Below are 115,343 nucleotides of genomic sequence, written 5' to 3'. Positions count from 1 at the left end.
TCCGGCATCCGTGACGCGTACGAGTCGGGGCGCGGCACGTTCAAGATCCGGGCGACGGCGTCGGTGGAGGCGGTGACGGCCCGCCGCAAGGGCATCGTGGTCACCGAACTGCCGTACAGCGTCGGTCCGGAGAAGGTGATCGCGAAGATCAAGGACCTGGTCGGCTCGAAGAAGCTCCAGGGCATCGCGGACGTCAAGGACCTGACCGACCGTGAGCACGGCCTGCGACTGGTGATCGAGGTCAAGAACGGCTTCGTGCCGGAGGCGCTGCTGGAGCAGCTGTACAAGCTGACGCCGATGGAGGAGACCTTCGGCATCAACAACGTGGCGCTGGTGGACGGCCAGCCGCTGACGCTGGGCCTGAAGGAGCTGCTGGAGGTCTACGTCGACCACCGCTTCGAGGTGGTGCGCCGGCGCAGCGAGTTCCGGCGGCGCAAGCGGCAGGACCGGCTGCACCTGGTCGAGGGCCTGCTGATCGCGCTGGTCGACATCGACGAGGTCATCGCGATCATCCGTTCCAGCGACGACGCGTCACAGGCGAAGGACCGCCTGATGGAGCGGTTCGGGCTGTCGGAGACGCAGACGGCGTACATCCTGGACACCCCGCTGCGCCGGCTGACCAGGTTCGACCGGGTGGAGCTGGAGAGCGAGCAGGCCAAGCTCACCAAGGAGATCCAGGAGCTCACCGAGATCCTGGAGTCGGACACCAAGCTGCGCAACGTGGTGTCGGGCGAGCTGGCCGCGGTGTCGAAGCAGTTCGGCACCGAGCGGCGGACGGTGCTGCTGGAGGCGGGCGCGGTGCCGAGCGCGGCGCTGGCGGTGTCGCTGGAGGTGGCGGACGACCCGTGCCGGGTGCTGCTGTCCTCGACCGGCCTGCTGGCCCGCACGGCGGACGGCGAGCCGCTGGAGTCCGGCGGTTCGCGGGCCAAGCACGACGCGGTCGCCTCGGCGGTGCCGGCCACCGCGCGGGCGGACGTGGGTGTGGTGACCACGGCGGGCCGGGTGCTGCGGCTCCCGGTGATCGACCTGCCGGCGCTGCCGCCGGGCACCTCGGCGCTGGCGGGCGGGGCCGCGGTGAGCGAGTTCCTGCGGCTGGAGGCCGGGGAACGGGCGCTGGCGCTGACCACCCTGGACGAGTCCTCGCCCGGTCTGGCCCTGGGCACGGCACAGGGCGTGGTGAAGCGCGTGGTGCCGGAGTGGCCGGCCAACAAGGACGAGTTCGAGGTGATCGCCCTCAAGGAGGGTGACACGGTGGTCGGCGCGGTCGAGCTGCGGACGGGCGAGGAGGACCTGGTCTTCATCGCCTCCGACGCCCAGCTGCTGCGCTACCCGGCGGGCCAGGTCCGGCCCCAGGGGCGGCCGGCGGGCGGCATGGCGGGCATCAAGCTGTCGGACGGCGCCCGGGTGCTGTCGTTCACGGCGGTGGACCCGGCGGCGGACGCGGTGGTGGTCTCGGTCGCGACGGCCTCGGGCACGCTGGACGGCGGCGAGCAGACCAGCTGGAAGGTCACGCCGTTCGAGCAGTACCCGCGCAAGGGCCGGGCCACCGGTGGTGTCCGGTGCCAGCGCTTCCTGCGCGGCGAGGACGCCCTGGTGTTCGCCTGGGCGGGCGCCGAGCCGGCCCACGCGGCGGCGGCCAACGGCTCGCCGGTGCAGCTGCCGGAGCGCGACCCGCGCCGGGACGGCTCGGGCTCGCCGGTGACGGCGAAGATCGCGGCCATCGGCGGCCGGCTGTAGCGGTCCACCACCACGACGGGGGTGCCTTCGGGCGCCCCCGTCGTGGTGTCCGGCGGAGCCCGGTCGAGTGCCCACCCCCTGCCGCCGTACCGAACGCCGCGCCGGCCGGGGGCCCGGTCCGGCGCGGGTCCGGCGCGGGCCCGTACCGGCTCCGCGCCGGCTCTCGGCGCGGAGCCCGGCACCCCGGCGCGGGTAGGGTTGACGGGGTGAGCACCTGCACAACGCTGTCGCGCGAACTGACCGAGCCGCTGGGTGCGACCGCGGCGACCGCGACCACCTGGTTGCTGCTGGAGCAGGCGGGCCCCTGGGGGGCGAAGGCGCTCACCGAGAGTCACCTGGACCGGGAGCTGGGGCGGGCGCTGGACCTGGCCGCGGCCGGTACCGGGGTCCGGGTCGCGCTGATCCGCCGGCCCGGGCGCCACGCGGACCTGCGGCCCGAGGCCGAGCACGAGGTGATCGTCGCGCACACCCGGCCGGATGCCTCGTGGGTCCGCCGGCTGCGCGTGGCCGCCCCCGCCACGCTGCTGGACCTCGACTTCGCCGCCCTCGGCGCGGGCCGCCACGACGGGGTGGGCACCGAGCACCGCGGCGATCCGATCGCCCTGGTGTGCACCAACGGCCGCCGCGACCGGTGCTGCGCGGTGCTGGGCCGCCCGCTGGCCGCCGAGCTGGCCGCCGCCGGCCACACCGAGGTCTGGGAGGTCACCCACCTGGGCGGTCACCGCTTCTCCCCCACCATGCTGGTGCTGCCGTACGGCTACGCGTACGGGCGGTTGAGCGGCGCCACCGCCAAGGAGGTGCTGACCGCGACGGCGAACGGGCACACGGTGCCGGAGTGGTCGCGGGGGCGCTCCTGCTGGGAGCGGCCCGGTCAGGCGGCCGAGCAGGCGGTGCGCGAGCTGACCGGCGAGAGCGGGGCCGAGGAGCTGACGCTGCTCCAGCGGGCCGACGGCGAGGGCCGGTGGGCGGTCGAGGTGGCGCACCGGGACGGGCGGCGCTGGCGGGTTTCGGTGGTCGCCGGGGTCAGTGAGCCGCCGCGGCCGGAGAGCTGCGGGAAGGCACCGGGAACGCCGGTGCGGATGGAGGTCTCCTCGGTCGAGGCGGTCCGAGCGGCGCCCGGCCGGACCGGGCTCTGATCGACTCCTGGCCGGACCGGGCTCTGATCGACTCCCGGCCGGACCGGGCTCGTCGAGGCGGGCGGACAACGGATTTCACCATCCGTTGTCCGCCCGCCCCCGTTCCCGGCCCGTCACCGATGGCCGGTCCACGGCCGTCGGCACCTCACCCGCCGCCCGACCGAACGTTCCGGCGCCGCTTCAAACGTGAGACAACCCACAGTGACCAGTCGGTCACAGATATGACATGCTCGCCACAGAAAGCCAACCGGCTCTGATTCAAAGGAGAACAGTGCCATGATTTCGCGTATCGCAAGCCTGGTGGCGGCAACTGCCGGAGTCCTCGCCCTGACCGTCGGCCCATCCGCCGCTGCAGCCCCGGCGGACACCTCCTGTCCCACCCTGGCGAACACCCCGTGCGCCTGGCATCAGCCCGCCGGCACGGGCGCCGGCATCATCGGCTCGGCCCGGATCAACGCCGCCAGCAGCCAGCTCACCCTGCTGCGGGTGGAGGTGAAGGTCCAGCGCGCCTGGGGCAGCCCGTGGGAGACGGTCGCCTCGGCCACCCGCATCCAGACCGGCTCGATCCAGCTCAGCACGCCGGCCGTCACCACCGACTTCCTCACCCTGGTCTGCGCCACCGGGGGCCCGGCCGGGCGGGCCGAACTCCAGTCGACCACCTGCACCAACCCGCACTGACGCCCAGTCACCACGGCACGGCGGGACCGGTCGCAGGATGTCCTGCGACCGGTCCCGCCCCCTGCCCACCGGAGAGGTGCAAGTGTAATGTCACACGGCATGAAACCCTCACGTCATCTCCCCCTGGCCGCCGCGCTGCTCAGCGCGGCGGCGGTGCTGGCGGCCCCGCCGGCCCACGCGGACACGGGCACCCCGGCCGGCTGCCGCACCACGGCCGCAGCACCCGACCGCGAACAGGGCAGGCTCCGCGACCCGCGGACCACCGCCCTCGTCGACCGGGCCGGGCTGACCCCCTTCACCGCCCGCTTCCCGGCCGCCCTGTGCAGCGTCCGGAACCCGGCCGAGGCCGAGCAGCTGCTGGACTCCTGGGGCCAGGCGCTGTGGCAGTCGGCGGTCGGCCGCGCCCAGGGCCGGCGGCCCGGCGGTGACCTGGCGCCGGGCGACGACCGCCCGCTGTACTGGACCAGAGTCACGATGACCGCCCAACTCGCCTCCTGGCAACCGGCGTTCCCGGTCGACGGCACGGCGCTACGGGCCCGCTTCGAGGACGCCTCCCGCGGACTCACCGACAACGGATTCAGCGGAACGCCCGGCGTGCGACGGCTGTTCATCAGCGGGTTCGACCCCTTCGGCCTGGACGGGGACGTCCGGACGGCCAACCCGTCGGGCTCGGCCGCCCTGCGGCTCAACGGCCGCAAGGTGACCCTGGCGGACGGCGGCACCGCCGAGATCCGCGCCGTCGTCCTGCCCGTCCGGTACGAGGACTTCGACCGCGGGATCGTCGAGCGCGCCTTCGGCCCACGGATGGCCGGCGGACCGCGGTCGGCCGACCGGATCACCACCATCAGCCAGGGCTACCCCGGGCTGTTCACCCTGGAGGCCTGGGCCGGCCGGGCGCGCTCGGCGGACCCGTACCCGGACAACCAGGGCGCGCTCTCCGGGGGCAGCTACGACCACCCGGTGGACGCGCCGGGGCTCGGCCCAGGAGCGGAGTTCATCGCCACCACCCTGCCGACGGACGCGATGACGGCAGCCACCCAGAGCCCGTACCCCGTCCGGCTGAACACCGAGGTCAGCGAGATACCGGCCGGCCAGACCGACCCGGTGGACCGGGCGGACGGGCCGACGCCCGGATCGCGCGCGGTGGCCGGCGGGGGCGGCGGCTACCTCTCCAACGAGGTCGCCTACCGGAGCAACCGGCTCCGCCTGGAGCTCAACCCCGCCCTCCCCGGCGGACACCTGCACACCCCGGTGCTGACCGGCCTGCCCGCGGACCGGAACCGGCTCACCGGGCCCGAGTTCGAGCGCAACGAGAACGAGATCACGGCGGAGATCCTCACCATCCTGACCGCTTGAGCACTCCGACCGGACGGCCGGCCGACCCCGCTGACCGGGCGCCGGTGTCACACCGCGCCGGCCCCCGTCAGCGACCGGACCTCCAGCTCGGCGTACCGGTCCGGGTCCGGCCTCTCCCGCGAGGTCACCGTCCCGAGCCAGCCCGCCAGGAAGCCGAGCGGGATCGACACCAGCCCCGGGTTCTCCAGCGGGAACCAGTGGAAGTCCACCCCCGGCACCAGCGAGGTCGGCGCACCGGAGACGACCGGCGAGAACAGCACCAGCAGCACCGCGGGCACCAGCCCCCCGTACACCGACCAGACCGCGCCCCGGGCGGTGAACCGCCGCCAGAACAGGTTGAACAGCAGGGTCGGCAGATTGGCCGAGGCGGCCACGGCGAACGCCAGCCCGACCAGGAACGCCACGTTCAGCCGCTGGGCGAACAGGCTGAGCACGATGGCCAGCGCACCGATCACCACCGCGGAGATCCTGGCCATCACCACCTCCTGCTGCTCCGTCACCTCCCGCTCGTCCGGGCGGCGCCAGGCCCGGGCGTAGAGGTCGTGGGCGAAGGCCGCCGAGGAGGCGAGGGTCAGCCCGGCGACCACGGCGAGGATGGTGGCGAAGGCGATCGCGGAGATCAGCGCGAACAGCACCACGCCCGCGGTGGAGCCGGCACCCCCGCCCAGGTCGAGCGCGAGCAGCGGGACGGCGGTGTTCCCCGCCGGGTTGGCCGCCCGGATACTCGGCGCGCCGACCAGTGCCCCCGCCCCGAGCCCGAGCACGACCGCCATCAGGTAGAAGCCCCCGACCAGGGCGATGGCCCAGATCGTGGAGCGCCGGGCGGCCCGCGCGGTGGGGACGGTGTAGAAGCGGCTGAGGATGTGCGGCAGCCCGGCCGTGCCGAGCACCAGCGCGAGACCGAGGCTGACGAAGTCCAGGCGGCTGGTCGGGCTGCCGCCGTACCGGAGTCCCGGTTCGAGGTAGCGGGCGCCCGCTCCGCTGCGGTGGGCCGCGGAGCGCATCAGCTCGGCCACGTCGCCGTGGAAGCGGGCCAGGACCAGCACCGTCAGCAGGACCGAACCGGCCAGCAGCAGCAGCGCCTTGACGATCTGGATCCAGGTGGTGGCGCGCATCCCGCCGACCGTGACGTAGACGATCATGAGGGCGCCGACCGCCACGATGGTCCAGGCCTTGGCCGCGGCGCTGTCCGTACCGAGCAGCAGCGCCACCAGGCTGCCGGCACCGACCATCTGGGCGATCAGGTACAGCAGGGTCACCACCACGCTGGCCGTGCCGGTCGCGGCCCGCACCGGGCGCCGGTTCATCCGGACCGCCAGCACGTCGGCCAGGGTGTACCGGCCGGCGTTGCGGACCAGTTCGGCGACCAGCATCAGCACCAGCAGCCAGGCGACCAGGAAGCCGATGCTGTACAGCACACCGTCGTAGCCGTAGAGCGCGATCAGACCGGTGACGCCGAGGAAGGAGGCGGCGGACAGGTAGTCCCCCGACAGTGCGAGGCCGTTCTGCAGCGGACCGAAGCCGCGGCCGCCGACGTAGAAGTCCTCGGCGGCCTGGCCCCGGCGGCCCACCCAGAGGGTGATCGCCAGGGTGACCAGGACGACCACCGCGAAGAGCGCGACCGCCAGGCCGTGGTGCGGGCCGGTCGGGGCCGGCGAGGAGGCGGCGACGGGGGTGACCGGGGCCGCGAAGGAGGGCACGGTGCCGGTCACCGCAGCTGGTCCTGGGTGTCCCAGCGCAGTTCCAGCGCCGCCCGGTCCCGCTTGGTACGGGCGTTGCGGGCGTAGAGCCAGGTCAGCGCGAAGGTGGAGGCGAACTGCAGCAGCCCCAGCAGCCAGGCGACGTTCACCGGCCCGGCCAGCCGGACGCGCATCAGCCCGGGCGCCGCGGCCTGGGCCAGCACGTAGAGCAGGTACCAGCCGAGGAAGATCCCGGTGGCCGGGAAGGCGAACCCCCGGTAGCCGCGGCGGATCTCCCGGAACGCCGGGCTCTGCTGCACCGCGCGGTAGACCTGGCCGGCCTCGACACCGGCGTGCGGGCCCGCGGGGGCGGCCGGTCCGGCGGGAGTGGCAGCCCGGGCGGGGACGGCCGGTCCGGCGGGAGCGGAGACCGCGACCGGAGGTCGGGCGGGGTTCGCCGGAACCGCCGCAACGGCCCGGTCGCACGGGTCCGCCCGGCCCACGGCGGTCGCCTGCCGGGCCGCGGCCGGCGCCGCCGCGGCGGACACCCGGCCTCCGGTCCGGCCTGCCGCCGTGGTCGCCGTACGCCCGGCGGGCTCGGCGGCCCACCAGTCGAACCTCTCCTGTTGTGCCACTGGAGCTCCATGGCCGGGACGCTCCGCGTGGGGGGCGGGCGTCGGGTTCGCCGCCGGAGGGAGTGCTTCCGGTCACGCGCTGACCGGACCAGGATCCGCCGCCGGCAGCCCCTCCGGGCCCCGATGCAGATACGTTCACCCAATCAGGTGAGGGCCCGTCAGATCACGAACTGGGTCGGATCCCGTGCCGGAACGCGTAGGCCACCGCCTGCGCCCGGTCGCGCACGGCGGTCTTGGCGAAGAGGTTGTTGATGTGGGTCTTCACCGTCGCCGGGCTGACGTAGAGCCGCTGGGCGATCTCGGTGTTGGAGAGGCCCTCCGCGATCAGCCCCAGCACCTCGGCCTCCCGCGCCGTGAGCCCGTCGGGCAACGCGGGCCCGGACGGCGTTCCCGGGCCGGACGGCGCCGGCGATCCGGCCGGTGCCCGGTCGGCCCCGGCTGTCGCGGCGGTCCCGGCCGTCCCGGAAACCCCGGGCGCGCCGGCTGCCCCGGCCGTCCCGGAGAGCCGTTCCAGCAGGCGCCGCTGCACCTGCGGCGACAGCCCGGCGGCCCCCGAGCGGACGTCCGCGACCGCCCGGGCGATCTCCTCGGCGCCGGCGTCCTTGGTCAGGTAGCCGCGCGCTCCGGCCTGCAGCGCCGGGAAGAGGGAGTCGTCGTCGGCGTAGGTGGTCAGCACCACCACCTCGGTGCCCGGGTGCCCGGCCCGGATCCGCCGGGTCGCCTCGACCCCGTCGCAGCGCGGCATCCGCAGGTCCATCAGGACCACGTCGGGCGCCAGTTGGGCCACCAGGGTCAGGGCCTCCTCGCCGTCCCCGGCCGCGCCGACCACCTCGATGCCCGGCAGCAGCCCCAACAGCATCACGATCCCCTCGCGCACCACGGTCTGATCGTCCGCCACCACCACCCGGACCGGCCGCTCCGCACTCACGTCGGCACCCTCAACCGCACCCGCCATCCGCCGTCCACCTCGCCCGCCTGCAGTTCTCCGCCGAGCAGTTCGGCCCGTTCGCGCATTCCGAGCAGACCGTACCCGCCCCCGTCGGCCGCCGACCCCTCGGGCGGCCCGCCGCGCGGCGGCCGGGTGTTGCGGACCTCCAGCTCCACCTCCCGCACCCGGTAGGCGATCCGGACCGTGACCCGGCCGCCCGGCGCGTGCCTGCGCGCGTTGGTGAACGCCTCCTGAGCGGTGCGCCGGACGGCCAGTCCGACCTCCGCGGCGAGCGGGCGGGGGGTGCCCTCGACGGCGAGCTCGGCCCGGTCACGGTCGGCGAGCTCCACCAGGAACTCGGCGACCGGGGTGAGTTCGCCGCGCAGGGCGGACAGCGCCTGTCTGGTCTCGGCCAGCCCCTCCTGGGCCATCCGCCGCGCCGCCACCACCCGGTCGCGCACCTGTTCCCGGTCGGCGCCGCCGTCCAGCATCAGCCGGGCCGCCTCCAGGTGGACCAACTGCGCGGAGAGGCTGTGGGCCAGCACGTCGTGGATCTCCCGGGCGATCCTGGCCCGTTCGGCGAGCGCCGCGGACTCGGCCTCGGCGGCCCGCGCGGCCCGTTCCTGCCGGAGCAGCCGGCGCTGGGTACCGCGCGCCTCCGCGTCCAGCCGCAGCAGCCAGCCGAGCAGCCCGAGGCCACCGGCCGTGGCCAGCCCGGCGAGCAGCGGTTCGCCGCCGAGCATCGCGTAACTGCCGAGTGCGGCCAGTGCGGTCGCCGCGCCGGCCACCGGCGGCAGCCGGGTCAGGGCGGTGACCCCGAGCCCGCACCAGATGATGCCCGCCAGCACGTCCACTCCGCCCTCGCGGGCCAGGACGGCCACGATCAGCAGCGCGGCGGCGCAGGCGAGCGCCCCCCGGATCCGGCGGTGCCGGGTGGCCCGGTGGAACAGCACGGCGAACAGCACCGTCTGGGCGAGCCAGGCAGCGGTGACCACCGCCGCCCAGCCGGTGGCCCGGTCACCGGAGAAGCTGCTGGAGACGGCCACCGCGAGGAGCGCCAGCCGGCCCCCGACGGTGAGCGTCCGCCGGGCCCCGGACGGCGGCTCCCGGTCCGGGGCGTCGGCGGCGGGCCAGCGGGTCCAGGTCTCCAGGGGCACCTCGGGGTCCTCTCCGGTCCGGGGGTCGTTCTTCAGGCGGGCACGCGGTACGACTGCTCCACCCGCGCGGCCCTCCAGTTCACCACCAGGCCGCGGACCAGCAGCAGGCCGGCCAGCGAGAGCAGCAGCGCGCTGCTGCTCTGCCGGACGTGCAGCGCGGCACCCAGGCCGTACCAGCCGAGCCGCAGGACGATCATGCCGATCCAGGCGGCCACGGTGGCCTTCGTGCCGCGTGCCCAGAGCGTGCCGTCCTCCTCCCGCCACAGCCGGACGGTCCAGCCCCAGACGCAGCCCATCGCGAGCACGGTGAGCACCGAGGCGGCCAGCAGGCCGACCGCCTCCACCCGGTGGGCCGGGTCGATCAGCTGCCGGTCCCGCAGTGCGAGCACCGCCAGGATCACCGGCAGCAGCCAGAACCGGCGCTCGGTGTCCACCGCGCGCGGACGCAGCTGCCTGGTGACCACCAGGGCGATCACCGCGAGGACGACGAGGACGTTGACGAGGCCGATCATGGCCGGTGCTCCGTTCGGACGGGGTCTGACGACCCCTGTGACGCTACGGACCGGAGCACGGCGAGTCCTCGGAGCAGGGGTGGAACGGCGAACGACGAGGGCTCTCCACCCGGGGGTGGAGAGCCCTTCGAGCCACGGCGGCTCCGACCGGTCAGGCGTCGATGCGCGAGCGGTCGAGGGTGGCGGCCGAGTTGACGATGAAGTCCCGGCGGGGCGCCACGTCGTTGCCCATCAGCAGGTCGAAGGCCTTCTCCGCCGACTCCAGGTCGACCAGGTTGATCCGGCGCAGGATCCGGTGGCGCGGGTCCATGGTGGTCTCGGCCAGCTGGTCGGCGTCCATCTCACCGAGTCCCTTGTAGCGCTGGATCGGGTCCTTCCACCGCAGTCCCTTGCTCTGGAATCCCAGCAGGGTGCGGCGCAGCTCGGCGTCGGAGTACGTGTAGTGGTACTTCTCCTGGCCGCGCTTGGGGTTGGTGAGTTCGATCCGGTGCAGCGGGGGGACGGCCGCGAAGACCCTGCCGTTCTCGACCATCGGGCGCATGTAGCGCTGGAAGAGCGTGAGCAGCAGGCAGCGGATGTGCGAACCGTCGACGTCGGCGTCGGCCATGAAGATGACCTTGCCGTAACGGGCCTGGTCGATGTCGAACGAGCGGCCGGAGCCCGCTCCTATCACCTGGATGATCGAGGCGCACTCGGCGTTCTTGAGCATGTCGGCCACCGAGGCCTTCTGCACGTTGAGGATCTTGCCGCGGATCGGCAGCAGCGCCTGGAACTCGGACTTGCGGGCGAGCTTGGCGGTGCCGAGCGCGGAGTCGCCCTCGACGATGAACAGCTCGCTGCGGTCGACGTCGTCGCTGCGGCAGTCGGCCAGCTTGGCGGGCAGCGAGGAGGTCTCCAGCGCGGTCTTGCGGCGCTGCGCCTCCTTGTGCTGGCGGGCCGCGACCCGGGTCCGGGCGGCGGCGACGATCTTCTCCATGACCGCGCGGGCCTGGACCTTCTCGTCCTTCTTGGTGGAGGCGAGGAAGGACTTGAGCTCCTTGGCGAGCACCGCGGAGACGATCCGGTTGGCGGCCGAGGTGCCGAGCACCTCCTTGGTCTGGCCCTCGAACTGCGGCTCGGCGAGCCGGACGGTGACCACCGCGGTGAGGCCCTCCAGGGCGTCGTCCTTGGTGATGTCGTCCTCGGCGACCCGCAGCAGCTTGGCGGAGCGCAGCACCTCGTTGACGGTCTTGGCGAGCGACCGCTCGAAGCCGGTGACGTGGGTGCCGCCCTTGGGGGTGGCGATGATGTTGACGAAGGAGCGCAGGGTGGTGTCGTAGCCGGCACCCCAGCGCAGGGCGATGTCGACGCCGAGCGTCCGGGTGACCTCGGTGGGCGTCATGTGGCCGAGCTCGTCCAGGACGGGGACGGTCTCCTTGAAGGTGCCCTCGCCCTGGAGCCGCAGCACGTCGCAGACCGGCTTGTCGGGGGCGAGGAACTCGCAGAACTCGCCGATGCCGCCGTCGAAGCGGAAGGTCGCCTCGTCGACCTTGTCGCTCTCCGTCAGCCGTTCGTCACGGACGACGATGGTGAGGCCGGGGACGAGGAAGGCGGTCTGCCGGGCACGTGCGTGCAGGCTCTCCAGCGAGAGTCGGGCGTCCTTGAGGAAGATCTGCCGGTCGGCCCAGTAGCGGATCCGGGTGCCGGTCCGCCCGCGGGGGGCCTTGCCCTTCTTGGTGAGGCCGTTGGCGGCTTCGAAGGGGGCGTCCGGGCTGAGCTCGGTGAAGATGCCGGGGGTGCCGCGGCGGAAGCTGATGGCGTGGGTGTGGCCGCTGCGGTCCACCTCGACGTCCAGCCGGGCGGAGAGCGCGTTGACCACGGAGGCACCGACGCCGTGCAGGCCGCCGGAGGCGGCGTAGGAGCCGCCGCCGAACTTTCCGCCCGCGTGCAGCTTGGTCATCACGACCTCGACGCCGGACAGCTTGGTCTTCGGCTCGACGTCGACCGGGATGCCGCGGCCGTTGTCACGCACCTCGACCGAGCCGTCACCGTGCAGCAGCACCTCGATCCGGTCGCAGTAGCCGCCGAGCGCCTCGTCGACCGAGTTGTCGATGATCTCCCAGAGGCAGTGCATCAGACCGCGGCTGTCGGTCGAGCCGATGTACATGCCGGGCCGCTTGCGGACGGCCTCCAGGCCCTCCAGGACGAGAAGGTGCCGAGCGGTGTAGTTGGAGCCGTCCTCCCCGGCGACCAGAGCGGACGGCACGGACGTTTCAGCACTCACTCGCTGCACTCCTCAATGACGTTCTGACTCGGCTGACCGGATGGTGCGGCCGCCCCGGGGGGACGCCCCGCCCTCTCAGCAACTGAGACACCGGCCTCCCGGCTCCGTCGGGCTTGTACGCGCTGCGCGAACAAGACCTTCGCCGGGGCCGGGTGCTCCAGGGTGCCATCTCCACCTGACACCACGGTTCCTGGCGGGCCGTAGAACCGGGAGCAGGCGGCGGAGCTGCTGGGATGCAGGCTATCGGGGCCCGGGACGGGGCTTATGCTCCAACCCAGCAGAGGATTATGCTACGCGGACCCCGGACATCGCTTCGCTAGGACGTTCGAGGCCGATCGGCGGGTCGTCGGATTCGGTAGGCATGAACCACCGGAGCCCGGGGCACGTCCTCATCAACAACAAGACTGCAGAATCCTCGAACCGAGAAAAGCCACGAGCGGGAACGAAATCGACCTGGTTGGATGTTGACCCTGGTACGACAGCTCGTCGAGCTAGAGAAGAGGCGACGTGACTACTGTTCTGACCCCTGCGAGCCCGCTCACCGCGGCTGAGCGCTGCGACCGGTGCGGCGCCCAGGCCTACCTGCGCGTTGTCCTCGCGAGCGGCGGAGAGCTGCTCTTCTGTGCCCACCACGGGCGGAAGTTCGAGCCTGAGCTCAAGAAGATCGCCGTGGAGATACAGGACGAGAGCGGTCGGTTGACCGCGACGCCCGCCACGGCCGGCGAAGACGAGCGCTGACGCTCGCCCCGACGAGCTGAATCGGTCTTCAGGGCCGATGGGCCGGTCGACAGGCTTCCCAGCCTGTCGACCGGCTCTGGCGTTTCTCCGGCACCTCGGGTGACGACCGGCTCACTCACTGACGCCGCATCGGGTGGCCTTCGCCACACCAGCGGTGGCCACCCGGGACGCCCGGCCGACCGGGCCGCCGACCGGCGGTCGACCCTCGGTCACCGCGCCAGCACGGAGCGCACGTCGTCGGCCACGGCCGCGATCCGGGTGTAGACGCCCGGGTGGACGGCCTCCGCGCAGCCGGTACCCCAGGAGACCAGCCCGGCCAGCCGGCCGGCCACCACCAGCGGGCCGCCGCTGTCGCCCTGGCAGGCATCCTTCCCGCCGTGCTCGGCCGCCGCGCACACCATCGTCCGGGCATCGAAGACGCTCTCGGCACCCGGCGGGTACGCATGGGAGCAGTCCGTGTCCGGGATGATCGGCACCTCGACCTCGCGCAGCGTCGGCGAGTACCGGCCGCGGCCCGTGGTGTCGCCCCAGCCGAAGACCTGCGCCGTGGTGCCGGGCGCGTACGGCTCCGTCTCGCCCTGGCCGACCAGGTCGATCACCTCCCGGCCGGTCTGCGGTTCGGTGAGGGTGAGGACGGCCACGTCCCGGTCGTTGGTGACGAAGTCGTACCCCCCGTCGACCCAGACGTCGCGGACCGTGACCTCCTTGCCCTGCCGGCCGTTGAGGTCGTCCCGGCCGAGGATGACGCGCAGGCCGGGCCGGTCGGTGCGGCGGCCCGTGCTCTCGCTGTAGAAGCAGTGCGCCGCGGTCACCACCTTCGTCGCGGAGATCAGCGCGCCGCCGCAGAACTGACCGGAACGCGCGGTACCGAACTGCTCCCGGCTGGACAGCGCCACCATCCACGGGTGGTCCTTGGTCGCGGCGTTCCATCCGCCGACGATCCGGCGCTGCGCGGCGGCCGGCGCGGCCGATGCCAGGGTCAGCAGCGGGGCGGGCAGGGCCGCGAGGGCGAGGAGGGCGACCGCCCGGCGGGAACGGCCGGCGGTGGCCGGCGAGTGTCGGGGCGGGTGGGCGTCCGAGCTGGGCAACACCGGGTCTCCCAAGATGGTTCGACAGCAGCCAACCGGCACAGCGTAGTCGAGCGACCACGCTGCGTACCGTAGGCGCCCGGCGGGCCACCCGGACGAGTGATCACCGGACCGCCCCCGCCGCCGCCCCCGCGAGCGCGCGAACGCCGAGCATGCGGACGCCGAGGAGCCCGGCACGCCCCTCGATCAGGGGTGTGCCGGGCTCCTCGGTAGGGCGCGGGGCCCGGGCCGCTTAGTCCAGGTAGTCGCGCAGCACCTGGGAACGGGACGGGTGACGCAGCTTGGACATGGTCTTCGACTCGATCTGGCGGATGCGCTCACGGGTGACCCCGTACACCTTGCCGATCTCGTCGAGCGTCTTCGGCTGACCGTCCGTCAGGCCGAAGCGCATCGAGACGACGCCCGCCTCACGCTCGCTGAGCGTGTCCAGCACGGAGTGCAGCTGCTCCTGGAGCAGGGTGAAGGAGACCGCGTCGGCCGGGACGACCGCCTCGGAGTCCTCGATCAGGTCACCGAACTCGCTGTCGCCGTCCTCGCCGAGCGGGGTGTGCAGAGAGATCGGCTCGCGGCCGTACTTCTGGACCTCGATGACCTTCTCGGGGGTCATGTCGAGTTCCTTGGCCAGCTCCTCCGGGGTGGGCTCGCGGCCCAGGTCCTGGAGCATCTGGCGCTGGACGCGAGCCAGCTTGTTGATGACCTCGACCATGTGCACCGGGATGCGGATGGTGCGGGCCTGGTCCGCCATGGCGCGGGTGATCGCCTGCCGGATCCACCAGGTCGCGTAGGTGGAGAACTTGTAGCCCTTGGTGTAGTCGAACTTCTCGACCGCACGGATCAGGCCCAGGTTGCCCTCCTGGATCAGGTCCAGGAAGAGCATGCCGCGGCCGGTGTAGCGCTTGGCCAGCGAGACCACCAGGCGGAGGTTGGCCTCCAGCAGGTGGTTCTTGGCCCGGCGGCCGTCCTCGGCGATGATCTCCAGCTCGCGCTTCAGCTTCGGCGCGAGCTTGTCGGCGGCGCTGAGCTTGTCCTCGGCGAACAGGCCGGCCTCGATGCGCTTGGCGAGCTCGACCTCCTGCTCGGCATTGAGCAGCGGGACCTTGCCGATCTGCTTGAGGTAGTCCTTGACCGGGTCCGCGGTGGCACCGGCGACGGCGACCTGCTGGGCCGGCGCGTCGTCCTCGTCGTCGTCGGAGAGGACGAAGCCCTCCGACTCCTCCTCGGGCTCCGCCTCGGCCTTGTCGGCCGGCAGCGCGACCTCCTCGACGAGCAGCTCCTCGTCGCCGGTGAGCGCCTCGTCACCGCCCTTGCCCGCGGCCTTGGCCGTGGTGGTCTTCTTGGCGGCGGTCTTCTTGGCGGGAGCGGCCGCCTTCTTCGCCACGGCCTTCTTGGCCGGGGCGGGGGCGGCCTTCTTCGCGGTGGCGCCGATCTCCGTGACCGTCTCGACGACGGTGACCTCGGCGGCCGCGGCAGCGGCGACCGCCGCGGCGGACGGGGTCGCGGACGGCGCGATCCGCACCGGGGGCTTGGTGGGGGCGGACGGCGTCCGGGTGGTGACCGCCTTGGTCGCCGTGCGCTTGGTGGTGCTCTTGGCCGCGACGCTCTTGCGCTTGGCGCCTGCCGGCTCGGCGGCGCTGACCATCAGATCCACCCCCTCCTCAATCAGCACCTGGTTGAGGCTGCGCATGACGTTCTTCCACTTGGTGACCGGGATCTGGTCCGCCTCGAACGCATGGCGCACGTCGTCACCGGCGATCTGCCCCTGGGCCTTGCCCCGCTCGATGAGCGCGAGCAGAGCCGCGGACTCGGCAATCTCGGGGGGGAGCGAACGGGATGTGCTGGCCGACACGAACAACCTCTCGGACGATGAGTGGACTAGAACCCCGGCCCGGCTGCCCGGGACGGCGGACTCCCGTACCGACACGACAGCGCGCGGTGACGGATCCGACGACTCGGGGGTGGGGACGTGGACTGGGTCTTGAGAACGGCAGCAGCGCCGCAGACCAACACAGCATTCTGACATGCCCGTGTTGTTCCGGAGCTGCTTCCGCTCCGTACACATCGCTGCCGCCCCTCAAGTGTTACGCATGCTCTTCGTGGCGCCCGTCACATCGCGGCGCGGCGGATCACCAGGGGCTGTTCGGGGGTATCCGGAGGGCCGTTCGAGCGGCCCGGGGGCCCGAACGGGGCCGGAGGTGGCCCACAGGCGGCACAGGAGGCCCCGGGAGCCCTCGCCGGCACCCTTGCGCGGGTACTGCGCGCGGCGGGGCCGGGGCCGCCCCGGGAAGGCCCCGGGAACGGCCACGGGAACGGCCACGGGAACGGCGACGGCCCTTCGGCCGCCCGGTCGGGCAGCTGAAGGGCCTGGTGCGGTCTCCCGCGGAGTCCGTCGTCCCCGTCAGTGCTCGCGGGGAGCCGGGACGGACGGCTCGACCTCCGCCGGGTGGACGGTGAGCAACGCGCGGATGGCGGCCTCCGCCGCCGTCCCGTCCCCGGTGCCGAGCGCGTCCACCAGCCGGACGTGCAGGCTCAGCGAGGGGTCGCAGGGGCGGTCACAGGTGGTGGTGGGGCCGCCGGACACCTGGAGGGCACAGCCGACGATGCCCGAGAGGTGCTCCAGCATGCGGTTGCCGGCCATCTGCAGGATCAGCCCGTGCAGCTCCGCGTCGGCGCGGGCGTAGCTGACCACGTCGCCCTGGGCGCCCGCGTGGCCCATGATCTCGGTCAGCTCGACCAGCCGGTGCTGGACGTCCTCCCGGCCGTGCCCGGCGGCCAGCCGGGCGGCCAGCGGCTCGATCGCCCAGCGCAGCTCGAACAGCTCGCGGCGCTGCTCGTCGCGCTGCGGGCCGAAGGCGCGCCACTCGATGATGTCCGGGTCCAGCAGGTTCCAGTCGCCGACCGGGCGGACCCTGGTGCCGACGTTGGGGCGGGCGCTGACCAGGCCCTTGGCCTCCAGCACGCGCAGCGACTCGCGGACGACGGTGCGGGAGACCTCGAAGCGCTGGCCGATCTCCTCCGGGACCAGCGGGCGGTCCGCACCGAGGTCACCGGAGACGATCATCTGGCCGAGCTGCTGCACCAGTTGGCCGTGCAGGCCCCGGCCGCGGCTGCTGGTGGTCTTGCGGCCGACCCTGGAAAGGTCCGACTCGGCGCCCTCCCAGCGCGGGGCGGGCGGGGTCGGCCGGTCTGCGTAGGGGAAACGGTCCAGCTCGCCGGGGCCGATCGCGTCGGCCGGGCGGGCTGCGGTCATGGTGGGGTGCGCAAGGGTACTCACACGTCCTTTGTCGGCGATCGGGGGGTCCGCCTTGAGGATTCTCGTGAAAAGCACACGAAAGGGTGATCGCCCGTGACCGGATAATTGACTTCTTATCAGGCAGAAGTCACCATTTCGGACTGGCGATCTGAACGATCCCTGACAGGCAGTCACCGCGCGGCGGCGACTGCCCGGTGATCACAGGGCGCGTCGGCGGATCTGCACCAGCACACCCGCCAGCACCAGCGCGGCCGCCGGCACCGCGAGCGCGACCAGCAACCCGGCCGCACCCGCCGACGGCAGCCCGGCGGGCGCACCCAGGTGGAGGACGCCGCCGAGGCCGGCCCCGAGGTCCACTCCGTCCAACTGCTCCAGCCCGTACCGGAAGGGCATCAGCTCACGGGCCCACACCGGCCAGCCACCACCGTACTGACGCAGCGCCAGGCCCACGGCCGGTGTCAGCAGCACGGGCAGCGCCGCCAGCAGCAGCACGCCGGCGGCGGCACTCCGCACCACCGAGGCGATCAGCAGCCCGGCCCAGCCGCTGAGCAGGACCAGCGCGGCGAAGGCCGGCAACGCCTGCACCAGCGCGGCCGGCGGCGCGGCGGCGAAGTGCTCGGGACGCAACAGCGCTGGGTCCGCCAGCACCGGGACCGTCACCCCCGGCGGCAGCGCGAGCCCGACCACCAGCGCGTCCAGCGTCAGCGTGACGACCGCCAGCAGCAACGCGACGGGGACCAGCACGACGAGCTTGGCCGCCACCAGCGCGAGCCGCCGCCCGAGCGTCACCCGCGACGCCGGCAGCCCCGGGTGGCGCACCTCATGACCGTACGAGAGCGCGCCCAGCACGCCCGCGCCGAGCGCGGCGAAGGACAGCGGCAGGAACGGGACCAGGGCGGTGACGGCACGGACGGCGTCCCGGGCGGCGAGCGGGCCGTCGGGCAGCCGAAGGGTGAGCACCGCTGCGGTCGCCGTGTTGCAGGCCACGACGGCGGCCACGATCAACCAGGTCGAGCGGAGGCTGCGCAGTCGGCGCACCTCGTAGGCAAGTACGCGCACGGTCACTCACTCAGCTGGTCGGGCCCGGCGGACGGGCGGGCGGCGGGGTGACTCGGGTGGCCGGTGTGGCCGGTGTGGCCTGTCGGGGCGGCGGGAGGGGCCGGAGGGGTGGGTGCGAGGGGCACGACGGGGGTGATGGGGCTGATGGGGCTGATGGGGACCACGGGGGTGATGGGGTCCGGGTGCTCTGTGCGGGACTGGCGGCCCGGGCGGTCGAAGTGCGCCAGGCTCTCGAACGCGTCGAAGTGGTCCAGCCGCTCAAGGGGGTCGGCGAGGCTCGCGCGGTCGCGGTGGTCCGCCGGCTGGTGCCGGTCCGCGTGGTGCGGCCGGTCGGCGTGGAGGGGGCGGTCGCTGAGGTGCGGCCGGTCCGTGTGGTCGGCCGCGGCGGGTGCCGCCGACGACAGCGAGACCGGGATCAGGTCGGGGTGGCCCGGCTCGGACAGGGGCTCGCGCGGGGCGGGGGCCGAGGGGTGGACCGACGGCATTGGCATTGGCATTGGCATTGACGACGGCGTCTCGGTCTCGCCGGTCGGCCGGGCGTGGCGCCTGGCGCGCTGCTGGTCCTCCGCCTGCGCCTGGAGCTGGACCTGTCCCGAGCGCCCGGAGACGGTCGGCAGGGTCGGGCGCGGGACGGGCTGCTCGGCCACGCGGTCGGCCAGCTCGTGCAGCAGAATGCCGTGCCGGTAGGCGAGTTCGCCGATCTCGGTGCGGCCGATGCCGCTCACCGCGATGCCGGCGGTGCCGTCCGGACGCACCTCGGCGCCCTGATTGACCAGCAGATCCGCGAGCCGGGCGATCTGAGGGCCGCGAACGGCGGTCTCGCAGCCCAGCCTGGTCCGGCGGAACTCGGTCACCGGCTGGTCGGCCACCAACCGCCCCTGGTCCAGGGTGATCACCCGGTCGGCCAGCGCCGCGGCCTCCTCCGGGCTGCGGGTGGTGGCGAGGACCGTCCCGCCCGCCACGGCGAAGGAGCGGAAGAAGGAGTGGAACCACTCCACGCCGCGCGGGGAAAGGCCCTCGGTGGGGGCGTCGAGCACCAGCGTGCCGGGGCTGCCGAGGAGTGCGCCGGCCAGCGCGAGCCGCCGGTTCATCCCGGGCGAGAAGGAGCGCAGCCGCTGGTCCGCGACGGTCGCCAGCCGGGTCTGTTCCAGCAGTTCGTCCGCCCGGCGGGCCGGGACCCCGACCGCGGCGGCAAGCATCAGCAGGTGGCTGTGAGCCCGCCGCCCTGGGTGCCCCACCGGCGGGAACTGCCGGGCCTCGCCCGGGCCACCGCCCGCGAACAGGACCCCCACCTCGCGCTCCGGCCGGCGCAGCGTGCGGTAGGTGCGGCCGCCGAAGAGGGCGACGCCCTGGCCGCGTTCGAGCTCCACCATCAGCCGGAGCGCGGTGGTCTTGCCGGAGTCGGCGGCCCCGAGCAGCGCGGTGACGGCACCGGGCCGGGCGTCGAAGGTGAGGTCGAGCAGGGCGGGTGGGCGTCCGCGCCGGTAGACCTTGGTCAAGCCGGTGGTCTGGATCATCGCTGCGTGCTCCCATGTCCTCGTCCGACCGGGTCTGCGAGGCACAGGGGGTGTCCCCGTGTGCCTGCGCGAGCACACTAGGACGCGATCGCGTCGAATTCGGGCATTACGGATGCGTGGGGGACGGCGTGGCCCGGCAGCTCACTCGATCAGGGGACCGGCGGTCCGCCCGGAGGGCGGCACCCGTCCGCCCGGGTGGCGGTCAGGCGTCCGGGCGGAGCATCGGCGGGTTGAGGACGGTGGCGCCGCCGGCGGTGAAGAGCTGTGCCGGGCGGCCGCCCTGACGGGTCGTGGTGCCTCCCGAGGGCAGCAGGAAACCCGGGGTGCCGGTCACCTTGCGGTGGAAGTTCCGCGGGTCGAGGGTGACGCCCCAGACCGCCTCGTAGACCCGGCGGAGCTCGCCCACGGTGAACTCCGGCGGGCAGAACGCGGTGGCCAGCGAGGAGTATTCGATCTTGGAGCGGGCCCGCTCGACACCGTCGGCCAGGATCTGCCCGTGGTCGAAGGCCAGCGGGACGCCGTCGGTCGGTGTGTGGCCGAGCAGTTCGCCGACCGGCGCCCACCGTGCGCCGCTGGCGTCGCCGCCGGGGCGCGGGGTGGGCAGGTCCGGTGCCAGCACGAGGTGGGCGACACTGACCACCCGCATCCGCGGGTCGCGCTGGGGGTGGCCGTAGGTCGCCAGCTGCTCCAGGTGCGCGCCGGCCGACGCCTGGCCGGGTGAGGAGGAGGCCCGCAGGCCGGTCTCCTCGGCCAGCTCGCGGGAGGCGGCCTCGGCCAACCCCTCGTCGGGGCGCACGAAGCCGCCGGGCAGCGCCCAGTAGCCCTGGAAGGGCGCCTCACCTCGTTTCACCAGCAGTGCGCAGAGCGCGTGCTCGCGAACCGTCAGCACCACCAGGTCGACTGTGACTGCGAACGGGGGGAAGGCCGACGGGTCATAACGCGACATGGCGACGATGATAGTCGTCTCTCTGACGATAAGCACAGAGCGCCGCCGCTCGGATGCGGGCGCCCGCCCAGGTGGTGCGCCTCCGGGTCAGCCGGCTCCCAGCTGGAGGTCCTTCGACGCCTCCTCCACCACGGCGACGCCGATCCGGCTCACCCGGACCGAGAAGGGCTCGTTCGCCACCCGGAGGCCGGTGAGCTGGAGCATCCCCAACGGCGCGGTGCTGGCCGGTCGGACCGCCACCCGGCCGGCCGGGACGTCGGGGCGGACGCCGGCGAGAGAGAGCACGAGGTGCACGGCGGCAGCGGCGGCGACCGCGGCCGGGCGGCATGCCGCCGGGTGCGGCGCGGGCGGGCAGTCGGCCACCCGCTGCTCTCCGGCGTACATCTCGGGAAGCCTGCCCTCGAAGCGGCGGGCGGCGTCCAGCAGCCCTTCCAGGAGGACTCCGGCCTCGCGCTCGAAGCCCGCCTCCGCGAGTCCGGACACCGCGAGCACCGTCTCGTGGACGCGGACCGCGCCGCTGCGGTGCCCGAGCGGGTTGAACCGGGGGGACTTGGCGCTCAGCGTACGCAGCCCCCAACCGGCGTCCATCTCCGGGGCGGCCAGCCGCTGGGCCAGCACGCGGGTCTGCTCACGGTCGAGCAGGCCTTCATGAAGCTCGCCCTCCCCGGCCAGGCCGCGGTCCAGCAGGTGGACGAAGGAGGCGGCGACCGCGGGCATCGTCCGGCCGCCGGCGAGCAGGGCCGCGGCCGGGCGCCCCCCTGACAGGTCGTCGATCCAGAACTGCTCCCGGAATCGTTCCCGCAGCCGGGCCGCCCAGGCCCGCCACTCCTCGGCGCCGGGGCGGCCGAACGCGGCGAGCAGGTCGGCGCCGTGCAGGGCGGCCCGGTGGGCCTGGGCCTGCACCTCGCACCTCGCGGCAGCCGGGCGGGCCGTCCGGTCCTCCGCGGTACGGCCCAGGTCCGTGACGAACCCCTCGGGGCCGTCCACGCCGTCCCCGAGGGCGCCGCGCAGCGCGCCGAGGGCCCGCTCCGCGGCAGGCAGCAGCTCGGCCACCTCCTGGGACGGCAGGCCCCACCGCCAGGCCTCGGCCAGCAGGGTGACGAACAGCAGGGTGGCCTCAGTGGCCATGCAGGTGGGCGGCAGCTCGGGGCCTGCGTGGCGGAGCGGGCCGGGGATCAGCCCGTCCGGACGGCCGCCCGGGCCTGCTTCCACCGGGCTGCCGGGGGTGGCGCCGTCGGGTCCGGCCGCGGTGACCGGGGGCGTCGCGGCGCCCGTCGGCGGGCCGGGCGGACTGCCGGGCCCGGTTGGCCCGGGAGGCCCGCCCAGGTGCTGGCGCCTGGCGAGGGCCCGCAGGGTGCCCGCCGCCAGGCGGGTGCCCAGTGGCAGGGTCAGCCGGGCGGCCCAGATCGCGTCCGCCGGGGTCATGCCGAATCGCCACGGCGCACCGGAGGCCGCGTACAGGTCCGTCGGCCGGTCCGGGTCGGCGATCAGCAGGCCGCCCAGGGTGTCCAGGGAGCGTGCGACCAGTTGCACCGCGCGGGCGTCGTCACTGCGCACTTCCGGTTCGGCCCAGGGCAGGGGCACGCCCGGTCCGCGCCCGGTCGGCGGGCGCACCACCGCCGGGCCGGACTCCAGCTCCGCGCGCAGTTCGACCGACCAGCGTGCCCCGGCCTGGACCTCCAGATCCCAGCGGAGCACGCCGGCCCCGGCCAGGACGGCGTGCGGGGAAGGCTGGGCGGACACCGTCGCGCTGCGGCCGTGGCCCGCCCAGCGCAGGCCCGCGGACTGCACCTGACCCGGAAGGTCGGCCGAACGCCGGCCGGCCGCGACGTCGGTGAGCAGGCCGAGGTCCGTGCCGAGGGTGATCTCCAGCGGGAGGCGGGCCGGCCGGGCGCCGGTGTTGCGGACGGTGATGCTCTCCGTCCCGTCGGCGTGCCGCAGCCGTTCCACCGTCAGCGCCGGGTCGGGATCGGGATCGCCGGGGAGGCGGAGCGCGCCGAGGAAACGGGCGGCGGCGGCCGAGGTGAGCGTGCCCTGCAGCGGCATCGGCTCCATCCCGCCGAGCCGGACCTCCATCCGGGCGAGGGTGCGGACGCCTGCCCGGTAGAACCCGTGCAGACCGTGGCCGCGGAGCTGCCCGTCGACGCCCGAGGAGGCCATCGCGGGTGCGTTGACGCACAGGACGGAGTCGTGGGTGGAGACCTGCTGGGGCCTGGGCGGCGGGCCCGGCTGGCGGGGCGGGGCCGCGGCCGGGTGGTCGGGCCGGGGCCGCGACGGGCCGGTGGGCGGCGGGGGTGCCTGGTGGCTGGCCGGCGGCGGGTAGGGGGGTGGCGGGTTACCGGCCGGACCGGGGCCCGTGGGACCGGCGCCCGGCGGAGGAGGTGTCGCCCGGGGCTGCTGGTGCGGCCGGGCGGCCGGCGCCGCGGGTGGTGCCGCGCTCGGCCCGACCTGTGGTCCTGCCTCTGCCGGCCTCATGCTGGTCACCGGGCTCTCCTCCCCTTGCTCGACCGGTCTGCTCGTTCTCGTCGTCTCCCGGCCCCGAGCCACGTCGGCTCGCGATCGGTACTGCCCTGTCGCTCCTGCGGCTGTACCGGTGCCGGATCCGGCCGTCGAGCCGCGGCCGTCCCGGAGAGTACAGCTCCCGGCACGGTCCGTGCCGCCTGCGACGGCGGCGGGCTCTCGGGCCTCGGCTCCGCCTCCGCCTTGCGGCGGGCGGAGTGTCGGCGGCTGCTCGACTCCGGTGGCATCCCGCAGAGTGAACGCACCGCACCTGCCCCAGGTCACGCCGGTCCGGTGTCCCTCTGCCCGGCCGCCGCGCGCACCTCGGACCCCACCCGACCGCCGGTGGCACCCGGCGTCCTTGCCCGGAATCACGCGGCTCCGGGCGCCTCCGGCCGTGACCCGGCCGCGGCAACCCGTGTGCGCCGCCAGGATACGGTGCGTGGGCGACGGCGCCCGCACCGGAGACCCCGGCGGAGGCAGCCGAACCAACCCTGTGACCAGCACGGACCGAGGAGTTGCATGTCCACCACCAGCCGGCTGCCCGGAATCGTCACCACCGATCACGTCTTCCGGGTGCCGCTCGACCACCAGCGGCCCGAGGGCGAGCGGATCGCGGTGTACGCCCGCGAGGTGGTGGCCGCAGGTCGCGAGCACGAGGACCTGCCGTGGCTGCTGTTCCTCCAGGGCGGCCCCGGCGGGAAGGCCGGGCGGCCCCACGGCCGGGAGGGCTGGCTGGCCCGGGCACTGGACGGCTACCGGGTGCTGCTGCTCGACCAGCGCGGCACCGGCCGCTCCACCCCCGCCGGGCGCCAGACACTGGCACGCCGCGGCGACGCCCGCCGGCAGGCCGACTACCTCGCACACTTCCGCGCCGACTCGATCGTCCGGGACGCCGAGCTCATCCGGCGCCTGCTGCTCGGGGAGGAGGGGAGGTGGAGCCTGCTCGGGCAGAGCTTCGGCGGATTCTGCGCCCTGACCTACCTCTCGCTCGCGCCGCACGGCCTGCGCGAGGCCTTCGTGACCGGCGGCCTGGCCGGCCTGCGGACCTCGGCCGACGACGTCTACCGCGCCGCGTACCCGCGGGTCGCGGAGAAGAACGCGGCGCACTACCGCCGCTACCCGCAGGACGCCGAGACGGTCCGTCGGATCGCGGCGCACCTCACCCTGCGGCCGGCCGAACTGCCGGACGGCGGCCTGCTGACCGTCCAGGCGTTCCAGGCACTCGGTCTGCTGCTCGGCGGCGGTGGCGGCTCGCACAGCCTGCACTACCTGCTGGAGGAGGCCTGGGTGGAGGGCGCGGACGGGCCCGAGCTCTCCGACACCTTCCTGGCCGGTGTGCAGGCCCAGGTGTCCTTCGCCACCGGGCCGCTCTACGCGGTGCTGCACGAGTCGATCTACGGCCAGCGCTCGGTGGACCCCGGCGGCACGGGCTGGGCCGCGGAGCGCGTTCGCAAGGAGTTCCCCGAGTTCGACGCGGCGCAGGCGCTGGCCTCGGACGCCCCGGTGCTGTTCACCGGGGAGATGATCTACCCCTGGATGTTCGAGACCGACCCGGCGCTGCGGCCTCTGAACGAGACGGCGCAACTGCTCGCCGAGCGCACGGACTGGCCCGACCTGTACGACCTCGGTCGGCTGGCGGCCAACGAGGTGCCGGTGTTCGCCGCGGTCTACCACGACGACATGTACGTCGACACCGCGGACTCGCTGGCCACGGCGCGGGCGGTGGGCAACGTACGGACCTGGGTGACCAACGAGTGGGAGCACGACGGGCTGCGGGTGAGCGGTGGCGCGGTGCTCGACCGACTGATCCGGATGGCGCGCGGCGAGCTGTAGCCGCACCGCGCGACGCCGGAGGGGATGCCCTCGCACAGCCCGGTGCCGGACCGGCCGCCGGGGCATCTCAACCACCCACCGTGTGGTCCCGGTGGCGGCGCTGCACCGGCAGGCGCAGCCGGCGCCGGGAGGGGCGTCCGCGTGGGCGCTCGGCGGCCGGCGCGGGTGGCCCTCCCTCCGTGGGCTCCGGGCCCGGACCGTCGGCGGCCTGCTCCGGGGCCGGGGTGGGCCCACCGGGGCCGGCAGCACCGCTCGTACCCGGCGCACCCGACGTGCCCGGCTCGGTGTCGGCACCGTCGTCGAGGCCCGCGCCACGGAGATCGGCGCCGCGGGGCCGGGCCGGTCGAGGACGTTCGGAGCCGGTGTCCGGAGCGGCCGCCGGTCGGGGCCGGGACGGTGGGGTGGCCCGCCCGGCCCGTTCCCGGCGGACGCTCTCCAGGAGGAGGTCGGGCAGCAGGCCGCCGTTGATCGACTCGTGGAGCAGTTGGGCCAGGGTGTAGCCCGGATCGATGTCGAGGGCCCGCGCGAGCACGATCCGGGCGGTCGCGGTGTCCCCGGCGAGCCAGGCCGTCCACGCCAGCAGGGTCATCGGTGGCGGGGCAAGGTGTTCGAACGGGGGCACGCAGCGCTGCGCGAGATAGCGCCAGAGCCGCTGCGCGGCGACCAGCTCGTCCGGCTCGCTGTACTCGGCGGCGCGATCGCGCCCGAGCTTGTCCTGCAAACCGATCAGCAGTCGGGCCGTCCGGTCGGCGTCGATCGCGCCGGCCCCGGCACGGAACTCGGTGACTGCGCCGGCGAGCATCCGGGCCGTCCGGTCGACCGCCGCGGCCCGGCCGCCGGGCCCGGCCAGCTCGCGGATGAAGGGCGCCCCCGCCTGCTCGAGCGCCTCCCGCACCGTCCGGGCCTCGGGCGGTCCGACCGGGGAGAGGCCCGCCACGATCGTCTTCCGACTCCCGCGCGGCGCGAGCCCGGCGAAGGTGGCCGCCGCGGCCAGCGGGCCGGGACCCTCCGCCGACCGGATCGGGGTACCGCCCGGGTCGCAGCAGTCGGCACCGGTGCACAGGAAGGACCACCAGCTGCCGCCGGAGACGCACAGCGACTCCTTGACCCCGACGCCGTCTCGACCGAAGGCCTCGGACAGCGCGGCTGAGAGCGGTCCGAGGTCGACCAGGACACGCCGGGCCGGGCCGGCGCCCGGGGCAGGATCCCTGCAGAGGTAGATCAGTACCTGGGCCGGCCGCTCGTAGCGCTGCTCGGAGAGCTCGACCAGGAGCCGTGCGGCATCTCCGGCGACCCTCGGCCAGACGGCCGGGTCGTCGGGGATGTCCACCCGGATGACCCCTCCCTGCTGCAGGTCCGGACCCTGCAGCCCGACGACGACGATGCTGTCGTCGGGGAAGAAGCCGAGCAGGTACGGAAGCATCTCGGCCATGTCGGCCGGCCCGCGCATCCTGACCGGCAGTTGCCCGGGGTGCGGACCGGGCCCGATGCCGGTCAGCGGGCCGGGGACGGGGATGGGCACCGGTTCGGGCCCGGGGCCGGGCAGCGGGCCGGGCAGAGGACCGGGCAGAGGACCGGGCAGGGGACCGGGAATCGCTTCACCGCGTTCGTCGTTCATGACGCGAAGCCTGCCGCAGCAGCGCCCGGCCGGCGGAAATCCCTGATTTCCTGTGGATAAATCGGGGGGTCCAGCATTTTGTCCCTCGTTCGGGGGACCAACACCCTGTTCTGCACACTATTCTGTCGATCCATCAGATGCCTCGGCGGCAGACCGCCCTGGGTGGCCGCACCCACATCCCGCCCGTCGTCATTCGTGATTGTCCGCCGCACGCTGTATTGATTGAGGCATGGACCAGCCGACTCCGAACCACCCCACCGACACCCCCGACCGCGCTGCCGTCCGGCTGCGGGCCGAGACGGTGCTGCGCGAGCTGGCCGGCCCCTCCGCGGTCCTGCGGGAGGACCAGTGGTCGGCCATCGAGGCCCTGGTCGTCGACGGGCGGCGCGCGCTGGTCGTGCAGCGCACCGGTTGGGGCAAGTCGGCCGTCTACTTCATCGCCACCGCGCTGCTCCGCGCCCGCGGCTCCGGCCCGACGGTGATCGTCTCCCCGCTGCTGGCCCTGATGCGGAACCAGGTGGACTCCGCCGCCCGCGCCGGGATCCACGCCCGCACCATCAACTCCGCCAACCCCGAGGAGTGGGACGGCATCCAGGCCGAGGTGGCCGCGGGTGCCGTCGACGTTCTGCTGGTCAGCCCGGAGCGCCTCAACAACCCGGACTTCCGCGACCAGGTGCTCCCGAAACTCGCCGCCTCCACCGGCCTCCTGGTGGTCGACGAGGCCCACTGCATCTCCGACTGGGGCCACGACTTCCGCCCGGACTACCGCCGGCTGCGCACGATGCTGGCCGAGCTGCCGCCCGGCGTGCCCGTCCTGGCCACCACCGCCACCGCCAACGCCCGGGTCACCACCGACGTCGCCGAGCAACTCGGCACCGGCGGCACCGACGAGCGTGCCCTGGTCCTCCGCGGCCCACTGGACCGGGAGAGCCTGAGCCTCGCCGTGCTGGCCCTGCCCGACCCGGCCCACCGGCTGGCCTGGCTCGCCGAGCACCTGGCCGAGCTCCCCGGGTCAGGCATCATCTACACCCTCACGGTGGCCGCCGCCGAGGAGATCACCGCGTTCCTGGGCGAGCGTGGCTACCCCGTGGCCTCCTACTCCGGACGGACGGAGGACGCCGACCGCCGCAGCGCGGAGGCAGACCTGCTCGCCAACCGGGTGAAGGCCCTGGTCGCCACCTCTGCCCTCGGGATGGGCTTCGACAAGCCGGACCTCGGCTTCGTCGTGCACCTGGGCTCGCCCGGCTCCCCCATCGCGTACTACCAGCAGGTGGGCCGGGCCGGCCGCGGCGTCGACCGGGCCGAGGTCCTACTGCTGCCGGGCCGGGAGGACGAGGCGATCTGGCGGTACTTCGCCTCGCTCGGTTTCCCGCCCGAGGAGCAGGTGCGACGGACGCTGGACGCGCTCGCCGAGGCCGGCCGGCCGCTGTCCACCGCCGCGCTGGAGCCCCGGGTCGACCTCCGGCGGGCCCGTCTGGAGACCATGCTGAAGGTGCTGGACGTGGACGGCGCGGTGCGCCGGGTCCGGGGCGGGTGGACGTCGACCGGCGAGCCCTGGGCCTACGACGCCGCCCGCTACGCCAAGGTCGCCGAGTCCCGGGAGGCCGAGCAGCGCGCGATGCGCGAGTACGCAACGACGGCAGGGTGCCGGATGGAGTTCCTCCGTCGCCAGCTGGACGACCCGGACGCGGTCCCGTGCGGCCGCTGCGACAACTGCGCCGGACCGCGCCACGGCGCCGGAGTGTCCGAGGAGTCGCTCGCCGCGGCCCGCGCGGCACTGGGCCGTCCCGGCGTCTCGTTCGAGCCTCGGCGGCAGTGGCCGACGGGCATGGAAGCCATCGGGGTCTCACTCAAGGGCCGGATCCCGGCCGGCGAGCAGGCCGAGACCGGCCGGGCCCTGGGGCGGCTCTCCGACATCGGCTGGGGCAACCGGCTGCGGGCACTGCTCGCCGACCAGGCTCCGGACGCCCCGGTGCCCGCCGAGGTGCTGGACGCCATGGTCAGTGTCCTGGCCGACTGGGCGCGCGGCCCGGGCGGCTGGGCCGGTCCGCCCGCGGCCGACGGCACCCGGCCCGCCCGGCCGGTGGGTGTGGTCACCATGGCCTCGGCCACCAGGCCCACCCTGATCGGCAGCCTCGGCGAGCGGCTGGCCTCGGTCGGACGGCTGCCGTTGCTCGGCCGGATCGAGTACGCAACCGGGGAGCCGCCGCACGGGCCGCGCAGCAACAGCGCGCAACGGCTGCACTCCCTGTCGGGCACCCTGGTGGCGCCGCCCGCACTGCGCGCCGCGCTCGCCGAGGCTCCCGGGCCGGTGCTGCTGGTGGACGACCTGGTGGACTCCGGCTGGACGGTCACGGTGGCGGCCAGGCTGCTGCGGCAGGCCGGGGCCGGAGCGGTCCTGCCGCTCGTCCTGGCCGTCCAGGGCTGAGCGGCTGAGCGGCTGAGCGGCTGAGCCAGCCAAGCGGGCGGGCGGCCGCCGGCCCAGCGGGCCCCGGTGCGCGATCGGGTGGCCCCCTCGACGGGCGCTCCGGCGGCGCCCGGACGGACGGTGGGTCGCCCCGGCGGGCAGGCGCGGACCGAAACGGTCCGCAATCCTTCGAATGGCGCCACCCTCGGCGTGGAATATATCCGGCAGAACCCCGACTTTCGGGCGGCATCTGTCATTTCATCGTTGCCGCTCGACCCGCTCTGACAGGAGAATTGGACGGTATCCACAGCCCGGTCCGCGGACCAGGCCTTCGGCGTACGCCCGCACCAGCGCGCCTGCGGGCCCGGGAAGGAGGATCGTGATCAACGGTATCGACCGAGGTCAGACCCCCTGTGATGGCGCGCGGACGATCGATCTGGCGGCCTGGACCGGGTCCGACGTCCCCCTGCTGAGAGCACCGCGCGACTTCGTCACCGAGTTGCACGGCCGACACCTCCCCCAGCCGGGCACCAACGTGCTGGCGGTACTGGACCCGCTGCACCGGGTGGTCGCCTCGGCCTCGTTCGCCGGCAGACCGCACAGCACAGACGGGTGGCACCACCGCAACGCGATCCTGGCCCAGCTCCGCCGTGTCACCTCGCACGACCTGCGGCTCACCGTGCCGACCCGCACTGCGGTGCTGCTGCGCTGCCGCGAGGGCGGGCCGGACTGGACGGAGCAGGACGGCGCCTGGATGTGGGCACTGCGGGACGCTGCGGCCCTGCACGGACTGCGCTGCGGGGCCTATCTGACCCTGACGCCGGCCGGCTGGCACTCCCTCGGCGACGGACGCAGCGGGCGCACCCCGCACTCGGGGTCCTGGGCGGACGGCCCGGTCCACACCGTCAGGGAACTGCCGGAGCGGTTCGCTCCGGGGGCGGAGACCACAGCGGGGCCGGCGCCTGCCGGACTGACGGCGGAGGAAGCAGGAGCGGTCGGTCGGCTGGCCCGGGTGAGCCGGCTCGCGCAGGCCAGGGAGCCGCACGGCCGCGACCTGGGGCAGCTGACCCCGGCACCGCCGGTCTCCCCGGGTGACGCCGGGGTCAGGCGCGCCGCGGCCCGTTGACGACGGGCCCGCGGAGCGCGGTCGGCGGAGCGCCGCTCGATGCGGCGCCCCGGCTGCCGGGACGCCGTCAGGGGTCCCGGCAGCCGAGCGGTCGAGCCGTCAGGCGGAAACGCGGCCGCCGCGCCCCAGCACCGGGGCGACCGCCGCGGCGTCGCCGCAGACCACCAGCAGCCCGGCGGCATGGCCGAGCGCCTTCCGGGCGGCCTGCTGCACCCGGCCGGGCCGGGTGTCGTTGACGACCAGGACGACGACCTCGCGTCGCATCTTCCGGGAGGCGTGGGCGTCCGCGTAGAAGACGTCGCCGCCCTCGGCCAGCTGGGCCCAGTACGCGGCCTCGCCGAACGAGAGCTCGTGGCGCTGCCAGGGGTGGGCCTCGCCCGCGGTCAGGACCAGGATGTCGCCGGGGCTCCGCCCTGCCTCCAGCAACCTGTCGACGGCCTCGTCGGCGCGTTCGAGGGCCCGCCGCGGGTCGGCGGCGACCATCTCCACGACGGGTGCCGCCGGTGCGGCGGTGGGCGGCTCGGCAGAACCGGGCCCGGGGATCAGGGCGCTCCGGGCCGGCGGTCCGGGCCTCGGCGGGGTCGGGCGCGGCGGCGGTCCGGGCCGGGCCGCGGCAGGTGCGGAGGAGGCGGAAGCCTCCGGCTTGCGGGGGGAGGGAACGCCGGGGCCCGGGACACTCTCGTGAGTCCCCGGCTCCTCGGGAAAGACTGGCATACCCGGATATCTATCAAACGGCGGTCGGACGCGCACAGGCGCCCCATGGTTTGGACACCGCGCACCGACAGTCCACATCCGCCCGATTCTGACGATTCATCGGCAAATCGGGCGTCAGAACCCGAGTGAGAGCTGCTCGCCCTGCGGCTCGTCCTGCTCGTCCAGCCGGACGCGCTTGAGGTGCCGCCAGCGGGGCAACGCGTCGAGGTACGCCCAGGAGAGCCGATGGTGCCCGGTCGGCCCGTACTCCTCCAGGGCTGCCCGGTGGACCGGCGAGGGGTACCCCGCGTTGTCCCCGAAGGCGTACGCGGGGAGGTCGGCGCCCAGTTCGGCCATCAGCCCGTCCCGCTGGACCTTCGCCAGCACGGAGGCGGCCGAGACGCAGACGCAGGACTGGTCGCCCTTGATCACCGTCCGGACCCGCCACGGGCCACCGAGGTAGTCGTGCTTGCCGTCGAGGATGATCGCGTCCGGCTGCACCGGGAGCGCCGCCAGCGCCCGCCCGGCGGCCAGCCGGAGGGCGGCGGTCATGCCGAGTTCGTCACACTCGAGCGGCGAGGCCTGACCGATGGCATAGGCAAGGACCCAGTCCGCCAGCACCGGGGCGAGGGCGGTGCGGCGCTTCTCGGTGAGCAGCTTGGAGTCGGTGAGCCCCTCCGGGGGGCGCCGGAGCCCGGTCACCGCGGCGCCGACCGTGACCGGACCGGCCCAGGCGCCGCGCCCTACCTCGTCCAGGCCGACCACGGTGCGGGCGCCGGCCCGGCGCAGCGAGCGCTCGACCGCATGTGTCGGGGGGTCGTAGGGCATCGGTTCGGTCCGTTCGGCTGTGGTCTGGCAGGTCCCAGCCTACGGCCTGGCCCGCCGGCCGTAGGCAGTGGACCGTGCGGGGCCGGTCAGGGCCGGTCAGGGCCGAACCATCGGCAGCAGGACCTGTTCCGCCAGCTCCCGGCAGAACTCGGCGTCCAGCGGACCGTCCCAGACCTTCGCGCGGTAGAGCAGCATCGCCGGGGCGACATCGGCGACCAGGGAGGTGGCGGCGCCGCGGCGGACGTCTCCGCGCGCCTCGCCCCTGCGGAGGATGGCGAGCATGGCCTCGGTGACCGGCTCGATCACCCGGTTCAGCACGAACCCCTTGAACGGCACGACCTGTTCGTGGTCGAGCTCGGCCATCAGCACCCGGACCGCCGTACCGGCCCGGGAGTTCATCACCACGCCCAGGTAAGCCGTGAGCTGGACCAACTCGTCCCGCACCGACCCGAGGTCGGGGATGTCCGTGGGGGGTGGGAGAGTTGAGCCCAGGGCGTCCACGACCAGATCGGCCTTGGAGGCCCAACGGCGGTACAGCGCGGCCTTCCCGGTGTGCGCCGCGCCCGCCACGCCCTCCATCGTCATCCGCGCGAACCCACCGGAGGTGAGCTGATCGAGCGCCGCGTCGAAGATCGCCACTTCCAGCGCCCGGCCGCGCCTGCGCACGGCGACCGGGGCCGCTACGCCCTGGCCGGCCCCTCCTGGAGCGCGCCCGGCCGGAGCGCCCTCATCTGCGGTCGACGCGGCCCTGAGGGCGGCCACCGCGAGCTCGACCGCGTCGGCGCCCGAAGGCTCGCCCTTCCCGCCGGTCGACACCCGGGAACCCTCCCGGTGCGCGGCCGGGGCCTCGGGCGTGACGGGCTCGGGCCGGCGATCCGTCTGATTCATCGTCACCAATCCTAGAGAACGCTTGCGTTCACAATAGTCGACCGGCTATCGTCGCGCTAGTGAACGAATCCGTTCACTGGAGCAGTGTCGGGGCTGCCCGCGTGCGCGGTCGGCCGCCGGCCGACTCCGCATCGAGCACTCGTCGAACAACCGTAGCCAGCAGGGGGAATGCCATGGCTGTATCGGAAACGCTCAGCAAGTCCGCTCCAACGGGAGCCGGCGGAGGCCGGAACAAGGGCATCACCCTCACGGTCATCGCCGCCACGCAGTTGATGGTCGTCCTCGACGCCACCATCGTGAACATCGCGCTCCCGCACATCAAGACCGCCCTCGGCTTCTCGGACACCAGCCTGTCGTGGGTGATCAATGCGTACACCCTCGCCTTCGGCGGCCTGCTGCTGCTCGGAGGCCGCATCGGCGACATCCTCGGCCGGCGCCGGGTCTTCGTCGTCGGAGTCCTGCTGTTCGGGCTGGCCTCACTGATCGGCGGCATCGCACAGGACGCCGGCATGCTGCTGGCAGCACGGGGGCTGCAGGGCATCGGCGGCGCGATCTGCTCGCCCACCGCGTTCGCGCTGATCGCCACCAACTTCCAGGAGGGGCCGGAACGCAACCGCGCCTTCGGGGTCTTCTCCGCGGTCGCGGGTTCCGGCGCAGCGATCGGCCTGCTGGCCGGCGGCGCGCTCACCGAGTACCTCGACTGGCGCTGGGTGTTCTTCGTGAACGTGCCGATCGCCGTTCTGATCGCCGTCGCGGCACCGCGCTTCATCAACGAGTCGGAGCGCCAGGAGGGCCGCTTCGACGTGCCGGGCGCGCTGGCGTCGACGCTGGGTCTGGTCGGCCTGGTCTACGGCTTCATCCGGGCCGCCTCCGACGGCTGGAGCGACGGCATCGCGCTGTCCTCCTTCGCGATCGGCGCGCTGCTGATCGTGGCCTTCGTGGTGATCGAGCGGCGGACGACCCAGCCGATCACCCCGCTCCACCTGTTCCGGAACCGGAACCGCACGGGTGGCCTGATCATGATGCTCTGCCTGGCCGCCGCTATGTTCGGCATCTTCTTCTACATCACCATCTTCGCCCAGACGGTGATCGGCTACAGCCCGCTCAAGGCCGGTGTGGCCTTCCTCCCGATCAGCGTGGCCATCATCGTGGCGGCCCAGCTGGCCTCGGCCTTCCAGGCCAAGTACGGCCCGAAGGTCTTCATGGCCGGCGGCGCGGTGCTGGTGGCCCTCGGCCTCACCTGGCTGACGCAGCTGAAGGCCGACAGCAGCTACCTCTCCGGGGTGCTCGGCCCGACGGTCGTCTTCGGCTTCGGCATGGGCCTGATCTTCGTGCCGGTGATGCTGCTCTCGGTGGCCGGGGTCCCGGACCACGAGGCTGGCGCCGCATCAGGCCTGCTCAACTCGACGCAGCAGATCGGCGGCGCCCTCGGCCTCTCCATCCTCACCACCGTGTTCAGCACCGCGGCCAAGGACGAGGTCAAGGCTCAGCTCCCCGACTTCCAGGCCCATGCCACCCCCGAGCAACTCGCCTCGTTCAAGGGTGAGTTCCCGATCGGAAGCCCCTGGTACAGCCAGGTGCTGGCACACGGCATCGGCCAAGCCTTCATCGTCGGCGCAGCACTCGCCGTGGTGGCGCTGCTCGCCGCGGTCTTCGTGGTGAAGGCGAAGGCCAGTGACCTTCCGGCCGAAGGCCCGGCGGGTATGGCCATCTGACGACGGATCGAGTGCGGGCGCAAGCCCGGCATCCGGCCCGGGTGGTGGACGTGCCCCCCGGCACGCCCACCACCCACCACCCCACCGCCCGTCACCAACCACCCGGGCTCACGGCCCCAGCTCGCCACTCGGGCACACCACCCGGGCTCACCCCAGCTCGCCACTCGGGCACACCACTCGGGCTCTGGCACCGTCACCAGCGCGTGGCGCGCCCTTCAAACGGACGACCGGAGGCTGCTACCACCCGTAGCGCTCCACCTGGACACCCACCCGGCGGCACGCCGCACCACGGTCCTGCTCCACCGGCCGGTCCCGCAGGATGTCCCGGGCACGGGCCTCGGAGAGACTGGTCGCATACCAGGGCACCTCGTCCGAGAGGTCCTCCGCGATCTGCTGCAGGGCACAGGTGCGCCGGTCGCCCGAGAGGCGGTCAAGAGCGGGAACGGCGTCGGCCGAAAGGCTTCGCAGGTAGTCGATGTCCACCTTGCCGGTCCGCCCGGACATGGTCACGTTCTGCTCGGCGATCCACGCGTCCGGCGAGCTCAATCCGAGAACGGCGGTACCGACAACGGCGCTGAGCACCACGGCCCGCGGCAGCCAGCGCTGCGAGCCGAGCACCACCGCAACGATGATCAGCGCGAAGACCACTCCAAGCCAGAGCTCCACCGCGGCGACCGAGATCCTCAGCCGGGTAAGGCCGAAGGCATCCACATAGATCTGCATGCGGTAGATCGCCGAGGCCACGACCGCCAGCGTGAGCGCGCACAGGACGCTCAGCAGGACCCGGACCATCAGCCGGTCCCCCGCCGTCTCCCGCGGGGCCCAGCGCTTCGCGAGGGCCACCACCACCAGGGTCAGCACGATGACCCACAGAAGCTGCCAGAACCCTTCCCGCGCGAACTGCGACGGGATCACCCCGGGCTTGGTCCTGATCGCGTGGTCGCTACCGATCACTGCCGCCACCTGCGCCGACACGAACACCGCGAACAGCAGACTGAGGACGGTCATCGGCAGCGCCCACTCCACCCGACTGCGCTGCTTGCCGGGCGCGACCGGGAACCGGTCCCACCGCCGGGGCGCCGCCGCGGTGTGCGCCGCTCCGAGGGACACCAGCAGACCGACCAGGAAGAGCAGCGCCCTCAGGGGCAGGTCCTCGGTGTCCAGACTGGGCGTCAGCCCCTCCAGCAGATCGGCCACCGTCTCGTCGGCGCCGGCGAAGAGCGAGCCGAACACCACCAACAGACCCGCCGAGACGCCGACCGCCTTCAGGATCTGCACCGCCTGCCCCCGGCCGGGGAGGTTGGCGCCTCGCAGGCCGCCCGCCGCCCAGGGCACGGAGATCGTCACATGCGCCCAGAACCCCACCGGACCGAGCAGGACGCCCGACCACCGGCTACCGCCGTGCAGCGCGAGGGAGCCGATACCCGCAGCAACGATGATCGCCGGCGCCGCCGGCCAACCGGCCGCGCTGATCACGGGCACCATCAACAGGGCCAGCGCCCCGACAGTCCACACGACCGTCCACGGCCGCACCTTCCGGCCCGCCGACCGGGCCGACAGGCTCGCCGCGGCCGTCGCGGCGACGGCGCACAACAGCAGGTTGGCGCCCAGCCCCTCACCGAGCAGCACCGCCGAGAGGAGCCCGGCACCGATTCCGGCCAGCGGCACCCCGGGGCCGGGCACACCCGCCTGCCGGGGCTGGGTCAGCTTGACCCAGGCCGGCGTGGGCGGCTGCGGGAAGGGCGTCCGGTAGGGGTTGGACGGAGCCGGTCGGTACGGACTCCCCGCCGCCGGCCCGGGCTTACGCGGCGCCCCGGGCGCCCCCGGTGCGGCGGGCGCCCCTCGATCGGCAGGCGCCCCGGACGCGGCAGGCGTTCCCGGCTGCCCGGGCACCTTCGGGGAAGGTGCAGACTCCCCCGGCACAGTCGCGGGCACGGGCTCAGGCACAGGCACAGGCGCAGGCGCAGCCACAGGCGCGGGCTCAGGCGCGGGCGCCGAGGCCTCGCTGGACTCGGACTCGGACTCGGGCTCTCGCCCTGTCTCGGGCCCCCCACTGGACTCTGACGGCTCGACGGGCTTCGGCGGTTCGGACGCGCTGGAAATGGTTCCCCCTCAGGATGATCAGGCCGCGGCAACGCCCTACGCAAGGGCGCTACGCGTGCAGACGTCGCGACTCTAGGCCCGAACCGATCATTCTGAACAGGTTCAAAACCCCCGCGGGGCGGCTGTGTCGCAGAGTTGTGACACAGCCGCCCCACGGGGGTCTCATTCAGTCAGGGTCGTCGCGCCCTCAGTACTCGCCGTACAGCGAGTAGGCGAGCGAGTCCTTGACCGCCGGTCCGAAGTCCGACGGCCAGGTGCCGAAGGGCACCCCGCCGCTGCTGTAGGCGCCCTGGCCGGCCGTCCCCCCGCTGTAGTTCATGTTGTTCACGGAGGAGGTGCTGCCGTTGCTGTTGTAGACCAGCCAGTAGGTCGTGTTGGCCGCCAGCGTGACGCTCACCGGGATGCTGTTCCAGGCGTTCGGCGTGAGTGCGCCGCTCGGGGTGGAGACCACCAGGGTGCCGGGCGATCCGGCGTTGTCGGTGTAGACCGCCAGCTGGTACTGGTTGTTGGGGGCCGCGCTCACCGAGCCGACGTGGACGTTGAGCGAGATGAGCGGCACCGGGGTGGCGCCGGTCGTGACCTTGCTGCCGTTCATGTGGTTGGAGTCGGTGTCGTCGATCAGGGTGCCGACCGCCGTGTTGCCGATCGTCTTCGGCGGCGCGCCGCCCGTGGTGAAGGACAGGCTGAACGGACTCGCCAGCGCGTTGCCGGCGTTGTCCTTCACGCCCTGAACGGTGGCCGTGTAGCCGGTGGTCAGGGCCAGCGCGGCGTTCGGGGTGAGGACCGCGCCGTTGGTGGCGGAGTCGTAGGTGACCGTACCGGCCACCGGCGTCGCGCCCGAGGTGGTCTTCAGCGTCACCGTCGAGTTGCCGACCGTCGCCGGGTTCAGCGGCTCGCTGAAGTTGAACCGGACCGCCGAGGAGGGCGCCACACCGGTCGCGCCCGCCGCCGGAGCGGTCCCGGTGACGGTCGGCGCCGTGGTGTCCTGCCCGTACGTCGCGCTGTACGAACCGACGGTCCCGTCGAAGAAGGCGTAGGACACGCCCTTGACGGTCTCGATCCGGTAGGTGAGGGCCTGCCCCTGCCGGGTGATCCCGGTCAGCGTGCCCGCCGCCGAGGTCACCGGCACCATCGCGCGCAGCCCGTTGGTGCCGCCGGTGATGTCGAAGGTGAGCTTGTTGCTGCTCCAGGCCATCTTGCTGAAGGCCGAACCGTTGCGCCCGTCCAGCCAGTTCAGCATCTGGCGCCCGGAGACCACCGGTGCGCCCTTGGCCTTGGCCGCCGCGATGATCGCGTCGGAGGCGGTGGAGGCGGCGTAGTCGGTGTGGATGTTGGCGGTCAGCGCCGCGTAGTAGCCCTTGCTGCCGTAGGCCGCGTCCAGCAGCGTGTTGACCGTCGACGGGTAGGACTGGCCGGACTCGTCGGTGAGCTGGGTGGTGGCCTGGTACTCGTCGATGACGCTGCCGTCGGTGTCGGCGAACTTCATGATCTGGGCGGTGCCGTTGAAGTAGCCGGCCCGATCCTTGGTGAAGGAGGCGGGGTAGAAGTAGTAGTCCTCGTCCAGCCGGATCCCGTTGGCGAGCTTGGTCTTGGCCTGGGTCGCCCAGTCGTCCCACTCCACACAGTGGGTGCGGCTGCTCGACGGCATCGGCAGGGTGGAGTACTTGGCCTTCCAGGCGTTCAGCTGGGTGGCGTAGAGGGACTGCAGGTTGGCGGCGGTCCCCCAGGGCTTGCAGTCGGTGGTGACGTGCACGCCGACCTCGAAGCCCTCGTCTGTGTAGGCCTGGGCCTGCGCCGGGGTCATCGGGTCGTCGGTGTAGATGTACGAGGAGCCGCGGACGCACTCCCAGTTGGCCACGTTGCAGCCGGGCGGGCTCTGCGCGATGTAGCCGTCCCAGCGGCCGACGGTGCCGCCGATGCCGTGGTCGTCGCCGCTCATCACCACGACGGCCTTGACGTCGCGCGGGAAGTACCAGAACCGGGGCAGCGGCTTCTTGGCCGCGTCCATGGTGGTGATCAGGTTGGCGAGCAGCCGCTGCTGCTCGTCGGCGATCGGGATCAGGGCCTTGTCGAGGTTGTTCCAGTCCGGCTGGCCGCCGGTGCCGTAGAACATCTCGCTGGCCTCGTAGCCGTCCGTGGAGTCGCGCTGCTGGCCGGCCCAGGCGATGTTGCCCTGGCGGGTCTGGACCACGGACTTGGCCAGGTCGAAGGTGAACGCGGCGGCCCGGCCGGTGCCGACGGTGCGCAGCGTGACGGCGGGGTTGGCGGTCGCGGTGTTGGCGTCGCTGTAGAGCGTCGCCACGGCGGTCGCGCCGTTCAGGGTGTAGCGGTCGGCGGCGCCGTGGAAACCCATGGTGTCGGCGGTGAGGCCGGTGCCGGGCGCCGCCGAGGTGTCGATCTTCAGGTAGGTGTCGGCGAGGGTGTCGGGCGTCGCGGTGAGGCCGAGCAGCGGCGCGAGCTGCTTGTCCGGGCGCATCGCGATCAGCCGGCCGCCGCCGGTGGTCCAGGTGCTGAACATGGTCACCTGGGCCGGGGTCAGCGCGCTCTCGCCGAGCAGCACCACGTCGTAGGAGGCGAGGGTGGCGGCGGAGACCGACGAGAGGTCGCTGACCTTGTAGTAGTTCAGCCCCTCGGCCTTGAGGATCTCGGTGTAGTAGCGGGTGTACGGGTTGGCCGGGTTGCTGACCAGCAGGATCGGTCCCTCGGTGCCGGGGCCGGCGCCGGGCGGGGTGACGGTGCCGGCGTCCGGCGTGTACGTCGCGTACATGGAGAAGCTGACGGAGTCCGTCGCGGCGGTGCCGAAGGTGGCGGGCCAGGTGCCGAAGGCGGTGCCGCCGACGCCGTAACCGCTGGTGCCCCCGGAGGCGTACTTGAGGTTGTTGACCGCCGCGGAGCTGCCGTTGCTGTTGTAGGCGAGCCAGTACGGGGTGTTGGGGGCCAGGGTCGCGGTCAGCGCGAGGGTGTTCCAGCTGTTGGCGGTGAGGGTCCCGGCGGCGCTGCTCGCCAGCAGGGACCCCGGCTTGCCGGAGCTGTCGGCGTACACGGCCACCTGGTACTGGTTGTTGGGTGCCGGGTCGACCGCGCCGACGTGGACGCTGATGCTGCTGACCGCGCCCCCGTTCGAGCCCGTGACGTACCGTGAGGCGTTCATGTGGTTGGAGTCACCGGAGTCGACGGAGCTGCCGACCGTGGTGGTACCGAGCGTCGCCGTGCCGGCGGCGTGCGCGGGGGCGGCGACCAGAGCTGCGGCTGCCATCAGGGCCGCCACCAGGCCCGACGCACGTTTCCTGAACCTCACACAAGCCCCCAGATCGGATAACCACACCAGCGGCGGAATCGCCGCTACCGGTGTACCGGCTGGGAGCACGATGTGTCTTCGAAATCCCCACATTCCTGGGACAGGTCAACGCGAAATCCGGTCAGCCCTTGACGGATCCGGCCAAGAGCCCGCGGACGAAGTACCGCTGCAGGGCGAAGAAGACGGCCAGCGGGACGATCAGCGAGAGGAACGCTCCCGCCGTCAGCAGCTCCCAGCGGCCGCCGAAGGAGCCCGAGAGCTGTGCCAGCCGGGCGGTCATCGGGGCGACGTCCGGGGAGCCGCCGGCGAAGGTGAGCGCGACCAGCAGGTCGTTCCAGACCCACAGGAACTGGAAGATCGCGAAGGAGGCGAGGGCCGGGGTGCAGAGCGGCAGCACGATGGAGCGGAAGATCTTGAAGTGCGAGGCGCCGTCGACCACCGCGGCCTCCATCAGGTCCCGCGGCAGTTGGGAGATGAAGTTGTGCAGCAGGAAGGTCGCGAGCGGCAGCGCGAACATGGTGTGCGCCAGCCAGACCGGTGCGTAGGTCCCGCTCAGGTCCACCGCCGGGACGATGGTCATCCCGCCCAGGTGGGCACCGCCGGAGAACAGCTGGAGCAGCGGGATCAGCGCCATCTGCAGCGGCACCACCTGCAACGCGAAGATCACGAAGAAGACGGTGTCGCTGCCCCGGAACCGGACCCAGGCCAGCGCGTACGCGGCCATCGCGGCCAGCACCAGCGGGAACAGGGTGGCCGGCAAGGTGATCGCCAGCGAGTTCACCAGGTACGGCATCAGGCCGCCGCTGACGCCGAACCCGCCCTCGAACAGCACCGTGTGGTAGTTGGACAGGGTCAGATCGGGGTGGACGAACACGTCCCACCAGCCGCTCTGCGCGACGTCCCGCTTGGGCCGCAGCGAGGTGGCCAGCAGGCCGAAGGTGGGGATCGTCCAGAGCACGGTCACCACGATCACCAGCAGCGAGGCGAGCGGGCTGCTGAACGAGCGCCGGACGGCCCGGGCGCCGGTGACTCCGGTCTTCTCCCGGGCGGTCCGGGCAAGCGCGGTCTCGCTCATCGGGTCGCACGCTCCTTGCGCAGCTGGACGATGTTGTAGGCCACCAGCGGCAGCACCGCCAGGAAGAGGATCACCGCGAGCGCGCTGCCGCGGCCGTAGTTGAACTGGACGAAGGACTGCGAGTACATCTCGTTGGCGAGCACCTGGGTGCCGAAGTTGCCGCCGGTCATGGTCCGGACGATGTCGAAGGCCTTCAGCGTGGTGATCATGACGGTGGTCAGCACCACCACCAGTGTGGTGCGGATCATCGGCACGGTGACGAACCAGAACAGCCGGGCGCCGCCCGCGCCGTCGAGCCGGGCCGCCTCGGTGATCTCGTCCGGGATGGCCTTGATCGCGGCGGAGAGCACCACCATCGCGAAGCCGGTCTGCACCCAGACCATGACCGCCATGAGCAGGAAGTTGTTGAGCGGCTGCGACAGGATCCAGTTCGGCGGGTTGTCCCAGCCCAGGCTGATCGCCAGCTGGCTGAGCACGCCGACCTGCCGCTGGGACGGGTCACGGGCCTCGTAGACGAACTTCCAGATGATGCCGGCGCCGACCAGGGAGACCGCCATCGGCATGAAGATCAGCGACTTGTAGACCGCCTGGCCCTTCATCCGGTCCACCAGCAGCGCGAGCAGCAGGCCGAGGCCGGTGGCCGCCAGCGGGGCGACCACCAGCCAGAGCAGGGTGTTCAGCAGGACCTGGTGGACGGAGTCGGTGGTCAGCGCCCAGCCGTAGTTCTTCAGGCCGAGGAAGCGCGTCGAGTCGTCGTTGCGCAGGCTCAGGAAGACCGTCCGGACCAGTGGCACCACCAGGCCCACGACCAGCAGCAGCACGGCGGGTCCCAGCATCACCACGACGGCCAGCGGCCGGGAGTACCGGCCGTTCGCCCGGCCCGCCGCGAAGAAGACGACCAGCAGGATGCCGAGGAAGCCGGCGATGGCGCCGGCGCTGTTCCCCAGCTTCACTGTCGCGTCCGACCACGCCGAATCGGCCAGCTGGGCCGCGGCGAGGGGTGCCGTTGGCATACGGAGGTCCTTCCTCGGACTGCGGGCCGGAAGGCCGCGCGGGCGGGCCGGGTGCGGCCCGCGGAACAGGGGTGGTCGAGCGGATCAGGGAGTCGCCGGGCGATCGAGACGACGGCGCAGGAGGCAGGGACGGGGGGACCGGAGACGGCGAGGACCGGAGGCGGCGAGGGGGCAGCGCGGGCGGGTGGGCCCGCGCTGCCCGGTGGCGGCCGACTACTGCGGCCAGGCCGCGTCGATGTCGGCCGCCACCTTCGGGATGGCCTGTCCCTCCGCGAACCAGGCGGTGAGCGACTTCCACTCCGCGCCCGCGCCGACCGCGGCCGGCATCAGGTCGGAGCCGTCGAAGCGGAAGGTCGCCGCCGGGTCGGTGAGGGCGTCGGCGGAGAGCCGGTCGATCGGGTCGGTGTAGAGGCTCTTGTCCACGCCCTGGTTGGCCGAGACCCAGCCCTGCGACACCTTGACCCGGCTGCTCGCCCAGTCCGCGCTGGAGAGGTAGTTCTGCACCGCCTGCACCTCGGGCCGGCCGGCGAAGGCGGTCAGGAACTCGCCGCCGCCCTCGACCGGGTTGGTGACCGAGGGGTTCACAGCCGGGAGGTGGAAGGCGAAGATGTCGCCGTCCGGCCCGATGGTGGTGCCCTGCGGCCACTGCGCCCGGTAGAACGAGGCCTGCTGGAGCATCCAGCACTTGTTGGTGAGGATCGGCGCGCCGGCGTCCTGGAAGGTGGTGGTGGCGATCGACTTCACGTCACCGATGCCGCCGTTGACCCACGCCGGGTTCTGCATCCAGCCGGCCACCGTCTGCATGGCCTCGGTGATCTTCGGGTCGCTGAACTTGACCTGGTGGTTCACCCACTGGTCGTAGACCTCGCCGCCGTGCGTGCCGAGGACGACCTCCTCCAGCCAGTCGGTGGCGGGCCAGCCGGTCGCCGTGCCCGAGCCGATGCCGCCGCACCACGGCTTGCCGCCGCCGGCCTTGGCGATCCGGTCGCTGAGCGCCATCAGATCGGCCCAGGTCTTGGGCACCTCGTAGCCGGCCTGCTTGAAGGACTTCGGCGAGTACCAGACCAGGGACTTCATGTTGGCGCTCATCGGAGCGGCGTAGAAGGTGCCGTTGACCGAGCCGTAGGTCTTCCAGACCGGGTTCCACTTGTCCTCGTTGGCCACGGTCTGGGCCGGCGGCTTCACGACCTTTCCGGTCTTGACCATCTGGGCGAGCAGCCCCGGCTGCGGGACGATCGCGAAGTCCGGGGCGTTTCCGCCGGCCACGCGCACCGGCAGCTGGGACTCGAAGTCGGGAGAGCCCTCGTAGACGATCTTGATGCCCGTACAGGAACTGAACTCGGACCAGGACTTCTCCAGTGAGTCCGACTCGGGGCTGCGGATCGAGGCGAACATCGTCACCTTGGTGCCGGAGTGGCCCGCGTACGCCTGGTACTTGGCGCAGTCGCCGGTCAGCGGACCGGCGTCGGAGGCAGTGCCGCCCTTCCCGGAACCGCCCGAGCTGTTGGAGCAGGCGGCGGTAAGTACCAAGGCGAGAACGGCCGGTGCGGCCAGCAGGCGGCGGTGGCGCAACCCGGTCATCGGTCTCCCCCGGTCGCGGTCAGGGTGGTGGTCAATGAGTCCTCCTTGCCAGGGCATGGGCATGCCAGCAGTAAGACAGAACAACACTGCGCTGAACCGGAGATTGTCTACCCAGCGATCGCTGGCTTTTAGACGTTAACCCACAGGTCAATCAGCGCCAAGGTGCGCGTTCGACCTTCACCCGCCGGTGCCTCAGTCGTAACAAGGCTGTGCTGGAGGACCGGCCGCGTCCGGCCCTCCGATGCGCTACCCGCGCACCCACCCGCGCCCGCGGCCGCCTCGGACGGCCGGCCTCAGAGCCGGACCGGCAGCTCCCGCAGGCTGTTGACCACCATCGACGGGCTCGGCCGCAGGTCCCCGTCCTCGACCGCCAGCGCCAGGTCGGGGAAGCGTGCGAACAGCGCCGGCAGCGCGACCCCCGCCTCCAGCCGGGCCAGCGGCGAGCCGGGGCACACGTGCGGGCCGTGGCCGAAGGACAGGTGCCGGATCGGGTTGCGGGTGACGTCGAACACCTCCGCGGTGATCCCGTGCTGCGCCGGGTCCCGCCCGATCGCGTTGTACGAGATCAGCACCGGGTCGCCCTGCGGGATGACCTCGTCGCCCACCTTGATGTCCTCGCTGGCGAAGCGGAACAGGAAGTTGCTGGTCGGCGGCGTCCAGCGGAGCGACTCCTCCACCACGGCCGACCACCCGACCCGGCCCGACCGCACCAGGGCCAGCTGGTCCGGGTGGGTCAGCAGGGCCCGGACCGCGTTGCTGATCAGGTTGACCGTGGTCTCGTGGCCCGCCGCGATGATCACCCGCAGGGTGGCCGCGGCCTCCGCGTCGGTGAGCGCGCCGCCCTCGACGTCCGCCGCCAGCAGGGCGCTGGTCAGGTCGTCGCCGGGCGCGGCCCGGCGGGCCGCCACCAGGTCCGCGACGAAGGCGTTCAGCGCGGCAATCGTCGCCGGGACGTCCGCCGGCTTGGTGGTGGAGCTGAAGAAGCGCTCGTACAGCTCGCGGATGTAGGCGTGGTCCCGCTCGGGCACGCCCAGCAGCCAGCCGATCACCGACATCGGCAGAGGGAAGGCGAAGACCGTCTTCAGGTCCACCACCGGGCCGGCCTGCTCCAGGTCGTCCAGCAGCCGTGCGGTGATCTCCTCGATCTTGGGCCGCATCAGCTCCACCCGGCGCGGGGTGAACGCCTGCGAGACGATCGCCCGCAGCCGCCGGTGCTCGGCGCCGTCCGTGGTCACCATGGACGGGCCGGGCACCGCCAGACCGATCAGCGGCCAGGTCTTCGGCACCTCGCCGCGCTGGTACGCCGCCCAGTGCCCGGCGTCCTTCACCAGCCGCTGGTCGGTCAGCAGCTCCCGGGCCTCCGCATGCCGGGTGACCGCCCAGCCGCGCACCCCGCCGAGCAGTTCCACCGGTACCACCGGTCCGGCCGCCCGCAGCCGGGCGCCCTCCGCGACGTTGTCGCTCGCCAGCGGGTCCATCACGATCGGGGCGGTCATCCGCTCACTCTCCAGCAGTCGGCAGTCGGCAGTCTCGGGTCGGTCGGGTCCGGCCGCCGGTCGGGTCCGGTCGGTCCGGTCGGTCCGGTCGGTCGGGTCCGGTCGGTCAGTCCGTGACGTACCCGGGCGTGAACGCCACCGGCAGCGCGACCAGCGCCCGCACCCAGGCGGACGGACGCCACACCAGCGCGCTCTCGGCCACCGCGAGCCGCAGGTCGGGAAGCCGGTCGAGGAGGACCTCGATCGCCGTGGTCGCGATCACCTCGGCCGCCTCGCGCGCCGGGTGCGGGCACCCGTGGTCGCCGTAGGAGAAGCTCAGGTAGGCGCGGTTCCCCTCGGCCGGCCGGCCGGCGTCGGGCCGCACCGCCGGATCCGCGTTGGCGCCCGCGAAGCCGAGCAGGACCAGGTCACCCTTGTTGATCTTCTGTCCGCCGAGCTGGGTGTCCCTGGTCGTCCACCGGCCGGCGAAGATCTGGGTCGGGGTGTCCTCCCAGAGCGCCTCCCCCAGCGCCTGGCCGATCGACCGCCGGCCGCCCGACAGCGAGGCCGCGAAGCGGTCGTCGGTGAGCATCAGCCGCAGCGCGTTGGAGATCCAGTACGCGGTCGTCTGGTGGCCCGCGATCAGCAGCACCCGCAGGTCGCGCATGATCTCGTCGTCGGTCAGCGCGGCCTCGTGCGCCACCAGCGCCGAGGTGATGTCGGCCGCCGGGTGCTCCCGGCGCTCCTGCACCAGCTGCAGCATCACGGCCAGCAGGTCCACCGCACCGGCCTGCGCGCCCGGCCCGCCGTCCACCATCGCCACCAGTGCGCGGATCAGTCGGGGCGTCTGGGTGTCGTCGAGCCCGAACATCCGGCACAGCGCCAGCAGCGGCACCTGGTGGGCGTACTCGGCGACCAGGTCCGCCTCGCCGCGGCCCGAGAACTCGTCGATCAGCCGGTCGGCGATCTCCTCGCAGAACTTCTTCAGCTCGTACGCGTCCACGCCGGTCAGCGCCTCGTCCACCGCCGCCCGGCGGCGCTGGTGCTCGGCCCCCTCCGCGTACATCACCGACGGGGCCGAGGTCATCATCGGCCGCAGCGGCCAGTCCTCGGGGATCGTCGGCCATGCGTTCCAGCGGCTGGAGTCCCGCCCGAACACCTTCGACTGGCCGGCCACCAGCTGGAGTTCGCGGTAGCCCATCACCAGCCAGGCCGGCACTCCCCCGGCGAGCTCGACCGGCGCCACCGGACCGTGCGTCGCCCGGAGCTCCTGGTACACCTGCGCCGGGTCGGTCTGGAACCGGGGACCGTACAGCGGGGCCGCACCGGCATGCGCCGGGCAGCCCGGCGGCGGGGTGGTCGCGGGCTCGGTCACGGGGTCTCCTCCACAACGGCTCTCTCGGCTTCGGCCAGCCGGTGCAGGTGCCGGACCAGCTCGATCAGCACCTGCTTGCTCGACTCCCGGCTCCGGGCGTCGCAGTCCACCAGCGGGACGTGGTCGGGCAGGTCCAGCGCGGCCCGGACGTCGGCCAGGGTGTGCTCCGGACCGTCGAAGTTGTTCCGGGCCACCACGAACGGCGTCCCGTGCTGCTCCAGCCGGTCGATGGCGTACCAGGACTCCTCCAGCCGGCGGGTGTCGACCAGCACCACCGCGCCCAGCGCACCGGAGAACAGCCGGTCCCAGAGGAACCAGAAGCGCTCCTGGCCCGGGGCGCCGAACAGGTAGAGCACGTTCTCCGCGTTGAGCGTGATCCGGCCGAAGTCGAACGCCACCGTGGTCGAGCGCTTGTCCCGGACCACGGAGAGGTCGTCGATGCCCTCGCCCGCCCGGGTCATGGTCTCCTCGGTGTTCAGCGGGCGGATCTCGCTGACCGACCCCACCAGGGTGGTCTTGCCGACCCCGAACCCACCGACCACCACGATCTTCAGGGCGTTCTCGGCGGTGCTGCGCAACGGCACCCGGCCGGGTCGCAGCAGGGTGTCAGAGCTGTTGGAGACCATGCAGCACCTGCTTCAGCATGTCGAGATCGGGCAACCGGGCCTTGTTGGGCGCGAACCGCGGGTGGCGGGCGGTGACCGTGCCGGCCTCCAGCAGGTCACCGAGCAGGATCTTCACCACGCTGACCGGCAGGTCCAGCTCCGCGGCCACCTCCACCACGGCGGTCGGCGTCTCGCACAGCCGCAGGATCCGCGCGTGCTCGGACTGCATGCCGGGCGCGGGCTCCCGCTCCGTGACGATCAGGGTGACCAGGTCGAAGGCGTGCTCCGGCGGACGGCTCCGCCCCTTGGTCACGGTGTAGAGCCGGTCCGGGTCCTCGTCCCGTCCCGGCAGGTTCCGCGGGGCGTTCACACCCCGGCCTCGATCTCGCGCGGCGGGGCGCTCAGGTACGCCCCGATCTGCTCGATGAGTCCGTGCATGTTGTGTCCGACCACGCCCACGTCGGCGTCGTCGTCGGTGACCACCGCCAGGTGCGCGCCCTCGCCGGCCGCGACGATGCACAGGATGCCGCCGTGGAACTCGGTCATCGACTGCCGGACCCCGCCCGAGCCGTCGCCGAACTCGATGGACGCCCCGTGCGCCAGGCTCTGCATGCCCGAGGCGATCGCCGCGAGCTGGTCCGCCTGGTCGGCGCCCAGTCCGAGCGTGTGACAGAGCTTCAGCCCGTCCGCCGACAGCACCAGGGCGTGCCGCGCCCCCGGGGTGCCGGCCAGCAGGTTCTCCAACAGCCAGTCGAGATCACGGTCGGTGCTGGTCATCAGGAATCGTCCTTCGGGAGAGCGTCATGGGTGTCCGGCCCCTGCTGCAGGGCCTTCCGGAAGGCGCCGAACCGGGCCGCCGACTGGGCGGCGGCACCGGGGCGTACGGGCTGCGCCGCCGAAGCGGTCGTGGAGGTCTGGGTGGCCGCGGCACCGGCCAGGGTCTGCCCGCGGCGGCGCTGCGGCAGGCCTCCCGGGCCCACCGGAGCGGCCGGCACGGCCTCGGCGGCCTCCTCCGGGCGGGTCTCCCGAGGGCGGGACTCCTGCGGACGGGACTCCTGCGGACGGGACTCCTGCGGACGGGACTCCTGCGGACGCACCGGCTCGGGACGGCGCTGCTCCAGCACCGGACGGGCCTCCGGGCCGCGCCGCTCCGGCGACTGGCCGGCCGTCAGTGCCTTGGAGAGCGCCGGGTTCGGGTGGGTGACCAACTGCTCCGGGATCAGCACCACCACGCCGGTACCGCCCCGGGCCGACGGCCGGAAGGAGATCGACAGACCGTGCTTGCGGGCCAGCGAGCCCACCACCGCCAGACCCAGCCGGCTGCCGGCGGAGAGCGTGGTCAGGTCCAACGGCTCGGCGGAGACGGCCTGTTCGGCCCGGCGCAGCCAGCTGCCGCCGAGGCCCAGGCCGCCGTCCTCGACCGTGATCACCAGACCGGAGTGGACCTCCTCGACGTACACGTGCACCTCGGCCGGGGGCGCCGAGAAGTTGGCCGCGTTGTCGAGCAGTTCGGCCAGCGTGTGCATCACGCCCTCGGCCGCGAAGCCCGCCACCGCGGCGGTCGACGCCGAGTGCAGACGCACCCGCTGGTAGGCGCCGATCCGGCCGAGCGCCCCGCGCAGGATGGACTCGACGCCGATCGGCTTGGTCCACCGGCGGCCCGAACGGGCACCGGTGAGGACCGCGATGCTGTCGGCCATCCGGCCCACCTGGGCGGTCGCGTGGTCCAGGCTGAGCAGGTCGCCGAGCACGTCGTCGCCGTGCCGGTGCTGCATGTCGCGCAGTTCGGCGTGCATCGAGGTGGCCAGTGCCTGGACGCGGCCGGCCGCGGTGGCGCACACCGCGAGGGCGGCGGCCCGCTGGCGCTCGCCACGGCCGATCTCCTCCGCCACCGTACGCAGCAGGCCGTCGTGGACGGTCGCCGGGCGGCCGGTCAGCACGGTGTTGACCGCGGCGCCGGAGCGCAGCCGTCCGATCACCTCGGGCAGCACCTCGTCGGCGAGCCGGGCCAGGGCGGCCCGCTCCTCGTCGGCCGCGTGCACCGCGGCGCGCAGACCGATGGCCTCGCTCTCGGACTCGGTCAGCGCGGTGCGCACGCTGTGCAGGTCGGCGCGGTCCCGCTCGCCGCCGGCCTGGGCCTCGGCCAGGGCGGCCCGCAGGGCGGCCGCGACGTTGTGGGCGGAGTTCAGCTCCGCGTTCAGCTGGACCGCCGAGCTCTGGACGGACGCCAACTCGTGCCGGGACTCGGACAGCTCGGTCTCCGCCCGCCGGGCCCGGCCGGCCAGCCGGGCCGCGACCAGGACCAGGAGGGACCAGAGCAGCACCGCACCGCCGGCCGTACCGGCGACCGCCGAGCGGTGTCCGGGGGCGGAGCCGGCCACCGCCGCGACGGCGGCGCCCACTCCCAGCAGCAGAGCGGCCGCCGCCCCGAGCACGGTGCCGAGGTCCCGACCTTGGTACGCCGCGCGGGAGGGGCGCGTGCGAGCTCTCATCTATCTGATCCTCGGTGCAGGCGTCAGCGGCGGGCGGTCGACATCGCGCGACCGCCCGGGACGCACAGCACAGCACGTTCCGGGCGATTGATCAGTACGCGCGGTCATCAGATCATATCGATTCAGCACACGGTCTCAACCGGCCAGTTGACGTTGCGTTGTGAAGAATGAACCCTGCGCATCCGCACAACTCCCTCGGAACACCGGCCGAGCCGCTCCCCGGCCCCCCGCCACCGGCCTGGATCTGCCCGCCGGACCTGCCCGAACCGCCCCGCCGCACCCCTCCGGCGGCCCTCCCGCAGCACCCGGCGCACCCGGCACGCGCGTGCCTGCTCCCGCACTCCGGCGTGTGAGCCGGTGCAGTCCAGCGGCCACTGCCCCGGCTCGACACCGCAACGCGCCCCTCCGGCCCGGTCCGGGAGCCGCTCCGGCGCGATCGCTGCCAGGTGAGGGGCGCGCAGGAAGGAGGGAGGGGCACCGACCCGTGGCCGGTGCCCCTCCCTCCTTCACCCGCGGGTCTACTGGCGGAGATCACCTATTCCTGGCGTGCGCCATTCCTCGGCATCGGGCCCACGATCGGGGAATGCGCGTAGCTTCAACTGGGGCGCCCGGTGGTCGACGAGCCACCGCATCCGCTCGTCGCCCGCCGCAAGAGCGGATCGGGCGATCCGGGTCCACTCCTCCCGGTCGAGCACCGAGAGGTACGTCGCCCGAAGCGCTTCCTGCTGCTCCACCGTGCATCCCGCGGTCTCGGGAGACCTCGTGGTGAGGAAATGGGTGAGCCACGCGACGCCGTGATAGCGCCCGATGGTCGGGCTGAGCGAACCCACATGACGAGCGTGCGCTTCGAGGACCGCTGCCGAGTGAGGGTAGTGGGCGAGGGTCAGTCCCATCCCCGCGCAGTCGCTCATCAGCTGGAGCAGCAGACCGGTGTGGTCGACCATCTCGCTGTCGGTGCCCAGGTCGGCGAGCGCCTCATGGAGTCTGGCGACCGTGGCGACCTTGCCGGCGAAGTAGCCGTTGAGGAAGTCGCCGTCGCAGGCTCTGCGAAGCAGCCACGGTCGGGCGGCCGGGCTGTCGAGTCTGCAGAGGGCTTCGACGACGTAGACGCGTCCCCAGCCGGTGACTCGCTCGGCAAGCCAGAGCAGGGCCTCGACCCCTCCCGGCCGGCTCTCGAGAGCGCGCGCCGCCAGTGGACCGAAGCGGTCGGACAGCAACCCGATCGTCTGGATCAGTGGGATGTCTTCGGCTGTTCCCAGCGGAGCGAGCAGGGCAAGCCCGACGGTGACCGAGCATCGGTCGGTCCCGTGTCGGACCAGCCAGCGGCCCGTTCGGCGAACGCGGTCCCGGTCCGCCTGCTCAGCTGCGGCGGCGATGTGCTCGTTGTGGTGAATCGGGATGTAGACGTCGTGGAAGGCGTCGGCCAGTTCGCTGGGAAGGGCGGAGGCCCGCGCGAGATGCGCCTTCAGGACGAGCGCCGCGTCCTTGCCGACCGAGCGCCGGTCCGAAGGCGCTTTCGGGCCTTGTCGCCCACGGTGCGACCCGTCGTCGGGATACGGTTCCCCGTCTCGGGGCAGCGGCTCCCCCGGTGCCAGCCGATGTAGCCGGAGCGCGTGGTCGAACAGTGTCGTCGGTGACCCGGGCAGTCCTGGCCCGGTCGTCCCGCTCATCGGCGGACGGAGGACTCGATTCTCTTGATCATGCCGATGAGCCTGCCATCACGGCGTCCGCCGCACAAGCCACTTCCGTAGGCATCCGGTTGCCTCGGACACCACTGGCCGACGTGACCGAGGCCGAGGGCGGTGGAGCCGGAACTCGGCTCCACCGCCCTCACCAGCGGGCTTCACCCGCTGGCTTGCCCGGGAATCAGCTGCAGCCGCTGGTGGAGCCGCAGCCCTCGCAGAGGTAGCAGCTGCCGGCGCGGCGCATCTTGGTGCCGCAGCTGAAGCAGAGCGGCGCGTCGGCGCTCAGGCCCAGCTGGATCTCCGCCAGTTCGGTGGAGTTGTGGGCCCTGGCCGGCGCCGGGGCGACCGCCTTGGGCCGCTCGACGGCGGGCTTGGGCTCGGCCGCCGCGAGGGGTGCGGACTGGGCCAGTCCCTCGACGTCCAGGTCCTCCTCGACGGGCTCGTACGAGCCGGTGTCCAGGTGGCGCTGGCGCTCCTCCACGGAGTGGATGCCGAGCGCGGAGCGGGTCTCGAAGGGCAGGAAGTCCAGCGCCAGGCGGCGGAAGATGTAGTCGACGATCGACTGCGCCATCCGCACGTCCGGGTCGTCGGTCAGACCGGCCGGCTCGAAGCGCATGTTGGTGAACTTGGAGATGTAGGTCTCCAGCGGCACGCCGTACTGCAGGCCCACCGAGACGGCGATGGAGAAGGCGTCCATCATGCCCGCGAGGGTCGAGCCCTGCTTGGACATCTTCAGGAAGACCTCGCCGAGGCCGTCGTCCGGGTAGGAGTTGGCGGTCATGTAGCCTTCGGCGCCGCCGACCGTGAAGGAGGTCGTGATGCCCGGGCGACCCTTGGGCAGGCGGCGGCGCACCGGGCGGTACTCGACCACCTTCTCCACGACCTTCGCGACCTCGGCGGCGGTCTCGGTGGCCGCCGCGGCCGGGGTGCTGGTCTTCGCCGAGAGCGGCTGGCCGACCTTGCAGTTGTCGCGGTAGATGGCGAGCGCCTTGACGCCGAGCTTCCACGCCTCGAAGTAGATCTCCTCGATCTCCTCGACGGTGGCGACCTCGGGCATGTTGACCGTCTTGGAGATGGCGCCGGAGATCCACGGCTGGATCGCCGCCATCATCCGGACGTGGCCCATCGCGGAGATGACCCGTTCGCCCATCGCGCAGTCGAACACCTCGTAGTGCTCGGGCCGCAGTCCGGGCGCGTCCACCACGTTGCCGTGCTCGGCGATGTGGGCGACGACCGCCTCGATCTGCTCCTGCGGGTAGCCGAGCCGTCCGAGCGCCCGCGGCACCGTGCCGTTGACGATCTGCATCGAGCCGCCGCCGACCAGCTTCTTGAACTTCACCAGCGCGAGGTCGGGCTCGACGCCGGTGGTGTCGCAGTCCATCATCAGGCCGATGGTGCCGGTCGGTGCGAGCACCGAGGCCTGGGCGTTGCGGAAGCCGTTGCGCGCGCCGAGCCGCAGGACGTCGTCCCAGGTCTCGGTGGCGGCGGCCCACACCGGGGCGTCCAGCTCGTCGACCGCGACGGCGGCCGCGTTGGCGTCGGCGTGCTGCCGCATGACCTGCTGGTGCGGGGCGGCGTTGCGGGCGTAGCCGTCGTACGGGCCGACCACGCCGGCCAGCTCGGCGCCGCGGCGGTAGGCGGTGCCGGTCATCAGGGAGGTGATGGCGCCGGCGAGCGCGCGGCCGCCCTCGGAGTCGTACGCGTGGCCGGTGGCCATGAGCAGGGCGCCGAGGTTGGCGTAGCCGATGCCGAGCTGGCGGTAGGCCCGGGTGGTCTCGCCGATCTTCTCGGTGGGGAAGTCGGCGAAGCAGATGGAGATGTCCATCGCGGTGATGACCAGCTCGACGACCTTGGCGAAGCGCCCGGCGTCGAAGCTGTCGTCGTCGCGGAGGAACTTCATCAGGTTGAGCGAGGCGAGGTTGCAGCTGGAGTTGTCCAGGTGCATGTACTCGGAGCAGGGGTTGGACGCGTTGATGCGGCCGGACTCCGGGCAGGTGTGCCAGTGGTTGATGGTCGAGTCGTACTGGATGCCCGGGTCGGCGCAGGCCCAGGCGGCCTCGGCCATCTTGCGGAAGAGCTTCTTGGCGTCGACGGTCTCGATGACCTCGCCGGTCATCCGGGCGCGCAGGCCGAACTCGGTGCCGTTCTCGACCGCGGTCATGAACTCGTCGGAGACGCGGACCGAGTTGTTGGCGTTCTGGTACTGGACGGAGGTGATGTCGTCCCCGCCGAGGTCCATGTCGAAGCCCGCGTCGCGCAGCGCGCGGATCTTCTCCTCCTCCTTCACCTTGGTCTCGATGAAGGCCTCGACGTCGGGGTGGTCGACGTCCAGCACGACCATCTTGGCCGCGCGCCGGGTGGCGCCGCCGGACTTGATGGTGCCGGCGGAGGCGTCGGCGCCGCGCATGAAGGAGACCGGGCCGGAGGCGTTGCCGCCGGAGGAGAGCAGTTCCTTGGAGGAACGGATCCGGGAGAGGTTCAGGCCGGCGCCGGAGCCGCCCTTGAAGATCATGCCCTCTTCCTTGTACCAGTCGAGGATCGACTCCATGGAGTCGTCGACGGCCAGGATGAAGCAGGCGCTGACCTGCTGGGGCTGCTTGGTGCCGACGTTGAACCAGACCGGCGAGTTGAAGCTGAAGACCTGGTGGAGGAGGGCGTGGGTCAGCTCGTGCTCGAAGATCTCGGCGTCGTCCGCGGAGGCGAAGTAACCGTTCTTCTCGCCGGCGGCGCGGTAGGTCAGCACCACCCGGTCGATGATCTGCTTGAGGCTCCACTCGCGCTGCGGGCTGCCGACCGCACCGCGGAAGTACTTGGACGTGACGATGTTCACCGCGTTGACCGACCAGGAGTCGGGGAACTCGACGCCGCGCTGCTCGAAGTTGATCGAGCCGTCCCGCCAGTTGGTCATGACGACGTCGCGCCGCTCCCAGCTGACCTGGTCGTAGGGGTGGACGCCAGGGGTGGTGTAGATGCGTTCCATCCGCAGGCCGCCCTTGGGAGCCTTGCCGGCGCCCTTGGCGGTCTTGTCGGACTTCGACCCGCGCGCGGAACCGCTCGTCGTGTCTGTCACTTCTGGTCCTCCTCCTGGGCAAACGCCCGAGGTGCCCCGATCCTTCCGGGCACCGCTGGTTCGCTTCTCCTGGCGTGCGGCGGCCGATCGTCCGGCCGATGTGCACGTTTCGTTCTGATTTGTGCGCGGAATGTGGGCGCGCGGGGGCCCCGGAGGGCCGCAGGGTGGTGCCTGACCCGCTAGGGGGCCGCGGCGGCCGGCACGGGTGCGCAGTCCTCCGCGGTGACGGGCCGCTCGACGCGGAGCTCCGCGATCGCGGCCTCGAAGTCCTCCAGGCCGTCGAAGGCCTTGTACACGCTCGCGAACCGCAGGTACGCGACGACGTCCAGCTCCTTGAGCGGGCCCAGTATGGCGAGCCCGACGTCGTGGGTGGACAGCTCGGCGCTGCCGCTGGCCCGGACGCACTCCTCGACCCGCTGGCCGAGCTGGGCGAGCGCGTCCTCGGTCACCGGACGACCCTGGCAGGCCTTTCGGACACCCGAGATCACCTTCTCCCGGGAGAACGGCTCGGTCACTCCGCTGCGTTTGATCACCATCAACGTGGCCGTCTCCACCGTGGTGAAACGGCGGCTGCAGTCGGGGCACTGGCGGCGTCGGCGGATCGAACTTCCGTCATCGCTCGCGCGGCTGTCCACGACGCGACTGTCCGGGTGCCGGCAGAAGGGGCAGTGCACCTGAGGACTTCCTCCCTGGCGGCAAGACATCGGACTCCGCCACTCTACCGGACCACAACCTGTAGGTACGAGCGAGGAGACTAGCCACAAGATCTGGGAGTCGGGGGGCGACGCGCCGGGACGGTTCGAGATCCTCGCGCAGAGCGGAATAGACTGTTCGGGTCGAACATTTAATCGATGTACACCCAAAGCCTTGATCCAGTCAGCTAACTCCTTGATAATTCACTCGAACGTGTGTTTGGCGCAACCTTTCGATAGGTGCACCAGTTGAGCTGCACAAGGGAGTAAGCCTGTCGAATGAGGGCCGCGATGAACACCGTTGAAGCAAGGACCGCCATTCCGGTGCAGGAGCGCTCGGCGCGCACCACGGACCAGACGATGGACCACAGCATGAGCCAGAGCCAGCCGATCGAGCACGCCTCGGTGCAGGACGTGGCGCTCGTCCACCCGACCCCGCCCCGTGCCATGCCCGGCCGCCCGCCCGGCATCCGCACCGACGAGGCCGGGCTGACCGAGCGCCAGCGACGGGTCATCGAGGTGATCCGGGACTCCGTGCAGCGCCGCGGGTACCCGCCGAGCATGCGCGAGATCGGCCAGGCCGTCGGCCTGTCCAGCACCTCCTCGGTGGCGCACCAGCTGATGGCCCTGGAGCGCAAGGGCTTCCTGCGGCGCGACCCGCACCGTCCGCGTGCCTACGAGGTCCGCGGCGTCGAGGTCGCCCGGCCCAACACCGCGGAGACCGCGGGCCGTCCGTCCACCTCCTACGTGCCGCTGGTCGGCCGGATCGCGGCCGGCGGTCCGATCCTGGCCGAGCAGACCGTCGAGGACGTCTTCCCGCTCCCCCGTCAACTGGTCGGCGAGGGTGAGCTGTTCGCCCTCACCGTCCGCGGCGACTCGATGATCGAGGCCGCCATCTGTGACGGCGACTGGGTCACCGTCCGCCGCCAGCCGGTCGCCGAGAACGGCGACATCGTGGCCGCGATGATCGACGGCGAGGCCACCGTCAAGCGCCTGAAGCGCGAGGACGGCAAGATCTGGCTGATGCCGCACAACCCCGCGTACGAGCCCATCCCGGGTGACAACGCGACCATCCTCGGCAAGGTCGTGGCGGTGCTCCGCCGGCTCTGACCGGGCCGGCGGGCGGTCGACGGGGGCTCCGGGCGATGCGGCCGGAGCCCCCGACCCGTGGTCGGCTACGGGACGGCCCGCTTCACCACCGGACGGACCGGCGCGGCCGCGGCGTCGATCGCGGCCAGTGAGCGGCGCACCTGGTTGCGGTCGGTGGTGTACCAGAAGTCCGGCATCGAGGAGCGGAAGAAGCCGCCGTACCTGGCCGTGGCCAGCCGCGGGTCGAGCACCGCGACGATGCCCTTGTCGTCCGCCGCCCGGACCAGCCGGCCGGCGCCCTGGGCCATCAGCAGCGCGGCGTGGGTCGCCGCGACCGCCATGAACCCGTTGCCGCCGTGCTCCTCGACGGCCTTCTGCCGGGCGCTCATCAGCGGATCGTCCGGACGTGGGAACGGGATCCGGTCCATCACCACCAGCTGGCAGGCCGAACCCGGCACGTCCACGCCCTGCCAGAGCGAGAGGGTGCCGAACAGGCAGGTGGTCGCGTCCGAGGCGAACTCCCGGATCAGCTCGCCGAGGGTGTCCTCGCCCTGCAGCAGGATCCGGTTGTCGAGCCGCTCGCGGAGCGCCTCGGCCGCCGTCTGGGCCGCCCGCATGGACGAGAACAGGCCGAGGGTGCGGCCGCCGGCCGCGCCGATCAGCTCGGTGAGCTCGTCCAGCATCTGCGGCCGGTCGGGCTCCCGGCCGGGCGGCGGGAGGTGCTTGGCGACGTAGAGGATGCCCTGCTTGGGATAGCTGAACGGGGAGCCGACGTCGATCCCGCGCCAGTACGGCGGCGCCTCGTCGCCCTGTGCCGGCTCCGGCTCGGCCGCCGAGCGCTCGTCCGGCAGCCGGCCCTCGACGGGCAGGCCGAGCGAGCCGGCCACACCGTTGAAGTCGCCGCCCAGCTTGAGGGTGGCCGAGGTCAGGACGACCGAGCGCTCCTTGTAGAGGTTCTCGCGCAGCAGCCCGGAGACGCTCAGCGGCGCGACCCGCAGCGAGGCCGCGCCCAGACCGAAGCGGTCGGACCGCTCGATCCACACCACGTCGTACTCGGAGTCCTGGAGCAGCCGGTCGGCCGTCTCGTGCAGGGTCTCGGCGGAGGCCATCGCCTGCTTGCGCACCGCGTCCTCGTCGGTGAGCGCGCGGTCGCGGGTCTCGCCGAGCGAGGTGATCACCTGCCGGCAGGCGTCCCGGACGGCGGCCACCGCGTAGGCCAGGTACTCGGGCAGCTCCTCGACCCGGCCGGGCTGGGCGGTCTCCATCAGGCCGTGGAAGTTCTCGGCGGCGGCCTGGAGGGCGTCCACCGCCTTCTCGTTGGCCAGCTTGGCGGCCCGGCGGACGGCCCGGTTGACGGCGTGCACCGACATCTCGGCGGTGGCCGCGCCGGTCACCCGGTTCACCAGCTCGTGCGCCTCGTCGATGATCAGCAGCCCGTGCTCGGGCAGCACCGGGGCGCCCTCGATCGCGTCGATCGCCAGCATCGCGTGGTTGGTGACCACCACGTCGGCGAGCTTGGCCCGCTCGCGGGCGGCCTCGGCGAAGCACTCCCCGCCGTAGGGGCAGCGGGTGGCGCCCAGGCACTCCTTGGAGGTGACCGAGAGCTGGGCCCAGGCCTTGTCGGAGACGCCGGGCGTGAGGTCGTCCCGGTCCCCCGTGTCGGTCTCGCCCGCCCACTCGCGCAGCCGCAGGACGTCCTGGCCGAGCTTGCCGGTCGGACCGCCGAGGGCCTCGACCGGGTCGAACAGGCCCTCCCCCTCGTCCGCCGGGGTGCCCTCGTGCGCGCGGTGCAGGCAGAGGTAGTTCGACCGGCCCTTGAGCATCGCGAACAGCGGACGGCGGCGCAGCACCGGGTGGAGCGCCTCCACCGTGCGGGGCAAGTCGCGCTCCACCAGCTGGCGTTGGAGTGCGAGGGTGGCGGTGGCCACGACCACGCGGTCGCCGTGGGCGAGCGCGGGCACGAGGTAGGCGAGGGACTTTCCGGTGCCGGTGCCGGCCTGCACCAGCAGGTGCTCGCCGGCGTCGACCGCGGACGAGACCGCCTCGGCCATCCGGACCTGGCCGGGGCGCTCGACCCCGCCGACCGAGGTGACCGCGGCGTGCAGCAGTTCCGGGAGCCGGGACGCGGGGACGGGGGCCGGGGGCGCGTCGCCCGGCCCTTCGTCGGCCGCCGGCGCGGCCGCGGTCGCGTCGTCCGCCGGCGCTTCGTCGGCCGGTGCTTCGTCGCCCAGCCGGGGGAGGGATTCGGAGTCGTTCGTCATGGCGTTCCCAACCCTACGGGGCGGGAGTGACAATCCGGGTGGCCGATCGGATCCCGGGGCTCGAAAGCGCCGTACGCGCTCTGCTCCGGCGTCGCACGCGGGGGCAGCAGCACCGTGGCGGGCACCGGTGCGGCCGTGGACGGCGGCGCGGGCGCGACGGTGGGCGGCAGCGCCGTGGCAGGCGGCGCGAAGGTGGTCCAGGCGGTGCGCGCGGGCAGCCGGTGAACGGCGCGGCCGGCCACCGCGTTGAGGATGACGGCCGCACGGTGGGCGCCCAGCCCCAGGTCCGGGGCGCCCACCCCGTGCGTGTGCAGTTCGGCGTTCTGGACGTACAGACCGCCGGTGAGCGCGGGGCCGGTGGCCACCCGGTGCTGCGGATCGACGCGGTAGCGGCCCTGCTCGTCCCAGTCGATCAGGTGGGCGATCGGGTCCAGCAGGGCGGGACGGACGGCCCGGTAGCCGGTGGCCAGCACCACGGCCTCGGTGCGCACGGCGTGCCGGAGCCCCGAGTCCACGTGCCGGCACTGCAGTTCGAGACCTCCGCACGGCCCGGTCCGGGCCTCGGTGACGGCGGTGCCGGGGAGGATCTCGACCGGTTCGGCGGCCAGCGGGCGGCCCACGGTGCGCTCGTAGAGGTGGTCGTGGATCTCGGCCAGGGTCTCGGCGCTGGCCGCCTTGTGGAGCTGCCACTGGGCCGGGATCAGGCGGTCCCGGACGGGCCCGGGCAGTCCGTGGAAGTAGCGGGTGTAGTCGGGGGTGAACTGCTCCAGGCCGAGCTTGGAGTACTCCATCGGGGCCAGCGCACGGCTGCGGGTCAGCCAGCGCAGCCGGGTGCCGTCGCCGGCCCGGGTGCGCAGCAGGTCGAGGAAGATCTCGGCGCCGGACTGGCCGGAGCCGACCACGGTGATGTCCCGGGAGCCGGCCAGGGCCGGCCGGCGGTCCAGGTACTCGGCGGAGTGCCAGACCCGCGAGTGCCCGGCCAGGGCGGCGAACGCCTCGGGCCGGGCCGGGCCGGTGCCGACCCCCAGCACCACCGCCCGCGCGCGCAGCGGAACGGCGCCGGTCTCGGCCCGGTAGAGCTCCTCCCGGGGTTCCCAGTGCAGTTCGGTGATCGCGGTGCCGAAGCGGCAGTTGGGCAGCCGTTCGGCGGCCCAGCGGCAGTAGTGGTCGTACTCGCGGCGGGGCAGCTGGAAGCGCTCGGCGAAGTAGAACGGGAACAGCCGCTCCTGCTCGCGCAGGTAGTTGAGGAAGGACCACGGGTTGGTCGGGTCGACCAGGGAGACCAGGTCGGCGAGGAACGGGACCTGCATCCTGGCGCCGTCGACCAGCATGCCGGGGTGCCAGCGGAACTCCCGCTTCGCGTCGCAGAACAGCGTCCGCAGGCCGTCGGCACGGTCGGCGAGCGCGGCGAGGGACAGGTTGAACGGGCCGATGCCGACGCCCAGGAGGTCGTACGGCTCGCGCTGCGGGAGGTCCATGCCCATCCTGTTCGGGGAGGTGGTGCGGGAGGTCGGGGGCGGCCCGCGGCAGGGCTGGGCCGGTGAGGGCCGGCGCGCGGGCCGGTGGCAGTCAGCGGGACCGGCGGGTGCGGGGCCGGGGCCGCACCATCAGGGCGGCGCGTTTCCCGGGGAGGTCGAGCTCGGCGGCCAGGTGGAACCCGGCCCTCCGGAACGCCCGGACGGACGCGGTGTTGCGCAGGTCGGGCTCGGCCAGCACCCGTTCGCAGCGCGGGCGGCGCTCCAGGATCCGGTCCGCGAGCGCGGCCAGCAGCAGGGCGCCGAGGCCGCGCCCGCGGGTGTCGGCGGGGCCGATCAGCAGGTGGACGCCGGTGTCGTCGGGGCGGGCCGGGTAGTGCAGGGCGAGCGGGTCGAGGTCGGCCCGGTAGAGCTCCCAGTAGCTCATCGGGACGCCGTCCAGCAGCCCCAGGCAGGGCACGCTGCGGCCGTCGCCGCCGAGTTGGGTCCGCAGGTGCCGGGCGGTGCCGGTGGACGGCCCGGCGAGCTGCCAGAAGGCGTCCACCGCCGGATCGTTCATCCAGCCGGTGACCAGCGGCAGGTCGGTGTCCAGACGGACCGTCCGGAGGAGGAACTCGCCCGCGGCGGTGGCCATCGGGCCCCAGCCGGCGACACCGTCCAGCAGGTCCGCGCCGCCCGGCGGGACCGCGCCGTCGGGCAGGCCCACCGCGGGCGGCTCGGGGACCGTCACGGCGCCACGGGGTTACGGATCGTCACGTACACCGACTGGGTCTCCACCGGGCCGACCAGTTCGTCCAGGCCGTGCAGCCTGGTGAGCAGGTTCGCCTTGCAGCGCAGGGTCGGCGCGTCCAGCAGGTGGGCGGGGAGCGCGGAGCCGGTGGCGGCGGCCTCGGGGCCGGCCAGGAACGAGCGCAGGGCGGCGAGCAGGACGGTTTCGTCGGCCAGGCCCTGCGCCCCGAGGCCGCCGATCAGCCCCAGGACGTGGTTGATGCCGAGGTAGTAGGCGAAGCGCTCGTCGGCGACGTGGTCGGGCACGAAGGTGTCGCTGTGCGCCCCGATCCCGGGCAGCCGGGCGGCCAGCCGGTCCGCGTGCGAGGCGCGGTAGTAGTAGCCCTGGTTGTCGCGGTAGCGCCCGCCGACGGGCCAGCCGGCCTCGTCCAGGACGACCAGGCTGTTCTGCTGGTGGGCCTCCAGGGCGATGCCGGCCCGTCCGTCCAGCCAGAGGACCGGCAGCACCACGGCGTGCAGGTAGCGCAGAAACCATTCGGTGGCCACGGTCGGCGTCGGCCGGCCGCTGCGGCCGGCGATCTCCCCGAGGACGTCGGAGAGCTGGGAGCGCATCCGCTCCAGCGGCTGTTCGGCGATCAGGCCGGCCACGCACAGCGCCCGGTCGGCGGGCCCGAAGGGCTGGCGGCGCAGCACGGTGTCCAGGCCGTGCGGGTCGCCGAGCAGCGGGTGGTCGACGCCGATCCAGGCCGGGTCCCGGACGATGTCGAAGCCCGGGTGGGCGGCCCGCCACTCGGCGGCCAGCCCGGCCTCCAGCAGCCGGTGCACCTCCAGGCCTCGGTGCAGTTCCTTGCGGAGGTTCTCCCGGCGGGAGTTGGTGATCCGCAGGCCGAGCGAGAGTTTCAGCATCCACGGGGTGTCCGGGCGGCAGACGGTGCGGACGGAGGAGGTGGGGTGCCACGGGGTGCCGTGCGGCCCGAGGTCGTGCAGGAGTCCCTGGTCGAACAGGGCGGTGACGGCGGGGCGCAGCAGCAGTTCCCGGGCCTGCCAGGGGTGCAGCGGCAGGGCGGCGGTGCCGGGCGGCAGCAGGTCGGGGCGGCCGAGCAGGTGGGCGGTGATCTCCTCGGCGGGCCGTCCGGTGGCGGAGTCGGCGGCGAGCAGGTCGCGGTCCACGGCGTACCAGTGCAGCGGGAAGCTGCCGCCGAGTTCGGGCGAGTAGGCGGCGCTCTGGGCGGGGCCGAGACCGTCGCGGCTCTTCGGGGTGGGGTGCAGCGGGTGGCCGAGCAGCAGGGCCTGCTCGGCGCGCAGGAAGGGTGTCGCGGCGGTGGCCGGGGCGGCCCGGCGGTGGGCCAGGATCTCGGCGGTGCGGCCGACCGAGTCGGCGACCCGGGCGGCGAGGTCGGTGCTCCGGCCGGGGTCGGGGTGTTCGGCTGCGGCGCCGGCGAGCAGTGCGGCGACGGTGACCGGGTCCACCGGGCCGGGCGCCCCGCCGCCCGCGGTCACGGTGGTCCGGCCGAACCGGTGCCAGCCGCACGCGGACCAGTGGCGGACGGGGGCGGCCAGCTCCGCGGCGCCGCCGAGGACGGCGATCCGCAGCCACCCGGTGGCGTCGGGGAGGGCGCCGTTCTCTCTGGCCCAGCAGCGCAGCAGGCTCTCGTTGGCGGCCTGTTCGGCGGCCGTGCCGGGGTCCGGATGGAGCAGGGGGTCCGCCCCGGCCCGGGCGGCCGGGACCGCCGTCGGTGCGGGTGGGGCCGGCGCGGCTCCGGTGAGGGCGGTGCTCAAGGCTGCTCCTTGGGGGCTGGACCGTCCGGTTGGGGGCCGGACTGTCCGGTAAGGGCTACCTATCCCAACCCGGTGAGCACAAGATCAATCCACCCGTTCCGGTGAATGACGACGGATCACTCACCCCTGGGAGTGAGCCCTGTCACTCCGACGGGGATCTCCCGTCACGGAGCGGTGACCACTCGTCAACAGCCGGACACCGCAACCCGGAACGGCCCGTCCGGATGGCAGACTGCGGCGAGGACGTTCTTCCGAGACACCGGGGGGTGTGGTCCATGACGACGGTTCGCCGTACCGCAGTGGCGGCCGCGACGGCCGTCGCCGTCCTGCTCGCCGTGCCGGCCTGCGGCCCGGCCGGCGGCGGCGCCGACCGGGCGTCCGGGCTGCCGAGGAGCTGGGACGAGCTGAGGAGCTGGCACTTCGAGGACTGGGACAACTGGGCCTCCAAGCACGTCTTCCACAACCCCGAGACCGGCGGTGTGTGGAGCCCGGAGACGATGGGCGACGCCGCGCCGAAGCAGCCCGAGCCCGCGGCCGTCCCGCCCTCGGCCGGCGCCGCGCCCGAACCGGCGACCACGGCGCCCACCGAGCCCGCGACGGCCCCACCGGCGCCCTCCGCCGCCGGTGGCGCGTCGCCCGGCGCCGGGCCCGCCGTGGTCCAGGCGGTGCCCGTCCCGAGGCCGTACACCCGGTACGCCGCGTCCGGCAAGGTCTTCATGACCGCGCCGAACGGCGGCACCGGCCAGTGCTCCGCGACGGTGGTCGCCGACCCGGAGCACCCCGGCCGGAGCAACCTGGTCTGGACGGCGGCGCACTGCGTGCACGAGGGCCGAGGCGGCGATTGGTTCAAGAACATCATCTTCGTTCCCGCCTACAACAGTTCGGGAGCAGCCGGCGGCGGGCGACGGGCGACGCTGCCGGAGGTGGCCCCGCTGGGCCAGTGGTGGGCGGACAAGGTCATCACCTCGCCGCAGTGGACCGCCGAGGGCGGGCACTCCGGCAACGCGGCCAACCAGTACGACTTCGCGGTGCTGCGGGTGCACGACCCCGCGAGCACCGAGCGGTCGCTGGAGGAGACCGTCGGCACCGCCGTCCCGGTCTGGTTCGACGCCCCGCGGGACGAGCTGACCGTCTCGGCCTGGGGGTACCCGGCCGTCCGCCCCTTCGACGGGCAGGAGTTGGACCGCTGCGACGCGGGCCGGCCCGGGCAGCTCTCGTTCGACCCGAAGCGTCCGGCGATGCTGACCATCGGCTGCACCATGACCGCGGGCGCCAGCGGCGGCGGCTGGTTCGCCACCATGCCCGACGGCCGGCAGGCCCTGGTGAGCAACACCTCCATCGGCAACCTCGACCACACCTCGCTGAACGGCCCGTACCTGGAGGGCGTGGCCCGGCAGGCGCTGGAGTACCTGTCCAAGAAGTGACCCTGACCATCCGACCGTGCGACCACCGGGGAGCCATCACATGTCATCCATACTCCGCCGTTCCGGCGCCGCCGCCCTCGTCACCCTGCTCGCCCTGGCGGCGGCCGGCTGCGCCGACGACACCGGCCCCCGGGCCGCTCCCCCGCCGGTCCCCGCGGCGGCGGCCACCGCCGCCGGCAAGAACGGGATCAAGCTGCCGGACGCGTTGAAGGACCTGAAGAACTGGAGCGCGGACGACCTGGCCAACTGGGCCGCCGCGCACGGCTTCAAGCCGGAGCTGCTGAAGGGCTACTGGAACCAGGTCAAGATGGAGGCGGCCAAGGGCCTCAAGCCCAAGGACGCCAACATCACCAGCGCCAAGTCCCCCAGCCGGTCCGAGGTCCAGCTGCCGTCGGCCGTCGCCGCCGTCGCCGAGAAGCACCCGTACAACTCCGCCACCGCGGTGGTCGGCAAGATCTTCCTGAGCGTCAGCCCGACCTCCGACGCGGAGTGCTCCGGCACGGTGGTCTCGGACCCCGTCAACCCCGGCCGCAGCAACCTGGTCTGGACGGCGGCGCACTGCGTCCACCAGGGACAGGGCGGCGACTGGTTCAAGCGGATCGGCTTCGTGCCGTCGTACAACCGGGCCGGTGCGGCGAGCGGCGGCAGGCCGGCCACCGTCGAGCAGCTCGCCCCCTACGGCGCCTGGACCATGGACGACGGCTACATCGACCCGCACTGGTACCAGGAGGGCAGCGACCGGGGCGGCCCGGCCAGCCAGTTCGACTTCGCGGTCATCCACGTGCACAACGAGGACGGCAGCGGCCGCTCGCTGGAGGAGACCGTCGGCGGCTCGATCCCGATCTGGTTCAACGCCCCGGCCGACCAGATCACCGCGGCCTCCGCGTACGGCTACCCGGCCGACACCCCGTTCGACGGCCTGGAGCTCGAACACTGCGACACCAGGGCCAGGCTCACCCCGTACGTCTACGACGCCGAGCGCCCGCCGATGAACGCGATGGGCTGCACCATGACCGGCGGCTCCAGCGGCGGCGGCTGGTTCGCGCAGCGCGGCGGCAAGCCGGTGCTGATCAGCAACACCTCGGTCGGCAACGACGCGGGCACCTTCCTGGCCGGCCCGACCCTGGGGGCGGACGCGCTGAAGGGCTTCGACTACTTCAGCCGGAAGAAGCACTGACACCGCGGGGGTGCCCGCCCGGCACCCCGGGTGAACGCCGCGGGCCCGGCCTCCGGGAGGAGGCCGGGCCCGCGGCGCGGTGGGCCGGTGGTCAGACCTGGCCGACCACGGCGAACCGCTCCAGCTCGGCGGCCAGCTCGGCCGCGACCTTGGCGCGCAGCAGGGTGCCGTCGCCGGTGTGCTCGGTGGAGATCAGCTCGCCCTCGGCGTGCACCCGGGAGACCAGGTCGCCCCGGGTGTAGGGGACCAGGGCCAGCACCTCGACGGCGGGCCGCGGGAGCTCGTCGTCGATCAGCTTCAGCAGCTCGTCCATGCCCTGGCCGGTGCGGGCCGACACCACGATGGCGTGCGGCTCGCGGCGCAGCAGCCGCTGGAGCACCAGCGGGTCGGCTGCGTCGGCCTTGTTGATCACCACGATCTCGGGCACGTTCTGTGCGTCGACCGAGACGACCACCTCGCGGACGGCGGCCAGCTGCGTCTCCGGCTCGGGGTGCGAGCCGTCGACCACGTGCAGGATCAGGTCGGCCTCGGCGACCTCCTCCATGGTCGAGCGGAATGCCTCGACCAGGTGGTGCGGAAGGTGCCGGACGAACCCGACGGTGTCGGCCAGCGTGTAGATCCGGCCGCTCGGGGTCTGGGCCCGTCGGACGGTCGGGTCCAGGGTGGCGAACAGCGCGTTCTCCACCAGGACGCCCGCGCCGGTGAGCCGGTTGAGCAGGGAGGACTTGCCGGCGTTGGTGTAGCCCGCGATCGCGACGGAGGGCACGTGGTTGCGACGGCGCTCCTGGCGCTTGGTGTCGCGGCCCTTCTTCATGTCGGCGATCTCCCTGCGGAGCTTCGCCATCTTCTCGCGGATCCGGCGCCGGTCGGTCTCGATCTTGGTCTCACCGGGACCACGGGTGGCCATGCCGCCGCCCGAGGAGCCGGAGCCGCCGCCGCCCATCTGGCGGGAGAGCGACTGACCCCAGCCGCGCAGGCGCGGCAGCATGTACTGCATCTGCGCCAGCGAGACCTGCGCCTTGCCCTCCCGGGACTTGGCGTGCTGGGCGAAGATGTCCAGGATCAGGGCGGTCCGGTCGACCACCTTGACCTTGACCACGTCCTCCAGCTGGATCAGCTGCCCGGGGGTCAGCTCACCGTCGCAGACGACGGTGTCGGCGCCGGTGGCGGCCACGATGTCGGCCAGCTCGCGGGCCTTGCCGGAGCCGATGTAGGTCGCGGGGTCGGGCTTGTCGCGGCGCTGGATCACGCCGTCGAGCACCTCGGAGCCGGCGGTCTCGGCCAGGGCGGCGAGCTCCGCGAGGGAGTTCTCCGCCTCCTCGACCGTGCCACCCGTCCAGACGCCGACGAGCACCACGCGCTCCAGGCGGAGCTGGCGGTACTCGACCTCGGTGACGTCCTGGAGTTCGGTGGACAGGCCCACGACACGGCGCAGGGCCGCGCGCTCGGAGCGGTCGTACTGGTCACCGTCGTAGGTGCCGAGGTCCTCGTCGATCGCCGCGAGGTCCTCGTCCATCAGGGCGTCGGCCTTGATGTCGGTGAGCCGGCGGCCGGAGTCGCCGGTCTGGGTGCGGCTGTCGAACGTGGAGGTCATCTCATCCTTTTGCTGGATCGGAGGCCGGTGCGCCGCCCGGATCGGCGGATGCACGAGGAGTCTGCCCCCTGACCGTCCGGAAAACCACCGTGGACGAGACGGGCTACCCCTGCGGACCGCGGGCCGCGTCGGCACTACTGCTGCCTTGCGTCAACGCCGCGGACCGGCCGTGAATTCCCCATGATGGTCGCACGCCGGTCCGACCCGGGTCATCCGGATTACCCCCGCCCGGCCGGTACACGTCGTACACGCCGGACACCCGGAGCATCGCCCGCATCACGGCGGGCAGTGCCCCGGCGGTCGGCAGCTCGACGGTGTAGCTGTGCCGGACCCGCAGCTCCTGCGGCGGGCCGACCTCGGCCGAGACGATGTCCACACCCTCCGCGGAGATCACCGCGGTCAGGTCGGCGAGCAGCCGGGGGTGGTTCAGCGCCTCGGCGTGCAGGGTGACCCGGTAGCCGGAGGCGGGTTCCGCATCGGGGATCCAGGCCAGGTCGAGGCCGGTGCGGCCGGCGGCGCGCATCTGCTCCCCGGCCGGGCAGTCGGTCCGGTGCACGGCGACCGCGCCGCCGCGGATGGCGAAGCCGGTCACCCGGTCGGGCGGCACCGGGGTGCAGCAGCGGGCCAGCCGGACGGACGCGCCCGGGCGGCCGGCCACCGCCACCGGTGAGCTGCGCCGGCCGGACGGGGGCGGGGCGAGCGGCGCGGGGTTTCCGGGCGAGCGTCCGGTCCGCGCCGAGGGGCCGCCGGCGGCCGGGCTGCCCGCCGGGTGGCCGGCCAGCCAGCGTTCGATGGCCAGCCGGGCGGCCGGGGTCCTGGTGTGCTCCAGCCACTCGGCGGCCGGGCCGGAGGCGTCGCCCGCCTCGGTGAGCACGGCCAGCACGTCGCCGTCCCGGAGCGGGGTGGACAGGGCGGTGAGCCGTCCGTTGACCCGGGCGCCGATACATCGGTGGCCGGTGTCCTCGCCGAGCAGGTACGCGGCGTCCACGCAGCTGGCCCCGGCGGGCAGCTGGAGCGTCTCGCCGGACTCGGTGACGGCGGTGATCTCCCGGTCGTCCGAGAGGTCGGCGGTCAGCGCGGACCAGAAGGCGTCCGGGTCCGGGGTCTCCTGCTGCCAGTCGAGCAGCCGGCTGAGCCAGCCGGGGCGGGCCGGGTCGGTGCGGTCCAGCTCGGACTCCTCGGCGGCCGGCCCGGCCGGCTGCGGCGCCTCGTTCTGGTGCGGGTCGCCCAGCGCGACCACGCCGAACTCGGCCACCCGGTGCATCTGCCGGGTGCGCACCAGCACCTCGACCACCTCGCCGCCGGGCAGCGAGACGGCGGTGTGCAGGGACTGGTAGAGGTTGAAGCGGGGGGCGGCGATGAAGTCCTTGAACTCGCCGGGCAGCGGCGTCCAGCAGGTGTGCAGCTCGCCGAGGACGGCGTAGCAGTCGGCGTTCTCCTCCACCACGACCAGCAGCCGGCCGAGGTCCGCGGGCAGCAGTCCCTGCGGTCTGCCGTCCGCCCCGGCGGCGGAGGTGCGCTTGAGGAGCACCCGGTGCGCCGAGACGTGGTGCCGGGGGCGGACGGTCACCGAGGCCTGCACCCCGGTCTCGGCGAGCTGGCGGGCGAGCGCCTGGGCGAAGGGCTCCAGCAGCGCGTCCGGCCGGCTCTCGTGGTCGGCCAGCAGCGTGCCGGTGCGGGCGTACTCCTCCGGGTGGAGGGTGGCGAAGACGATGTCCTCCAGTTCGGCCTTGACCACCTGGATGCCGAGCCGCTCGGCGAGCGGGATCAGCACGTCCCGGGTGACCTTGGCGATCCGGATCCGGCTGGCGGGCTTCATGTGGCGGATCGTCCGCATGTTGTGCAGCCGGTCGGCGAGTTTGATCACCATCACCCGGACGTCGTCACCGGTGGCCACCAGCATCTTGCGGAAGGTCTCGGCCTCGGCGGCGGCGCCGAAGTCGACCTTCTCCAACTTGGTGACGCCGTCGACCAGGTAGGCCACCTCGGGGCCGAAGTCGGCACCGACCTGAGCCAGCGTCACCTCGGTGTCCTCGACCGTGTCGTGCAGCAGCGAGGCCACCAGGGTGGTCGTCCCGGCGCCGAGTTGGGCCAGGATCATGGTGACGGCGAGCGGGTGGGTGATGAACGGCTCGCCGCTCTTGCGCATCTGGCCGCGGTGGCTGGTCTCGGCCAGCCGGTAGGCGCGGCCGAGCAGGGCCAGGTCGGCCTGCGGATGGTGGACCCGGTGCGCCTGCACGATCGGCTCGATGGCGTCGGGCACCGGCCCCCGGCCGGTCGCCAGCAGGGCGGCCCGGCCGGCCCGGCCGAAGGCGGCCCGGCTGAGCCGGGGCAGCGGACGCTTGGGTTCGGCGTACGGGACGGCCTCGTGCGGACCGGCTTCGATGGTCATCTGCACCTCCGGCAGCGATCACCGGAGCGAGGTCCGACCCGGTGGTCCATGCTACCGAGCACAGCACGTTCCGCGACGGCCTGCTCCCAGTCCGTGAGCCGAATCACCCGATCAGGGGGATTCGCACGGAAGGCAATGGGGCAAAGCAGGCCGTCGGTCCTGTCGGCCCCGGCCCTCAGCCCTCAGCCCTCAGCCCTTCGGACCGGCCAGCCACGCCGGGTCGAGGGTGCCGGAGGCCACGATCACCGCGGGCCCGGTCATCTCCACCCGACCGTCCGGGAACTCCTCGATCACCAGCCGGCCGCCCGGCAGGTCCACCGTGTGGCTGACCGGCTCGCCGGTCACGGCCGGGTCGACGCCGTCCCGGCGGGCGGTGGCCACCGCGACGGCGCAGGCGCCGGTGCCGCAGGACCTGGTCTCGCCGGAGCCGCGCTCGTGCACCCGCATCGCGACGTGGCGCGGGCCGCGGTCCACCACGAACTCGACGTTGACGCCCTCAGGGTAGGCGGCGGCCGGGGTGGTCAGCGGGGCGGTGTACAGGTGGCCGGCGTCGGCCAGGCTGTCGACGAAGGCGACCGCGTGCGGGTTGCCCATGTTCACGTTCCGGGCGGGCCAGCGGCGCTCGCCGACCGCGACCTCGACGGAGTCCGGGCCCGGCAGCAGTGCCCGGCCCATGTCGACGGTGACCTCGCCCGGCGTGCCGTCCGCCCCGGCGACGGCGACCGTGACCCGGCGGACCCCGGCCCGGGTGGCGACCGCGAGCGGGCCCGGTTCGGCCAGCCCGGCCTGGACCAGGTAGTGCGCGAACACCCGGACGCCGTTGCCGCACATCTCGGCGATCGAGCCGTCCGCGTTGCGGTAGTCCATGAACCACTCGGCCTCGCCGGCCAGGTGCGCCGCCGCCGGGTCGGCCGCCGAGCGGACCACCCGCAGCATCCCGTCGCCGCCGATGCCGGCCCGCCGGTCGCACAGCCGCGCGACCTGGGCCGGGCCGATCTCCAGCCGCCCGTCCGGGTCGGGGATGATGACGAAGTCGTTCTCGGTGCCGTGGCCCTTGAGGAACGGCAGGCCCGCCGCGGTGGAGTCGCTCACACCCACGATCGTACTGATCCGGCCACCGGCCCGGGCGGCCGGTTCACCCTGTGGGCGGCGGACGGCGCGGGGCGCGGCGTGGTCGGTCAGCCGCGGAGCTGGACGACCCGCCAGACGGCCAGGGCGACCGCGGCGCAGGCCATCAGGGTGTAGACGACGATCGCCCGCCAGCCGGCCCGCCGGCCGCTGCCGCGCCGCGGCACCCCCGGCCACTTGTACCCGGCCCGGCGGGCGGCCATCGCGCCCCAGCCGACCGAGGCGGAGGTGAGCAGCAGGCCCAGCATGCCGATCATCGCGGAGGCGCTGTCGCTGCCGAAGGCGAGGGGGAAGGCGAACATCAGCGAACCGAGGGTCGCCATCAGCACGATCGGCAGCAGCTGCCACCAGCGCAGCCGACGGCGCGGGCGGATGTCACGCTCGTGCACCACCCCGGCCAGGTCGTCCGTGACGGGCAGGGCCACCGCGTAGGAGGTGGTCGGCGCCACGAGCTCGGGCAGCGTGTCGGCGACGCTCTGGGCATCACCGGGCAGCTGCTCGGTCTCGGGGCCGGTACCCGTGGACACGCGGCCTCCCCCTGACGCTTCGACACGAGCCGAAGGGCTCGCAGGTGGTGAGGCCGACCCCATACGACCGACCCCAAGTGCTACCGATGATGGCATGTCCAGAGTCGCGCGCAGGTCGTCCCGGGGGTCGTCGGGTGATCCGTGGCCAGGACGTGATCGCGCTGTAACCCCCGGTTCGCGCCGGATCCGCGACTGCCGGTGCAGCTGCACGGGCCGATGGCCGAAAACCGCCCCCGCCCGTCCGGGTCAGGCCGGCGGCTGATTCCGGATCAGCTCCAGCGAGCGTTCCAGCAGGGCCACCGGGTCGGTCCCGGCCGGCCGGGACAGCCAGTGGATCCGGTCGTCCCGGCGGAACCAGGACTCCTGCCGGCGGGCGAAACGCCTGGTCGCCCGGACGGTCTCGGCCCTGGCCTCGTCCTCGGTGCACTCTCCGGCGAAGTGTGCCAGCACCTGCTGGTAGCCGAGCGCCCGGCCCGCGGTACGGCCCTCGCGCAGGCCCAGTTCCTCCAGCCCGCGCACCTCCTCCAGCAGCCCGGCCTGCCACATCCGGTCGACCCGCAGGGAGATCCGCTCGTCCAGTTCGGGCCGTGGCACCTGCACGCCGATCTGCACGGCCGGGTAGACGGCGGTGTGGCCGGGGAGGTTGGCGGTGAAGGGCTGCCCGGTGATCTCGATCACCTCCAACGCGCGGACGATCCGGCGCCCGTTGCTGGGCAGGATCGCCTCGGCGGCCGGCGGGTCGAGCTCGGCCAGCCGGCGGTGCAGCAGGCCCGGCCCCTGCTCCTCCAGCTCCGCCTCCAGCCGCGCCCGGACCTGCGGGTCGGTGCCGGGGAAGTCCATCTCGTCGATCGCGGCCCGGACGTACAGCCCGGAGCCGCCGACCAGGACGGGGCTGCGGCCGGCCGCCAGCAGCCGGTCGATCTCGGCCCGGACCAGGCGTTGGTACTCGGCGACGCTGGCGGCCTCGGTGACGTCCCAGATGTCCAGCAGGTGGTGCGGGATCCCGCCGCGCTCCTCGACGGTGAGCTTCGCGGTGCCGATGTCCATCCCCCGGTAGAGCTGCATCGAGTCGGTGTTGATCACCTCGCCGCCGAGGCTGCGGGCGATGGCGACCGCGAGGTCGGACTTGCCGGCGGCGGTCGCGCCGACCACCGAGACGACGCGGGGCGGGAGGGGGTGGGTACTGGTCACGGTTCCAAGTCTCGCAAAGTGCCGGAGCGGCCGAATGTCCGTCCGGGCGTTTCAGGGGGCTATGGAGCGGTATGTCAGGTTTGCGGGCGAGAACATCCGGGCAGATCACGGCCTTGGACCGGGAGCGGCCGCACCGGCACGGACCGCCGCCGCACCGGCGAGGACAGGGAGAGCCACCGATGAGTCTGAAGGACAACCTCAAGGGCAAGGCCGAGGAGCTCAAGGTCAAGGCCGAGGAGCTCGCGGGCAAGCACAACGAGAAGATCGACGAGATGGTGGACAAGACCGGCACCGCGGTGGACCGGGCCACCAAGCACAAGTACAGCGAGAAGATCGAGCACAGCACGGCCAAGGCCAAGAGCGCCGTCGACCACTTCGCCGCCAAGCCGCAGGAGGACGGGCCGCCGGCCTCGCCCTGAGCCGCCGCCTGGCTGTCGACGGGTGGGTCAGCGCCAGGAGGCCACGAAGTACCCGACGCCGTACGGCGCCTCGTCGTAGCGCAGCCGCGCGCCGAGGCCGGTGCCCTCGGCGGCGCCCGCCAGCACCTGCCAGGGGGCCCGGCCCTCGACCATCAGCTCGCCGGCGAGGTCCGGGTCGAGGGCCGCCAGCGCGGCGGTGTCGGCCGCCCCGAGGGCGGCGGCCACCGCCGCGTCGTAGCCCGCGGCCCGCTCGTCGAGGTAGCCGGGCGCCTTCAGCGACCGGCAGGCGCTGCCGTCGCCCATCACCAGCAGGCCGACCCGGTCGGCCAGGTCCGCGAGGCCCTTGCCCAGGCCGAGCAGCCGCTGCGGGCCGGTGTCGGTGGGCACCGCACAGGCGTGCGTCGGGACGGCCGCCCCGGCCTGCTCCAGCAGCCAGGCACCGACGGTCAGCGAGGGCGTCAGTTCCGTGTCGCCGGGCCCGCCCAGCGGCAGCCGGGCCGCCAGCTCGACACCGTAACGCTGGAAGGAGCCGACACCGCCCTCGGTCCAGACCTCGGCCCGGGGACCGGTACCGACCACCACGATCAGCTCGGTGCCCGCGTCGAGCAGATCGCCGACGGCCTCCCCGCAGGCCGCCCGCAGCGGCTCCAGTTCGGGTGCGGCCCCGGCGGCGACCGCCGGGACGAGGAGCGGCGGGCAGGGGCAGACGGCGGCGGCGACCAGCATGTGGATCACTCTAGCCCGGCCCGGCCGCCGGTGACCGGCCACGGGACGGCGGACGGCCCGGCGGGATGTTCCGCCGGGCCGTCCGCCGTGTCCACGGGGTCGTTCAGTCGCAGCCGCAGCCGCTGCCGGCCGGAGCGGGGGCCTGCGCGGGCCGGCCGATGGTCGGCAGACCGAGCATCACGCCGGCCGGCTTGGCGGCCGGGGCCGCCTGCCGCTTCTCCCAGGCGTCGCCCGCCCGGGTGCGGCGGACGGCCAGGGTCGGGCCCTCGGCCAGCAGGTGGTGCGGGGCCGCGTAGGTGATCTCCACGGTCACCACGTCACCCGGACGGACCGGCTCGGCGGGACGGGTGAAGTGCACCAGCCGGTTGTCCGGGGCACGCCCGGAGAGCCGGTCCGTCCGGTCGTCCTTCTTGCCCTCGCCCTCGGCGACCAGGATGTCCAGCCGCCGGCCGACCTGCTTCTTGTTCTCCTCCCAGGAGATCTCCTCCTGGAGGGCCACCAGCCGCTCGTACCGCTCCTGGACGACGGCCTTGGGGATCTGGCCGTCCATCTCGGCGGCCGGGGTGCCGGGGCGCTTGGAGTACTGGAAGGTGAAGGCGTTGGCGAAGCGGGCCTGGCGGACCACGTGCAGGGTCTGCTCGAAGTCCTCGTCCGTCTCACCGGGGAAGCCGACGATGATGTCGGTGGAGATGGCGGCGTCCGGCATCGCGGCGCGCACCTTCTCGATGATGCCGAGGAAGCGCTCCTGGCGGTACGAGCGGCGCATCGCCTTGAGCACGGTGTCCGAACCGGACTGCAGCGGCATGTGCAGCTGGTGCATCACGTTCGGGGTCTCGGCCATCGCGGCGATCACGTCGTCGGTGAAGTCGCGCGGGTGGGGGGAGGTGAAGCGGACCCGTTCCAGGCCCTCGATCCGGCCGCAGGCGCGCAGCAGCTTGGAGAAGGCCTCGCGGTCGCCCAGGTCGGAGCCGTAGGAGTTGACGTTCTGGCCGAGCAGGGTGACCTCGACGACGCCCTCGGCGACCAGCGCCTCGACCTCGGCGAGGATGTCGCCGGGACGGCGGTCCTCCTCCTTGCCGCGCAGCGCCGGGACGATGCAGAAGGTACAGGTGTTGTTGCAGCCGACCGAGATCGCGACCCAGGCCGCGTAGGCGGACTCGCGGCGGGTGGGCAGCGTGGAGGGGAAGGTCTCCAGCGACTCCAGGATCTCGACCTGGGCCTGCTGCTCGACCCGGGCCCGCTCCAGCAGCGCCGGCAGGTGGCCGATGTTGTGGGTGCCGAAGACCACGTCGACCCACGGCGCCTTGCGCACGATGGTGTCACGGTCCTTCTGGGCCAGGCAGCCACCGACGGCGATCTGCATGCCCTGGTGGCTCTGCTTGGCGGGGGCGAGCCGGCCGAGGTTGCCGTACAGCTTGTTGTCGGCGTTCTCACGCACCGCGCAGGTGTTGAAGACCACCAGGTCGGGGTCGCCGTCCTGGTCGGCCTTGGCGTACCCGGCCTCCTCCAGCAGCCCGGACAGGCGCTCGGAGTCGTGGACGTTCATCTGGCAGCCGTACGTGACGACCTTGTAAGTTCGCAAGCTCTCCTCCATACCCACAACTGCAAGGGTAAGGGCAGCGGCCCGGGCCTCCCGTCCGGCCGTCGCGCCTGGCAGTATCCCTGCATGGCCCACACCTCGATCCCCGCCCGCACCGGCGCCGTCCTGCGCCGGGCCGCCCGCAGCCGCCCGGTGCTGGCGGCCGTGGTGCTGCTGCTGGTCGCGGCCGGTCTGGCCGCCTGGCGGGTCGCCGGCGCGGGCTCCCCCCGGCACCAGACGCGGGAGATCGGCTTCGCCACCGGTGTCCCGGGCGGGGTCTACGACCGGTACGGCCAGCTGCTGCGCAAGCACGTGGTGGACGCCGTGCCCGGCGCCCGGCTGCGGCTGGACAACTCCGAGGGCTCGGTCGACAACCTGGAGCGGGTGGTCACCGGGCGGGACGACTTCGCCATCTCCACCGCGGACGCCGTGACCTCCTTCAACAGCCCGGACAAGCCCCGGCTGCGCGCGATCGCCCGGCTCTACGACGACTACCTCCAGCTGGTCGTGCCGTCCGGCTCCCCGGTGCAGAAGGTGTCCGACCTGCGCGGGCTGCGGGTCGGGGTGGGCCAGCCCAAGTCCGGCGTGAACCTCGTCACCCGCCGGCTGCTGGAGGCCGCCGGCCTGGACCCGGACCGCGACATCGTGCCGTACGGGCTCGGCATCGGCGACGCCGCCGACCAGCTGCGCTCCGGACAGCTGAACGCGTTCTTCTGGTCCGGCGGGCTGCCCACGTCGGCGCTCACCAACCTCGCGGCCGGCTACCCGATCCGGATCGTGCCGCTCGCCGAGCTCGCCGAGCCGCTCCAGCGCCAGGAGGGCGGCGGCGCGGACGCCTACCGGGCGGCCACCATTCCCGCCAACACCTACCCGGGGATCCAGCCCGCGGGGACGACGGTGGCGACCGTGGCCGTGCCCAACCTGCTGGTCACCCGGGACGACCTCGACCCGTCCCTGGTCCAGGGCATCACCCGGGCGGTGATCGACAGCCGCGACACCATCGGCGCCCAGGTGCACGCCGCCCAGCTGGTGGACCTGCGCACGGCCGTCTACACCGACCCGCTGCCGCTGCACGAGGGCGCCCGCCGCTACTACACCTCGGTCAAGCCGTGACCCGCTGACCCCACGGGCCGGCCACGGCCGGTGGGATCAGCGCTGCCGCGGCACGGTCAGCACCACCGCGAGCCCGGTCGGCTCGACCCGGGCGAAGTCCAGCGAGCCGCCCCCGGCCAGCAGCAGGGTGCGGGCGATGGAGAGGCCGAGGCCGGAGCCGTCCACGTTCTGGTGCCGGGAGCTGCGCCAGAACCGGTCGCCGACCCGCCCCAGCTCCTCCTCGGTGAGACCCGGCCCGCGGTCGCTGACGGTCACCACCACCTCGCGCTTGCGCAGCTCGATGCCGACCGTCACGGCCGATCCCTGCGGTGCGAACTTGAGCGCGTTGTCCAGCACCGCGTCGAGCGCGCTGCCGAAGCCGATCGGGTCGGCCAGGCCGTGGGCCAGCAGCGGGGCGTCCCAGTCCAGCCGCAGCCCGCGCTGCTCGGCGGTCGGGCGCCAGGAGTCGATCCGGGCGAGCACCAGGCGGGTCAGGTCGACCGGCTCGGGCTCAGGGCGGGAGTGCTCGGCGGTGGCCAGGCCGAGCAGGTCGTCCAGCACCCGGGCCAGCCGGACACCCTCCTCGCGGACCCCGCCGAGCTCCTCGTCGTGGCCCTCGGGCAGTTCGAGGCCGAGCAGCTCGACCCGCAGCAGCAGCGCCGCCAGCGGGTTGCGCAGCTGGTGCGAGGCGTCCGCGACGAAGGCCCGCTGCTGGTCCATGGCGAGCACCACGTGGTCGGCCATGTCGTTGAAGGAGCGCGCCAGCCGGCGCAGCTCGGGCGGGCCGCCGCTGGGGGCGACCCGGGCGTTCATCCGGCCGGTCGCGATGTCGTGGGTGGCCCGGTCCAGGGTGCGCACCGGACGCAGCACCCACCCGGTGAGCAGGACCGCGAACAGGATCGCGACAATCATCGCCAGCGCCTCGCCGCCGCCGATCACCATCCACTTCTGCAGCACCCGGGCGCGCAGCGGTCCGGTGGGCGACTCGGTGATCACCACCGCGACCACGTCGCCGTCCCGGACCACCGGCAGCGCGACCGTCAGCGTCTGGTCCTCGCTCCACGGCCAGACCTGCCGGGGGTTGTGGCTGCGCCGGCCGTCCAGCGCCTCCTGGAACGCCTCGGCCCCCGGTCCGGCCGTCACCTGCCAGCCCTGCGGGGCGACCGCGACCGGCCCGCCGTCCCGGTAGAAGATGCCGATCCGGATGCCGTACAGCTCGTGGTAGCGGGTGACCTCACCGACCAGCGAACTCAGCCGGCCGCTGTCCCCGGCGACGGGCTGGTAGTCGCCCTTCATCGCCGTGTTGGACCCGCCGGACCGGCCCGGGGTGGGCAGGTCCTGGGCGAACCGGGCCGCGTCGTCGATCCGGTCGACCACCACCTCGCTCTGCTCCGAGGCCGCCGTCAGATAGCCCAGCGGCACCCCGAGGGCGGCCAGGACGGCGGCCATCAGGGTGAGCAGGATGCCGAGCAGACGGGTGCGCACGAGTGGTCAGCGCCCCGCTTCGCCGTGGTCGGCGGGCCGGTCGAAGGCGGCCTCGGGGCCGCTCGGGCGCTCGTCGGCGGGCTGCTCCGGGATCAGCCGGTAGCCGACCCCGCGGACGGCCTCGACCAGGCCGGGCAGGCCGAGCTTGGTGCGCAGCGAGCCGATGTGCACCTCCAGGGTGCGGCCGTTGCCCTCCCAGCCGCTGCGCCAGACCTCGCTGAAGATCTGCTCGCGGCGGTAGACCACGCCGGGGCTCTGCGCGAGCAGCGCCAGCAGGTCGAACTCCTTGCGGGTGAGCGGGATGTCCCGGCCGTTCACGCTGACCCGGCGGCGCTCGCGGTCGATCACCACGCCGCGCGCCTCCAGCGGGCCGCGCGGCGGGTGGGGGCCGTCCGGCTCGGTCGCCGCGGCGGCGGCGGGCGCGGTCAGGCCGCGGCGGGCGACGGCGTGGATCCGGGCGAGCAGCTCACCCATGTCGTAGGGCTTGGTCACGTAGTCGTCGGCGCCGAGGTTGAGGCCGTGGATGCGCGACCGGATGTCGGCGCGGGCGGTCACCATGATCACCGGCACGCTGCTCGCGGCCCGGATCCGGCTGCACACCTCGAAGCCGTCCCGGTCGGGCAGGCCGAGGTCGAGGAGGACCACCCGGTAGGGGTCGCTGCCGTCCGGGACGAGCGCGTCCAGCGCCTCGTGCCCGCTGCGGGCGTGCCTGACCTGGAAGCCGTGCCGGCCCAGGACGGCGCTCAGTGCCGCGGCGACCCGGTCGTCGTCCTCGACCAGAAGCAGGCGCATCGTGCTCCTCTCCCTCGTTGATCCTCTGGATGGTGCCCCGCGCCGGGCGTACCGGGCGGGTCGCAGTATTCTCCGGCCCCGGTCCGCCATTGTCACGGTGGCCTCTGCCACGTGCCACGGGTCACGGGTCCGGCGGTCGGCCGCCGCGGCCCCCGGAGATCGCCCGGGTCGCCCCGGAGGATCACCCGGGGCCACCCGGGAGGTCACCCCGAGGGGTCGCCCCGGCGGCCTGCCCGGACGCCCTGGAGGTTACGGAGCGCGGCCGGCCGTGACGGCGGGTGTGGCCGGATCGTGATGCTCAAGTTCCGCTCAGATCGGCTGACATGACATCGCCGCCTTTTCTATGGTCACCCCACCGGGGGCTGCGGGCTCCGCCGGCTCCGGCCCCCGGTACCAGCGTCGGCAGGACCGGCTGCGGGCTCCTGTCGCCCGGGCCACCTGCTGTGCATCCCAAGGGAGTTCACCCCCTGGGACCGGACACGAGGGAGCAGGGCGCGATGACCGAGAAGACCGTCACCGACTCCGTCGCCGGGTCGACTCCCCTGGTCGTCCTCAACGGCGTCGACAAGCACTTCGGCGCCCTGCACGTGTTGCAGGACGTCAACCTGGAGATCGCCCGCGGCGAGGTCGTGGTGCTGATCGGCCCGTCCGGCTCCGGCAAGTCGACCCTCTGCCGGACGATCAACCGGCTGGAGACCGTCGACTCGGGCACCGTCCTGATCGACGGCCGCCCGCTGCCCGCCGAGGGCAGGGCGCTGGCCCAGCTGCGTGCCGAGGTCGGCATGGTGTTCCAGAACTTCAACCTGTTCGCGCACAAGACCGTGCTGGAGAACGTGGTGCTGGGCCAGGTCAAGGTGCGCAAGGTCAAGCGCCCCGAGGCCGAGGCGACCGCCCGCGAGCTGCTCGACCGGGTGGGCGTGGGTGCTCAGGCCGACAAGTACCCGGCGCAGCTCTCCGGCGGCCAGCAGCAGCGCGTCGCGATCGCCCGCGCGCTGGCCATGAAGCCCAAGGTGATGCTCTTCGACGAGCCCACCTCGGCCCTCGACCCCGAGATGGTCAACGAGGTGCTGGAGGTGATGCGTTCACTGGCCGCCGAGGGCATGACGATGGTCGTGGTGACGCACGAGATGGGCTTCGCCCGCTCCGCCGCCAACCGCGTGCTGTTCATGGCGGACGGCCGGATCGTCGAGGAGAACACCCCCGAGGCGTTCTTCACCGCCCCGCGCACCGACCGGGCCAAGGACTTCCTCTCGAAGATCCTGCACCACTGAGGCCACCGCTGATCTAGCGTCAGTGCCGACCTGGCGCACGGCGGGCCCCACCCTGCCCGCCCGCGCCCAACGGAACTTCCCGACCCCAGTGCCCGGTTGACCCGTGGCCAGATCCGAGGAGAACATCCTGATGAAGACCCGCCGCATCATCGCCGCCACCCTGTCGGTACTGACCCTGACCGCCGTCGCCGCCTGCGGCAAGGAGGGCTCGCCGAACGACGACGCGGCCGGGTCGGCCAAGCCGCAGCTGCCCACGTACACCGTGAAGACGGACTTCAAGCTGGAGTCCTCGCCGACCTGGGTCAAGGCCAAGGCGGACGGCAAGCTGGTCATCGGCGCCAAGTCCGACCAGCCGTTCCTCGGCTTCGAGGACGTGCAGACCACGGTCCGCAGCGGTTTCGACATCGAGATCGCCAAGATGATCGCCGCCGACCTCGGCTTCTCAGAGAAGCAGATCACCTGGCAGACCGTCGCCTCCGCCAACCGTGAGACCGCGATCTCCGGCGGCCAGGTCAACTACTACGTCGGCACGTACAGCATCAACGACAAGCGCAAGGCCAGCGTCTCCTTCGCCGGCCCGTACTACATCGCCGGCCAGGACCTCCTGGTGCGGAAGGACAACACCGCGATCACCGGTCCGGAGAGCACCAAGGACAAGAACGTCTGCACCGTCACCGGCTCGACCTCGGTCGACCAGATCAAGAAGTACGGCGCCAAGGTCACCCAGTACGACTCGTACTCGCAGTGCGTGGAGAAGCTGCTCAGCGACGAGGTCGACGCGGTCACCACCGACGACGCGATCCTCAAGGGCTACGCGGCCAAGAACGCCGGCAAGCTCACGGTGGTCGGCAAGACCTTCTCCACCGAGAACTACGGCGTCGGCCTCAACAAGGACGACAAGGCGCTGCGCGACGCGATCAGCGACGCCCTGAAGGCGCACGAGGACAACGGCGACTGGAAGAAGGCCTACGACGCGACCCTCGGGCTGTCCGGCTCGGCCGCGCCGGAGGTCCCCGCCCTGGTCCGGTACTGACCTTGATCCCGTCGGGGCTCCCCCGGTCCGCCCGGCCTCCGGTCGGACCGGGGCGGCTCCGCGGCCCCGCGCCACCACGTAACCACCACTGAGAGGAGGGCCGCCGGCATGGACATCATGTTCGAGGACGGCAATTTCGCACTGTTCCGCGACGGCTTCCTGCGGACGGTCGAGCTCAGCGCGGTCAGCGCGCTGTTCGCGCTGCTGTTCGGAACCGTCCTGGCGGCCTTCCGGGTCTCGCCGGTCCCGGCCCTGCGGACGTTCGGCACCGTCTGGGTCAACATCTTCCGCAACACCCCGCTGACCCTGCTGTTCTTCGCGGTGACCTTCGCCCTCCCGCGGCTGGACGTGCACCTGTCGGCGTTCTCCTTCGCGGTGCTCGCGCTCAGCGCCTACACCGCCAGCTTCGTCTGCGAGGTGCTGCGCGCCGGTGTCAACACCGTGCCGCTCGGCCAGGCCGAGGCGGCCCGCAGCCTGGGGATGGGCTTCGGCCAGACGCTCGGCCTGGTGATCCTGCCGCAGGCCGTCCGTTCCGTGATGTCCCCGATGAGCTCCATCTTCATCGCCCTGCCGAGGAACTCCGCGATCGCCGGCGCGTTCAGCGTCTCCGAGCTCTACAACGTGCAGGCGACACTGACCGACAAGGGGTACGCCATCTTCGGGATCTTCCTCTGGATTGCGATCGCGTACCTGTTCATCAGCTTCAGCGTCCAGCAGCTCTTCAGCTTCGCCGAGAAGCGGCTGGCGGTGGCCCGATGAGCAGCCAGACCGCCTCCGTCCTCTACGACGCTCCCGGCCCCCGGGCCAGGATGCGCTACCGGGCCTTCGGGATCCTCTCCCTGCTCGCCATCACCGGCCTGCTGTGGTTCGTCTACAGCCGTCTCGACGACGCGGGCCAGTTCTCCGCCGACCTGTGGGCGCCCTTCGAGTACGCCAAGGTCCAGCAGCGGATCGTCGACGGGATGCTGGAGACCCTGAAGGTCTTCGGGCTGGCCGCCCTCGCGTCCGTGGTGCTCGGCACGGTGCTGGCCGCGGGCCGGCTCTCCGACCACCGGCCGCTGCGCGCGGTCGCCACGGCCGTCGTCCAGTTCTTCCGGGCGATGCCGCTGCTGATCATGATCTTCGCGCTGTACCGCGGCGTGTTCAGCGCCGACCCGTTCTGGGCCCTGGTGATCGGCCTCACCCTCTACAACGGGGCCGTGCAGGCCGAGATCATCCGCTCGGGCGTCAACGCCGTCCCGCGCGGCCAGGCCGAGGCCGCGTACGCGCTGGGCATGCGCAAGACCACGGTGATGACCACCATCCTGGTGCCGCAGGCCGTCCGGTCGATGCTGCCGGCGATCATCGGCCAGCTGGTGGTGACCCTCAAGGACACCTCGCTCGGCTACGTCATCACCTTCAACGAGCTGCTCTACCAGGGCAAGCTGATCGCCAGTAACTCGGACGGCTACCCCTACATCCCGGTGATCCTGGTGATCGGCCCGATCTACATCGGGATGTGCCTGGCGCTCACCGGTCTGGCCAAGTGGATCGAGGCGCGCGGCCGACGCGGCGCGAACCGGCGCACACCTGCCGCTGCTTGACGGACACCCAGGTGATCTGTTGCATTGCTCTTCGTGACACCACCCGGAGCCTTTCCAGCGCTGAGCATTGAATCCGGGCACCTCCCGCCGCGCCGGGCGGAGGTCCCCGCGTGGACCCGGTGATCGTGGTCGGGGCCGGGCCGGTCGGCCTGGCCCTGGCCCTCGCCCTGGCCCGCAACGAGGTGCCCAGCATCGTGCTGGACGAGGGCTCCGGGCTCTGCCCGGAGAGCCCGCGCACCGTGGTGCTCGGCAGCGACACCGCCTCCTTCCTGACCCGGCTCGGCTACACCCGGGCCGGGTCCGACGCGGCCCGCTGGGACGCCTTCACCATCTGGCGCCGCCGTACCGAGGTCCTGCGCCTGCCGCTGGACGGCTCCCCCGTGCTGCACCTGGCCCAGCACCGCCTCCAGCGCGGCCTGCGCGACGCCGTCACCGCCACCCCGCTGATCCAGCTGGTCCCGCTCAACCGCGTCGTCGAGCTGGAGCAGGACCGGGACGGCGTCGGCGTCCGGACCGAGCACGTCCACGACGGCGGCCGGACCTGGTGGCGCGGCAGCCACCTGGTCGGCTGCGACGGCGCGCGCTCCACCGTCCGCCGACTGCTCAAGATCCGCTTCCCCGGCCGCCCCGCCGTCGACCGGCACGCGATGGCCACCGTACGGGTCGACCTCCCGTTCCGCGGCGAGGCCCGGCTGCACCGCGAACCCCCCTGGCGCGGCGACCGCGAGGCCTGCGCCCGCCCGCTCCCGGACGGCCTGTGGCGCCTGGACTGGCGGCTGCCGCCCGGCCGCCCCCAGCCCAGCGAGCCCGTCGACCCGCACGCCACCTGGCCCGGCATCGTCACCGGCGACACCCTGCTCACCCGGGTCAAGGCCACCCTCACCGGCTGGTGCGGCGGCGAACTGCCCACGTACGAGCTGCTCGCCGCGGCCGACCACACCGCCCAGCAGCGTCTTGCCGCACGGTTCCGCTCCGGCCGCTGCTTCCTCGCCGGCGATGCCGCCCACCTGCACGGCGCCCTCGGCATGCAGAACCTCGCGGACGGGCTGCGCGACGCCGACAACCTCGCCTGGCGGCTCGCGCTCGCCTGGCACCTGCACTCCGGCGGCCCGCAGCCCGGCGGCTCGCTGCTGGACGGCTACGAGACCGAGCGCCGCGGCGCGGTCGGCGCCCGGCTCCGGGCCGTCGACCAGTCGATGCCGCTGCTGCGCCCGCTGCGCGGCTGGCAGCAGACCCGGCGGTCGCTGCTGACCGGATCGTTCCGCAAGCACGCCCCCCTGCTGGCGGACGGCCAGCTCGGCACCGGACGGTTCGGCGGCGCGCCCGCCTACCCCGCCGCCCCCTCCGGGGTGCCCGGCCGGGTACCGGAGCAACGCGGGCCCGGCCGGGGCACCTCGCTCACCGAGAGCCTGCCCGCCACCGCGCCCGGCGTGCTGGTGCCGGATGTCCCGGTGGTCACCACCGAGGGCGCCACCGATCAGCTCCGCTCCCACCTGGGCGGCGGCTTCCTGCTGCTGCTGGTGGCGCCGGGAACGGCCGTCTGGGCCTCGCAGCACTGGCTGGGGGCCGGGCTGATGCCCCGGCTGGCGGAGGTCGCCACGTCGCTGCCGGTCCCGGCGGAGGTGCTGGTCACCGAGGAGTACCCGGGCGCCAACCCGCACACCGTGCTGCTGATCCGGCCGGACGGGCACCTGGTCGGCACCACCCAGGGCTGCCGGGCGGACGCGCTGCTGGCACTCGCGGACGGCGCACGCGGCGGCGGCCCGGGCGCACTGGCCGGCGCGGACAGCTGACGGCGAACCGGCGCCGCCGGCCGGCGGACCCCTAACCCGTCGGCCGGCGGCGCCGTCTCCCGAGGTCAGCGTGCGAACTCGGTCGCCCGGCTCTCCCGCACCACGGTGATCCGGATCTGCCCCGGGTAGGTCAGCTCCTCCCGCACCTGCCGGGCCACCTCGCGCGCGATCACCTGCGCCTGCCGGTCGTCCACCACCTCGGGCTGGACCATCACCCGCACCTCGCGCCCCGCCTGCATCGCGAACACCTTCGACACCCCGTCGTACCCGCGGGCGATCTCCTCCAGCCGCTCCAGCCGCCGCACGTACGTCTCCACCGCCTCCCGGCGGGCCCCCGGCCGGCCGCCCGAGCACGCGTCCGCCGCCTGCACCAGCACCGCCTCGACCGTGCCCGGCTCGACCTCGCCGTGGTGCGCCTCGATCGCGTGCACCACCTCCGGCGGCTCCCCGTGCCGCCGCGCGAACTCGGCCCCGACCGCCGCGTGGCTGCCGGCCACCTCGTGGCTGAGCGCCTTGCCGATGTCGTGCAGCAGCGCGGCCCGCCGCACCGGCTCCGGCCGCACCCCCAGCTCGGCCGCCATCATCCCGGCCAGGTGCGCCGACTCCACCAGGTGGCCGAGCACGTTCTGCCCGTACGAGGTCCGGTAGCGCAGCGTCCCGAGGGCGCGGACCAGCTCCGGAGCCATCTCCTCGCCGACCCGCACGGTCAGCAGCGCGTCCTCCCCCGCACGCACGCACAGCCGCTCGACCTCGGCCCGGCTCCGCTCGTGGACCTCCTCGATCCGGGCCGGCTGGATCCGGCCGTCCCCGACCAGCGCCTCCAGGGTCAGCCGCGCGGCCTCCCGCCGGACCGGGTCGAAGCAGGAGAGCTGGACCACCCCCGGGGTGTCGTCCACCACCAGGTTGACGCCGGTGACCGCCTCGAACGCGCGGATGTTGCGACCCTCGCGGCCGATGATCCGGCCCTTCATGTCCTCGTTCGGCAGCGGGAGGACGGTGGTGACCGAATCGGCGGTCTGCTCGGCCGCCAGCCGCTGGACCGAGACCGCGATGATCTCGCGCGCCCGCCGTTCCCCCTCGGTCCTGGCCGTCCGCTCCAGCTCCCGCACCGTCACCGCGGCGTCGCGTCGGGCCTCCGCCTCCACCTCGCCGACGATCTCCGCCCGGGCCGCGGCCGCCGTCAGCCCGGCGACCCGCTCCAGCGCCTGCCGGTGGCCGGCCTCCAGCTCCCGCAGTTCCGCCTCGGCGACCACCATCTCGGCCGCCCGCGTGGCGAGTTCGTCCTCCTGGAGGTGCAGCCTCGCGAGCTCGGCGGCGATCCGCTCCTCGCGGCGGTCCAGCTCCGTCCGGCGCTGGCGGAGCATCATCCAGCCGGCCAGCAGCACCAGGCCCAGCGCCAGGGCCAGGACCAGACCGGCTCCCAGCAGGACGGGCCCCGAACCGGCCTCAGTCGCGATCGTCATCCGACCCACTCCCCCGTCCCTGCGCACACGCTGCCGTGGCGGCGGCGAGGGAACCGCCTTCGGCCGACCGCGCGCCCCGCGCGCCGTCGGCATGATCAAAGTGACCGCCTCGCTGCTTGCGAGGCTAGGCGCAGGTTACGAAACGGTCAAGATGCGATCGAGAATTGACGTCGGTGGACCGGATGCTCCGTCAACCGCGGCGCGGTCACCGGGAGCTCAGAAGCCCTCGCCGTAGCCACCACCGTAGGAGTCGGAGTCGTCGGAGTCGGAGTCGGAGTCGTCGTCGAGGTCGGCGCCCTCGTCGGCCAGCGCCGCGAGGACGACCCGGAAGGCCAGCCCCTCCGGGTAGCCGCGCCGGGCCAGCATCGCGACCAGCCGCCTGATCCGGGCCTGCCGCTCCACCCCCCTGGTACTCCGCAGCCTGCGGTCGACCAGCGCCCGCGCGGAGTCGGTCTCGTCCTCGGAGTCCACCTGGGCCACGGCCTGTTCCACCAGGTCGCCCGCGACCCCCCTGGTCCGCAACTCCTGGGCGAGCGCCCGCCGACCTCGACGGCCCTGCCGCGACTCCACCCACGCCTCGGCGAAGGCGCCGTCGTCGATCAGCCCGACCTCCTCGAAGCGGTCGAGCACCAGCTCGGCGACCTCCTCCGGGATCTCCCGCCGCCGCAGTGCGTCGCCCAGCTGCCTGCGGGTCTTGGCCGCACCGGTCAGCAACCGCAGGCAGATGTCCCGCGCCCGGGTCTCCGGATCGGCGGACTCCGCCTCCTCGACGGCCGGCTGCCCGCCGCGCCGCCGGCCGCGGGTGCGCGCCCCGGGATCGGCGGGGTCCTCGTCACCGGAGCCTGCGGTCGGCACCGCGGGGACACCGGCCGGAGCAGCGGCCTCCCCGGCGACCGCGCTGCGCCGACGCCGACGCCCGCCGGGCAGCTGCGAGGCGGGCATCAGGTCCGAGAGGTCCAGCACCGGCTCCGGCGGGACGGCCGGTCCCGACACCACAGCCCCCCCGGACTGCGGTGGTGTCGTGCGGCGCGGCCGCCGCTCGGGGTCGGGTCGCCGCTCGGGGTCGGGCCGGGGCTCCGGCTCCGCGACGGCGGCGAACCAGTCGGGTGGTCCCCAGTCACCGGGCTCCTCGGAGCGGCCCGGTGACCGGTCGGGGTGGTGCGTCAACGGTTCAGGCCTTGGCCGCCGCCGTCTTCTTCGCCGCCGCGGTCTTGGCCGGCGCGGCGGCCGGGGCCTCGGCGGCGGGTGCGCCCGGGGCATCGGCCGGGGCCTCCACCTTCGGGCCGATGCCGAGCTTGCCCTTGATCTTGGCCTCGATCTCGTCGGCCAGCTGCGGGTTGTCCCGCAGGAAGTTGCGCGCGTTCTCCTTGCCCTGGCCGAGCTGGTCGCCCTCGTAGGTGTACCAGGCTCCGGACTTGCGGATGAAGCCGTGCTCGACGCCCATGTCGATCAGGCCGCCCTCGCGGCTGATGCCGATGCCGTAGAGGATGTCGAACTCGGCCTGCTTGAACGGCGAGGCGACCTTGTTCTTGACGACCTTGACGCGGGTGCGGTTGCCGACCGCCTCGGTGCCGTCCTTCAGGGTCTCGATCCGGCGGATGTCCAGCCGGACGGAGGCGTAGAACTTCAGCGCGCGGCCACCGGTCGTGGTCTCCGGCGAGCCGAACATCACGCCGATCTTCTCGCGCAGTTGGTTGATGAACACGGCGGTGGTGTTCGACTGGTTCAGCGCACCGGCGATCTTGCGCAGGGCCTGGCTCATCAGGCGGGCCTGCAGACCGACGTGCGAGTCGCCCATCTCGCCCTCGATCTCCGCGCGCGGCACGAGCGCCGCGACGGAGTCGATGATCACCAGGTCGATCGCGCCGGAGCGGATCAGCATGTCGGTGATCTCCAGCGCCTGCTCACCGGTGTCCGGCTGGCTGACCAGGAGGGCGTCGGTGTCCACGCCGAGCTTCTTGGCGTACTCCGGGTCGAGCGCGTGCTCGGCGTCCACGAACGCGACCGTGCCGCCGGCCCGCTGGGCGTTGGCGGCCAGGTGCAGGGTGAGCGTGGTCTTGCCCGAGGACTCCGGGCCGTAGATCTCCACCACCCGGCCGCGCGGGATGCCGCCGACGCCGAGCGCGACGTCCAGCGCGGTGGAGCCGGTCGGGATCACGTCGATCGGTTCGTTCGCCTTCTCGCCGAGGCGCATCACCGAGCCCTTGCCGAACTGCCGCTCGATCTGGGCGAGTGCGGTCTCAAGGGCCTTCTCGCGGTCCGTACCTGCCATGGCTTCCACCCTCGGGTTCTGTGCTGTGCGCTTCATCGTCATCGACGCTAGCGCGTCCCACTGACAATCGGCCCCGATCGGGCCCGGCCTGTGGAAAACTCGCCGCCTCCGAGTATAGGGAACGCATGTTCGATTCCCGAAGGGGTCCCTACCCCCGGCCCCCGGAACCGCCCTGACCTGCGGAGTCCCCGACCCCGCCGGGCAGCGCGCCGTCCGGCCGGCCGTCCTCCGCCTCCGGCGCGCCCACCATCCGCCGCAGCCGGCGCGCGGCCAGCCGGCGCCGCTCGCGCCAGGCCGTCCCGCGGTCGATCCGCGGGTCGGTGGTCACCTCGTAGCGGCGCACGTACGTCCCTACGAAGCCCTGCAGGGTGGCCGCGGCCGGGATCGCGATCAGCGCGCCCACCGCGCCCAGCAGCGCCGCCCCGGCGATCACCGAGCCGAAGGCCACCGCCGGGTGCACGTCCACCGTCCGCGCCGTGATCCGCGGGTGCAGCAGGTAGTTCTCGACCTGCTGGTAGACGATGACGAAGGCCAGCACCCAGAACGCGTCCGACGGCTGGACGGTCAACGCCACCAGGACCGGCAGCGCACCGGCGATGTAGGTGCCGATGGTCGGCACGAACTGCGACACCACCCCGACCCAGATGCCCAGCGCGACGGCGTACGGCAGGCCGAGGACCTGGAACACGATCCAGTGCGCCACCGTGGACACCAGCGCCAGCAGCGCCCGGGAGTAGAGGTAACCGCCGGTCTTCGCCAGCGCGATCTCCCAGGCCCGCAGCACCTCGCCCTGCTTGTCCGGCGGCAGCAGCGAGCAGACCGTCCGGCGCACCCGGGGCCCGTCGGCGGTGAGGTAGAAGGTGAACAGCCCGACGGTGAAGGCCTGGAACAGCCCGCCGATCACCGTGCTGGAGACGCCCCAGACGTTGTCGGCGGCCTGCTGGGCGTACCTCTCGATGGTGCCGGAGTCCTGCAGCACCTGGTGCTGGAGCTGGTCCAGCGAGAGGTCCTGGTGGAAGGTCCGGTTGATCCGGCCGATCAGGTCGTCGAGCAGGTGCGGCAGCCTGCCTGCGACCTGGGTGACCTGGTCGACCAGCAGGGTGCCGAGGGCGGTCAGGAAGCCGGCCACGGCCACCGCGAGGCCGATGAAGACCAGGAAGGTGCCGAGTCCGCGGCGCACCCCGCGGGCGGCCATCCGGTCCACGGCGGGTTCCATCGCCAGTGAGAGGAAGAAGGCCACCAGCAGCATCACGAACAGGTCGATCAGCTGGTGGAAGGCCCAGTCGGCGAGCTTGAACAGCCCGACCAGCACCAGCGCCAGCACCATCGCCCGGGGCAGCCATCTGGGCATCGCCCCGCCGGTCAGCCGGGTGCGGCCCGCGGGGGCTCGGCGCGCGGGGGCGAGGTCGGGGTTCGTCTGGGGTTCCGGGCTGCTGACCACCGGGACAGTCTCGCCCACCGAACCGGGACGAACCGGACGCCACGACACCCCGGGTGCGTCGACCTACCGGCGGCCCTCACCGGCCGGCCCTCAACCGGCCTGCCCGGCCCGGGCCCGTCCGCTCAGCGCAGCAGCGCCGACACCCCCTGCGTCCGGCAGACCACCCGCCAGACGTCCTTGGCCTCCCAGCCCGCCGCCAGCGCCTGGTTGACCGTCCGCCCGCCGAGCTCGCTCATCAGGTGGTCCTGCGCGAACGACTCGGCGTACACCTCGCCGAAGTGCTCGTGCATCCGTCGCCAGAACTCCGTCAGCCTCATGGCGCCAGTATCCCAAACCGCCGCGGCGCCCGGCCGGGTTCTCCCGGAGCCTGCCGGACGTGCCCTACGGGCGCCAGTGCGCCCGTTCCAGGGCGTACTCCACCTCGCCGTGCTCGGCCCCCTCGACCTGCTCGGGCCAGTGCTCGTGGAAGGTGCGGACGAACCGCAGCCCCGCCTTCTCCATCACCCGCCGGGAGCCGAGGTTGACCGCCATCGTGGTGGCGAAGACCCGGTCGACGCCGAGCGCGGTGAACCCGTGCCGGACCAGGGCAAGCGAGCCCTCGGTGGCGTACCCCCGTCCCCAGGCGGCCCGCCGCAGCCGGTAGCCGAGCTCGACCTCGCCGGGTGGTCCGCCCGGGTGCGGCCGGAACTCGAACCACCCCAGGAACTCCCCGCCGCCCCGCTCGACCGCGGCCCAGTGGCCGAAGGAGGGGTGGCGGCGGTACGCGTCGAGGTAGCCGGGCAACAGCTCGCGCTCCACCACCTCGCGCGGGGTCGGCACGCCGCCGGTCAGGTAGCGCATCACCTGCGGGTCGGAGTCCAGCTCCACCAGCAGGTCGGTGTCGGCCGCGGTGAAGCGGCGCAGCAGCAGTCGTTCGGTCGTCAGGTACGCGGACACCGACCGATCGTGCACCCCACGGCCCGTCGGCCGCCTCCGGTTTTCTCCGCGCGCCGCCCGGCGGGGTTCGTCAGTCGGTCAGCACCAGCACCCCGGCGCCGTAGTACTCGCGGTACGACGGGTCCGCGCAGACGGCGGCGGCGCGCTGGCAGCCGGCCGCGGCGGCGGCCGCGAGCCGTTCCACCACCTGGTCCGGCCCCCAGTCGGGGTGGGCCGCCACCGTGACCGCCACCGCGCCGGTGACGTGCGCGGCCGACATCGAGGTGCCGGCCAGGGCGGCGTACTGGCCGCCGGGCCAGTCGGAGACCACCGCGCCCTGGGTGCCGCCGTCCGGATCGCCGCCCGGGGCGGCGATCGAGATCCGGCCGCGCCCGTAGTTGGAGTAGCCGGCCGGCAGCCCGCGGCGGTCCACGGCGCTGACGGTGAGCACACCGGGGAGTTCGCCGGGCAGCCGGATGCACTCGCTGCCGAGCAGCCGGTCCTCGCCGGGGCCGGAGACCCGGTCGTTGGGGCTGCGCCGGTCGGGCCGGGCGGTGGTGAGGTCCTGGCTGTCGTTGCCGGCCGAGGCGACCACCACGGCGCCCTTGCGCTGCGCGTAGGCCACGGCCCGGCCGACGGCCGCGGTCAGCGCCGCCTGGTCCTCGTCCTCGGGGCAGTTGTACTTCCACGGGTCGGCGAAGTAGCTGTCGTTGACGGCCTTGGCGCCGTGGTCGGCGGACCAGAGCATCCCGCAGACGATGTTCTCGGTGTAGTACTGGCCGAGCGGCCCGAGCAGCCGGACGGCGGCGATCCGCACCCCGGGTGCGACACCGGTGACGCCGTGGCCGTCGCGGGCCGCGCCGACGATGCCGGCCACATGGGTTCCGTGCCCGCTCTCGGTCACCCCCGGGTCGGGGCGCCAGGCGCCGTACCGGGCGTCGGGCCGGCCGTCGGCGCAGGACACCGAGGCGTCCGGGTCGACGGCGGGGCGCAGGTCCGGATGGGTGTCGTCGACCCCGGAGTCGAGCACCGCGACCAGGACGCCGTGCAGCGCCTGGGCGGTGGGCAGCGGGGGCGCGTCGAGGGTCCGGGCGGAGCTCTGGGCCAGGCCGGGGGCGCGGAGCAGGGCGGCGAACCGGCTCTGCGACTCGGTGGCGCCGATCATGGCGAGGTTCCAGTCGCTCTGCTCGCCGGGGTCGGGCACGGTCGCGGTGGAGTCGTCGGCACCGTCCGTGCTCGGCGCGAAGGACCCGGTGCCGCCGAGCGGCCGGGGCGGTCCCGGTACCGGGGTGGTGCGGGTGGCGCCGACGGCGGCCACTCCGGGCCGGCCGCGCAGGCGTTCGGCGAAGGCGCCGGTGGCGTAGGCGAGCACCGCGCCGATCTGCGGGTAGTCCTGCACCACCTGGCCGCCGACCGCCCGGGCCTGGTCGGCGGCCAGTGCGGCGCCCGCGGCGTCCTGCCGGTCGGCGAGCACCAGGTAGCTGAGGTAGCCGCGGGCCGGGCCGGAGACGTACGGGACGGCGCCGCCGAGGAGCAGCGCCGTGAGCAGCATGACCATCAGGATGCGGGCCGGGCCGCGGTGGTGCCGGACGGTTCCGCCGGGCGGGCTCACCTGCTCCATCGTGCGGTCTCCGCTCGTCGGGCCGGGTCCGGTCGGGGCCGGGTCCAGAGGCGCTCCGGCGGCCGGGTCCGAAAGCCGTCCGGCGGCGTACAGCGGGGCTCTGAATTATCACCTTATGGTCACTTTGTCCGAGTTTGCCCGTCAGGTTGCGGCAGCATCGGCCACCCGGGGCGCGACCGCCGGCTGTCAGTGCCGGCGTGCACCATGGGGGCATGGCGCCGCACAGCACCCCCGAGCCCCCGTCGGATCCGCTGGCCGGCTTCGCCCCGGCCACCCGGGCCTGGTTCACGGGCGCCTTCGACGCGCCCACCGAGGCCCAGACCAGGGCCTGGGCCGCGATCCGGCAGCAGACCGACGTCCTGGTGGTCGCCCCCACCGGCTCCGGCAAGACCCTGGCCGCCTTCCTCTCCGCCCTCGACCGGCTCAGCCACACCCCGCCCCCGGCCGACCCGAAACGCCGCTGCCGGGTGCTCTACATCTCGCCGCTCAAGGCCCTCGCCGTCGACGTGGAGCGCAACCTGCGCGGCCCGCTGGCCGGCCTGCGCCAGGCCGCCGTCCGGCTCGGCCTGCCCGAGCCGGAGGTCGAGGTCGCGATCCGCTCCGGCGACACCCCGGCGGCCGACCGCCGCCGCTTCACCAGCCACCCGCCGGACATCCTGATCACCACCCCCGAGTCGCTCTTCCTGCTGCTCACCAGCGCCGCCCGGGAGGCCCTGCGCGGCATCGACACGGTGATCCTCGACGAGGTGCACGCCGTCGCCGGCACCAAGCGCGGCGCCCACCTCGCCCTCAGCCTGGAGCGCCTCGACGAGCTGCTGGAACGGCCGGCCCGCCGGATCGGCCTGTCCGCCACCGTCCGGCCGGTCGAGGAGGTCGCCCGCTACCTCAGCCCGCAGCGCGGTGCGGCCGTCGTCCAGCCGCCCTCCGCCAAACGGTTCGACCTCTCCGTCGTCGTCCCCGTCGCCGACCTGGACGAGCTCCCGGCCGGCACCGACGACCCGGCGCGCCAGGCCTCCATCTGGCCGCACGTCGAGGAGCGGATCGTCGACCTCGTCCAGGCCCACCGCTCCACCATCGTCTTCGCCAACTCCCGCCGGCTGGCCGAGCGCCTGTGCAACCGGCTGAACGAGATCGCCGTCGAACGCGCCGCCGGCACCGCCCTGCCCGCCGCGCACGCCCCCGCCCAGCTGATGGGCGGCTCCGGCGCCGCCGCCGGCGCACCCCCCGTCCTGGCCAGGGCCCACCACGGATCGGTCTCCAAGGAGCAGCGGGCCGTCGTCGAGGAGGAGCTCAAGGCCGGCCGGCTCCCCGCCGTGGTCGCCACCTCCAGCCTGGAGCTCGGCATCGACATGGGCGCCGTCGAGCTGGTGGTCCAGGTCGAGTCGCCGCCCTCGGTCGCCTCCGGCCTCCAGCGGGTCGGCCGCGCCGGCCACCAGGTCGGTGCCGTCTCCACCGGCGTGTTCTTCCCCAAGTACCGGGGCGACCTGGTGCAGTCCGCCGTGGTCACCGAACGGATGCGGGACGGCCGGATCGAGGCCCTGCGCATCCCCCGCAACCCGCTGGACGTGCTGGCCCAGCAACTGGTCGCGATGACCGCCCTGGACACCTGGGACGTCGACGAGCTGCTCGGCGCCGTCCGCCGGGCCGCCCCCTTCGCCACCCTCCCGCAGTCCGCCTTCGACGCCGTCCTCGACATGCTCGCCGGGCGCTACCCCTCCGACGCCTTCGCCGAGCTGCGCCCCCGGCTGGTCTGGGACCGCGTCGCCGGCACCGTCACCGGCCGCCCCGGCGCCCAGCGGCTCGCCGTCACCTCCGGCGGCACCATCCCCGACCGCGGCCTGTTCGGCGTCTTCATCGCGGGCACCGACCCCAAGAAGGGCGGCGGCCGGGTCGGCGAACTCGACGAGGAGATGGTCTACGAGTCCCGCGTCGGCGACGTCTTCACCCTCGGCACCACCTCCTGGCGGATCGAGGAGATCACCCACGACCGGGTGCTGGTCACCCCCGCCCCCGGCGTCCCCGGCCGGCTGCCGTTCTGGAAGGGCGACACCCTCGGCCGACCGCTGGAGCTGGGCCGCGCCCTCGGCGCCTTCGTCCGCGAACTCGGCGCCCTGGAGCCCGAGGCCGCCACCGCACGCCTGCGCACGGCCGGCCTGGACGAATGGGCCGCGGGCAACCTGCTCACGTACCTCGCCGAGCAGCGCACCGCCTGCGGCCACCTGCCGGACGACCGCACCATCGTGGTCGAGCGCTTCCGCGACGAGCTCGGCGACTGGCGGATCGTCATCCACTCGCCGTTCGGCGCCCAGGTGCACGCCCCCTGGGCCCTGGCGATCGGCGCCCGGCTGCGCGAGAAGCACGGCCTCGACCCGCAGGTCATGCACGCCGACGACGGCATCGTGCTGCGCCTGCCCGACGCCGACCTGCTCGACTTCCCCACCAACCGCCCCACCGCCGAGGAGGCACCGGTCGGCGCCGACGCCGCGCTGTTCGACCGGGCCGAGATCGAGCAGATCGTCACCGACCAGGTCGGCGGCTCCGCCCTGTTCGCCTCCCGGTTCCGCGAGTGCGCCGGCCGGGCCCTGCTGCTCCCCCGCCGCAGCCCCGGCCGGCGCACCCCGCTCTGGCAGCAGCGCCAGCGCGCCTCCCAGCTGCTGGAGGTCGCCGCCGAGTACGGCTCCTTCCCGATCGTGCTGGAGGCCGTCCGCGAGTGCCTCCAGGACGTCTTCGACGTACCCGGGCTGGCCGAGCTGATGGGTGACCTGGAGTCACGGGCCGTCCGGCTGGTCGAGGTCACCACCCCCGAGCCGTCCCCGTTCGCCCGCTCGCTGCTGTTCGGCTACGTCGCGCAGTTCCTCTACGAGGGCGACTCCCCGCTCGCCGAGCGCCGCGCCGCCGCCCTCTCCCTCGACTCCCGCCTGCTCTCCGAGCTCCTCGGCCAGGCCGAACTGCGCGAGTTGCTCGACCCCGCCGTCCTCGCCGAGCTGGAGGCCGAGCTCCAGCGGCTCACCCCGGAGCGCCGGATCAAGGACGTCGAGGGCGTCGCCGACGCGCTGCGGCTGCTCGGCCCGCTGTCCGAGGCCGAGCTGACGGCCCGCGGCGCCGACCCGCGCTGGGCCCTGGAGCTGGAGGCCGCCCGCCGGGTGATCCAGGTCCGGGTCGGCGGCGAGCAGCGCTGGTCCGCGATCGAGGACGCCGGGCGCCTGCGCGACGCGCTGGGCACCCCCCTGCCGGTCGGCGTCCCCGAGGCCTTCACCGAGCCGGTCAAGGACCCTCTCGGCGACCTGATCGCCCGCTACGCCCGCACCCACGGCCCGTTCACCGCCGCCGAGGCGGCCGCCCGCTTCGGCCTCGGCACCGCCGTGGTGGTCGGCACCCTGCACCGGCTCACCTCCGCCGGGCGGCTGGTCCAGGGCGAGTTCCGGCCGATCGAGGGGCACACCGCCACGGTCGAGTGGTGTGACGCGGAGGTCCTGCGCAGGCTGCGCCGGCGCTCGCTGGCAGCCCTGCGGCAGGAGGTCGAACCCGTCCCGCCCCGCGCCCTGGCCGCCTTCCTCCCGCAGTGGCAGCACCTGGCCGGCCACCGGCTGCGCGGCGCGGACGGCCTGCTCCGGGTGGTCGAGCAGCTCCAGGGCACCGCGCTGCCCGCCTCCGCCCTGGAGAAACTGGTGCTGCCCGCCCGGCTGGCCGACTACTCCCCGGGCCTGCTGGACGAGCTGATGGCGGCCGGCGAGATCGGCTGGTCCGGGGCCGGGGCGCTGGCCGGGAAGGACGGCTGGATCGGCCTCCACCTGCCCCAGGACGCCCACCTGCTGCGTCCCGAGCCCGTCCCGCCGGCGCTGACCCCCGTCCACACCGACCTGCTGTCGGCCCTGGCCGGCGGCTACGGCCTGTTCTTCCGCCAGCTCGCGGAGCGCACGCCGGACACCCCCGAGGCCGAGCTCACCGAGGCCCTGTGGGACCTGGTCTGGGCCGGGTACGTCACCAACGACACGCTGGCCCCGCTGCGCGCCCTGCTCGGCTCGGGCCGCACCGCCGGGTCGACGGCCCACCGGGCTCCCCGGGCGGCCCCGCGCGGCCGCTACGGCGGCGCGGGGCGGGCCCTGGGCCGTCCCGGCACGCTGCGCTCGGGCCCGCCCACCGCCGTCGGCCGCTGGTCACTGCTGCCGGAGTACGACTCCGAGCCGACGGCCCGGGCGGCGGCCCAGGCGCAGGGCCTGCTGGACCGGCACGGTGTCCTCACCCGCGGCGCGGTGGCCGCCGAGCGGGTTCCCGGCGGGTTCGCCGGGGTCTACCGGGTGCTGTCGGCGTTCGAGGAGCTCGGTCGGGCCCGCCGGGGCTACTTCGTGGAGGGACTGGGCGGCGCCCAGTTCGCCATGGACGGCGCGGCCGACCGGCTGCGCTCGGTCAACGGTCGGCTTGAGCGGACCACCGCGGCCGAATGGCCGTCCGCCGCCCCGGCCGAGGCGCCGCAGGTCCTGGTGCTGGCGGCGGCCGACCCGGCCAACGCCTACGGCGCGGCGCTGCCGTGGCCGGAGCCGCCGGCCGGGCCGCAGGCCGCCGGGTCGGTCTCCGGGCACCGGCCCGGCCGCAAGGCGGGGGCCCTGGTGGTGCTGGTCGACGGAGAGTTGAGCCTGTACGTGGAGCGCGGCGGCCGGTCCCTGCTGGTCTGGTCGGCCACGGCGGCCGCGACGGCCGCGCTGGCGCAGTCCGTCCGGGCGGGCGCGCTCGGCACGGTCACGGTCGAACGGATCAACGGGGAGCCGGCCCTGACCTCGGGGCTGGGCGGCTCGCTGGAGGAGGCGGGCTTCCACCCCACGCCACGGGGCTACCGGCTGCGTGGCTGAGCCCTTCGGGTGGCCGGGTCAGGTCCCGACCAGGTCACCCCGGGCGAATCCTCGGGCGGCTGCGAGTCCGTCACGTTCCGACGGACATCTGTCAGGTCCCGGACACCGCGGGGGCGGTGGAATCGGCTGGACCGGGTGACTCGGGCGGCTGCGGCGGCGCGGCCGCGCGACGGCGCGGCCCGGTGAGCAGGCGGTTGCTGTGCACCGGCACCAGCCCGAGGCCCCAGCCTCCGGCCAGCATGCCCAGTGCGGCGCCACCGAGCCCGGCGGCGCCGGCCGTCAGCAGCAGCCACAGCGCGGTGCCCGTCAGCAGCAGGGCCCACCAGCGGCCGCGCCGCCCGGACGCACGGCGGAGGACCGCTTCCGCCGCGCTCGCGCACACCGACCACGTAGTCCGCACTGCGGCCTCCTCCGCTCGGCCCCGCGCGGGGCGCGGGGAGGGCGAGGCCGGGTCAGGCCGCTACCACGTCCATGGCGGCGGTCTTGGGCGAGATGCTCCCGGCCCGATCGACCCCGGGTGCCGGCAGCGACACCGGTTCGAGGACCGGCCTCAGCAGATCACCCTCCGAGAGGGTGGCCATCGCCGCAAGTTCGGCGAGCGACAGCTCGTCGCTGACCTCGCGCATGACCTCCGACATCCGGACGTCCAGTGCGTCACAGATGGCGGAGAGCAGCTCGGAGGAGGCCTCCTTCTGCCCCCGCTCCACCTCGGAGAGGTAGCCGAGCGAAACCCTGGCAGCTGCCGACACCTCGCGAAGTGTGCGGCCCTGGCGCTGGCGCTGCCGACGCAGCACATCGCCCAGCAGGCGACGGAGCAGGATCATCGGTGCCTCCCTCCTCGGACTGCGAATCGAGATGTCACGCCCCCACCGTACCGCCTTGTCCGCATCGTGTGCGGGGACCATGGTCGTGTTCACTCTGGGCTGCAAGGCTGCCCCCTCCCCTGTCTGTTCCCCGCAAGGACCCCGGCAGGACCCCGCCGGTTGCCCTTCCGGAGCCTCGGGCCGGGGCCGTGCAGCGCGTCCCCTGGCTGGTATCTGCCCAGCCAGGGCATCCGGTCTAACACGATCCTCCCGACGAGGCGCGCAGTTCAGCGATTTCAGCAAAGCTCAGCGGGACGCCGCCGGGCACGCTAGGTGTCCCAGCAGCAGCTCCAGAGCCGCCGTCACCGCGGAACGTCGGATTGTGGCACGGTCCCCTGACAACCTCGGAGAGGCCGCCAGTGTTCCCGACGGCCCGGCGAGCGCCACGTGGACCGCGCCGACCGGCTGGCCGTCCTGGGGGTCGGGACCGGCCACGCCGGTGGTGGCGAGCGCGTAGTCGGCCCGCAGCAGCCGCCGGGCCCCTTCCGCCATCTGCCGGGCCACCACGGGGTGCACGGGCCCGTGGACGGCCAGCAGGCCCTCGTCCACGCCGAGCACCGAGGCCTTGAGGTCGGTGGCGTAGGCGGTGACGGAGCCGCGGAAGGTCGCCGAGGCCCCCGGGACGTCCACCAGCTCCGCGGCCAGCAGGCCGCCGGTGAGCGACTCGGCCACCGCGAGGGTGGCGCCGCGCGCCCGCAGGGCGGCGTGCACCTCGGCCGCGAGAGCGGTCACCGGGCCGCCTTCTCCTCGGCCCGGCCCTCGCGGCGCAGCCGCAGGGCCTGGCCGACGTAGTCCAGTCCGGTGCCGACCGTGAGCAGGACGGCGACGGCCATCAGCACGGCCCGCGCGGTCGCCAGCCAGCCGGTCAGCGGCAGCACGTACATGCCCACCGCGATGCCCTGGGTGAGGGTCTTCAGCTTGCCGCCCCGGCTGGCCGGGATGACCGCGTAGCGGATCACCCAGAAGCGCATCAGGGTGATGCCGAGCTCGCGCGCCAGGATGACGGCGGTGACCCACCAGGGCAGGTCGCCCAGGACGGAGAGGCCGATCAGCGCCGCACCCATGATCGCCTTGTCGGCGATCGGGTCGGCGATCTTGCCGAAGTCCGTGATCAGGCCCTTGCGGCGGGCCAGCTCACCGTCGAACAGGTCGGTGATCATGGCGATCGCGAACGAGGCCCAGGCCACCGCGCGCCACTTGGGGTTGTGGCCGCCGTCGGCGAAGAGCAGCGCGACGAAGACCGGCACCAGCAGCAGCCGCGCCATGGTCAGCACGTTGGCGATGTTCCAGATCCCCGGGGGCGGGGGCGGGGCGGCCGTCGGCCGGTCCCGGCCGGCCGCCGTTGGGGCGCCGGGCCCGTTGGTCATGCCCCGACTCCGGCCTGCTCGGCCCCGTCGGCGGGCGCCTCGACGACCGGTGCCTCGACGGCCAGCGCCGCGGCGACCAGGTCGACGCCCTCGGTGCCGACCACCCGGGCGCGGTAGAACCGGCCGACGACCGCGTCCTCGACCCCGAGCAGGGTGGTCAGGCCGTCGGTCTCGGGCGCCTGGTGGGCGGCCCGGCCCTCGACCACGCCGTCCTCGACCGACTCGACCAGCACCTCGACCTCGTCGCCGATCCGCTGCTCGGCCCGCTGGGCGGTGAGCTCCTCGGCCAGCCGGGAGAGCTTGGCGAGGCGGTCGGCGACCACGTCCTCGGGCAGCTTGCCGTCGAAGCCCGCCGCCTCGGTGCCGTCCTCGTCGGAGTAGCCGAAGACGCCGATGGCGTCCAGGCCGGCGTGCGTGATGAACCGTTCCAGCTCCGCGAAGTCCTCCTCGGTCTCGCCGGGGAAGCCGACGATGAAGTTGGACCGGACGCCCGCCTGCGGGGCCTTGCCGCGGATGGTCTCCAGCAGCCCGAGGAACTGGTCGGTGGAGCCGAACCGGCGCATCCGGCGCAGCACCGCCGGGGCGGAGTGCTGGAACGAGAGGTCGAAGTACGGCACGACGCCGGGCGTCCCGGTCATCGCGTCGACCAGCCCGGGCCGCATCTCGGCGGGCTGCAGGTAGCTCACCCGGACGCGCTCGACGCCCTCGACCGCCGCGATCTCGCCGAGCAGCGTCTCCAGCAGCCGGATGTCGCCCAGGTCCTTGCCGTACGAGGTGTTGTTCTCGCTGACCAGGACGACCTCGCGGACGCCCTGCCCGGCCAGCCAGACGGCCTCGTTCAGCACGTCGGACGGACGGCGGGAGATGAACGAGCCGCGGAAGGCGGGGATGGCGCAGAAGGAGCAGCGCCGGTCGCAGCCGGAGGCCAGCTTGACCGAGGCCACCGGGTTGTCGTCCAGGCGCTTGCGCAGGGTGCGCGGGCCGGAGGCGGGGGCGACGCCGTCGGGCAGGTCCTCGGGGGCGCCGTGGCCGGGCAGGGCGACCTCGGCGGCCGCCTCCTGGCGCTCGACGGGGCTGAGCGGGAGCAGCTTGCGGCGGTCGCGCGGGAGGTGGGCGGCGTGGTGGCCGCCGGACAGGATGGTCTGCAGGCGGTCGGAGATGTCGGTGTAGTCGTCGAAGCCGAGGACGCCGTCGGCCTCCGGGAGGGCGTCGGCGAGCTCCTTGCCGTAGCGCTCGGCCATGCAGCCGACCGCGACCACGGCCTGGGTGCGGCCGTGGCCCTTGAGGTCGTTGGCCTCCAGCAGGGCGTCGACGGAGTCCTTCTTGGCGGCTTCGACGAACCCGCAGGTGTTGACCACGGCGACGTCGGCGTCGGCGGCGTCGTCGACCAGCCGCCAGCCGTCGGCCTCCAGTCGCCCGGCGAGTTCCTCGGAGTCGACCTCGTTGCGGGCGCATCCGAGCGTGACCAGGGCGACAGTGCGGGGTTCAGGCATGACGCCAAGATTAACGCGCGGGCCCCGGTGCCGTTCGCCCCGGAGTCCGCGCGCGTTGATCGTCGGGCCTTCGCGGCCCCTCGGGTCAGCCCGCCTGCGGGTCCCCGGGGGTGTAGGTGAGATGCACCACCTGCCCGTCCGTCCCGGCCGGACCGAGGTCCTTGCCGTTGACGTACACGTGGACGGCGCCCGCGTTGCCGATCACCAGGGTGATCTTCGCGGGGTCGGTGAAGGTCTGGTCCTGGCCGGTGTCCAGGTTGTTGGAGAACAGCGACTTGCCCTTGCCGTCCTTGGCCGTGACCCAGCTCTTGCCCTTCTCGGCGACCAGCTTGACGGTCACCTTGTCGACCGGGGCGGCAGCGATCGCCGCCGGGGCGCTGGAGGCCGGGGCGGGCGGCTGGGCGGAGGCGGTGACCGGGGCGGCCGCGGTGCTGGGCAGCGGCTCGCTGGCGGCGCCGGCTCCGGCGTCCGCGGAGCCGTCGGAGAAGAGGTTGAAGCCGATCAGGGCGACCACCGCGGCGATCGCCAGCATCATGGCGGCGGTCCAGTTCGGGCGCCGGTGGTCGGTGACCTTGATCGGGCCGGTGTCGAGCAGCTGGGTGGCCCGCTGCGGGCCGGGGGCACCGCCGTGGGCGGCGTCGTACCGCTTGACGAGCTGGTCGCCGTCGACGCCGACCGCACGGGCGAGGGCGCGGATGTGGCCGCGGGCGTAGACGTCGCCGCCGCAGCGGCTGAAGTCGTCCTCCTCGATGCCGTGCACGATCGGCACCCGGACCCGGGTGGCGACGCTGACCTGGTCTACCGTCAGCCCCGCGTCGATCCGGGCCTCCGAGAGCACCCGGCCGATGCTCGGCGTCTCGGCGGCGGACGGTTCGCCCACGGACGGCTGCGGCGCCGGCTGGCCGGACCCGGTCTGCCCGGGAACGGCACTGGACGCGGAGGAGCCGTGGCTGCCGCGACGAGGGGACTTGCCGATGGTCACTGGGCGCGCCTTTCGAGCGTTGGCCACCTGCTGAGAAGACAGTCTAGGGGCGGGGCCGGAACGTTTCTCAAGCGGACGGGCCCGAACGGGCACGCCGGGCCCCCTCCGCTGACGAACGGTCAGCCCGACCGGGTGGGCCGAGCGTCCGTGCCCGGATGGACGCCCTGTCGCCTGCCCCGGTTCCGGCCGACCACACTGCTCCGAACGAGGTTCCTCCGAACGGGTGGAACGGGCCGCCGCTCACCCCCGGAGGGTGATCAGGACCCCGTCCAGTTCGTCCGGTTTGACCAGCACGTCACGGGCCTTGGAGCCCTCGCTCGGCCCCACGATCCCACGCGACTCCATCAGGTCCATCAGCCGCCCCGCCTTGGCGAAGCCGACCCTCAGCTTGCGCTGGAGCATCGAGGTCGAACCGAACTGGGTCGAGACGACCAGCTCGGCCGCCTGGATCAGCAGGTCCAGGTCGTCGCCGATCTCCTCGTCGATCTCCTTCTTCGGCCCGCCGCCGACCGTGACGTCGTCCCGGTAGACCGCCGACATCTGGTCCTTGCAGTGCTGGACCACCCTGGCGATCTCCGCCTCGGTGACGAAGGCGCCCTGCATCCGGACCGGCTTGCTGGCGCCCATCGGCAGGAACAGCGCGTCGCCCTTGCCGATCAGCTTCTCGGCGCCGGGCTGGTCCAGGATGACCCGCGAGTCGGCCATCGCCGAGGTGGCGAAGGCCAGCCGGGACGGCACGTTGGCCTTGATCAGGCCGGTCACCACGTCGACCGAGGGCCGCTGGGTGGCCAGCACCAGGTGGATGCCGGCCGCACGGGCCAGCTGGGTGATCCGGACCACCGAGTCCTCGACGTCGCGCGGGGCGACCATCATCAGGTCGGCCAGCTCGTCGACGATCACCAGCAGGTACGGGTACGGGGTCAGCTCCCGCTCGCTGCCGAGCGGCGGCTGCACCTTGCCCGCGCGCACGGCCGCGTTGAAGTCGTCCACGTGCCGGAAGCCGAAGGCCGCCAGGTCGTCGTAGCGCAGGTCCATCTCGCGCACCACCCACTGGAGCGCCTCGGCGGCCTTCTTCGGGTTGGTGATGATCGGCGTGATCAGGTGCGGGATGCCCTCGTACGCCGTCAGCTCGACCCGCTTGGGGTCGACCAGGACCATCCGGACCTCGTCCGGGGTGGCCCGGGCGAGGACCGAGGTGATCAGGCAGTTGATGCAGGAGGACTTGCCGGCGCCGGTGGCACCGGCGACCAGGATGTGCGGCATCTTGGCGAGGTTGGCCATCACGGTGTGGCCCTCGACGTCCTTGCCCATGCCGACCACCATCGGGTGGTCGTCCTCGGCCGCGGCGCGCGAGCGCAGCAGGTCGCCGAGGTTGACCATCTCCCGGTCCCGGTTCGGGATCTCCACGCCGACCGCCGACTTGCCGGGGATCGGGCTGATGATCCGCACGTCCGGGCTGGCCACCGCGTACGCGATGTTCTTGGCCAGCGCGGTGATCCGCTCGACCTTGACCGCCGGGCCGAGCTCGACCTCGTAGCGGGTGACCGTCGGGCCGCGGGTGAAGCCGGTGACCCGGGCGTCCACCTTGAACTCCGCGAACACGCCGGTGAGCTGGGCGACCACCTCGTCGTTGAGCCTGGAACGGGCCTTGGCGGGCGCGCCGTGGTCCAGCAGGTCCAGCGGCGGCAGGGCGTACGTGATGTCGCCGGCCAGCTGGAGCTGCTCCATCCGCACCGGCGCCGGGCCGTGGCCGTCGGGGGCCCCGGCGCTGCGGGCGGACGGCACGGCCGGCTCCTCCGGCGGGGCGGTGCGGTCCTGCACCTGGTGCATCATGCTGGCCACCGCAGGGGAGGCCGGCACGCCGTACAGCAGGGCGCCGTCCAGGTCGGCGGCCACTCCGGCCGCGAGGTCCCTGGTCTGGTACGGGTCCTTCTCGAAGGAGAGGGGCTCCGGCTCGTCGGCCGGCTCGGCCTTGCGGCGTCGGCGGCCGCGGCGGCGGGAGAGCTCGTCGGTGTCGGTGCCCTCGATGGTGAACGGCAGCGCGTCGGGGTCGGCGTCCTCGGGCGGCTCGGTGGAGAACTCCCGGCCGGCCGCGGCGCCTTCCGCGTCCGCGGAGGCCCCCGCCTCCGCGGCGGTCGGCTCGACCACGCCGAGGCGCACGCCGAGGCCGCGCAGCCGCTCGGGGATCCGGTTGACCGGGGTGGCGGTGAGCACCAGCAGGCCGAAGAAGGCGACCAGCAGCAGCAGCGGGACGGCGAGCGGCGGCCCGGCGGCGGCCATCATCGGGGTGGACGCGGCCCAGCCGAGGATGCCGCCGGCCTGCCGTATCCTGGTCGCCCCGCTGCCCATGCCGGGCGCACCGCAGCCGATGTGCACCAGGCCGAGGACACCGACCACCAGGGTGCTCAGGCCGATCAGGATCCGCCCGTTGGCCTCCGGGAGTTCGGGGTGCCGCATCAGCCGGACGGCGACGGCAACGAGCAGGAACGGCACCAGCACGTCGAGGCGGCCGAAGAGTCCGGAGACCACGTTGGTCGCCACCTCGCCCAGCCAGCCCTGCGGGCTGAACCAGGTGCCCGCCGCGGTGACCAGGCCGAGCGCCAGCAGCAGCAGCGCCAGGCCGTCCTTGCGGTGCGCCGGGTCGAGGTTCTTGGCACCGTCACCGAAACCGCGGAAGACGGCTCCGACGCTGTGTGCGAGCCCGAGCCAGACGGCGCGCACGGCGCGGAAGAGTATGGGGCGCGGCGGGGGCGGGGCGGGCGCGGGCGCGGGCTTGCGCGCCGGCGCCTTCCGGGCCGCCGGAGCGGCCTTCTTCGCCGCGGGAACGGCCTTCTTCGCGGGTGCCTTCCCGGCCGGCGCCTTCTTGGCCGGCCCGGGCTTGGGGTTGCGTGCCGCGCTGCCGGGCGTACGTGTGGCCATGGGTCAGCAGCCTACCGGCGGCCGGGACGGGTGCCCATGCCCGGACCCCGTCGCGGGGCACGTGTCGCCGAACACCTGCTCGCCTGACGGCAGGTCAGCGGATCCGCCGTCACGGCCCTCCGGGGCCGCCGTCCGCACCGCGTCGGCGACCGGAGCCGCCGGGAGTGCGAGGGGTGGTGCGGCGCTCAGTTCGCGCCGGGGCGCATCGCGTCGAGCGCCCGGCGCAGGCCGGCCAGCTTGCGCTCCAGGTGCGCGGAGGACGCGGCCGCGCCGGGATCGGCGGCGTCGTCCAGCTGCTTGGTCAGCGCCTCGGCCTGCTCCTCGACCGCGGCCAGCCGGGCCGAGAGCTCGCCCAGCAGCGCACCGCCGAGGCTGGCCGCCTCGCCCGACTCCAGCTGCAGGCGCAGCAGTGCGGCCTGCTCCTTGAGCTGGCAGTTCTTCATGTAGAGGTCGACGAAGACCGACACCTTGGCGCGCAGCACCCACGGGTCGAAGGGCTTGGAGATGTAGTCCACCGCGCCCGCCGCGTAGCCGCGGAAGGTGTGGTGCGGGCCGTGGTTGATCGCGGTCAGGAAGATGATCGGGATGTCCCGGGTGCGCTCCCGGCGCTTGATGTGGGCGGCCGTCTCGAAGCCGTCCATCCCGGGCATCTGGACGTCCAGCAGGATGACCGCGAAGTCGTCCGTCAACAGCGCCTTGAGCGCCTCCTCACCGGAGGACGCCCGGACCAGCGTCTGGTCCAGCGCGGACAGGATCGCCTCCAGTGCCAGCAGGTTCTCCGGCCGGTCGTCCACCAGGAGGATCTTCGCCTTCTGCACCTGGACCCGCCCTCCTGCCGCTTGTCTTCCGAGGGACGGCACCCGCGTGCCGCTCACCACTGCCCCGGTCATGCTAGCCGTACCCCCTCGCCCGCCACATCGCTTGGCGCGATCCGGCCGATAGCCGCCCCGGGGAAGTGCCGCGTCCGGCGCAGGCCGCACTGAGCGTCGTGTCACCATCCGGTCACCGTTCGCAACGATGGGTGACACTACAGCGTTCCCGGCCGGGGCCGCCAGTGTCGACCGTCGGGCGGCCCCCGCCGCTAGCCGACCGCCAGGAACTGGCGCATCACCGCCAGCAGGGTGTCGGCCTCCACCGGCTTGGTGACGTGCGCGTTGGCGCCGGCCGCCAGGCTCTTCTCCTTGTCGCCCTTCATCGCCTTCGCGGTCAGCGCGATGATCGGCAGGCCGGAGAACTGGGGCATCCGCCGGATCGCCTCGGTGGTCGCGTACCCGTCCATCTCGGGCATCATGATGTCCATCAGCACCAGGGCGACGTCCTCGTGCTGCTCCAGCACCTCGATGCCCTCGCGGCCGTTCTCGGCGTACAGCACGGTCAGCCCGTACTGCTCCAGCACGCTGGTGAGCGCGAAGACGTTGCGGATGTCGTCGTCGACGATCAGGACCCGCTCGCCGTCGAACCGGCCGTGGAACTGCGCCGGCCCGCCGGTCCGCGCGGAGGCCTCCGACTGCTGGGGCAGCGGCGGCTCGACGGTCCGGGCCGAGCGCCGGCGCTCGGCGGCGCCGCGCCTGCGCTCCTCGGCCAGTTCGCGGACCTCGTGCGCCCAGTGGTCCGCCAGGTTCTCGCCCACCGGCACCGGGGTACCGGCCGGGGTCACCCCGACCGCGGCGCGGACCGGCAGCGGCGACGGGCGGTCCGCCACCGCGTCCGGGGCCTCGGTGCGCAGCGGCAGGTACAGGGTGAAGGTGGAGCCGCGGTGCAGCTCGCTCTCGACGTGGATCTCACCACCGAGCAGGCGGGCGATCTCCCGGCTGATCGACAGCCCCAGCCCGGTGCCGCCGTACTTGCGGCTGGTACCGCCGTCGGCCTGCTTGAAGGCCTCGAAGATCTCCCGCAGCTTGTTGCCGGGGATCCCGATGCCGGTGTCGGAGACGGAGAACGCGATCAGCGCCTCGTCCGGGTCCGCGATCGCCTCGGCCTCCAGCAGCATCTCCCGCACGTGCTGGGGGACGTCCGCCCCGGCCGGCCGGATCAGCAGCTCGACGGCGCCGGAGTCGGTGAACTTGACCGCGTTGGAGAGCAGGTTGCGCAGCACCTGCTGGAGGCGCTGCTCGTCGGTGTGCAGGGTGGCCGGCAGGTCCGGCGAGACCCGGACGGCGAAGTCCAGGTTCTTGTCCGCGGCCAGCGGGCGGAACGCGGCCTCCACGTAGTCGACCAGCTGGACCAGCGCGATCTTGGCCGGGCGGACGTCCATCTTGCCGGCTTCGACCTTGGACAGGTCGAGGATGTCGTTGATCAGCTGGAGCAGGTCGGAACCGGCGCCGTGGATGGTCTCGGCGAACTCGACCTGCTTGGCGGAGAGGTTGCCCTCGTTGTTGTCCGAGAGCAGCTTGGCCAGGATCAGCAGCGAGTTGAGCGGGGTCCGCAGTTCGTGCGACATGTTGGCGAGGAACTCGCTCTTGTAGCGGGAGGCGAGGGCCAGCTGTTCGGCGCGCTCCTCCAGGATCTGCCGGGCCTCCTCGATCTCGCTGTTCTTGATCTCGATGTCGCGGTTCTGCTGGGCGAGCTGCTCGGCCTTCTCCTGGAGCTCCTCGTTGGTGCGCTCCAGCTCCTCCTGGCGGGCCTCCAACTCGGCCGACCGCATGGAGAGTTCGGCGGTCAGCCGCTGGGACTCCAGGAGCAGGCCCTCGGTCTTGGTGTTGACGCTGATGGTGTTGACGGTGACGCCGATCAGGTCGGCGATCTGGTTCAGGAAGTCGAGCGCGACGGCGGTGAAGGAGCTGAAGGTCGCCAGCTCGATCACGCCCAGCAGCCGGTCCTCGAACAGCACCGGCAGGACCACCAGGTGGGACGGCGAGGCCTCGCCGAGCCCGGAGGCGATCTTGAGGTACCCCGGCGGGGTCTCCCTGACGATGATCGAGCGCTTCTCCACCGCGGCCTGGCCGATCAGCCCCTCGCCGGGCCGGAAGGTGGTCGGCATCGAGCGCCGGTTGTAGCCGTAACTGCCCAGCAGCCGCAGGACGGTGTCGTTCTCGTCGTCGTCCTCGGTGATCAGCTCCGCGGTCCGGCCGGCCGGCTGGGACAGGAAGAAGGCGCCGTGCTGGGCCGAGACCACCGGGGTGAGCTCGTTCATGATCAGCGAGGCGACGGCCTCCAGGTCCCGGCGGCCCTGCAGCAGACCGGACATCCGGGCCAGGTTGGTCTTCAGCCAGTCCTGTTCCTTGTTGGTCCGGGTGGTCTCGCGCAGGTTGGCGATCATCTGGTTGATGTTGTCCTTGAGCTCGTCGAGCTCGCCGGACGCGTCCACGTCGATCCGCAGGCTGAGGTCGCCCCTGGTCACGGCGGTGGCGACCTGGGCGATCGCCCGCACCTGCCGGGTCAGGTTGTTGGCCAGCTCGTTCACCGACTCGGTGAGGTCCTGCCAGGTGCCGGCCACCCCGGGCACCCGGGCCTGGCCGCCGAGCCGGCCGTCGGTGCCCACCTCGCGGGCGACCCGGGTGACCTCGTCGGCGAAGGCGCCCAGCTGGTCGACCATGGTGTTGATGCTGGTCTTGAGCTCCAGGATCTCGCCGCGGGCGTCCACGTCGATCTTCTGCGACAGGTCGCCGCGGGCGACGGCGGTGATCACCAGGGCGATGTTGCGGACCTGCCCGGTGAGGTTGTTGGCCATCAGGTTGACGTTGTCGGTCAGGTCCTTCCAGATCCCGGCCACGCCCGGCACGTTCGCCTGACCGCCCAGGATGCCGTCGGTACCGACCTCGCGGGCCACCCTGGTCACCTCGACGGCGAACGACGAGAGCTGGTCGACCATGGTGTTCAGGGTGCCCGCCAGCGCGGCCACCTCGCCCTGCGCCTCGATGCTGATCTTCTTGGAGAGGTCACCGCTGGCCACCGCCGAGGCGACCTCGGCGATGTTGCGGACCTGGCTGGTCAGGTTGGACGCCATGAAGTTGACGTTGTCGGTCAGATCGCGCCAGATGCCGGACACCCCGCGCACCCGGGCCTGACCGCCGAGAATGCCCTCGGTGCCCACCTCGCGGGCCACCCGCGTCACCTCGTCCGCGAACGCGGACAGCTGGTCGACCATGGTGTTGACGGTGGTGACCAGCTCGCGGATCTCGCCCTTGGCGTCCACGGTGATCTTCTTGGAGACGTCGCCCCGGGCCACCGCGGTGGTCACCTCGGCAATGTTGCGCACCTGGCTGGTCAGGTTGTTCGCCATCAGGTTGACGCTGTTGGTCAGGTCCTTCCAGGTGCCCGACACCCCCGGCACGCTCGCCTGGCCGCCGAGGATCCCCTCGGTGCCGACGTCCCGGGCCACCCGGGTGACCTCGTCGGCGAACGCGCCGAGCTGGTCCACCATGGTGTTGATGGTGTTCTTCAGCTCCAGGATCTCGCCCTGCGCGTCCACCTGGATCTTCTGCGAGAGGTCGCCCTTGGCCACCGCCGTGGTCACCTGGGCGATGTTGCGCACCTGGTTGGTCAGGTTGTTGGCCATCGAGTTGACGTTCTCGGTCAGGTCCTTCCAGACCCCGGCCACGCCGGGCACCTGCGCCTGACCGCCCAGGATGCCCTCCGTCCCCACCGCGCGGGCCATTCTGGTCACCTGTTCAGCGAAGCCCGAGAGCTGGTCGACCATCGTGTTGATGGTGTTCTTCAGCTCCAGGATCTCGCCGCGCGCATCGACCTCGATCTTGCGCGAGAGGTCGCCCTTGGCCACCGCCGTGGTCACCTCGGCGATGTTGCGCACCTGCGCGGTCAGGTTGTTGGCCATGAAGTTCACCGAGTCGGTGAGGTCGCGCCACACACCGGCGACACCCGGCACCTGGGCCTGACCCCCGAGGCGGCCCTCGGTGCCCACGTCCCGGGCGACCCTGGTCACCTGCGCGGCGAACGAGTTGAGCTGGTCCACCATGGTGTTCACGGTGTTCTTCAGCTCCAGCATCTCGCCGGCCACGTCCACCGTGACCTTGCGCGAGAGGTCGCCCTTGGCCACCGCCGTGGTCACCTCGGCGATGTTGCGCACCTGCGCGGTCAACCGGCCGGCCATCGTGTTCACCGAGTCGGCCAGGTCCTTCCAGCTGCCCGACACGCTCCTCACCCGGGCCTGACCGCCGAGCTTGCCCTCGGTGCCGACCTCGATGGCCACCCGGGTCACCTCGTCGGTGAACTCCGAGAGCTGGTCCACCAGTCCGTTGACCGTCCGGCCGACCTTCAGGAACTCGCCGCGCAGCGGGTAGCTCGCCCCGGTGGTGTGGACCGAGCGCAGCTCCATCCGCTGGTCCAGGTCGCCCTCGGCGATCGAGGTCAGCACCCGGCCCACCTCGGCCATCGGCCGGGCCAGGTCGTCGATCAGCGCGTTGCAGTTGTCGACCGCCGCCATCCAGGCGCCCTCGCCGACCCCCATCTCCAGCCGCTCCGACAGCCGCCCCTCCCGGCCGACCGCCCGCCGGACCCGGGCCAGCTCACCGGTGAGGTGCTGGTTGCGCTCCGCGACCTCGTTGAACACCGCGGCGATCTCGGCGAGCACGCCGTCCCCGGGGAAGGTCAGCCGGCGCCGGAAGTTGCCGTCCCGCATCGCGGTCAGCGCCGTCAGCAGCCGGCGCAACTCGGCCGGTTCCGCCCCGCGGTTGGGGTTGGCGCGGCGCCCGGCGACCCCGCGCGCAGGCGTCGCGGCCCGGCCGCCGCGCTCGGCGGCCGAAGTCGTACCGGTAACGTCCTTGGTCGCCGAACTCAACGGGGCCCTCCCACATCGTGACGGTTCAGTACCGCTCGGAGAACAGGCACCGGGCCCGCTCCGAACACCGCAGCGGGGCTGCACAGAGCCACCGGTGCCGCTTCGACCGTACTGCGCCGAACGGACACCGCGGACTCCCCAGTCTGTCAGCACCGGCGCCAGGTGTCCGGCCGGTTGCACAGGGTCGTTGCCGACCCCTCGCAAAAGTCGTGGGGAGAATCACCCTCAGGCGCCGGATTCGGCTCCCGGCCCCCACAGCGTGCCCGGCGGAAAGTAGGGTGGACCGCTGCACCGGATCCCGTGCCGCGTACCGATCGCCCACCGGCGGCCGTCCCCCGGGGCGCCCGGCCGTGGACGAACCGGCACCGGACGACCCCGGACGGGCAGCGGGCACACACCGGGCCGACAGCCGGACCAGAGCAGAGGAGACGTGGCAGTGGTCACCGCACGCGCAGCCGCCACCTTCGAACCGGTCGGCCGGTCGGCCGCCGCCGCCCGCGGCTTCGTCCGCGAGGCGCTGCTCGGCTGGGGACTGCCCGAGGTCGTCGACGACGCGGTCGTCCTGGTGAGCGAGCTGGTCACCAACGCCGTGGTGCACGCCGGCACCGCCGCCGAGGTCTGCTGTCTGCGCGAGGGGGAGACCCTCAGGATCGAGGTCACCGACCGCCACCCCGAACGCGGCCTGCCCGCCTTCGCCAACGTGCCCGTCCCCGCTCCCGAGAGCTACGCCGACCCCGACGGCGAGGGCGGCCGCGGACTGCTGATGTGCTCGGCGCTCTCCGAGTGCTGGGGCGTCGAGTACTCCTCCGGCCGCAAGACCGTCTGGTTCCGCCTCGCCCTGCCCGCCCGGGTCCGCGGCACCCGGTACGCGCTGCCCAGCGTCCCCGGCGGCGAACTCCCCGACACCGACGGCCCGGTGCGCGTCGCGGTGGTGCAGATCGACGACCTCGGCCTGGTCAGCTCCTGGAACGCCGACGCCGAGGCGCTGTTCACCCACACCGCCGACCAGGTCCTCGGCCGGCCCTGGTCCGAGTACGCCTGCTGGCCCCCGTCCAACGGCGCCGGCCTGCGGCTGGCCGACACCCTCCGGATGGCCCGCTGGGAGGGCGGCTTCGGCGTCCGGCGCCCCGACGGCACGCTGGTGGACGTGTACGCGCTCCAGGTCCGCCTGCGCGACACCCACGGCACCCCGTCCGCGCTCTGCCTGCTCGTCCGCGAGGACGACCGCGCCGTCCTGCGCTCCCCCGCCGGCGCGGCCGACGTCCCGGCCGCCGTCGAGCCCCTCGACCTGCTGGTCGGCGCCGTCGCACCGGACGACCTCGGCGGGCTGCTCCAGCGCATCGTCGACCGCGCCCGCGACCTGCTCGACGCCGACGCCGCCTACCTGCTGCTCACCACCGAGGACGAGACCGAGTTCGAGGTCCGCGCCGCCACCGGTCTCGCCGCGGCCGCCCGGCGCTTCGTCCGGATGCCGATCGAGTCCGGCGCCGCCCGCTTCGACTCCGACCGGCTGCCGGCCGTGCACGAGGACCTCTCGGTGCGACCCACCGTCGCCCCGCTGCTGGCCGGCACCGGGATGCGCTCGCTGATCACCGTGCCGCTCAAGGTCGAGGGCCGGCTGACCGGTTCGCTCGGCGTCGCCGCCACCGGCCCCGGCCGCTACGACAACGAGGACGCGCTGCGCCTGCAGTTCGCCGCCGACCGGATCGCGCTGGCCCTGGAGAGCGCCCGGCTGAACGAGCTGGAGCGCCGCCGCCGCGGCGCGCTCTCCTTCCTGGTCGAGGCCTCCGAACTGCTGGCCGGCACCCTGGAGCACGAGCAGACCCTGGCCCTGATGGCGCAGATGGCCGTGCCCACCCTGGCCACCTGGTGCGCCGTGTACACCACCGGCGAGCAGAGCGGCGGCGCCGACCTCGCGTTCGTCCTGCACGAGGACGAGGACCGGATCGACCCGCTGCGCGCCCTGCTCGACAAGACCCCCGCCCCGGACGCCGGCCCGGCCCCGGGCGCACGGTTCTGGACCGCCCCCGCCGAGACCGCCCGCGCCCTCGGCCAGGCCGACGGCCCCGGGCTGTACGGCATGCTCGGCGAGACCGTGGTCCTGCCGCTGGCCGCCCGCAACCGCGTGATCGGCCTGCTGGTCCTCGGCGTGGCGACCGGCGCCCGGTTCCGCCAGGAGATCCTCGAACTCGGCGAGGACCTCTCCCGCCGGGCCGCCCTGGCGATGGACAACGCCCGCCTCTACTCCGAGCGGACCGCCACCAGCCAGGCCTTCCAGCGCGCCCTGCTGCCACCGGAGTTGCCCAAGATCCCGGGCGTCGAGGTCGAGGTCTTCTACCAGGCGGCCGGCGAGGGCAACGAGGTCGGCGGCGACTTCTACGACATCTTCCCGATCCGCGAGGGCACCTACGGCTTCGCCATCGGCGACGTGTGCGGAACCGGGCCCGAGGCGGCCTCCGTCACCGGCCTGGCCCGCCACTCCCTGCGGCTGCTCGCCCGCGAGGGACTCAGCGCGCCGCAGGTGCTCAGCCGCCTCAACGCCGCCATCCTCGACGAGGGCCCGCGCTCCCGCTTCCTGACCCTGCTCTACGGCGAGCTCACCCCGCGCGAGGACGGCAGCACCCTGCTCTCCCTGGTCTGCGCCGGACACCCGCTGCCGCTCCGGCTGCGGACCGACGGCCAGGTGGACGCCGCGGCCACCCCGCAGCCGCTGCTCGGCGTGATGGACGAACTCGACCTGACGGCCGAGGAGTTGGTGCTCTCCCCCGGCGAGGTGCTGCTCTGCGTGACGGACGGCGTCACCGAGCGCCGGGAGGGCAGCCGGATGCTCGGCGACGACGGCCTGGCCGAAGTGCTGACCGGCTGCACCGGCCTGACCGCCGGCGCGGTGGCGGCCCGGGTGCAGCGCGCGGTCGAGCGGTTCGCCCCGGAGCCGCCGTCCGACGACATGGCCATCCTCACCCTGCGCGTCCCGGGCCAGCGCCGGCCCTGACGCGGTCGCCGGCCTGACGGGGTCGCCGGCCTGGCGGGGTCGCCGGCCTGACGCCGCGTCCGGCACGGGGCGACCGGTCAGACTCGTTCAGCAACTGCCCAACCGTCGCCGCCCTACAGCTGACGACTGTACAAATTGTGAGATTCACAAGGGTACAAGCTGCTGCGGCCGGGTACACCGGAGACACCGGGGGATTCCCCCCGGAGGGGACATCGACCAGCACCTGACCTGCTGGTTCATCACTCGGTCGCAGCCGCCCGCACGCCTCTTCCGTGCGCCCGCGGCGCGGCTTCGCGCACCCACTTCGCACCATCCTCACCTTCACCGGACATCTGCCGATCATCGGCGCCCAGAAGTGAAAGGAGCCTCCGGTGAGCAATGAAGCCTCCGGGGCGAACGCCCGATCCGACGACGCGGGTCCGCTCGGCTACCTGGCCCTCGGTCTGACCCTCCTCGCAACCGGCCTGCTGTCCACCGGCATCCTCAGCGGGACCGGCGTCAAGGACGCAGCCTCCGTCGCCCACCTGGTGGGCGGCCTGACCCTGTTCATCGCCGGCCTCTGGCAGTTCCGGGGCGGCGACCGCTTCACCGGTACCTCCTTCGCCGGGCTCGGCGCCTTCTGGGCCACCTGGTCGGCGGGCGCCGGGGCGAGCAAGAACGCCGCAGGCCTGTTCCTGCTGCTCTGGGCCCTGCTGGCACTGACCCTGACGCTCGCCGGATGGCAGGGCGGCCTGTTCAACCGCCTCGTCTACGGCCTGCTGACGCTCTCGCTGGCGCTCAACGCCATCGCCACCTTCGGCAGCACCGACGGGCTCGGCAAGGTCTCCGGCTGGCTCGCCGCCGCCTCCGGCCTCGCCGCCTGGTACTGGGCCACCGCGACCCTCACCAACAGCGGCTGGGCCAAGGCGGTCCTGCCGCTGAAGTGAGCAGCCCTTCCCGGTACGTCGGGCCGAGCCTCCTGCGGGAGTGCCCGGCCCCTCGCCGTTCCCGGGCCTCCGTGGTCCCGGGCCGCCGCCGTGTTCCCGGGTGGCCGCCGTCCCACCTCCCGCAGCCGCGCCACCCCTGACGGGTCGTCACGGTTGCGTCACGCCGGTGCACAACCCGGCGGCGCCGTCCGACCCGGCTGCGAGACTCGGGCCATGACAACGGCTTCCCCGACGGCTCCTGCGACGGCCGCCGCACCGCGGCACCGAGTCCCGCGCGCGGCGCCCGCCCTCGCCCTCGCGCTCGCCCTCGCGCTCGCCGGACTCGCACTCACGGCCTGCTCGTCCCCGGACAGCACACCGCCCGTCCCGGCCGGCCACACCACCGTCGTCTTCACCCCGGCCCAGACCCTGGACGACACCCAGCTCCAGCAGGCCGCCGACCTGCTGTCGGCCCGGGCCGGCCGGCGCGGCCTCAAGGACGTGCGGACCGACATCGCCGACGGCACCGTCACCGTGACCGTCGCCGGACACGTCGGGGACCAGCTCGCACCGCTGGGCAGACGCGGCGCGGTGGACTTCCGGCCCGTCCTCGCCCTGCTTCCGGCCGGCGCCGACGTGAACGCCGGTGCCGCTGCCGGCGCCCAGGGGACGGTGCCCGCCGACCTGCTCCAGCAGTTCGACGCCCTCAGCTGTGCCGCCCAGGCTCCCGACCCGCGCGTCCGCCGCGCCCTGTCCTCCGCGTCGACCCCGTCGGTGGCCTGCGGGCGCGACGAGGAGCAGGGGCAGCGGTACAAGTTCGCCCTCGCCCCGGTGGCGGTGAAGGGCGCCGACATCGCCACGGCCGAGAGCGCCTACGACCGGCAGAGCGGCGGCGGCTGGCAGGTGCAGCTGACGTTCAACAGCGCCGGCTCGGCGGCCTTCTCGGCCACCACCGCCGAACTTGCCACCCGGCCCGCGCCCACCAACCAGTTCGCCATCGTGCTGGACGGCCAGGTGCTGTCCCACCCCTACGTCGCCACGGCGATCACCGGCGGCGCCGCCGTGATCTCCGGCAACTTCAGCGAGGACGACGCGAAGGGCCTCGCGGCCTCGATGGGGACCGGCGTGCTGCCGGCCGAGCTCACCCCCGCCGATCCCCGGGAGACGGACTCCTGAGCACCGCTCCGGGGTCGTTCCGGTCCGCTCCGGGGTCGAGCCCGGCAGCGCCCGGGTCGAGTCGGCGGTCGGCTCCCGTCCACGACGGGACGGGTTCCTCGCCCCCGGCCGACCCGCCTCCCGGTCCGGGTTCCTGGCCCCAGCCGGAGAAGGCGTGCTGGACCAGGTAGACGACCAGCAGCAGGGCGACCGCCACCAGGCCGTCCGCCCAGAAATGGTTCGCCGTCACCACGACCACCACCACCGTCACGACCGGGTGCAGCAGCACCAGCCACCGCCAGGGCCCGCGGGCGACCAGGACGACCGCCACCGCGACGATCACGCACCAGGCCACGTGGACGGACGGCATCGCCGACAACTGGTCCGGCACCACCCCCGCCACGGCGCCGCCGTACACCGACTGCCCGTACTGCGCGGCGACGTCGACGAATCCGTTGGCCGGCAGCATGCGGGGCGGCGCGACCGGGATGAACTGGATCAGCAGGCAGGCCCCGGTGCTCAGCACCACCGTGTTCCGCACCCACCCGTACCGGTCCCGGTGCCGGAGGAACAGCCACAGCAGCAGGACCAGCATCACCCCGAAGTGCATGGTGGCGTAGTAGTAGTTGGCCGCCTGCATCAGCCATGGATGCGGCATCGCCGCGCGCTGCCACGCCACCTCGTCGGGAAGACCGAACGACACCTCCGTCCGGTGGATCCACTCGGCCCGGTCCAGTGCGTGGTCGGTGCTCATCAGCGACAGGTGCCCGACCAGCTGCCACAGCGTGAACAGCGCCAGGAGCGTGCCCGCCTCCCTCAGCACGGCCGCGGCCGTCCGCGCCCGGCCGGCCCGGTGGACCACGTACGCCGAGCCGAGCAGCGCCCCGGACACGACGGCCGAGGTCTGCCAGGTGAGGGTCAGGTTCTGCATTGGCGAAGGTTAACGCAGAAAGCCCCCCACCTGGGAAGGTGGGGGGCTTTCTGTGAAAGATTGTTCGGCGGCGTCCTACTCTCCCACAGGGTCCCCCCTGCAGTACCATCGGCGCTTTGAGGCTTAGCTTCCGGGTTCGGAATGTAAC

Annotated in this window: 83 protein-coding genes, 1 rRNA gene and 1 pseudogene (1 of these 85 running past the window's edge); 23 read left to right on the top strand and 62 right to left on the bottom strand. The window is 73.4% G+C overall.

The genetic code is table 11. The annotated features are described in order from the left end of the window. The 4 genes from ACIOFR_RS22495 to ACIOFR_RS22480 form a co-directional block, all read left to right on the top strand. Positions 1-1,737, top strand: the 3' portion of a protein-coding gene (locus ACIOFR_RS22495; protein ID WP_400999952.1) for a DNA topoisomerase (ATP-hydrolyzing) subunit A. Its footprint begins 711 nt before the window's first position; the window shows 1,737 of its 2,448 coding nt (coding positions 712-2,448); its start codon lies beyond the left edge, outside the window; its stop codon occupies positions 1,735-1,737. A 206-nt stretch (positions 1,738-1,943) separates the two neighbouring features. After that, positions 1,944-2,873, top strand: a complete 930-nt coding sequence (locus tag ACIOFR_RS22490) for a sucrase ferredoxin (protein ID WP_400999950.1) — start codon at positions 1,944-1,946, stop codon at positions 2,871-2,873. 276 nt (positions 2,874-3,149) lie between these two features. After that, entirely contained in the window at positions 3,150-3,551 is a 402-nt protein-coding gene (locus ACIOFR_RS22485; RefSeq protein ID WP_400999948.1) for a hypothetical protein, read from the top strand. Between the two features lie 99 nt (positions 3,552-3,650). Beyond that, positions 3,651-4,907, top strand: coding sequence for a pyroglutamyl peptidase (locus ACIOFR_RS22480; RefSeq protein ID WP_400999946.1), 1,257 nt, complete (start codon positions 3,651-3,653; stop codon positions 4,905-4,907). Between the two features lie 47 nt (positions 4,908-4,954). Here ACIOFR_RS22480 and ACIOFR_RS22475 read toward each other — a convergent pair whose 3' ends face one another. The 6 genes from ACIOFR_RS22475 to ACIOFR_RS22450 all read right to left on the bottom strand — a co-directional run bounded on the left by ACIOFR_RS22475 (position 4,955) and on the right by ACIOFR_RS22450 (position 12,081). Continuing rightward, positions 4,955-6,607, bottom strand: coding sequence for a cation acetate symporter (locus ACIOFR_RS22475; RefSeq protein WP_401000008.1), 1,653 nt, complete (start codon positions 6,605-6,607; stop codon positions 4,955-4,957). 8 nt (positions 6,608-6,615) lie between these two features. Then, on the bottom strand, positions 6,616-7,221 hold the full coding sequence (locus ACIOFR_RS22470) for a DUF485 domain-containing protein (RefSeq protein ID WP_400999944.1): 606 nt from the start codon (positions 7,219-7,221) through the stop codon (positions 6,616-6,618). A 163-nt stretch (positions 7,222-7,384) separates the two neighbouring features. Continuing rightward, the gene (locus ACIOFR_RS22465; protein ID WP_400999942.1) at positions 7,385-8,176 is read right to left on the bottom strand and encodes a response regulator; all 792 of its coding nucleotides are present in this window, start codon (positions 8,174-8,176) and stop codon (positions 7,385-7,387) included. After that, positions 8,146-9,306: a sensor histidine kinase gene (locus ACIOFR_RS22460; protein ID WP_400999940.1), complete on the bottom strand. Its 1,161-nt coding sequence runs from the start codon at positions 9,304-9,306 to the stop codon at positions 8,146-8,148. The genes ACIOFR_RS22465 and ACIOFR_RS22460 overlap by 31 nt, the downstream gene beginning before the upstream one ends. Before the next feature lie 32 nt (positions 9,307-9,338). Beyond that, positions 9,339-9,818, bottom strand: coding sequence for a DUF1453 domain-containing protein (locus tag ACIOFR_RS22455; protein WP_400999938.1), 480 nt, complete (start codon positions 9,816-9,818; stop codon positions 9,339-9,341). Positions 9,819-9,969: 151 nt separating this feature from the next. Beyond that, the gene (locus ACIOFR_RS22450) at positions 9,970-12,081 is read right to left on the bottom strand and encodes a type IIA DNA topoisomerase subunit B (RefSeq protein ID WP_400999936.1); all 2,112 of its coding nucleotides are present in this window, start codon (positions 12,079-12,081) and stop codon (positions 9,970-9,972) included. Between the two features lie 507 nt (positions 12,082-12,588). Here ACIOFR_RS22450 and ACIOFR_RS22445 point away from each other — a divergent pair. Continuing rightward, positions 12,589-12,819, top strand: a complete 231-nt coding sequence (locus ACIOFR_RS22445; protein ID WP_371499623.1) for a hypothetical protein — start codon at positions 12,589-12,591, stop codon at positions 12,817-12,819. A 209-nt stretch (positions 12,820-13,028) separates the two neighbouring features. Here the strand turns inward: ACIOFR_RS22445 and ACIOFR_RS22440 are convergent, their stop codons facing one another. The 7 genes from ACIOFR_RS22440 to ACIOFR_RS22410 all read right to left on the bottom strand — a co-directional run bounded on the left by ACIOFR_RS22440 (position 13,029) and on the right by ACIOFR_RS22410 (position 22,839). Then, positions 13,029-13,907, bottom strand: a complete 879-nt coding sequence (locus tag ACIOFR_RS22440) for a S1 family peptidase (RefSeq protein ID WP_400999934.1) — start codon at positions 13,905-13,907, stop codon at positions 13,029-13,031. Positions 13,908-14,139: 232 nt separating this feature from the next. After that, positions 14,140-15,759: an RNA polymerase sigma factor gene (locus tag ACIOFR_RS22435; RefSeq protein ID WP_400999932.1), complete on the bottom strand. Its 1,620-nt coding sequence runs from the start codon at positions 15,757-15,759 to the stop codon at positions 14,140-14,142. A gap of 543 nt (positions 15,760-16,302) precedes the next feature. Continuing rightward, complete coding sequence (locus tag ACIOFR_RS22430; protein WP_400999930.1) at positions 16,303-17,178, bottom strand: FadR/GntR family transcriptional regulator; 876 nt, start codon at positions 17,176-17,178, stop codon at positions 16,303-16,305. Between the two features lie 177 nt (positions 17,179-17,355). Beyond that, on the bottom strand, positions 17,356-18,216 hold the full coding sequence (locus tag ACIOFR_RS22425) for a hypothetical protein (RefSeq protein WP_400999928.1): 861 nt from the start codon (positions 18,214-18,216) through the stop codon (positions 17,356-17,358). Positions 18,217-18,218: 2 nt separating this feature from the next. Then, entirely contained in the window at positions 18,219-19,733 is a 1,515-nt protein-coding gene (locus ACIOFR_RS22420) for an ATP-binding cassette domain-containing protein (RefSeq protein ID WP_400999926.1), read from the bottom strand. Between the two features lie 202 nt (positions 19,734-19,935). After that, positions 19,936-20,679, bottom strand: a complete 744-nt coding sequence (locus ACIOFR_RS22415) for an NUDIX domain-containing protein (RefSeq protein ID WP_400999924.1) — start codon at positions 20,677-20,679, stop codon at positions 19,936-19,938. A gap of 87 nt (positions 20,680-20,766) precedes the next feature. Continuing rightward, positions 20,767-22,839: a glycogen debranching N-terminal domain-containing protein gene (locus tag ACIOFR_RS22410; protein WP_400999922.1), complete on the bottom strand. Its 2,073-nt coding sequence runs from the start codon at positions 22,837-22,839 to the stop codon at positions 20,767-20,769. A gap of 861 nt (positions 22,840-23,700) precedes the next feature. On the opposite strand from ACIOFR_RS22410, the gene ACIOFR_RS22405 reads away from it, so the two are divergent. Continuing rightward, entirely contained in the window at positions 23,701-25,014 is a 1,314-nt protein-coding gene (locus ACIOFR_RS22405; RefSeq protein ID WP_400999920.1) for an alpha/beta fold hydrolase, read from the top strand. A 67-nt stretch (positions 25,015-25,081) separates the two neighbouring features. Here ACIOFR_RS22405 and ACIOFR_RS22400 read toward each other — a convergent pair whose 3' ends face one another. Continuing rightward, positions 25,082-26,536, bottom strand: coding sequence for a DUF4192 family protein (locus tag ACIOFR_RS22400; RefSeq protein WP_400999918.1), 1,455 nt, complete (start codon positions 26,534-26,536; stop codon positions 25,082-25,084). 325 nt (positions 26,537-26,861) lie between these two features. On the opposite strand from ACIOFR_RS22400, the gene ACIOFR_RS22395 reads away from it, so the two are divergent. Both ACIOFR_RS22395 and ACIOFR_RS22390 read left to right on the top strand, forming a co-directional pair. Next, on the top strand, positions 26,862-29,060 hold the full coding sequence (locus ACIOFR_RS22395) for a DEAD/DEAH box helicase (RefSeq protein WP_400999916.1): 2,199 nt from the start codon (positions 26,862-26,864) through the stop codon (positions 29,058-29,060). Between the two features lie 409 nt (positions 29,061-29,469). Then, positions 29,470-29,919, top strand: a pseudogene (locus tag ACIOFR_RS22390) (hypothetical protein); the annotation flags it as partial. Between the two features lie 345 nt (positions 29,920-30,264). Here ACIOFR_RS22390 and ACIOFR_RS22385 read toward each other — a convergent pair. From ACIOFR_RS22385 to ACIOFR_RS22375, 3 genes are all read right to left on the bottom strand, one after another. Beyond that, on the bottom strand, positions 30,265-30,654 hold the full coding sequence (locus ACIOFR_RS22385; protein ID WP_400999914.1) for a hypothetical protein: 390 nt from the start codon (positions 30,652-30,654) through the stop codon (positions 30,265-30,267). A 339-nt stretch (positions 30,655-30,993) separates the two neighbouring features. Further along, positions 30,994-31,686 (bottom strand): ribonuclease HII, encoded by a 693-nt coding sequence (locus ACIOFR_RS22380; protein ID WP_400999912.1) that lies wholly within the window; start codon positions 31,684-31,686, stop codon positions 30,994-30,996. A gap of 96 nt (positions 31,687-31,782) precedes the next feature. Then, positions 31,783-32,574, bottom strand: a complete 792-nt coding sequence (locus tag ACIOFR_RS22375) for a TetR/AcrR family transcriptional regulator (RefSeq protein ID WP_400999910.1) — start codon at positions 32,572-32,574, stop codon at positions 31,783-31,785. A gap of 173 nt (positions 32,575-32,747) precedes the next feature. Between ACIOFR_RS22375 and ACIOFR_RS22370 the strand changes: the two genes are divergently transcribed. Then, the gene (locus tag ACIOFR_RS22370; protein WP_400999908.1) at positions 32,748-34,289 is read left to right on the top strand and encodes an MFS transporter; all 1,542 of its coding nucleotides are present in this window, start codon (positions 32,748-32,750) and stop codon (positions 34,287-34,289) included. Positions 34,290-34,526: 237 nt separating this feature from the next. Here the strand turns inward: ACIOFR_RS22370 and ACIOFR_RS22365 are convergent, their stop codons facing one another. The 14 genes from ACIOFR_RS22365 to nrdR form a co-directional block, all read right to left on the bottom strand. Continuing rightward, positions 34,527-35,972, bottom strand: coding sequence for a DUF4153 domain-containing protein (locus ACIOFR_RS22365; protein ID WP_400999906.1), 1,446 nt, complete (start codon positions 35,970-35,972; stop codon positions 34,527-34,529). 607 nt (positions 35,973-36,579) lie between these two features. Beyond that, positions 36,580-39,648: an Ig-like domain-containing protein gene (locus ACIOFR_RS22360; protein WP_400999904.1), complete on the bottom strand. Its 3,069-nt coding sequence runs from the start codon at positions 39,646-39,648 to the stop codon at positions 36,580-36,582. A 163-nt stretch (positions 39,649-39,811) separates the two neighbouring features. Then, a complete protein-coding gene (locus ACIOFR_RS22355) occupies positions 39,812-40,765 on the bottom strand; it encodes a carbohydrate ABC transporter permease (RefSeq protein ID WP_400999902.1) in 954 nt (317 codons plus the stop codon). Next, complete coding sequence (locus ACIOFR_RS22350; RefSeq protein ID WP_400999900.1) at positions 40,762-41,778, bottom strand: carbohydrate ABC transporter permease; 1,017 nt, start codon at positions 41,776-41,778, stop codon at positions 40,762-40,764. The genes ACIOFR_RS22355 and ACIOFR_RS22350 overlap by 4 nt, the downstream gene beginning before the upstream one ends. A 213-nt stretch (positions 41,779-41,991) precedes the next feature. Then, positions 41,992-43,359 (bottom strand): ABC transporter substrate-binding protein, encoded by a 1,368-nt coding sequence (locus ACIOFR_RS22345; RefSeq protein WP_400999898.1) that lies wholly within the window; start codon positions 43,357-43,359, stop codon positions 41,992-41,994. Between the two features lie 293 nt (positions 43,360-43,652). Then, entirely contained in the window at positions 43,653-44,855 is a 1,203-nt protein-coding gene (locus ACIOFR_RS22340; protein WP_400999896.1) for a cytochrome P450, read from the bottom strand. Between the two features lie 106 nt (positions 44,856-44,961). Continuing rightward, positions 44,962-46,209: a cytochrome P450 gene (locus ACIOFR_RS22335; RefSeq protein ID WP_400999894.1), complete on the bottom strand. Its 1,248-nt coding sequence runs from the start codon at positions 46,207-46,209 to the stop codon at positions 44,962-44,964. Then, the gene (locus tag ACIOFR_RS22330; protein WP_400999892.1) at positions 46,206-46,835 is read right to left on the bottom strand and encodes a GTP-binding protein; all 630 of its coding nucleotides are present in this window, start codon (positions 46,833-46,835) and stop codon (positions 46,206-46,208) included. The genes ACIOFR_RS22335 and ACIOFR_RS22330 overlap by 4 nt, the downstream gene beginning before the upstream one ends. Further along, entirely contained in the window at positions 46,816-47,184 is a 369-nt protein-coding gene (locus ACIOFR_RS22325) for a DUF742 domain-containing protein (RefSeq protein ID WP_371499587.1), read from the bottom strand. The genes ACIOFR_RS22330 and ACIOFR_RS22325 overlap by 20 nt, the downstream gene beginning before the upstream one ends. Next, on the bottom strand, positions 47,181-47,591 hold the full coding sequence (locus ACIOFR_RS22320; protein WP_400999890.1) for a roadblock/LC7 domain-containing protein: 411 nt from the start codon (positions 47,589-47,591) through the stop codon (positions 47,181-47,183). The genes ACIOFR_RS22325 and ACIOFR_RS22320 overlap by 4 nt, the downstream gene beginning before the upstream one ends. Beyond that, complete coding sequence (locus tag ACIOFR_RS22315; protein WP_400999888.1) at positions 47,591-49,306, bottom strand: ATP-binding protein; 1,716 nt, start codon at positions 49,304-49,306, stop codon at positions 47,591-47,593. The genes ACIOFR_RS22320 and ACIOFR_RS22315 overlap by 1 nt, the downstream gene beginning before the upstream one ends. Positions 49,307-49,824: 518 nt before the next feature. Beyond that, entirely contained in the window at positions 49,825-50,976 is a 1,152-nt protein-coding gene (locus ACIOFR_RS22310) for a hypothetical protein (protein WP_400999886.1), read from the bottom strand. A gap of 196 nt (positions 50,977-51,172) precedes the next feature. Then, positions 51,173-54,061 (bottom strand): vitamin B12-dependent ribonucleotide reductase, encoded by a 2,889-nt coding sequence (locus ACIOFR_RS22305; RefSeq protein ID WP_400999884.1) that lies wholly within the window; start codon positions 54,059-54,061, stop codon positions 51,173-51,175. Positions 54,062-54,240: 179 nt separating this feature from the next. Then, positions 54,241-54,735, bottom strand: a complete 495-nt coding sequence (gene nrdR / locus ACIOFR_RS22300; protein WP_400999882.1) for a transcriptional regulator NrdR — start codon at positions 54,733-54,735, stop codon at positions 54,241-54,243. Positions 54,736-55,200: 465 nt separating this feature from the next. On the opposite strand from nrdR, the gene lexA reads away from it, so the two are divergent. Beyond that, positions 55,201-55,863, top strand: coding sequence for a transcriptional repressor LexA (lexA, locus tag ACIOFR_RS22295; RefSeq protein WP_233288955.1), 663 nt, complete (start codon positions 55,201-55,203; stop codon positions 55,861-55,863). A 65-nt stretch (positions 55,864-55,928) separates the two neighbouring features. Here lexA and ACIOFR_RS22290 read toward each other — a convergent pair whose 3' ends face one another. The 4 genes from ACIOFR_RS22290 to ACIOFR_RS22275 all read right to left on the bottom strand — a co-directional run bounded on the left by ACIOFR_RS22290 (position 55,929) and on the right by ACIOFR_RS22275 (position 62,086). Beyond that, positions 55,929-58,103: an ATP-dependent DNA helicase gene (locus ACIOFR_RS22290; protein WP_400999880.1), complete on the bottom strand. Its 2,175-nt coding sequence runs from the start codon at positions 58,101-58,103 to the stop codon at positions 55,929-55,931. Then, positions 58,100-59,587, bottom strand: coding sequence for a lysine N(6)-hydroxylase/L-ornithine N(5)-oxygenase family protein (locus tag ACIOFR_RS22285; protein ID WP_400999878.1), 1,488 nt, complete (start codon positions 59,585-59,587; stop codon positions 58,100-58,102). The genes ACIOFR_RS22290 and ACIOFR_RS22285 overlap by 4 nt, the downstream gene beginning before the upstream one ends. Positions 59,588-59,672: 85 nt before the next feature. Further along, positions 59,673-60,308 carry a GNAT family N-acetyltransferase gene (locus tag ACIOFR_RS22280; protein ID WP_400999876.1) on the bottom strand — a complete coding sequence of 212 codons (636 nt, stop codon included), beginning with the start codon at positions 60,306-60,308 and terminating at the stop codon, positions 59,673-59,675. Then, entirely contained in the window at positions 60,305-62,086 is a 1,782-nt protein-coding gene (locus ACIOFR_RS22275; RefSeq protein ID WP_400999874.1) for an IucA/IucC family protein, read from the bottom strand. The genes ACIOFR_RS22280 and ACIOFR_RS22275 overlap by 4 nt, the downstream gene beginning before the upstream one ends. Positions 62,087-62,361: 275 nt before the next feature. Between ACIOFR_RS22275 and ACIOFR_RS22270 the strand changes: the two genes are divergently transcribed. Further along, positions 62,362-63,510 carry a trypsin-like serine peptidase gene (locus ACIOFR_RS22270; RefSeq protein WP_400999872.1) on the top strand — a complete coding sequence of 383 codons (1,149 nt, stop codon included), beginning with the start codon at positions 62,362-62,364 and terminating at the stop codon, positions 63,508-63,510. Between the two features lie 40 nt (positions 63,511-63,550). After that, positions 63,551-64,687: a trypsin-like serine peptidase gene (locus ACIOFR_RS22265; RefSeq protein ID WP_400999870.1), complete on the top strand. Its 1,137-nt coding sequence runs from the start codon at positions 63,551-63,553 to the stop codon at positions 64,685-64,687. A gap of 91 nt (positions 64,688-64,778) precedes the next feature. On the opposite strand, the gene hflX is transcribed toward ACIOFR_RS22265, so the two are convergent. The 5 genes from hflX to miaA all read right to left on the bottom strand — a co-directional run bounded on the left by hflX (position 64,779) and on the right by miaA (position 71,519). Continuing rightward, the gene (hflX, locus tag ACIOFR_RS22260) at positions 64,779-66,281 is read right to left on the bottom strand and encodes a GTPase HflX (RefSeq protein ID WP_400999868.1); all 1,503 of its coding nucleotides are present in this window, start codon (positions 66,279-66,281) and stop codon (positions 64,779-64,781) included. Between the two features lie 103 nt (positions 66,282-66,384). After that, entirely contained in the window at positions 66,385-68,673 is a 2,289-nt protein-coding gene (locus tag ACIOFR_RS22255) for a RelA/SpoT family protein (protein ID WP_400999867.1), read from the bottom strand. 189 nt (positions 68,674-68,862) lie between these two features. Next, the gene (gene dapF, locus ACIOFR_RS22250) at positions 68,863-69,774 is read right to left on the bottom strand and encodes a diaminopimelate epimerase (RefSeq protein WP_401000006.1); all 912 of its coding nucleotides are present in this window, start codon (positions 69,772-69,774) and stop codon (positions 68,863-68,865) included. 77 nt (positions 69,775-69,851) lie between these two features. Beyond that, positions 69,852-70,328, bottom strand: a complete 477-nt coding sequence (locus tag ACIOFR_RS22245) for a hypothetical protein (protein WP_400999866.1) — start codon at positions 70,326-70,328, stop codon at positions 69,852-69,854. A gap of 246 nt (positions 70,329-70,574) precedes the next feature. After that, complete coding sequence (gene miaA, locus ACIOFR_RS22240) at positions 70,575-71,519, bottom strand: tRNA (adenosine(37)-N6)-dimethylallyltransferase MiaA (RefSeq protein WP_400999865.1); 945 nt, start codon at positions 71,517-71,519, stop codon at positions 70,575-70,577. Between the two features lie 179 nt (positions 71,520-71,698). Between miaA and ACIOFR_RS22235 the strand changes: the two genes are divergently transcribed. Further along, positions 71,699-71,938, top strand: a complete 240-nt coding sequence (locus tag ACIOFR_RS22235) for an antitoxin (protein ID WP_400999864.1) — start codon at positions 71,699-71,701, stop codon at positions 71,936-71,938. A gap of 27 nt (positions 71,939-71,965) precedes the next feature. On the opposite strand, the gene ACIOFR_RS22230 is transcribed toward ACIOFR_RS22235, so the two are convergent. Both ACIOFR_RS22230 and miaB read right to left on the bottom strand, forming a co-directional pair. Then, positions 71,966-72,664 carry a hypothetical protein gene (locus ACIOFR_RS22230; protein WP_400999863.1) on the bottom strand — a complete coding sequence of 233 codons (699 nt, stop codon included), beginning with the start codon at positions 72,662-72,664 and terminating at the stop codon, positions 71,966-71,968. Positions 72,665-72,767: 103 nt separating this feature from the next. Then, positions 72,768-74,258, bottom strand: a complete 1,491-nt coding sequence (miaB, locus tag ACIOFR_RS22225; protein WP_400999862.1) for a tRNA (N6-isopentenyl adenosine(37)-C2)-methylthiotransferase MiaB — start codon at positions 74,256-74,258, stop codon at positions 72,768-72,770. A 72-nt stretch (positions 74,259-74,330) separates the two neighbouring features. On the opposite strand from miaB, the gene ACIOFR_RS22220 reads away from it, so the two are divergent. Next, on the top strand, positions 74,331-75,356 hold the full coding sequence (locus tag ACIOFR_RS22220) for a TAXI family TRAP transporter solute-binding subunit (protein WP_400999861.1): 1,026 nt from the start codon (positions 74,331-74,333) through the stop codon (positions 75,354-75,356). Positions 75,357-75,392: 36 nt separating this feature from the next. Here ACIOFR_RS22220 and ACIOFR_RS22215 read toward each other — a convergent pair whose 3' ends face one another. Both ACIOFR_RS22215 and ACIOFR_RS22210 read right to left on the bottom strand, forming a co-directional pair. Continuing rightward, complete coding sequence (locus tag ACIOFR_RS22215; RefSeq protein WP_400999860.1) at positions 75,393-76,820, bottom strand: ATP-binding protein; 1,428 nt, start codon at positions 76,818-76,820, stop codon at positions 75,393-75,395. Between the two features lie 6 nt (positions 76,821-76,826). Continuing rightward, on the bottom strand, positions 76,827-77,612 hold the full coding sequence (locus ACIOFR_RS22210) for a response regulator transcription factor (RefSeq protein WP_400999859.1): 786 nt from the start codon (positions 77,610-77,612) through the stop codon (positions 76,827-76,829). A 497-nt stretch (positions 77,613-78,109) separates the two neighbouring features. Here ACIOFR_RS22210 and ACIOFR_RS22205 point away from each other — a divergent pair, with 497 nt between their 5' ends. The 5 genes from ACIOFR_RS22205 to ACIOFR_RS22185 all read left to right on the top strand — a co-directional run bounded on the left by ACIOFR_RS22205 (position 78,110) and on the right by ACIOFR_RS22185 (position 83,292). Beyond that, positions 78,110-78,883, top strand: coding sequence for an amino acid ABC transporter ATP-binding protein (locus tag ACIOFR_RS22205; RefSeq protein ID WP_400999858.1), 774 nt, complete (start codon positions 78,110-78,112; stop codon positions 78,881-78,883). Positions 78,884-79,013: 130 nt separating this feature from the next. Then, positions 79,014-79,916, top strand: a complete 903-nt coding sequence (locus tag ACIOFR_RS22200) for a glutamate ABC transporter substrate-binding protein (protein WP_401000004.1) — start codon at positions 79,014-79,016, stop codon at positions 79,914-79,916. Positions 79,917-80,024: 108 nt separating this feature from the next. Then, the gene (locus ACIOFR_RS22195; RefSeq protein ID WP_400999856.1) at positions 80,025-80,675 is read left to right on the top strand and encodes an amino acid ABC transporter permease; all 651 of its coding nucleotides are present in this window, start codon (positions 80,025-80,027) and stop codon (positions 80,673-80,675) included. After that, positions 80,672-81,499, top strand: a complete 828-nt coding sequence (locus tag ACIOFR_RS22190; protein WP_400999854.1) for an amino acid ABC transporter permease — start codon at positions 80,672-80,674, stop codon at positions 81,497-81,499. Before ACIOFR_RS22195 ends, ACIOFR_RS22190 begins: the two co-directional genes overlap by 4 nt. Positions 81,500-81,609: 110 nt before the next feature. Beyond that, entirely contained in the window at positions 81,610-83,292 is a 1,683-nt protein-coding gene (locus ACIOFR_RS22185; protein WP_400999852.1) for an FAD-dependent monooxygenase, read from the top strand. 65 nt (positions 83,293-83,357) lie between these two features. On the opposite strand, the gene rny is transcribed toward ACIOFR_RS22185, so the two are convergent. The 7 genes from rny to ACIOFR_RS22150 all read right to left on the bottom strand — a co-directional run bounded on the left by rny (position 83,358) and on the right by ACIOFR_RS22150 (position 91,004). Beyond that, positions 83,358-84,755, bottom strand: a complete 1,398-nt coding sequence (rny, locus tag ACIOFR_RS22180) for a ribonuclease Y (protein ID WP_400999850.1) — start codon at positions 84,753-84,755, stop codon at positions 83,358-83,360. 216 nt (positions 84,756-84,971) lie between these two features. Then, positions 84,972-85,922 (bottom strand): regulatory protein RecX, encoded by a 951-nt coding sequence (locus tag ACIOFR_RS22175; RefSeq protein WP_400999848.1) that lies wholly within the window; start codon positions 85,920-85,922, stop codon positions 84,972-84,974. 4 nt (positions 85,923-85,926) lie between these two features. Beyond that, positions 85,927-87,027, bottom strand: a complete 1,101-nt coding sequence (gene recA / locus ACIOFR_RS22170) for a recombinase RecA (RefSeq protein ID WP_400999846.1) — start codon at positions 87,025-87,027, stop codon at positions 85,927-85,929. Positions 87,028-87,175: 148 nt separating this feature from the next. Next, positions 87,176-88,468: an AI-2E family transporter gene (locus tag ACIOFR_RS22165; protein WP_400999844.1), complete on the bottom strand. Its 1,293-nt coding sequence runs from the start codon at positions 88,466-88,468 to the stop codon at positions 87,176-87,178. Between the two features lie 122 nt (positions 88,469-88,590). Next, positions 88,591-88,785, bottom strand: a complete 195-nt coding sequence (locus ACIOFR_RS22160; RefSeq protein ID WP_371499526.1) for a DUF3046 domain-containing protein — start codon at positions 88,783-88,785, stop codon at positions 88,591-88,593. A gap of 64 nt (positions 88,786-88,849) precedes the next feature. Further along, entirely contained in the window at positions 88,850-89,404 is a 555-nt protein-coding gene (locus ACIOFR_RS22155) for a GNAT family N-acetyltransferase (protein ID WP_400999842.1), read from the bottom strand. 70 nt (positions 89,405-89,474) lie between these two features. Further along, positions 89,475-91,004, bottom strand: coding sequence for a S8 family peptidase (locus ACIOFR_RS22150; RefSeq protein ID WP_400999840.1), 1,530 nt, complete (start codon positions 91,002-91,004; stop codon positions 89,475-89,477). A 212-nt stretch (positions 91,005-91,216) separates the two neighbouring features. Between ACIOFR_RS22150 and ACIOFR_RS22145 the strand changes: the two genes are divergently transcribed. Then, the gene (locus ACIOFR_RS22145) at positions 91,217-95,851 is read left to right on the top strand and encodes an ATP-dependent helicase (protein ID WP_400999838.1); all 4,635 of its coding nucleotides are present in this window, start codon (positions 91,217-91,219) and stop codon (positions 95,849-95,851) included. 91 nt (positions 95,852-95,942) lie between these two features. Here the strand turns inward: ACIOFR_RS22145 and ACIOFR_RS22140 are convergent, their stop codons facing one another. The 9 genes from ACIOFR_RS22140 to ACIOFR_RS22100 all read right to left on the bottom strand — a co-directional run bounded on the left by ACIOFR_RS22140 (position 95,943) and on the right by ACIOFR_RS22100 (position 109,053). Further along, positions 95,943-96,251, bottom strand: a complete 309-nt coding sequence (locus ACIOFR_RS22140) for a hypothetical protein (RefSeq protein ID WP_400999836.1) — start codon at positions 96,249-96,251, stop codon at positions 95,943-95,945. 52 nt (positions 96,252-96,303) lie between these two features. Continuing rightward, complete coding sequence (locus tag ACIOFR_RS22135; RefSeq protein WP_400999834.1) at positions 96,304-96,675, bottom strand: helix-turn-helix domain-containing protein; 372 nt, start codon at positions 96,673-96,675, stop codon at positions 96,304-96,306. 285 nt (positions 96,676-96,960) lie between these two features. Further along, positions 96,961-97,446, bottom strand: a complete 486-nt coding sequence (locus tag ACIOFR_RS22130; protein WP_400999832.1) for a CinA family protein — start codon at positions 97,444-97,446, stop codon at positions 96,961-96,963. Continuing rightward, entirely contained in the window at positions 97,443-98,081 is a 639-nt protein-coding gene (pgsA, locus tag ACIOFR_RS22125; RefSeq protein WP_400999830.1) for a CDP-diacylglycerol--glycerol-3-phosphate 3-phosphatidyltransferase, read from the bottom strand. The genes ACIOFR_RS22130 and pgsA overlap by 4 nt, the downstream gene beginning before the upstream one ends. Beyond that, entirely contained in the window at positions 98,078-99,574 is a 1,497-nt protein-coding gene (gene rimO, locus ACIOFR_RS22120; RefSeq protein ID WP_400999828.1) for a 30S ribosomal protein S12 methylthiotransferase RimO, read from the bottom strand. Before rimO ends, pgsA begins: the two co-directional genes overlap by 4 nt. A gap of 85 nt (positions 99,575-99,659) precedes the next feature. Next, positions 99,660-100,556, bottom strand: a complete 897-nt coding sequence (locus tag ACIOFR_RS22115) for a helix-turn-helix domain-containing protein (RefSeq protein ID WP_400999826.1) — start codon at positions 100,554-100,556, stop codon at positions 99,660-99,662. 240 nt (positions 100,557-100,796) lie between these two features. Next, positions 100,797-103,475 carry a DNA translocase FtsK gene (locus ACIOFR_RS22110; RefSeq protein WP_400999824.1) on the bottom strand — a complete coding sequence of 893 codons (2,679 nt, stop codon included), beginning with the start codon at positions 103,473-103,475 and terminating at the stop codon, positions 100,797-100,799. A gap of 185 nt (positions 103,476-103,660) precedes the next feature. Next, entirely contained in the window at positions 103,661-104,293 is a 633-nt protein-coding gene (locus ACIOFR_RS22105; RefSeq protein ID WP_400999822.1) for a two-component system response regulator, read from the bottom strand. Positions 104,294-104,556: 263 nt separating this feature from the next. After that, a complete protein-coding gene (locus tag ACIOFR_RS22100; protein ID WP_401000002.1) occupies positions 104,557-109,053 on the bottom strand; it encodes a HAMP domain-containing protein in 4,497 nt (1,498 codons plus the stop codon). A 595-nt stretch (positions 109,054-109,648) separates the two neighbouring features. Here ACIOFR_RS22100 and ACIOFR_RS22095 point away from each other — a divergent pair. The 3 genes from ACIOFR_RS22095 (at position 109,649) to ACIOFR_RS22085 (ending at position 114,285) form a co-directional block, all read left to right on the top strand. Continuing rightward, positions 109,649-112,204 (top strand): SpoIIE family protein phosphatase, encoded by a 2,556-nt coding sequence (locus tag ACIOFR_RS22095; protein ID WP_400999820.1) that lies wholly within the window; start codon positions 109,649-109,651, stop codon positions 112,202-112,204. Between the two features lie 371 nt (positions 112,205-112,575). Then, complete coding sequence (locus ACIOFR_RS22090; protein WP_400999818.1) at positions 112,576-113,130, top strand: acetate uptake transporter; 555 nt, start codon at positions 112,576-112,578, stop codon at positions 113,128-113,130. A 213-nt stretch (positions 113,131-113,343) separates the two neighbouring features. Further along, complete coding sequence (locus ACIOFR_RS22085) at positions 113,344-114,285, top strand: SecDF P1 head subdomain-containing protein (RefSeq protein WP_400999816.1); 942 nt, start codon at positions 113,344-113,346, stop codon at positions 114,283-114,285. Here ACIOFR_RS22085 and ACIOFR_RS22080 read toward each other — a convergent pair. Continuing rightward, on the bottom strand, positions 114,251-115,195 hold the full coding sequence (locus tag ACIOFR_RS22080; protein WP_400999814.1) for a phosphatase PAP2 family protein: 945 nt from the start codon (positions 115,193-115,195) through the stop codon (positions 114,251-114,253). The two genes, ACIOFR_RS22085 and ACIOFR_RS22080, sit on opposite strands and share 35 nt — an antisense overlap. 62 nt (positions 115,196-115,257) lie before the next feature. Further along, positions 115,258-115,343, bottom strand: a 5S ribosomal RNA gene (rrf, locus tag ACIOFR_RS22075); the annotation flags it as partial.

The sequence above is a fragment of the Kitasatospora sp. NPDC088346 genome, assembly GCF_044740765.1.
Classification (GTDB): domain Bacteria; phylum Actinomycetota; class Actinomycetes; order Streptomycetales; family Streptomycetaceae; genus Kitasatospora.
The sequence above is the reverse complement of the archived record's forward strand: the minus strand, read 5'-3'. Positions and strand labels throughout refer to the sequence as shown.

Bases quoted from the DNA above. Each gene is read 5' to 3' on its own strand.
- ACIOFR_RS22345 (WP_400999898.1), bottom strand. From the start codon at position 43,359: ATGACCGGGTTGCGCCACCGCCGCCTGCTGGCCGCACCGGCCGTTCTC.
- ACIOFR_RS22150 (WP_400999840.1), bottom strand. From the start codon at position 91,004: ATGGAGCAGGTGAGCCCGCCCGGCGGAACCGTCCGGCACCACCGCGGC.
- ACIOFR_RS22145 (WP_400999838.1), top strand. From the start codon at position 91,217: ATGGCGCCGCACAGCACCCCCGAGCCCCCGTCGGATCCGCTGGCCGGC.
- ACIOFR_RS22160 (WP_371499526.1), bottom strand. From the start codon at position 88,785: ATGAGGCTGACGGAGTTCTGGCGACGGATGCACGAGCACTTCGGCGAG.
- ACIOFR_RS22380 (WP_400999912.1), bottom strand. From the start codon at position 31,686: ATGCCCTACGACCCCCCGACACATGCGGTCGAGCGCTCGCTGCGCCGG.
- ACIOFR_RS22455 (WP_400999938.1), bottom strand. From the start codon at position 9,818: ATGATCGGCCTCGTCAACGTCCTCGTCGTCCTCGCGGTGATCGCCCTG.
- hflX (WP_400999868.1), bottom strand. From the start codon at position 66,281: ATGACCTCCACGTTCGACAGCCGCACCCAGACCGGCGACTCCGGCCGC.
- ACIOFR_RS22200 (WP_401000004.1), top strand. From the start codon at position 79,014: ATGAAGACCCGCCGCATCATCGCCGCCACCCTGTCGGTACTGACCCTG.
- rny (WP_400999850.1), bottom strand. From the start codon at position 84,755: ATGACGATCGCGACTGAGGCCGGTTCGGGGCCCGTCCTGCTGGGAGCC.
- ACIOFR_RS22420 (WP_400999926.1), bottom strand. From the start codon at position 19,733: ATGATCCAGACCACCGGCTTGACCAAGGTCTACCGGCGCGGACGCCCA.
- ACIOFR_RS22235 (WP_400999864.1), top strand. From the start codon at position 71,699: ATGAGTCTGAAGGACAACCTCAAGGGCAAGGCCGAGGAGCTCAAGGTC.
- ACIOFR_RS22135 (WP_400999834.1), bottom strand. From the start codon at position 96,675: ATGATCCTGCTCCGTCGCCTGCTGGGCGATGTGCTGCGTCGGCAGCGC.
- ACIOFR_RS22285 (WP_400999878.1), bottom strand. From the start codon at position 59,587: ATGGGCATGGACCTCCCGCAGCGCGAGCCGTACGACCTCCTGGGCGTC.
- ACIOFR_RS22320 (WP_400999890.1), bottom strand. From the start codon at position 47,591: ATGACCAGCACCGACCGTGATCTCGACTGGCTGTTGGAGAACCTGCTG.
- ACIOFR_RS22340 (WP_400999896.1), bottom strand. From the start codon at position 44,855: ATGACCGCCCCGATCGTGATGGACCCGCTGGCGAGCGACAACGTCGCG.
- pgsA (WP_400999830.1), bottom strand. From the start codon at position 98,081: ATGACCAACGGGCCCGGCGCCCCAACGGCGGCCGGCCGGGACCGGCCG.
- ACIOFR_RS22310 (WP_400999886.1), bottom strand. From the start codon at position 50,976: ATGAGCGGGACGACCGGGCCAGGACTGCCCGGGTCACCGACGACACTG.
- miaB (WP_400999862.1), bottom strand. From the start codon at position 74,258: ATGGAGGAGAGCTTGCGAACTTACAAGGTCGTCACGTACGGCTGCCAG.
- ACIOFR_RS22330 (WP_400999892.1), bottom strand. From the start codon at position 46,835: ATGGTCTCCAACAGCTCTGACACCCTGCTGCGACCCGGCCGGGTGCCG.
- ACIOFR_RS22370 (WP_400999908.1), top strand. From the start codon at position 32,748: ATGGCTGTATCGGAAACGCTCAGCAAGTCCGCTCCAACGGGAGCCGGC.
- ACIOFR_RS22210 (WP_400999859.1), bottom strand. From the start codon at position 77,612: ATGCGCCTGCTTCTGGTCGAGGACGACGACCGGGTCGCCGCGGCACTG.
- ACIOFR_RS22350 (WP_400999900.1), bottom strand. From the start codon at position 41,778: ATGCCAACGGCACCCCTCGCCGCGGCCCAGCTGGCCGATTCGGCGTGG.
- ACIOFR_RS22255 (WP_400999867.1), bottom strand. From the start codon at position 68,673: ATGACCATCGAAGCCGGTCCGCACGAGGCCGTCCCGTACGCCGAACCC.
- ACIOFR_RS22230 (WP_400999863.1), bottom strand. From the start codon at position 72,664: ATGCTGGTCGCCGCCGCCGTCTGCCCCTGCCCGCCGCTCCTCGTCCCG.
- ACIOFR_RS22410 (WP_400999922.1), bottom strand. From the start codon at position 22,839: ATGGCCTCCTCGGGCGTCGACGGGCAGCTCCGCGGCCACGGTCTGCAC.
- lexA (WP_233288955.1), top strand. From the start codon at position 55,201: ATGCCCGGCCGCCCGCCCGGCATCCGCACCGACGAGGCCGGGCTGACC.
- ACIOFR_RS22190 (WP_400999854.1), top strand. From the start codon at position 80,672: ATGAGCAGCCAGACCGCCTCCGTCCTCTACGACGCTCCCGGCCCCCGG.
- ACIOFR_RS22270 (WP_400999872.1), top strand. From the start codon at position 62,362: ATGACGACGGTTCGCCGTACCGCAGTGGCGGCCGCGACGGCCGTCGCC.
- ACIOFR_RS22080 (WP_400999814.1), bottom strand. From the start codon at position 115,195: ATGCAGAACCTGACCCTCACCTGGCAGACCTCGGCCGTCGTGTCCGGG.
- ACIOFR_RS22110 (WP_400999824.1), bottom strand. From the start codon at position 103,475: ATGGCCACACGTACGCCCGGCAGCGCGGCACGCAACCCCAAGCCCGGG.
- ACIOFR_RS22205 (WP_400999858.1), top strand. From the start codon at position 78,110: ATGACCGAGAAGACCGTCACCGACTCCGTCGCCGGGTCGACTCCCCTG.
- ACIOFR_RS22315 (WP_400999888.1), bottom strand. From the start codon at position 49,306: ATGAGAGCTCGCACGCGCCCCTCCCGCGCGGCGTACCAAGGTCGGGAC.
- ACIOFR_RS22220 (WP_400999861.1), top strand. From the start codon at position 74,331: ATGGCCCACACCTCGATCCCCGCCCGCACCGGCGCCGTCCTGCGCCGG.
- ACIOFR_RS22360 (WP_400999904.1), bottom strand. From the start codon at position 39,648: ATGGCAGCCGCAGCTCTGGTCGCCGCCCCCGCGCACGCCGCCGGCACG.
- ACIOFR_RS22265 (WP_400999870.1), top strand. From the start codon at position 63,551: ATGTCATCCATACTCCGCCGTTCCGGCGCCGCCGCCCTCGTCACCCTG.
- ACIOFR_RS22085 (WP_400999816.1), top strand. From the start codon at position 113,344: ATGACAACGGCTTCCCCGACGGCTCCTGCGACGGCCGCCGCACCGCGG.
- recA (WP_400999846.1), bottom strand. From the start codon at position 87,027: ATGGCAGGTACGGACCGCGAGAAGGCCCTTGAGACCGCACTCGCCCAG.
- ACIOFR_RS22290 (WP_400999880.1), bottom strand. From the start codon at position 58,103: ATGACGAACGACTCCGAATCCCTCCCCCGGCTGGGCGACGAAGCACCG.
- ACIOFR_RS22485 (WP_400999948.1), top strand. From the start codon at position 3,150: ATGATTTCGCGTATCGCAAGCCTGGTGGCGGCAACTGCCGGAGTCCTC.
- ACIOFR_RS22465 (WP_400999942.1), bottom strand. From the start codon at position 8,176: ATGGCGGGTGCGGTTGAGGGTGCCGACGTGAGTGCGGAGCGGCCGGTC.
- ACIOFR_RS22375 (WP_400999910.1), bottom strand. From the start codon at position 32,574: ATGAATCAGACGGATCGCCGGCCCGAGCCCGTCACGCCCGAGGCCCCG.
- ACIOFR_RS22480 (WP_400999946.1), top strand. From the start codon at position 3,651: ATGAAACCCTCACGTCATCTCCCCCTGGCCGCCGCGCTGCTCAGCGCG.
- ACIOFR_RS22100 (WP_401000002.1), bottom strand. From the start codon at position 109,053: ATGCGGGACGGCAACTTCCGGCGCCGGCTGACCTTCCCCGGGGACGGC.
- ACIOFR_RS22195 (WP_400999856.1), top strand. From the start codon at position 80,025: ATGGACATCATGTTCGAGGACGGCAATTTCGCACTGTTCCGCGACGGC.
- ACIOFR_RS22415 (WP_400999924.1), bottom strand. From the start codon at position 20,679: ATGTCGCGTTATGACCCGTCGGCCTTCCCCCCGTTCGCAGTCACAGTC.
- ACIOFR_RS22355 (WP_400999902.1), bottom strand. From the start codon at position 40,765: ATGAGCGAGACCGCGCTTGCCCGGACCGCCCGGGAGAAGACCGGAGTC.
- ACIOFR_RS22395 (WP_400999916.1), top strand. From the start codon at position 26,862: ATGGACCAGCCGACTCCGAACCACCCCACCGACACCCCCGACCGCGCT.
- rimO (WP_400999828.1), bottom strand. From the start codon at position 99,574: ATGCCTGAACCCCGCACTGTCGCCCTGGTCACGCTCGGATGCGCCCGC.
- ACIOFR_RS22405 (WP_400999920.1), top strand. From the start codon at position 23,701: ATGTCCACCACCAGCCGGCTGCCCGGAATCGTCACCACCGATCACGTC.